The sequence below is a fragment of the Bacillus sp. FSL K6-3200 genome (genome assembly GCF_038630485.1).
GTDB lineage: Bacteria > Bacillota > Bacilli > Bacillales > Bacillaceae > Bacillus > Bacillus safensis.
Genome location: NZ_CP152032.1, coordinates 633,586 through 748,928, shown reverse-complemented (window position 1 = coordinate 748,928; position 115,343 = coordinate 633,586). Strand labels below are relative to the sequence as shown.

Here is a 115,343-nt window from a genome sequence, read left to right as displayed (position 1 = left end):
AAATCCTCGCATTCGGTGTCAGTCCTGTGCGCTGGTGCTCACGAATAACATATTCGCTCCGCAAAAGTAGCTGTACTTCCTAGACTGCAAAGGTTTTCTATCACGCTGAAAAGAAGACAAAGTGCTAAAATACACATCATTTTATCCCTTTGTCAACAATTGAAAAAACCGCTCATTCATTGAGCGGTTTTCTTTTTATGATTCATTCCATTTGGAGATGGTTTGGTCGCTAGGAAGCAAGAAGGCTAGGATGCCTAATATCGGTAAAAAGGCAACACCGATCATGGTAGGCGTTAAGCCAAAGGCATCAATGAATGAGCCGAGGGCAACCGATCCGATTGCACCCATACCAAACGCAAGCCCAACAGTTAAACCAGACATTGTGCCAATTTTCCCGGGAAATAGTTCTTGGGCATAAACCACGGTGACAGAGAAGCTGGATGTCAAAATGAGCCCAATCAGTCCGAGTAAAACATAAGCAAAAACGGGTCCGGCAAATGGCAGCAGCAGGGCAAGCGGGAAGGATGCCAATAAGGAAACTAAAATCACGTTTTTCTTGCCAAAGCGGTCTGCAAGCGGCCCGCCTAAAAATGTCCCAATTGCACCTAGAATGAGAAATAAGAAAATATAAGTCTGTGATTCTTTAATCGTCAAACCGTATTGTTCAATCGCATAAAACGCATAGAAATTCGAAATGGCATTTCCATACCAAGAGCGGGCGAAGATGAGAAAGACGATAATGCCAAGTGCAATGAGTGCTGATTTACGATGAATATCAGATCTAGCAGCTTTTGCAGGAGCTTTTTTCGCTTCGGCCCGAATGGTTTGAAGCCTTCCTGCGTACCATCTTGAAATATAAAGAAGGAAACCGACCGCCATCATTCCAACAATCGTAAACCAAGCCACGCCTGTCTGACCGAGCGGGACGAGCATTAATGCAGCGATAAGCGGAGCAAAGGCTTGACCTGTATTCCCGCCTACTTGATAGATGGACTGTGCAAGTCCTCGTCTTGGACCAGCTGCCATGTTGGCAACACGGGAGCCCTCTGGATGGAAGATCGCAGAGCCAAGTCCGATAAAGACAACGCAAAGCAGAATGGTGGCAAACGACGGAGCAAACGCGAGTCCGAATATACCGACAGCACTTGAAAATAAAGCAATCGGAAGTGCATAAGGCATCGGCCGTTTATCTGTGTACCACCCAATAGCAGGCTGCATCACGGAGGAGACCATATTTAATGTAAAGGCAATCAGCCCTAATTGTGTAAAGGTCAGCCCCATTGATCGTTCTAAAATAGGGAACATCGCAGGAATAACGGCTTGCAATGTGTCGTTCAGCATATGACAAATACCAATAATCAGTAAGATGGGATAAACCGTTGAGCCGGTAACAGAATGTTGAGGTTTATCCTTTGTACGAGCAGCAATGGCCAATGAGACTTCCTCCCTTCATTTATCTGTTTTCTGTTTTTTGCATTCTTCTCATTTTATTCATAAGGTGAACTATAAAACAATAGCAAATTGTCATGATTTAGAAAAAAAGAGACACAAGCGCTTGATGAAGCGTGTGTCTCTAAAGGGTTATTTATAAAAAGATGCGATCACAGGCTTCATTTTTTGAACGACGAGTCCACTGCCGCCTCGGTTTTTCACACCTTCGATCATGCCGACGAGGACGTAATCTTCTTTTTTAGGATTAAACGCAAGTAAAAATCCATTTTCAGTACCATCTGTTGCACCTTGTTTGCTCTTTAATTCTGCCGTTCCCGTTTTAGCGGCAATATCCGCTCCTTCGATTTGTAAGGAGTGGGCTGTTCCGTTTGGACTGGTCACGACCTTAGTCAATGCGTCTTTCACTGTGTTTGCCGAGCCTTCTTTGATGATTTGTTTTGGTGATGCTGTTTTTTCATCTTGAATCACTCGAGGGTAGACAAGCTTGCCTCCTGTAGCAAATGGAGAATAGGCATGTACTTGTTCAATCGGAGACATGAGTAATTCGCCTTGGCCATAAGCTGAGTCAGCCAGTAAGATATCCGATTGAATACCATCGTTTGATACTTGTGCAGGCTTCATTGTAAATGGCATGTGTAAGTCTTCGCCAAATCCAAATACTTTCACTTTTTTCTCGTAGGTGTCTTTGCCGATTTCGAGTGCTTCCTGTCCAAAATAAATATTGTCTGAGTACACAAGGGCATCGACCATATTTACTTTTTCTTTATCGTGAACCCGTGTGATGCGATAATTTCCCCAAGATTGATCCTTTTGCCATTTCAGTCCGTGAATGGTGCGCACTTTGTCAGGCTTTGTGACACCTGTTTCCAGCCCAATCGCTGCTGTAATGGTTTTGAATGTGGACCCTGGTGCATACCGGCTCGCATATCGAGCTTGGAATGGAAGGTCTGGGTTTTCACTGTATGCCTGATATTGCTTAGGTGTAATCCCGTTTGTCATGAGATTGACATCGTAGGAAGGGGTGCTGACAAGTGCTAATAGATCACCTGATGATGGATTCATGATCGTGACTGCCCCTTTTTCACCTTTTAGCTGATCATAGGCTTTTTTCTGTAAAGAAGCATCAATCGTCAGCTTCACTGTTTTTCCATCTTTTCGATCTGATTTTTGCAATGTTTCTTCAATGCCTGTTTCATCATGGACGATGAGAATGCTTCCGCCATCCTGACCGCGTAAGTTCTTGTCAAATGTGAATTCAAGGCCGGTTTTGCCGATGATTTGATCCGCCTTTAATGCTGGATTTCTTTTGATATCATCCGCATTTGCTTTTCCGACATATCCAGTGAGATGAGCGGCGGCTTCGTTATAAGGATAGTAGCGCATTTCCTTTGATTGATAGGTGACGCCATTTACGTCCTTTGGAATTGGCTCCTGTTTTAACATCGATTTGAGCGGGACAAACGTGTCGTCTGTGACCCATGCTTGTTTCAGCTGATTGTTGATGAGTTCTTCCTCTATATCAAAAGCTTTGCTGATTTTTTTGATATTGCGTTCTTTTTCTTCACCTGTTCCGAGCTTTCCTGGGATGACGCCAAGTGCGTTTCCACCAGTTGTTTCTGCCAGTGTACGTCCTTTTCGGTCGACAATGTTACCGCGGACAGCAGGGTCTGATTTGACCTTGATGGTATCTCCTTTCTCCATTTGCGGGAAGATGAGATTTGGTTTCCAGTCTACTTTCCACTTGTCATCTTCTTCGGAGAGAATGCCCTTGTAAGACAGCTTATGCAGCTTGCCAAGAGACGTTTTCATCGTTACATCATAGGAAAATTGATATCCATTTCCTTTGTCCTGTTTTTCAACGTTGAGCTTTGATATGTTCAGATCATAAGCACCAATGCCGTTGAAAATATTGTCGTATTTTTCGGCTAGTTGTTTTTTTGAAAAGTCATTGGCTTTCAAAGATGCACTTGTCACCTCATCTGCCAGCTTCGTAAAGTCTTTCTTCTCCATATGTTTCGTAAAGTTTTGTGCGGCTTTTAAAGCCTCTTTTTCTTTTGAGAAAAGAGTATCTTTTAAGAAAAAGAAAGCAGCAGCCACTACGATGATGCTAAGAAGAGGGATGATGACTTTTTTCTGTTTCCAAAATGATTTTTTTTGATCCGTATACAATGAAAACACCTCAATTTTTGATTAGATCCTCTATATTTTACAGTGATTGGTCATGATTTGTATAGTTTCTCCTATGAAAATAGACCAAGAGATCATGTCGTGGTTTGGGTAATGGGAGTAAAATAACAGATATTCATCATGAAAGATATCTTCATTTTTTCTTATGATTTAAAGGATTTCTAAAAAGATCATCGAATGTGGAAAATTAGAAAAAATATGACAAGCGCTTTCAATAGGGGGGAATTGTTATCGTTTATAAAAAGGTGAATTTGATTGGACTTGTTCTTGGACCGACACTCTTTTTGCTCGTTCTTTTTCTCATACCTGAAGATGAATTGACCTATGCTGCGAGGGTAGTCTTGGGCATTACAGCTTGGACGGCCACATGGTGGGTGACTGAAGCACTGCCCATTCCTGCTACATCTTTATTGCCCATCATCCTGCTCCCGACACTTGGCGGGCTTTCTATGGAACAGGCATCAAGGTCTTATGGAGATCCGATCGTCTTTATGTACATGGGAGGATTTATGATCGCAATTGCCATTGAAAAATGGAAATTACATAGAAGAATGGCCTTACACATTTTAAGGGTGATTGGCACAAGAAGTGACCGCATTGTATTAGGTGTCATGATCGCGACTGCTTTTTTATCTATGTGGATTTCGAATGCAGCGACAGCACTAATGATGCTGCCAGTGGCACTTGCAGTGATTAAAGAGGTTAAGACAAATGAAATCTTATCCGGTCCATCTCTTGATCGATTCAGTAAAAGCATCTTATTATCAGTAGCGTATTCAGCGTCAATAGGAGGTTTGGCGACACTTGTCGGTTCTGTGCCAAATGCGGTGTTTGCTGCGATGTCAAAAAAACTGCTAGATCGAGAGATTATGTTTTTCGAATGGTTTTTGTTTGGTTTTCCTGTTGCGATGATTCTGCTCGTCCTTTTATTTTTGTATTTGACAAGGGTACAGTTCAAGGTAGAACACAAAGGTGAAATGAGTGTAGCGTTCATTCAAAAAGGATTAGAGGATTTAGGAAAAATGAAAAGAGAGGAAAAATGGGTATTTGTTGTTTTTCTCATGACGGCGTTCTTATGGATTTTTAAGCTCTTTTTGTTTGGAGGGATGACCGTATCTGATACGTCTATCGCCATTTTCGGTGCCATGCTGTTATTTCTCATTCCAGCAACAAATGGAGAGAGAATATTAGAATGGCAGGATATGAAAGAACTGCCGTGGGGACTTTTGCTTTTGTTTGGAGGAGGGCTTTCGCTCGCTACGGGCTTTGCAGAAACCAATTTAACAGGATGGATCGGAGAAAATTTACAGCATTTAAACGGGCTTTCTTATATCATGCTGTTGATTATTTTAACGGGAGCGATTCTGTTTATGACTGAAATTATGTCAAATACGGCTGTTGCCAATATGATTATTCCGATAACGGTAGGGCTTGGGCTTGCGATTGGAATCGAGCCGTATGGGTTAATGGCTGCGGCTGCTTTGGCTTCCTCCTGTGCGTTTATGCTGCCGATTTCCACACCGCCAAACGCCGCTGTCTTTAGTGCGGACGTGCTGAAAATATCTGATATGGTCAGGGCGGGTTTTTGGTTAAATATCATCAGTATTGTAGTGATTGTTCTTGCGGTCTATTTCTGGTTGCCGGTAGTGCTGAAAAACTGAGCGTCTTAAGAAGAGGAAGGCTTTGACCGAATTGAGACGACTGGTGTTTTTGTTTCTTTTGGCTTCGGTGTTTGTGTGGATTTTTTGATGCATGTGTCCTTTGGTGTGTAATAGGTTGCCCCAATATTGAGCCTGCCTTGAAGCTGGTCAATAGAAAGCTCCCCAAATTCTATATGGTAATCAATCTTGTCCACGCGCAGGGATTCAATATGGATGTGTGTATCCTCTGAGACAGGAGCAGCTGGTGCAGACAATTTTTGCTCAAGAGCGGCGAGTCTTTTTTCTAGCTCAATGACAGATGGGGATGGATTGGATTCAGTTTTTTTAAAGAGTGATTGAATGAAATGTTTCAAGTAGACCACAACCTTTTCTTCCGCCTTACTCTAGTCTATGGAAAAGCTGCCCGGTATATACTTATAGAGTTGACAAGAAAGGGGAGAAGCATATGCTGCCTACTCAGATTCACATTGCCCATATGAAAACGAATTCGATTGGCACAGGATCATCTATGACGTTTGGCTCGACGTTTGTTCGCAATCATTGCAGTACGATCAAACGAAATAATGGCTTTGGGGAACAGAATGCTGATGGCGTGATCACGATCCTGCCAATTGAAACAATTGATGATCGTGATCAAATAGACGCAGTGAGTATCAATATTCGTCATCTATGATGATAGCCGTCGCTTTTCCTTCATCCTTTTGCAGGCGGATGTAAAGTACACCGTCTTTAAAGGCAGCATTCATTTGACCGAGAATCATCTCTGGAAGGCGGATTTTCTTTTCAAACGGACCATACTTCCCTTGCTTTTGGCGAAAGTCCTGCTCGTTAAAAAAGGAAAAACGCTGTCCTTTCACAACCAAATATTCACCATATGATAACACCTGAACGTCTTCCTTTCGGTAGCCAGGCAAATAAATTAAGTATTGAATTTCTGTAGGGGTTTCCACCATGTCGATTGGAGGAAACGACGCATCTGATCCCCGCTGATCCTGCTGTGTGAATGTAAATGGAGATGGACCGTTTGCCATAAAGGGGGATCTTTGCTCATCATCGAAGATCATTTTCCAAAAATCATCTCCATGCATTTGCTGGGCAATATCCATCCACTGCTTCATTTTTTCGAAGTCCATGTGAAGACCTCCCGTTAACATACTTGATGGGTGCTTGCATATACCTATAAAAAGGAGGTTTATCTGTGGTTCAACCAACTCCGTATATCAATATTAATATTTTCATGTTAAAAATTAATTCCTTTGAAAATGCGTCGGCGGTGAATGTCGGACAAAATTTGTTAGCAGAGTGGCAAAACTCAGATAAAAAAAATCAGGGTTACGGACAGAATTTTGGAGATGCCAGCGGTTTTGTCGGTACAAAAAGCCATGTAGATGATCGAGATCAAGTGGACTCACCTGCCTCTTTTTCGCCAGCAGCTAAACCCATTCAAAGGAAGTGACGTGTGATGTTATTCTCACCCTCAGTCGTCAACGTCGGTGCTTTTAAAATCAATGCAATGGATCGGGGGTCATCACTGACGCTAGGACCTTATCAGCAGATTGATTATTTTCTCTCAATGAAATTGAATCAAGGTTTTGGTGAGGACAATGGAGATTGTTCACCGCTTGTCATTCCGATTTCAAGCGTGTTAGATCCAGATATGGTGGACTCAAATTCAGCCAAAAACAGCGTGATTTAAGCAAAAAAAAAGAGACCGGGAACCCCCGAGTCTCTTTTCTAATGTGTTTCGTTGAGATGGCTTTTTCGTCTTGCATAGGTGAAATAGACAACAACACCGATGACGATCCAGATGAGGAAGGCTCTCCATGTTTCCCATTTCAGTGTGAAAGCCAAGATCATACAAATGACCGCACTAATTATAGGAAGGACAGGGACAAAGGGTACTTTAAAAGCTGTATTCATATTCGGATGTTTTTTCCGGAGTACGATCACAGCGATAGAGATCACCGTAAAGGCCGCAAGTGTACCGATGCTGACTAAATTAGCAAGTGTTGATAAGTTGACGAATCCAACGATACATGACGCAACAGCGCCTGTCAGCCAAGTGTTGGCGACCGGTGTCTTAGATTTTGGATGAACGTTTGAAAAGATTTTCGGCATGAGTCCATCTCGGCTCATGGCAAAGGTTAAACGAACCTGAGCGTAGACAAGTGCAATTAACACTGTCGTAATCCCGATAATAGCACCTGCGGATATAATACCAGCGACACTATTCAGGCCAACCACTTGAAGAGCAAAAGCGACAGGATCACTGACATTCAGCTTCGTATAGTGAACCATGCCTGTTAAGACGAATGAAACCCCGATGTATAAAATCGTACAAACACCGAGCGCACCGATGATTCCAATTGGCATCGCCTTTTGCGGGTTTTTGACTTCTTCAGAAGCATTGGCGATTGCATCAAATCCAAGGTAAGCAAAAAAGACAGTTGCCGCTCCAGCAATCACGCCATGGAAGCCCATTGGCATAAACGGTGTCCAGTTTTCAGGTTTAACGTAAGCAAAGCCTGAAATGATAAAGAGAAGGACGATGGCAATTTTGATCAGCACAATGATGTTATTCAGCTTTGTGCTTTCTTTGACGCCTCGTGAGACGATAAAGGTGATGAGCAAAATAATGAGTGCGCCTGGAAGGTTAAAGACGGAACCATCAGCGGCTCCAGGTGCAGCTGATAAAGCCTTCGGTATGTGCAGACCGAATCCGCTGAGCAGTGATTGAAAATAGGACGACCATCCACTTGCTACAGCAGAGAGCGCAATGACATATTCAAGCATGAGATCCCAGCCCATTAAAAAGGCGAGAAATTCCCCAAGTGTTGCGTAGGAATACGTATAGACGCTTCCTGACACAGGAATGGATGAGGAGAATTCAGCGTAGCAAAAAGCAGCAAGGGCGCATGCGATCGCAGCCAAAATAAAAGATATAATAATCGCAGGTCCCGCATCATTTGCCGCAGCAACCCCCGTAATGACAAAGATTCCAGTCCCGACCACACAGCCAATGCCAAGCAAGATTAAATCAAACGTATTCAACGAACGGCTGAGCCGCTTTGTTTGACTTTCAAGCATGAGCTGGTCGAGAGATTTTTTTCGAAATAAAGAACTCATGTTGACCTCCTAATGGATAAATCTTTTCGTAAGACGAATGTTAGTATATGCGCAAATGACAATTTAGTCAATTGGTTGAAAAACGCTTTAAATCACTAAAGTATTAAACGTCACAACCGAATAAGTGTATAAAAAGAGACATCCGCCGAGAGATTGAAGGCGGATGTGGTGTCAGACGATCTATGTCTGTTCAGCAAATATTTTTTCATTGTACAGCACACTTGGATGGGTCGGATAATGGGCGGAGGAGGCAAGGTGATGTGTTTTGGCTTGCTCCAGATCGCCGAGTTGATAATAACAGTAGCAAAGCTGAAGGTGAGGATACCATGTTTTATATTGTGTAATTGTGAAGGCTGTTTCGTTTTCAGGGGCCTTCAGCGCCTGCTCATACCAAAAGATGGCTGCCTGATGTTTATTTTGTATTTTTAGATGATCCCCGATCCGGCAGCAAAATTCTGGCCGGGGCTGATCATATAAAAAGGAACGTAATAATGAGGATAAGGCCGCTTCCTCAAAGCCTGCCGCATAATAGCAGTCCGCTAAATATTGGCATGTGCGAATTTCGTCCTCAATCCAGCACTGTTTTGTGTTTAAAAATTCATGATAAAAACGAATCGCCCTGACATGCTGCCCGTTGTCTCTTAGTTCATTGGCAAAGTAAAAGAGATCACGGGGCGTCATATCCTCTCCTTTTGCCAGCATGTCTTCATAAATCCGCAAGTTGCGCCCAGGCTCACCAGCAGTTGTTTTCTTGCGTTTTTGGTGTGTGACGGCGATATCTGCTGAAAGGATGTTTCCATACACTTGAAGAAACTCATGAACGGCCCCATACCACTGAAAGTTCAACGAACGCTTCACAAGGCGATTTCTTCTATATTTGAAATTTACCTGACCGTCTTCATCGAATCCCACATGATAAAACATTGAGACAGCATCCACCGAAGGATCAAGTGTTTTCTTAAGCTGAAGCAGTTTTTGGCGGTCTTCTTCAAGCAGAACATCGTCAGCATCGAGCCATAAAACATACTCTTTCGTTGCATGTGAGAAAGCAAAGTTGCGTGCTTTTGCAAAATGCTGAACCCATTCAAAATCCAGCACCTTTGCTGAAAAGGAATGAGCGATCTCCTTCGTTTGATCTGTTGATCCCGTATCAACGATGATCATTTCATCGACAATGTCTTGAACAGAAGAAAGACAGTCTGCCAGCACTTCCTCTTCATTTTTCACAATCATACATAAGCTAATGGTTATCATCTTTAGATCACCTCTTCATAGTGTATCGAGCATCAAAAGGAAACATTCTTTTCAACAGCGGGTTTTTTAAAACTAGTTTTCTGCTACTGGCTGATTTAAAATAAAGGAAGAATCTATGTAAGGGCTGATAAAATGAGTTTATTGAATGTTGAAGGATTATATAAAACCTATGGCGAGAAAACGCTGTTTGATCATATTTCTTTTCATATAGAACCGAAGGAACGCATTGGTTTGATTGGACCAAATGGTACAGGGAAGTCAACGCTTCTAAAGGTGATCGCAGGACTTGAATCGTTTGAGGAAGGTGACATCACGAAAGCAGGGACACTTGATATCGAATTTCTTGAGCAAGATCCTGAAATGACCGGAAATGAAACGATTCTTGACTACATTTTTTCTGGAACGGCACCAATGATTCAAACGATGAAGGCGTATGAACAGGCACTCGCCGATTTAGAGCATGACCCGCAAAATGAGGTAAAACAAGAGGCGCTGATGCGCATGCAAAACCGAATGGATCAGGAAGACGCTTGGGATGCGAACCTTTCAGCAAAAACGATTTTGACAAAGCTTGGCGTGAAAGATGTGAGCCGCTCTGTACATGCATTATCAGGCGGACAGAAGAAACGTGTCGCCATTGCTAAAAATTTAATTCAGCCTGCAGGTTTGCTGATTTTAGATGAGCCAACCAACCACCTTGATAATGCCACCATTGAATGGCTTGAAGGATACTTAAGCCAATATAGCGGTGCTGTCATTCTCGTGACGCACGATCGTTATTTCTTAAACAGGGTGGCCAATCGGATTTATGAGTTAAATCAAGGACAGCTTTATACGTATAAAGGAAATTATGAAGTCTTTTTAGAAAAAAGAGCGGAGCGGGAAGCAGAAGCTCAGGTGAAAGAAACGAAGCGTCAAAACTTGCTTAGACGAGAGCTTGCATGGCTGAGACGAGGGGCAAAAGCAAGAACGACAAAGCAGAAAGCACGTATCGGCAGAGTCGAAGAGCTGAAGGATCAAAAAGGGCCTGATGCGAAGGGAGAGCTTGATTTTGCCATCGGCTCGCACCGACTGGGAAAACAAGTGATAGAGGCAGAAGACTTATCGATTTCATTTGCTGGCCAGACTCTTGTGGAGAGGTTTACAGATTTGGTTGTGCCGGGCGATCGTATCGGATTTATCGGACCGAATGGAGTCGGCAAAACCACTCTGCTGAACTGTCTAGCGGGTAAAATCGAACCGACTTCAGGACATTTGACCATTGGACAAACCGTTCGTATTGGCTATTACACGCAGGATCACAAGGAAATGAATGATGAGCTGACCATCATTGAGTATATCAAGGAAACAGCTGAGATCGTCAAGACGTCTGATGGCGCCATTGTAACAGCAGAACAGATGCTGGAGCGCTTCCTTTTCCCAAGATCGATGCAGCGGACGTTTATCCGTAAGCTGTCAGGGGGAGAACGCCGCAGATTGTATTTATTGAAGGTCTTAATGGAAGAACCGAATGTTCTCTTTTTAGATGAGCCGACGAACGACCTTGATACAGAAACCCTCAGTATTTTAGAGGATTATTTAGAACAGTTCCCTGGCGTCGTCATCACCGTGTCCCACGATCGTTATTTCTTAGACCGAGTGGTTCACCGCCTGCTTGTCTTTGAAGGAAATGGTCGCATTTCACACTTCCAAGGTGCTTACAGCGATTATATGGAACAGGAAAAAGAGCAGAAGCGGACAGAGGCAAAGCCGGCTGAGAAACAAGTAGAAGCTGCGCCGAAAAAGAGAAAAAAACTTTCTTATAAAGACCAGCTTGAATGGGACGGGATTGAAGACCGGATACAAGCATTAGAAGAAAAACATCAGCAGCTCGAAGCCAGCATTGCAGAGGCAGGCAGTGATTTTGGGAAAATTCAAGAGCTGATGGACGAACAAAAAGCCGTTGCGGAAGAATTAGAACAAGCAATGGACCGCTGGACAGAACTGTCGCTCATGATTGAAGAATTAGAAGGTTAATAATAAATAAGATGAAGGAAAACCTGTAGAGCGATCTACAGGTTTTTTTGATAGGAGCATTTGGCATACGCATCATGCTGGTGGATGGATTCCTCATTACGGCACTCGATTTGAAAGTCTTTAACCCATGGCTGTTCATATAATTCAATGGCAATTAATCTTGTGATATCTTCAACAAAGCGCGGATTTTCATAAGCTTCTTCTGTCACTTTCTTTTCATCAGGTCTTTTGAGCACGGGATAAAGCGGTGCGCTTGCATTGGACTCAATGATATGTAAAAGAGCGGCCTTGATGTCGTCAAGAAGCGATGCTTGTTCAAACAACCCTACGTGAATGGAAACAGAGCCGCGCTGATTATGTGCACCATATTCACTGATTTCCTTGGAACAAGGACATAATGTCGTGACCTGTGCATCACAGCCAACTTGACAGGTCCATCCGTCCTTTTCATGATAATGGACGTCATATTTGATAGTCGCATGCATCAATCCTGACTGACCGGTGACTGGGCTCTGTTTTTCCATGTACCATGGAAAGGAAACTTGAATGGAAGCAGAGGATTGATTCATTTTCTGAGCGAGCGCTGCCGTTAATTCTTTTAGCGCATTCATATCAAGCGGCTTGCTGCTCTCATAAAACGAGTGCAGCTGTTCAGTGAGACGGCTCATATGAATGCCTTTTTGATGGGCTGGCAGGGATGTACTCAGTGTAAATTCAGCAATAGTTGTCTGGCGCTGTGGTGCCATTTTAGACACGATATGTACTGGATAGGACATGCGGCAGATCCCGACTTGTTCAAGATGAAAATAAAAGTCCTGCTCTGTTTTTTGAATGTCCGTCATGTCCTCTTTTTGCAAAGGTTTTGTGCCAAGACTTGCCGGTACAGATCCGAATAGCTGGTGCCGTTCTTCTTTAGGTGGAAATGAGCGCATATAGTACCTCCTTTAAATCGTAATTATTCCTATTTATTTTGCAATAAAACACGAAGGGAATCAAGTGTTAAAACTTTGACGTTTACGTTAAGGTTATAAAGGTGTATAATAAAACATGAATTGATGAGCAGGAGGCACTGGCGATGGAATGGATGAAAATTGATCAAGTGGCGAAAAGAAGCGGACTAACAAAACGGACGATTCGTTTCTATGAAGAGATTGGTTTATTATCAGCACCAAAGCGGACAGAGGGCGGAGTCAGACTTTACTCAGAGGACGACATGGAAGAGCTAGAGAAAGTGATGCAGGCAAAAGAGGTACTCGGCTTTTCTTTACAGGAGCTTCAATCGTTTATGGAAATCGGAAAGCAGCTAGAGCTGAATAAAGAAGGCTACTTGCTGTCGCTTGATCCAAAGGAACGATTAGAGAAGCTGTTAGATATCGATGCGCAGCTGAATGTGCAGCATCAATTGATTACAAAAAAGCTTGAAACGATTCAATCCTTTAAAAAGGATCTTGAAGCGATGAAAGAAAGAGCGGCTCATGCAATTGAGCAATTACAAAAATAAACACCTCTGCGTGTTTATTTTATTTTGTCAACATTTGAAGGAAAGGTTCTGATGGAATGAAGGAAGAAGAAGTGTTGAAACAGCGTACAAGTCTGCTTAGGCAGCCAAAAGCCGTTTGGGCTGTTGCCTTTGCGTGTGTGATTTCGTTTATGGGAATAGGACTCGTGGACCCGATCCTGCCAGCCATTGCATCGCAATTACACGCATCTCCAAGCCAGGTCTCTCTTTTATTTACAAGCTACTTACTTGTGACCGGCTTTGTGATGTTTTTTACCGGCTTTATTTCTAGCCGGATTGGTGCGAAATGGACGTTATTAGTAGGACTCATTTTTATTATTGTTTTTTCTGCTTTAGGAGGGACTTCTTCAACGATTAATGAATTAATTGGCTTTAGAGGCGGATGGGGCATTGGGAATGCTTTATTTATTTCAACTGCACTCTCTGTCATTGTCGGTGTATCTGTTGGAGGAAGTGCGAAGGCCATTATTTTATACGAGGCTGCATTAGGTCTTGGGATATCGGTTGGACCGCTGCTTGGCGGAGAGCTCGGAACAATTTCTTGGCGCGGGCCATTCTTTGGCGTTGCCGTATTAATGCTTATTGCACTTTTAGCGATTACTTTTATGCTTCCACCTATGCAAAAGCCTCAGAAAAAAGTGAAATTATTTGAGGCTGTCGGAGCATTAAAATATAAAGGACTTTTAACGATGGCATCTGCCGCTTTCTTATACAATTTTGGTTTCTTTGTGCTTTTAGCGTATTCGCCATTTGTGCTCCATCTTGATGAGCATGGACTCGGTTATGTCTTTTTTGGATGGGGGCTATTGTTGGCTGTGACCTCCGTCTTCTCCGCGCCGGTCATTCATCGCAAACTTGGGACATTGACCTCTCTTGTGGTTCTGTTTGCTTCGTTTGCTGTGATTTTATTCGGCATTGGGGTATGGACGTCTCATGTTGTGGTCGTGATCTGCGGAATTGTCATTGCTGGGGGAATTCTCGGTATGATCAATACGGTGCTCACGACAGCTGTGATGGGGTCAGCGCCGGTTGAACGTTCAATTGCTTCATCCTCTTACAGTGCTGTACGGTTTATTGGGGGCGCGATTGCTCCTTGGATTGCCGGAGTTCTCGCTGAATCCTATACAGCAAGTACACCTTATTATGTCGGGGCTGCTGTTGTTCTCTTAGGCATGATCATCCTGCTCCTTGGACGTAAGCATTTGGTGAATATCCAAGCTGGTCATTGATTAGAAAAAAGCTCAGCGTGTAGACAAACCCTCGCATTCGGTGTCAGTCCTGTGCGCCGATGCTCACGAATGTCAAATTCGCTCCGCAAAGGTAGCCGTCATTCCTAGGGCTGCAAAGGTTTTCTATCACGCTGAAAGAAGACAAAGGACTAAAATAAAGATCATTTTAGCCCTTTGTCACAATCATCTGAGCCTTATATCTTCTAAAGATATAAGGCTTTTTTGTCATTATAATACTTTTGTCGTCCAAGATTCACAATTCCAAGTTTCGGTTGCCACATCTTGATAAAATTCAGGCTCGTGAGAAATCAATAAGACGCTGCCTTTATATTCTTTTAACGCGCGTTTTAGTTCTTCTTTTGCATCGACATCTAAGTGGTTTGTCGGCTCATCGAGAACAAGTAAGTTGGTTTCTTCGTTGATCAGCTTGCAAAGACGGACCTTTGCTTTTTCTCCTCCGCTTAAAACAGACACGCGGCTTTCAATATGTTTTGTCGTTAATCCGCATTTTGCAAGAGCGGCTCTGACTTCATATTGCGTGTAAGAAGGGAAGGTGCTCCATACTTCTTCAATACAAGTATTGCTGTTTTGCTCTTTTACTTCTTGCTCAAAGTAGCCAATATGCAAGAATTCTCCACGTTCCACCTCACCAGAAATAGGTGTGATTTCCCCAAGAAGACTTCGGAGCAGCGTCGTTTTTCCGATACCGTTAGCACCGTACAACGCAATTTTTTGCCCGCGTTCCATTTTCAAATTCAATGGGCGGGAGAGCGGTTCATCATAACCGATGACCAAATCTTTCGTTTCAAAAATCAGTTTCCCAGACGTACGTGCCGGTTTAAAGTGGAATTCTGGTTTTGGCTTTTCTGCCGCCAGTTCAATCATATCCATCTTATCCAGTTTCTTTTGACGGGACATCGCCATATTTCTTGTGCTGACACGTGCTTTGTTTCTTGCAACAAAATCCTTTAGTTCAGCCACTTCCTGCTGCTGTCTTTTATAGGCCGCTTCAAGCTGCTGCTTTTTGACTTCGTACACTTGTTTAAATTGATCATAATCACCAACATAGCGCGTGAGCTCTTGATTTTCAACATGGTAAATCAAGTTAATAACACTGTTTAAAAATGGAATATCATGTGAAATGAGGATAAACGCATTTTCATATTCCTGTAAATAGCGCTTCAGCCACTCAATATGCTGCTCATCCAAATAGTTGGTCGGCTCATCGAGAAGGAGAATTTCTGGCTTCTCTAACAGCAATTTCGCTAGCAGCACCTTCGTACGCTGACCGCCGCTGAGCTCCGTCACATCACGGTCCAGCCCAAGATCCGTTAACCCAAGACCTCTTGCAATTTCCTCGACCTTAGAATCAATGATATAGAAATCATTGTTTGTCAGTGCATCCTGAATGACGCCAACTTCCTCTAACAGCTTTTCCAGCTCATCAGGATCAGCTTCACCCATTTTGCCATAAATGTCATTCATCGCGGCTTCCATTGAAAATAAATAATGGAATGCATCCTGAAGGACTTCACGGATCGTTCTTCCCTTTTCTAGCACGGTATGCTGATCAAGGTAGCCGACACGGACATTTTTCGCCCATTCGACTTTTCCTGCATCTGGCTCCAGCTTGCCAGTAATAATATTCATAAACGTTGACTTTCCTTCACCGTTGGCGCCGATTAAGCCGACATGCTCGCCTTTTAATAAACGGAAGGACACTTCGTGGAAAATGGCTCTGTCGCCAAAGCCATGACTTAAATCTTTAACAGATAATATCATTTTTTACACCTCAAATAGATTCAAAACGGCTAGTGCCTCTCATGATTATATCGAACTGTCCGGCTCGATAAAAGCATCAAAAGAAAAATTGCGTTTCAAAGCTGATTTTGAGATACTAAAGGATAGATTGAATGAGGATAAAGGAGATCGACATGACGGAAAATTGGGCATTTTTGAAAGAAGCAAAGCCATTTATTCAGGAAAACTTTCAAGCGGCTGGCTTCGAAAAACCAACAGCTATACAAGAAAAAACAGCAGAGTGGATTACGGAGAAGCGTGATGTGATCGCAGAATCGCCAACTGGGACGGGGAAGACACTTGCGTATGTACTGCCGCTTTTAAATAAAATTGATGTCAATATCAAGCATCCCCAAGTCTTAATCTTGGCACCTTCAAGAGAGCTTGTGATGCAAATCTTTGATGTCGTGCAAGAGTTCAAGCAAGGATCAGACATCAAAGCGGTCTCCTTGATTGGTGGAGCGAACATCAAGAAGCAGCAAGAAAAACTAAAGAAACACCCGAACATCGTTGTGGCGACACCGGGCCGAGTACAAGAATTAATCAAAATCAAGAAACTGAAAATGCATGAAGTCAAAACGATTGTATTAGACGAAGCAGATCAGCTTCTTGTGCCAGAGCATATGAAAACGATCCAAGGGATCATTAAGTCCACATTAAAAGAAAGACAAATCCTTTGTTTTTCTGCAACATTGAAAGAAGAAACCGTTCAGCTGATCAAAGAAATGACATCTGAACCAGAAGTATTGAAAATTTCTAGAAGCGAGGAAGAAGCGCAGAAAGTGGGTCACTATTATCTGTTATGTGATCAGCGTGACAAAGTAAAACTACTGCAAAAGCTATCACGGCTTGAGGACATGCAGGCGCTCGTTTTTGTGCGTGACATTACGAACTTAAGCATTTATGCAGAGAAATTAGCGTACCATCATGTCGACCTTGGTGTCCTTCATAGTGAAGCAAAAAAAGCTGAGCGTGCTGTGATCTTAAAATCATTTGAACAGCGTGAATTCCCGCTCCTCCTTGCAACAGATATTGCAGCAAGAGGAATCGATATTGATGATCTGCCATATGTGATTCATGCAGATATGCCAAATGAAGAGGGCTACATCCACCGTTCAGGCAGAACCGGACGCGCAGGAAAAGAAGGCGCAGTCATCAGTCTTGTCACACCTCAAGAGCAATCAATGCTGAAAAAAATGGCGAAAAAGCTGAATCTTTCGCTTGAAGAAATTGTGTATAAGCAAGGCCAGCTGCACCTTGCGCCCAAGCAGGCATAAGAAAAGGACCCTCCATTATTGGCAGGGTCCTTTTTTGTTATGAAATTTTGACAAGTTGTTTTCCGACATTTTCCCCTTTGAATAGTCCAAGGAATGCATCAGGAATGTTGTCAAAGCCTTCAATGATTGTTTCTTTATATGTGAGTTTGTCTTCTTTTACCCATTGTGCGAGATCCTTCGCTGCCTCTCCAAAACGATCTGAATAGTTGCCAACGATGAAGCCTTGCATCAATGCGCTTGTTTTGATGAGTTTTGTTTGCACACGCGGTCCGATGTCCTCGCTTGCGCTAATGTTATAAGAAGAAATTGCGCCGCATACTGGAATGCGTGCAAAACGGTTCAAATGATTCATCACCGCATCTGAAATCTCGCCGCCTACATTGTCAAAGTACACATCAACGCCGTTAGGACAGGCTTTTGCAATGGCATCATCTAAATCATTTGTTGTTTTATAATTAATCGTTTCATCAAAGCCCAATTCTTTTAAATATGCGAGTTTATCGTCAGATCCGGCAATTCCAACGACGTGTGTGCCTTTGATCTTAGCGATTTGTCCCACAACGGAACCAACTGCGCCTGCGGCTCCAGAAATGACAACCGTCTCGCCTTCTTTTGGCTGGCCAATCGTAAGCAGGCCGAAGTAAGCGGTTTGCCCTGGCATGCCCAAAATCCCTAAATAATAGGACAATGGCGCAATGGACGGATCAATTTTAGTCAGAGATTCAGCTTTGGCAGTGGAATATTCTTGCCATCCAAGGAATCCAAGGACAAAATCACCTTTTTCAAATTGAGGCGATTTCGACTCAACGACTTCTCCGACAACACCGCCCTGAATCACTTCATTTAGCTTGAACGGAGGTGTATAGGATTTTGTATCCTGCATTCGCCCTCTCATATAAGGATCTACAGAAACATATTTCGTTTGAATCAAGACCTCTCCATCTTGAGGCACAGGTATATCTACTGTTTCAAAATGAAAAACATCTTTTGTAGGTAATCCTTTTGGACGTTTGGCTAATTGAATTTGCTTTTGTTGACTCATGTCAAATCCTCCCTTTCACTTACAGCCTAGATTTACATTAACATGATGCTTCTTTTCGTTCAAAACATACAGTCTTTTCAAAACACATACAAAAAAGCAGCCGCCATCTTATCGAAGGGGACTACTTTTTCTGAAAAGATACAGAGAGGAGCGGAGGGAGACAGCCAAACAGCTGATACACATCCGCATCACGTTCTTTTAACAAATATTCGTTTGCATTTTGCATGGAGGCTTTCATCATATCGCGCGTCACAAAAGGGAAAAGGATATTCAAGTATGAGGACAACAGGTCTTGTGGATCTTGTTCAATTGACTCGATATCTCCAATGTTAATAATGATGGAAAAGAGATAATCAATGGAGATGCGAAAGTGCTGTTCGGCAAACGATGTAAGCGGCTTTGAATTTGCTTCTTCAGGATTCCACTTTTGAAAAAGCTGTTTCACCAAATCACTGACAACCCAAGCATTAAACTGCTGCTCCGCTGAAAAGTAATACATCAGCTCTCCCTCATTTCTAGCCTCCAGTATAAGAATTGTACAACAAATCCACAGGAATGAACATAATATTTCAGAAAATTTAGTCATTTTTACGGGCTTTTTGTCAAAAATAAGCCAATAGGCTCGAACAGTACATCATGTAAATTGGATGTGCTCGTAGAAGGTTTAATGGCAAAAATGCCGGGTAAAAGATTCGTAAGACGTTAAAGGAGGAATATAAAATGAAACCTGTTGTAAGAGAGTATTCAAATGATGAAACACTTCAAAGAGATGTAGAGCAATTAAAATCACTCGGTGTTGCAAGAGAGGACATTTATGTTCTGTCCCATGACGATGACCGAACAGAGCGTATTGCAAGTAATGCAGATGCCAATACGATTGGCTCAAGAGAAGTTGGACTCAAACATGCGGTTGGGAACATCTTTAGTAAAAAGGGTGATGAGCTCCGCAATAAAATTCATGAAATTGGTTTCTCAAAAGAAGAAGCTGAGACATTTGAAGAACATTTAGATGAAGGGAAAGTCCTTCTCTTTGTCACAGATCATGAAAAAGTGAAAAACTGGGCATAAACGCCAGCCGAAAAAGCCTCTTACTTTTGTAAGGGGCTTTTTTTCATGCTTCCATGTCTGAAAGAGAGACATGTATCTTTTTTACGATAATAAGTAAATACAGAAGTATGGAATAAATAGTAAACTCTCTAATTGAAAAAGCCGTTATACCAAAGAAAAACAGGATAAATCAGAAAAAAATAGTCGAAATATCACAAAAATCCATTCGGGAAATAATCATTGTATCTTTCTATTTTGATTTAAAATTAAATAAAAAACTTGTGTAATTTAGTAGATAAATTTCTTAGTTCTATTGGTTTAAATTGTATTTTTGTGTAGAAATAAGTGTTTTAAGGTCAGAAAACCACGAAAAATACCTGTATTTTCAATTAGAAAATTCATTTTAATGTTTAGGAAATAATTTGTTGACAAAATAAACTAAAAACAATATATTTGGCTTAATCCAGTCATTATGGAATTAGTTGTTAAATTTCTGACGGGTTTATTCGGAGCATAATCTAGTAAAGGGGGTGGCGGGAACCAAGGCGTAAGCGCCTCTAAAAGAAAAGCTTGTTAGAAAAATGTCTACTAAAACAGAGCAAATCGTCGTTTACTTGAAGAAAAAATGACAGCCATTTTAAACAGTAGATTGATCTTTCTACTATGAGCACTTTACAAGAGATATTCAAAAGACGTTAAGTCCTTATACAAAAGAGAAAGCGTTTTCAATGAAAATTGTGAGTTGATCGAACGGTGAAGGAGGTGAACTCATATGAAAAAAAGAGAGAACAAGCTGAGGCGATGCGGCCTTCGAACGGCTGCATATGAGGATGAATGCTGAAAAAGAAGAGTGAACATGTGGGATGCTTCTCTCCTTTTTCAGAAAAACAGATTTTCCTAAAAAATCCATCTTTCATTTTAACATAAGGTTTTTGGCTTGAAAACCACCTTTGCCCGAAAAGAAGATTGTGAATTGAAGGAGGTTTCATGATGAAAAAGGCTTTGTACCATGAAGACAGCGGACTTTATTTAGAAAAGATGCGCATGGCATTCCAAGAGCATTATGAGCAAAGAACAGATATGTGGTCCACTGATCCATCCTTAACAGACGCAGCAGTGATGTCATTAAAGGCATGGCGTTCAAGGGAAAAGAATGCACTTGCTTCTGTGCTGGATATCGGGTGCGGCAACGGCCGAGCACTTGAACATTTAAGCGGGCTTTCCGCATATGTCGGTATCGACCTGTATGAGCATGAGGAGTGGGAGGGGTTACAGAAAAGAGAAACGGTTTCTGTCCACTTTGTTCATCAAGATTTTATGTCATGGTCCATGGATCAGGGACGCGGGATGCAGTTTGATTTAATTTTAGATCATGGCTGCTTTCATCATCAACATCCTGATGATCATGAACGTTATTTAAAACAGGTCTCTTCTTTACTTCATGAAGGCGGTGTCTTTTCACTTGTTGTCTGGGGAGAACAGTGGAAAACAGGATTAATCGGAGAAGATGGCCGTTTCCATTTTTCATTTTCAGATTCTCAGCTTGGAGAAAAAATTTGTACATCAGGTCTTGAGCTTGTATCCATATCACCACTACAAGCGAAGGCCGGAATAAGCCAGCATCATGTCATTGCCGTCAAAATCTAGTACAAAGGCGAGTGATTCAAGCAGAGGTGTTCATTGTAAGAAAGAGCGGCTGCCAATCAAGGACGCTTGCTGCTCTGACAGAAAATAAAGCATATGAACCAAGATTTCTGCTCCTTTGTACTGGAAAAGGACAAGGTCTAAAGCGATGAGAGACACTGCACATCCATTTCCTTCTGCGGGAGCACACAGGCAGAGGGAGTGCGTACACATATTCATCACTCTATCACTGCGCTATGGGAGTCGATTGGGTGCAGTGATGAATAGGGGGGAGACAAATGAACAAGTTTGTAGATGAACTACAATCAATGATTCATCATTTTACCTTTCAAGAAAAACACTATTTGCTCGTGGGGCCTGTAAATTTGCCAATTTCCATTCAACATGAAGAAGTGCCATTTAAGTGGTATGCCTTCGCACCTGTTGAACGGGATACAAAACCAACGATCGAATCGATTGTCCAAATGAGTACCGCGCAGCAAACCTTTTCCTCTTGTCTCTTATTTGGCGACTTTGAAAATGAACGGCCGCCGCTTGTGCGAATCCATAGTGTCTGCCAAACAGGCGATGTGTTTGGGTCACTGAAATGTGACTGTGGTCCACAGCTTGCATTATCGCTGAAGAAAATCACCGATTACGGAAAAGGCATGCTGGTGTATATGGCCAATCAAGAAGGGCGGTCTATTGGGCTGATGGCAAAAGCATTGACGTATAAATTACAGGAAATGCAACTGGATACTTTTGAAGCCAACCGCCTGATCGGCTGCGGGGATGATGATCGGCATTATGAGGAAGCAGCAGCTGTTTTGCACTATTTAAACAAAGGGAAACCATTGCACTTACTAACGAATAATCCAGATAAAGTCGATTCTATTGCAGCTTACGGTCTTCCTGTTTTGCGGTTTGATCATACGGTCGAAGCCTCTCTCTACAATGAAGCCTATTTAAAAGCAAAAGCAGCCTCAGGGCATATGGTCGATGAGAAGAAATTAATTAATCAATAGACGAGTATATTGAAAGAAGGCGGGAGAAAAGCGTGAAACCTGATATCAATTGGATTCAAATCCCAAGCGGCTATGCAACGATTGGAAGTAATGAAGAAGATATGAAAAAGGCATCAGAATTCTGGAAGGACAAGCTGCTCAATCCAACCTACGGCCGTGAGAAAAAATTTCAAAAATGGCTGTACAAAGAATTTCCATCCTATCAGCCGTATATCAACGAATTTTTTATCTCAGATACGGTCGTCAGCAATGAATTGTATCAAAGCTATTGTGATGAAACAGGACAGACATACCCAGAGAGTTTAACGAACGAAGAGCTTGGCGGGGGAAAAGATCATCCAGCTTGGGGCATGGATATTGAGGAAGCTTTCTCGTTCTGTCAGTGGCTGAGCGGGAAACTTGGGATTGATGTTTCGATTCCTACTGAAGAAGAATGGGAGTATGCTGCCCGGGGAAACACGAGAAATCAATACCCGTGGGGAGATGAGTTTGATCCTTCTTACTGCAATACGCACGAATCAAATATTGAAAAAACGACGCCTGTCCGTCATTACGAAAAGGGCCGATCCTTATTTGGTCTTTATGATATGGGGGGCAATGTCGAGGAATGGGTCAACACCAAATATCACGTATATGAAGGCGGCATCGAGGTCGTCGATGATTTAACGGAAACACTCGGAAGTGATTACTACATTTTAAAAGGCGGCTCCTTCGCAAGAGGCGGAGATTTATGCAGAGTCGCAAGAAGACACGGGAAGCACCCAGATCCCGTTTTTCGATTTACTGGTTTTCGTTTAGTGACTCGTCAAAAACAACATATAAAGGTGGGAGTGTAAAACCATGCATAGAGGACCAATTACATCTGTTTTATCAACTCAGCACGACCAAATTGTTTACACTGGCGGCTATGACCGCTGTATTTATCAGTGGAACCGGGCGACGGGAGAAGGAACGTTTATTGGCAGTCACGAGCATATCATTAATTCTTTATCTCTTTCTGAAAACGGAAAGTATTTAGCGAGTGCATCCTCAGACTATACGATTCAATTGTATGATACAGGCACACATACCCGAATCCGCACGTTGTTTGGTCATGCAGATGATGTGGAAGCCGTTGCTTTTGCGAAGCAGGATACTTTGCTTGTATCCGTGTCCAGAGATAGAAGATGCTTAGTGTGGGATATCGAAACGGGCGCTATTTTAAGAGAATTCCATGGCCATAGCAAAGATGTATTAGCTGTATGGATACATGGTGATAAAGCTTATACAACAGGTGATGATGGATATGTCCTTGTATGGCTGTATGAGACCGGAGAAATTGTAGGGGAAATCGGCCCGTTTGATTATGAGCTGGATACGATCAGCGGCAGCAATCAAAAAGAAGTATTTGCACTTGGCAGAGATGATGGCACCGTTATTATTTACGATGCAGCTACTTTACAGGAGAAGAAAATTATCAAAGCCCATTTACAGGGCGTCAAGCGCGTGAATTTTTCTCCAAGCGGCAATTACTTGCTGACAGCAGGCTACGACCATTTAATTAAGCTGTGGAATTATGAAACAGGTGATTTAGTCGATACACTGCTGCCTCATAAATATCAGTGGGAGCGCTCGCTTGTCTGGACAGAGGATGAGAAGTCAATACTAGGAGCCAGCTTTGGAAAAACATATTGTGAATGGTCGATCGAAAAGGGCAAAGTCATATCAGATGAGATCGAAATGGCGACACCATCTATCAATGATATTGCGCTGACTGATGCGGGTGATATTATTACCGCATCTGATGATGGAAAATTCAGAAAAAATGGGATTGAAATCGCCAAATCGACGGGCGTTTTAACAAATGGAGTAGCTGTTGCACGGGATGGAAGCTATTATGCGTGGGGAGACCATGCAAGTCAGGTGCATATTGTTCATGAATCATTACAGCAAATGGTTTCGTTTGACCTCAACACAGGCCCGGTCAACAGCGTGTATTTCCATGAGGAGGATCGTCAATTTTATATTGGCACTTATGGCGGATATGTCCATGTCATTTCGACAGAACACTTAAAGGAAATCGGCCGTTCCAAAGCACACGATTGTGCGGTCAAAGCGTTAAAGGTAGAAGGAGATCATATCATCACAGCAGCAGTTGAAGGAACCATCTGTCTTTTAGATAAAAAGAGTTTGTCTTTAAAAGCGGAATACATCGGTGCGACAGAGCTGTTAAATGATGTCTTTATTGATAGTAAACGAGACCGTATCGCCATTGTCAGCCGTGACAAGAATGTGAGATTGTTTGATTTGCATACAGGAAGAATATTAGACCAGCATAACGAGCACCAGTATTCGATCAAATCGGTCACAGTCACAGACTCTGGCTATATTGTAAGCGGTGATTATTGGGGCTATATCGTTGTGTGGAATCCAGAGCTGAATGTCAACACCGGCCCAATTAGAATTGCCCAAAATGGGATTAGTGCCATTAGACAATTAGGCAATGATGTATATGCAAGCTCATATGACGGCGGGATTTATCACGTTCGAGAAGATGGGACGCATACCGAAGTACTACGCTTATTTGAACAATTTCCGAAAGAAGTAATCTCTCATTAAGAAAAAGAATGTAAGCGGGGGATTCTCATGATAAGTGTTTGCAAGGAACATATGAAAAAAGGTCTGTCTGTACTCAATTGTCCGCATGTGCTCCTCATTAATAAATATGAATGTCGCAAATGCTGTTTTTGTAAACAACGAGCATCTTATAAACTTTTTTATTCCTTGCCTTACTATGATCGATCTGAAAAGAAACGGATGGAAAAAATATAGCACATGAGAATAGAACTCCTTCATTTCCTGAAGGAGTTCTTTCCCTTGAAAGAGAGGAAAGGAGACTTACATGAAAGACGATGTTTTTTATATGAAGCTAGCGATTGCCAACGCAAAAGCGATGAAAGGGCAAACCTCGCCAAATCCGCTTGTCGGAGCAGTGATAGTCAAAAAAGGTGAGATCGTTGGAATTGGTGCTCACATGAAGGCGGGCGAACCGCATGCTGAAATTCATGCGCTGCAAATGGCAGGAGAAAAGGCGAAGGGAGCTCATCTATATGTGACGCTCGAACCTTGTTCGCATCATGGAAAAACAGGTCCTTGCTCAGAAGCCATTATAAAGAGCGGGGTGAAACGTGTGGTCATTGCCACTCATGACCCAAATCCACTTGTAGCAGGTAAAGGGGTCACGATGTTGAAACAAGCAGGGATAGAAGTAGAAGAAGGGATATGTAAGCGGGAAGCGGACAGCTTAAATCTTCCTTTTTTTCATTCCATACAATCAGACCTTCCTTATGTCATATTAAAAACAGCCATTTCATTAGACGGGAAAATTGCAACAGCTCATCAAGAAAGCAAATGGATTACAGGAACAGAAGCGAGGAATGAAGTGCAGCAATTACGTCAAGAAGCAGATGCTGTCATAACAGGCGTCGAAACCATTATTCAAGATGATGCAGGTCTTATTGTAAAAGATTCAATCGTGACACAGCCCATTCGTATCATTTTAGATTCCACCTTAAGGATTCCTCTTCATGCGAAATGTTTAAATGATCATATGGCAGAAACCATTATTTGCACCTCAAATAAGTACGATCAAAAAAAATATCAACAACTGACGCAAAAAGGACATCAAGTATTTGTCACAAGCGGAGAAAATCGGACAGATATTCAAGCGGTATTACGTATGCTGAAAAAGCGTTCTGTGATGTCGGTGCTTGTAGAGGCGGGAGGGAGTGTGAGTGCATCCTTTTTAGAAGCATCACTTGTGAACGAAGTCATTATTTATATGGCACCATTATTAATTGGAGGGAAAGATGCACCTACTTTCTTTGAAGGAGAAGGTACGAAAACATTAAAAGAAGCCATCCGGCCGGTAGATATGGATTATAGTATGGTAGGAAAAGATTTAAAAATGACGATGAGACTTTAATGAAAGAAGGACCTTGTGCATGAAGTGCAAGGTCTTTTTGATTATTTTAAAAAATAAAAGTGTACATACACCTTTCCAAGTCATGATGAATACGATGGATGGGGGTGATTCTATGAGAAGATGTAGACAATGCGGAAAAACATATCCAACTCATTCGACAGACCACTACCAAAAAGGAAGCTGGTATGATGCGTATAAGGATGATGGCTGGGAATGTGATAGTTGTAAGAAAGGGAAATCAGAAAAACCAAGGAAACCAGTGAAAAATCCTTGCTGCGGAAAAGATCCTTGTGTTTGTGTGATTCAAGGTCCGCCAGGCGGGAGAGGAAGAAGAGGCCCAGCGGGTCCGGCGGGTGCAGTGGGTCCAGCGGGTCCGGCAGGCCCAGCAGGTCCAATCGGTCCAACAGGCGTAGGTTTAACAGGCATCTTGGCATTTGATCCAGCAGTAGCTCCAACCTACCCAGTAGGGCAAGTGGTGACATACGATGGCAGTACGGATGTGGTCAATTCAGCACCGCCATTAGGTACACCGGATACGTCGGCAGATTATACATTGTTAGCAGCTGCTGGTGAAACTGGAGCCACGGGAGCAACAGGTACAGGAGCGACCGGAGCAACAGGGGATACAGGAGCCACGGGAGTTACAGGCGCCACGGGAGCAACCGGAGCCACGGGAGCAACAGGTACAGGAGCGACCGGTGCAACAGGAGATACAGGAGCAACCGGAGTTACAGGCGCCACGGGAGCAACCGGAGCCACGGGAGCAACAGGTACAGGAGCGACCGGAGCAACAGGAGATACAGGAGCAACCGGAGTTACAGGCGCCACGGGAGCAACCGGAGCAACAGGTACAGGAGCGACCGGTGCAACAGGAGATACAGGAGCCACGGGAGTCACAGGCGCCACGGGAGCAACCGGAGCCACGGGAGCAACAGGTACAGGAGCGACCGGTGCAACAGGAGATACAGGAGCCACGGGAGTCACAGGCGCCACGGGAGCAACAGGTACAGGAGCGACTGGTGCAACAGGAGATACAGGAGCCACCGGAGTTACAGGAGCAACCGGCGCCACCGGACCGACCGGTGCAATAGGAGATACGGGTGCAACTGGAACCACGGGAGCAACCGGAGTAACGGGTGTTACAGGAGCCACTGGTGCAATAGGAGATACAGGAGCGACCGGAGTCACCGGAGCCACCGGAGCAACCGGTGTAACGGGCGATACAGGAGCGACCGGAGTCACCGGAGCAACTGGTGTAACGGGCGATACAGGAGCCACGGGAGTCACCGGAGCAACTGGTGTAACGGGCGATACAGGAGCCACGGGAGTCACCGGAGCCACCGGAACAACCGGTGTAACGGGCGATACAGGAGCCACGGGAGTCACCGGAGCCACCGGAGCAACCGGTGTAACGGGCGATACAGGAGCCACGGAGTCACCGGAGCCACCGGAGCAACCGGTGTAACGGGCGATACAGGAGCCACGGGAGTCACCGGAGCAACTGGTGTAACGGGCGATACAGGAATACCGGAGCCACCGGAGCAACTGGTGTAACGGGCGATACAGGAAGCCACGGGAGTCACAGGAAGTACCGGAGCAACTGGTGTAACGGGCGATACAGGAATACGGGAGTCACCGGAGTAACCGGTGTAGGATTAACTGGCATTTTGGCGTTTGACCCAGCAACAGCTCCAACCTATCCAGTAGGTCAAGTGGTGACATTTGAAGGTGGAACCTATGTTGTGAATACAGCACCACCAACAGGTACACCAGATACGTCACCAGACTATACGTTATTGGCAGCCGCAGGTGTTACCGGAGCTACAGGAGTAACAGGTGCAACTGGTGTAACGGGTAATACAGCCACGGGAGTCACTGGAGCCACCGGAGCAACTGGTGTAACGGGTGATACAGGAATGCCACGGGAGTCACTGGAGCCACCGGAGCAACTGGTGTAACGGGTGATACAGGAACCACGGGAGTCACTGGAGCCACCGGAGCAACTGGTGTAACGGGTGATACAGGAATGCCACGGGAGTCACCGAAGCCACGGGAGCAACTGGTGTAACGGGTGATACAGGAATGCCACGGGAGTCACCGGAGCCACGGGAGCAACTGGTGTAACGGGTGATACAGGAATAGCCACGGGAGCAACCGGAGATACAGGAGCAACCGGAGCTACCGGAGCCACGGGAGTTACAGGAGCAACCGGGGTAACGGGTGATACTGGTGCGACCGGAGTAACCGGTGTAGGATTAACTGGCATTCTGGCGTTTGACCCAGCAACAGCCCCAACCTATCCAGTAGGTCAAGTGGTCACATTTGAAGGTGGAACCTATGTTGTGAATACAGCACCACCAACAGGTACACCAGATACGTCACCAGACTATACGTTATTGGCAGCCGCAGGAGTGACCGGAGCAACGGGAGTCACCGGAGCAACGGGAGTTACGGGTACCGGAGCAACCGGTGCAACAGGAGATACGGGGGCTACCGGCGTCACCGGAGCAACTGGTGCAACAGGAGTAACCGGAGCCACTGGAGCAACTGGTGTAACGGGTGATACAGGAGCTACTGGAGTCACCGGAGCTACCGGAGCAACAGGAGTAACCGGAGCCACCGGAGTCACAGGTACAGGAGCCACAGGCGCTACAGGTCCAACAGGTGTAACAGGATCGAGTGCGATCATTCCGTTTGCTTCAGGTTCACCTGCTGTCCTGACAACAATTGCAGGCGGTCTCGTTGGAACATCCAGCTTGATTGGATTTGGTAACTCAGCGACAGGTGTCAGTATTTTAGGCGGAATCATTGATTTAACAGGCGCTGCAGGCACTTTACTCAACATGGCGTTCTCAGTTCCAAGAGCTGGAACGATCACGTCATTTGCAGGTTATTTCAGCACAACAGCAGCTCTTTCTTTAGTCGGCACGAGTATTACCGTAACGGCTAGTCTATTCGCTTCACCAACACCAAATAATAGTTTCACTCAAGTAGCGAGTGTCACATTAGCCCCAGCTTTAACCGGTGTTTTAACGCTGGGTGCGATTGCAAACGGTATTGCAACTGGTCTAAATGTACCAGTTACACCGGAAACACGATTGCTTGTTGTATTCTCCGCATCAGCTACAGGTCTATCCTTAGTGAATACCGTAGCAGGCTATGCGAGTGCTGGTTTATCGATCACGTAATAGGCATACAGGGACGACTCGATTTTGAGTCGTCTTTTTTCTTTGAAAGAATTTTCTCTTAACTTAGTAAGAAAAAATGATATCATTTTCTTAGAGTCTATTCGGGTGAATCTACTGAATTAGGGGTTGTAGCGGTGAGAATGGGCAAAAGGAAAGTCACTTTACAAACGAAAATTTTGGGATTAATTATCGGGCTTTTGCTTGTTGTCATTGCATTATTAACTATTTGTTTTGGTTTTTTGCAGACATCAGAAAGGCAGGGGCAAGCTGAACAGCTGGCGGTGCAGACCGCTAGAACGATATCATATATGCCGCCCATTAAAGCATCGGTGGCTCTATCAGCGTCCCAAAATGAAGAACAGGCAGTGCTTGAGCAAATGATGGAGCAAGTAAGAGCACATGCCATCTTCATTTCCAATCGAAAAGGAAAGGTCCTTGTTCATACGAACCATGAGGACGTAGGAAAAACCATCAGTGTATCGGAAGGAAGAAGTACCCTCTTATTTGGAGGAACTTCCATATCAACTGATAATTCTAATGGTGAAACCGTTGTCAGAGGCAGTGCGCCCATTATGAAAGAAACAGAAGGGCATGAAGAAATTATCGGGACAGTCACCGTCGAATTTTTAAAAAAGGAAATTGATCAAGCGACAGCTCATCAGCTATTGAAGCTTAGCTATATTGCCCTTCTTGTGCTCTTGCCGGGCATATTCGGTGCAATTTTTTTAACGAAGAGTATTCGCAAAGATACATTAGGGCTGGAGCCGCATGAAATAGCTTCGTTGTATCGAGAAAGAGAAGCGATGCTGCTCGCTATAAAAGAAGGGATCATTGCGTTTGACCAGAAAGGCGCGATTACGATGATGAATACATCAGCTGAGCACATGCTGCGCGTCTCATCAGAGCTGCCCCTTCATATTGATCAAGTCTTGCCAAATGCCAAACTTCTTCTCTATTTAAAGTCAGAGACGATTGAACCTAACATCGAAACCGTCGTCAATGATAAAACCTATGTCTTAAATGTGAAAAAAGTAATGCAGGACAATCGAGCATTTGGAGGGATTGTGAGCTTCAGGGAGAAAACAGAGCTGACGAAGCTGCTGGATACATTAACAGAGGTCAGCCAATATTCAGAAGACCTGAGGGCACAAACACATGAATTCTCAAATAAGCTGTACGCCATCTTAGGCCTGCTTGAGCTGAAGCAAGTCGATGAAGCCATCGACTTAATTAAAGAAGAATATCACCTGCAAAACCGTCAGCACGATTTACTCATGAAGCAGATTCGGTCACCTAAAATACAAGCTATCTTACTTGGCAAGTTAGGGAAAGCATCTGAGAAGAAAGTCCAATTTCACATTGATGAAAATAGCTCACTTGAGCCGCTCCCAGCTCATTTAAGTCTATCTCACTTTATCACCATCATTGGCAATCTCGTCGATAATGCTTTTGAAGCTGTATTAAATAAGGAGAAGCGCGAGGTTGACCTGTTCATCACAGATATTGGGTTTGATATTATCATAGAAGTGTCAGATTCAGGTGATGGAGTGAATGAAGAGGAATTGTCACAGATTTTCACAAGAGGTCATTCGTCAAAGGGAGAAGGACGAGGTTATGGGCTTGCGAATGTGAAAGAAGTATTGGACGAGCTTGGGGGCTGGATTGAAGTTGCGAACCAAAAAGAAGGCGGTGCCATCTTCACTGTGTACATACCGAAAGGAACAAAGGGGGAATAGATGGTGATTAAGGTACTCATTGCGGAGGATGATTTTCGAATCGCTGCCATTCATGAATCTTATATACAAAAGATAGAAGGATTTAAGGTCGCCGGAAAGGCAAAGAGTGCAAAGGATATGTGGGAGGCGCTCCAAAGGGAACAAGTTGATCTCATTTTGCTTGATGTGTATATGCCTGATGAGCTCGGCACAAACTTGCTGCCGCTTTTAAGAGAACGCTGTCCGGAAGTAGATGTGATCATTATCACGGCTGCAACAGAAACAACGCTTTTAAGAGATGCGCTTCATTACGGAGTGGTTCATTATTTAATCAAACCGGTGACCGCACAAAAGTTTGCACAAGTCTTAACCGAATATAAAGAGAAGAAAGACATCATCAATTCAAAGGATGAAGTCAATCAAACGATGATCGATCTGTTTTTTGGACAGATGCAGGAAGAGCCTAAACAAAGGGATGACAGAGATCTTCCCACAGGCATCAATTCACTGACCTTGGATAAAGTGAAAACATTGATGGCATCAGAGAATAGCGGGATTACAGCAGAAGAACTCGGGGAAAAAATGGGGGCATCACGTACAACTGCAAGACGGTACGTAGAGTATCTCGTCACAACAGGGGAATGCCGGGCAGAGCTTGCATACGGAATCATTGGCAGACCTGAACGGAAATATTATCCTGCTAAACAAGCGGAGTCATAAAAGATGAAAAAAGGAATATTTTTTGTGATCGTGCTCTGCCTTTGTATGACGCTCACCTTTAATGAAAAAAAGGCCGGTAATTCTTTCCTGCAGCAAAGCTCCTTATATATTGTGGTGTCGGGTGTGCCAGAGGGAGGATTCGACCAAACGGCTCAGGTTATGAAATCAGTGCTTGAACAAGAGAAACTGGTGAAACGGCCTGTGAACATTCTTTATCAAAGAGGCGGAACGGTGGATAAAGGGTGGACATACATGATGGAGCGAGAAGCCAACTTTATCAGTTTAAATTCAAGCTTATTGTTAAGCCGTAATTTGCTTGGCAGCAGTAACGTGACGATGAATGATGTGACGCCGCTGGCAATCCTTGCAGAAGAGTGGCAGGTCGTCGCAGTCCCAGTGGATTCTCCTTTTTCAAATGGGAAGGAGCTGTTACACGCACTCAAGAAAAAACCAGATTCCTTAAAAATTGGGTTTGCCCCTGACTTTGGAAATGATGATCAAATCTCTTTCGCCCGGGCAGCAGAAATGGCAGGGATTGATCCATATCGCATTCAATTTCTGAAATTTGACAGTGCAGATGATTTATTTCAGGCGCTCATCGACCATGAGGTAGATGCAGCAACGACTACCATTACAGAAGTTCGTCATGATTATGAAAAAAAGAGGCTAAAGCTCGTAGCCACGACAACCAGCGAGCGCTTAGATGGATTTGAAGATGTGCCGACATGGAAAGAGCAGGGCATACCGCTCATCTTTTCCCATTGGCGCGGTGTGATGGGCCCAAAACAAATGAGTCAGCATGACATTCGTGAATGGGATCAGCTTCTTCAAAAAATGACGAAAACGAAGTCTTGGAAAAAGCGATTAAAGCAAAAGGGCTGGACAAGTCGTTATATGAACAGCAAAGAGGCAAAGATCTTTATGGAAGATCAATTAAGGCAATATGAGCAATTGATACAAGGGGAACAAGCGGTCGAGTGAGACCGCTTTTTTTCATGGAATCAAAAAGCCTAATGGTTGAACAAAATGAACAAAAAGCATTTATCGACCGAAAAAGAATTAAAATTCATAATATTTACTTCAATTCTCACCTCAGATATGATGACAAAAAGGGTTGGAAATGGGATACCAACACATTAATGAAAGCGTATACAACATAAGGGGTGAACAATATGTTAGCGATCTTAGGATTTCTTATGATGATTGTATTTATGGTTTTGATTATGACGAAACGTATGTCTGTTTTAACGGCATTGGTGTTAACACCGATTGCATTTGCTCTTATTGCAGGTTTTCATTTTACTGAAATTTCAGACATGATTGTCAAAGGCGTGCAGCAAGTCGCACCAACAGCGGTCATGATCATGTTTGCGATTTTGTACTTTGGAATTATGATTGATGCGGGTTTATTTGACCCAATGGTGGCGAAAATTTTAAAAATCGTTAAAGGCGATCCATTAAAAATCGTGGTCGGAACAGCTGTCCTGACGATGCTTGTTGCTCTTGATGGTGACGGAACAACAACATATATGATTACAACAACAGCGATGCTTCCACTATTTACGCTGCTTGGCATCCGTCCAATTATTTTAGCGGGTATTGCCGGGGTTGGCATGGGAATTATGAATACAATCCCATGGGGAGGAGCTACACCTAGAGCGGCGAGTGCACTTGGCGTCGATCCTTCACTTTTATTTGGCCCGATGATTCCGGTCATTGGTGCAGGGGTTCTCAGTATGATTATTGTCTCTTATTTTCTTGGAAAAGCCGAAAGAAAACGTCTCGGTGTCATTGAACTTGACCAGCCGATTCATGCAAATGAAATGGCAGCGGCACTGCAAGATGACATCAAACGGCCGAAGCTTTGGTGGTTTAACCTAGCGCTGACTTTGTTATTGGTGCTGCTGCTTGTATCAGGTAAAGTCAGCTTAACTGTTCTATTTGTTCTTGCTTTCTGTGTGGCGATTATCGTCAACTATCCGAACTTGGACCAGCAGCGTGAGCGAATTGCGGCTCACTCAACAAACGTTTTAGCCATTGCTTCGATGATTTTTGCGGCAGGTGTTTTTACAGGTATTCTAACTGGAACGAAAATGGTCGATGAAATGGCGATTTCCATTGTATCTGCAATTCCAGAGCAGCTTGGCGGCTTTATTCCAGTCATTGTCGCATTAACAAGCGGGATCTTTACTTTCTTTATGCCGAATGATGCATACTTTTATGGCGTACTGCCGATCCTATCAGAAACAGCGGCAGCATACGGTGTCGATAAAATTGAGATTGCCAGAGCCTCTATTATTGGACAGCCGATTCATATGTTAAGTCCACTTGTTCCATCGACTCATTTACTTGTTGGACTTGTTGGCGTATCACTGGATCAGCATCAGAAATTTGGGATGAAATGGGCTGTGCTGGCAGTCGTCGCTATGACTGTCGTGGCGGTTCTCATTGGGGCCATTTCCATCTGGTAAATAAAAAAGTGTCTGCTGTGAGCAGGCACTTTTTTTAGGTCATATTGCCGGGCAAGCTCCATTCATTTGCCCTAGACAAAGATATGCCTGTTCCTCCAAAAGATTTATTTTTGAAAAATACTGACACTTTTGCTGTTTTTTTCTTTATAATGCAAATCAACGAAGGGAGAGGATAGCATGTCCAAACGAAAAGGCACAATTCTTTTTGCTGCTGTATGTCTCATAGCAGGAATTTTGTCGATGGTGAGCCCAGCTTCAGCTCATGCAGAAACCCCTTATTATGGAAAGAGTTATGAACAGCCGGCTTCAGTGAAAAAGCTATACCCTGAGCCTGGCGAGACATTTGATACCCCTGCATTTCAGAAAAAAGGAGAAGCATTTACGACACAAGAAGAGCTTCAAGCTTTCTTAAAAGACATTGTCCGCAAAAGCCCATATGCCACGCAGAAACAGATTGGAACATCCATTGAAGGCAGGTCCATTCCGGCCCTGTACTTTACAAAGGATCGCTCTATCACTCCACTTTCAAAAAAGCCAACAATCTGGCTCCAAGCACAAATACACGGAAATGAACCAGCCTCCGGTGAATCTGCTCTCGTCATTGCAAAACGATTAGCAGGTGAAGAAGGAGAGCGTATACTCAATCATGTCAATATCATTATTGTCCCAAGAATTAATCCTGATGGTTCTTATGCGTTTGACCGCCGACTTGCAAACGGATTAGATGGAAACCGTGATCATATGACATTAGAATCTCCAGAACTGACAGCCCTGCATCAAGAATTTAATCGGTATGCGCCAGAGGTAGTTATTGATGCCCATGAATACGATGTGGGTCAAAAGCAGTTTGAAAATATCGGTTCATCAGGCGCTCTCAAATATCATGATTTGCTTATTCTTTCAGGGAAGAATTTAAACATTCCTGAAAGCATCCGGCTGACATCAAATGAGTTATACGTTAACGGAGTTCGTGAAACGCTGACGAATAAAGGGTTTTCTAACGATTTGTATTATACAAACACAAGAGGAAAGGATGGAAAGATCGACATCTATGAAGGTGGAACGGATGCGCGAATTGGCCGTAATGCCCTTGCACTTTCACCAGCCCTGTCATTTCTTGTAGAAAGCAGAGGGATTGGGATTGGAAGAGAGGATTTTGCCCACCGCGTCGCTGCACAAGTAGCCACCCATGAAAAAATCATTGAGACTACAGTAAAACATGCCAAGCAGGTGAAGCAGCAAATGGTGACGGAGCGGCTGAAGCTGGTCAAAAAAGGACTGCAGCCAAATGATGATGATCAAGTGGTCATTCAAGATGATTTCCAAGCACCTGTCAAAGACTCGCTGGAAATGGTTGATATTGAGAAAGGACAAACGACTCAAGTTCCTGTACGCTTTCACAGTGCGAGCGATGCAGTTCCTGTCTTAACAAGAGAACGGCCGACAGCTTATCTCATTCTTCCGGGGCATGAAGGAGTAGAAAAGAAACTCAGAACATTAGGATTAAAAAGTGTCACATTGCCGGCTGGCATGAAAGTGCCGGTACAAGCCTATCAGGTGACAAAGCGTGAGGAAAAGAGCAAAACAGATATTCAGCTTGAAACAAAACTCGTTGACAAGAAACGCCAGCTGCCAAAAGGAACAAAGGTATATGTCACGGCACAGCCGCAAACCAATTTGCTGTCACTTGCCCTAGAGCCAGAATCAAAGGACAGCTATATGTCATCAGGGTTTATTGCTTCAAAAGCAGGTGATGAACTGCCAGTCTATCGTTTCGTGCTTCCTCAAAAGACGCTCGGCATTCAATAAAAAAGGACTAAAATGATTTTAGTCCTTTGTCTTCTTTTCAGCGTGATAGAAAACCTTTGCAGCCCTAGGAAGGACGAGTACCTGAGCGGAGCGAATTGTACATTCGTGAGCACCGGCACGCAGACCTGACAACGAATGCGAGGGTTTGTCTACACGCTGAAAGCGGCACTTGGCGTGCCGCTTTTTTTATTTTCGTCCAGCTCTTATTTCATCTGTCATGCCTTCATATGGTGCTTCTGCGATAATGGTTTCGTCATTCACACCTGCATGATGGATATACGTAATGTCCGCAAATTCTGGGACAACATATTTCGGATAGGTTTCGTATTTTTCACGAGATTCTTTCATGAGATCGATGTAGTCATTTTGATAGCAAACGGTGATATCTGGACGTTCATGCACCCATTTCGGGAAGAAGATGACGCCATGCATGCGTTTTTCTTCAGGCATAAAGTTCAGAGAGACGTCTGTCCCAGTTGGTTCTGTCCAAGAGACTTTGTATACGCCTTTTGTCAGCTTCACAATATTTACTTCTTGATCACGGACCCATCGGCCTCCGACCATTCCGCTATGAATGCGGTAATCAATGGTGTGATCGTTTTTAATGTAAATCTCATATTCCCAGCCATTTTCATACGTATAAATCATATGAAGTCCAACGAATTGATCCATGTTTATTCCTTCTTTCATTAGAATAATGTTTTTTCAAACATGTTGTGATTTACATGTTTATTTTAAAGTCTATGGTATACTATTGTCAAAGAATAAGCGTTGGAGGCCCATCATGAGAGTACTAAAATATGCCATTCTTGGCTTGCTTGATCAGCGTGAGCTGACGGGATACGATATCACGAAACATTTTAAGGATTCCCTTGGACAGTTTTGGAGTGCGAAGCACAGTCAGATTTACCCTGAACTGAAGCGTCTTACAGAGGAAGGGTTTATTGAATTTGACATTCACATACAAGGAAAAAAGCTGGAGAAGAAGGTCTATCAAATCACAGCGGCAGGAAAAGAAGAATTGCGTCAGTGGTTAATAATAAAAGATCCGATTCCAGAAACAACAAAGGATGAATTCATGCTCAAAACCTTTTTCATCTCCTCCATGGACAAAAAAGAAGCGGCTGACCTGTTTGCATATCAACTGCTAGAGCGCACTAAGAAAGTAGACATGCTGGAACAGAAGCTGCACGCTTTGACAGAGGAAGACCCTTCTGCTGAATCACTGCATTCAGCTCAATTCGGGCATTACTTAGTGCTGACAAGAGCAATTGAAAGAGAAAAAGGCTATGTCAGCTGGCTCCAAAAGACCCTTAAACGTATTGATTCATCTATGGCCTAAGGACAATGGTCGGATGATATGATAAAAAATGGTTTGAAACGAGTGAATTTATTAATAGAAACCGCTACAATGGATATATTCGTATTAAAGTGAGGCGAGTATGTTTGAGTAATCAAGAAGCGTTGTGGAATGAAGCAGAAGCTTTTATTTCTGTATGCTATGAAGAATTAAATAAGTCAAATGAAGAGAAAGCAGCACGTCTGCATGAAATAAAAAGAGAAATTGAGTCTGAAGGTATTTATACGCATACACTAGAGGAATTAGCTCACGGGGCGAAAATGGCTTGGCGCAACAGTAACCGCTGCATTGGCCGTTTGTTTTGGTCGACCTTGCACGTGCATGACTGCCGCCATGTAAAGACAGAGGATGAGGTGAAAGAGGCGCTCTTTCATCATATTGAGTATGCGACAAATGGCGGGAAAATCAAACCGTCCATCACGATCTTTCCCCCAGAGAATAACAGGCAGAAGGAAGTCGTCATTTATAATCATCAGCTCGTTCGTTATGCAGGCTATGAGACGGAATATGGCATCATCGGCGACGAGGCATCTCTTGAATTAACAAAGTTATGTGAAGCCCATGGCTGGAAAGGGGAGGGCACACATTTTGATATTCTGCCTCTCATGTTTCAGCTAAAGGATCAGCCGCCTGTTCTGTATGAGCTTCCGAAAGAAATCGTCCAAGAGGTAGAGATCACCCATCCTGAATATGATGGATTCCGAGATTTAGGACTGAAATGGTATGCAGTTCCGATTATTGCTGATATGAAATTAGAGATTGGCGGTATTCATTACAACGCTGCACCGTTCAATGGCTGGTATATGGGCACAGAAATTGGCGCCCGTAACCTAGCGGATGAAAACCGCTACAATATGCTGAAAAAAGTCGCTTCTCTTTTAGGACTGGACACAACCAAGAATTCGTCCCTTTGGAAGGATAAAGCCATTGTAGAATTGAATGTGGCGGTTCTCCATTCTTATCGCGAAGCAGGGGTAACCATTGTCGATCACCATACAGCAGCACATCAATTCAAGCAGTTTGAAAAGCAGGAAGAAAAGGCTGACCGCAAGCTGACTGGGGACTGGACATGGCTGATTCCGCCAGTATCACCAGCTGCTACCCACATATTCCACAAGCATTACGACAATACCATTGTGAAACCAAACTATTTTTATCAGGACAAGCCCTATCATGGGAAAGGAAAAGCCTAGCGAGAGCTATATGTAATGCCATAAAAAGATGGCTTTTATCATATTACACGTGTCCTCTAATATGGTGTTGAACATTTAAATTGATTAAAACAAAAGGGATAGATATCTATCCCTTTTTATTTATGATGACCACAAAAGATCTCTTCCTTACTACAACAATGGGCGAAAGTTTGCGCTCTCGCATTCCACTTCTTGATGACTTTCTCACCCTGGGGTTGTTTATCCTTTTGCATTCCCTGCCAAGTTTGATCCCATGAGGACCATTCCTTGATATTAACAGTTGTTATAACATTCAACTCCAATTTTTATTTTTTGTTTTAATTGCTTGTACTCGGTTCATCCAATTGCTCAGAATATCTGAGTCGCAGACTTATAAATACTAAGACTAATGCAATGACCGTTAGGAAAACCCCCAGCAACCGGAATCCTGTAAAGGTGAACGCACCTCCCATAATGATACCTGTCAACAGTGAAGATAAAATTGTTCCCAAGTATCTCGATGTATTAAATAGGCCAGATGCTACACCAGCAATTTCTTTTGGAGAGCTTTTAAACAAAGCTGCCTGCATACCAACAGCATTTAGCCCGTTGCTAAAACCGAATGCGGCTAACGCCAGGCACACACTGATGACTGGTGAACTTTGCGTCCATGTCACGATCCACACTGCCCCTACTACCATCAGTAATGAGGATACAATCAATGCAGGTCTGGGTCCTGATTTACCGACCCATTTCCCTGCTATTGGCGAAGCTGCAATCGAACTCAAGCCCAAAGTTAACATAAGAATCCCTGTCTGGAATTCACTGACATGACGTACCATTTGCAGGTATGATGGAATCCCAAAAAAGAGTGAATAATAAAGTAAGTTAACTAGCAAGTATTGTATATTGACCCAAGTCATCCCTGGATATTTGGCGAAGGTGCGTAAAGGAATAAATGGCGACACTGTTTTTAGCTCATGTCGTACGAATATTCCCACCGCAACGAGCCCGATTAGCACAACAACGATATTCCACATAGAGAAATGCCCAGATGATTTCGCTGCCAGCAAGCCAACTAGAAGGGCAATAAGACCCACCGCAAAGAGCAGAATTCCTGGCACATCAATCACACCCAGTAATTTTCGAAACGACATGTCATGTGAAACCGTTGCTGCTGGTCCATCATTAGGAATCATTTTCCAAGCTAATATAAAGCTCGCCACTACAAACGGGGTATTGACGATGAAGATCGCTGGCCAGTCCCACCATTGAATAAGTACTCCTCCGGCAAAAGGTCCTATAGCTGCCGCACCGGATAGGAAAATTGATAAACCTGCTAAAGCATCTGATTGCTTTTCTGTAATATGAATGCGTACTATAGCTGTTCCAACTGCAATCAGCATACTAGTTCCGATTGATTGTACGATTCTGAACACAATAAGCCATCCGAAATTTGGAGAAAACGGAGCCAAAATAGAAGAAACTAAGGATACAACAAGACCAGCCAGAAATATCTTCCTCCGGCCGAATAAATCACTAGCCTTCCCCATGACAGGTTGGGCGATAGCACTAGCGATATAAAATGAAAACACAATCCACGAAACAGCAGTAAAATCAATGCTATACACATGTTGCAACCTAGCAATAGCAACAGAAATCATTGATGAATTTAAAGGGTTTAATAATATTCCTAGTCCAACGGATATCATTAACCATCTGCTACGAGAATTCATTTTTTCTCCCCCTTTAAATTTGTTACATTGATATCTTACTTGGAATTTTACATTCATTCCAACGCATTTAAAGTTATGATATCATTGACCAAAAGGAATGATTGGAGAGAAAATGAAATGGAACTCCTTCAACTACAATATTTTCTAGAGGTAGCTCGATTAGAGCATGTAACTGAAGCTGCACGAAGCCTCCACGTTACGCAATCGTCGCTAAGCAAAACGATTCAGCGTCTGGAAGAAGATTTAGGGGTACCTTTATTTGATCGCACAGGCAGGAAACTGCGATTAAATGAATTTGGCAACAAATTCATTCGTCGCGCGGAAAGGGCTTTGTTTGAGTTGGAACAGGGAAAACAGGAGATTAGCGATTTGTCTAGAGGAGAATCTGGCACACTAAAGCTTGCGGTAACCACAGCAAGCACTTTGCCTCAGATTATGCGAGAGTTTCGTAAAAAACGTCCTAATATACAATTTCATGTGCAAATGCTGACCACACTGGAAATGGTCACGCTTTTACATCGAGGCGAAGTCGATTTTTGCTTGTCGTCCTCTCCTTTTCAAGGTGAAGACATCGAATGTCAAGTAGTCTTTGTTGATCCCATTCTTGTAGCAGTTCCTAATGGGCATCGACTGTCAGACCGAACTAGCGTATGTTTAACAGAACTTAAGGATGAATGCTTTGTCGGTGTGAAAAGAGGATACAGCACTCGTGATTTAGTAGACTCTGTATGCAAATCGGCTGGAATTGACCTTAAATATGTGTATGAGGGCGATGAACCTACACGTTTGATCAGTCTTGTAGAAGCTGAAATTGGACTTGCCTTCATACCAAGCACAGCAAAAATATCATGGGAAAAGATTAAATATTTGCAAGTTGAGAATCATGAACTTGTACGTGATATCGCTTTATTATGGCATACAAGTCGATACATGACGCAAGCTTCATTGGAATTTCGCAAGGTAGTTCTAGACTATTTTGAGGCAATATCGAACCAGTCCAATTAATCTTATGCATGACTCGTACCGATTCGATGTTATACGAGGTCTAAGTCCTAACCAGCCTCAAACATATTTCTACAAGTAGGTGGTGAACAGTTACTTGACGGAATCAATGTCCTACGCCCCCGTACGTTCTACCCTGACTGCTGATAGATTAAATCTAAATAAAAAAGTTCAACCAGAAAGTTCTGGCTGAACTATATAATACGAACGCTCCGTTGTTGAAGAAGGATTAAGTGCAGATGAAGGTGAATATAAATAATAGTCAATATGTAGGGGATTACGTTTATGAAAAATATTTTTAATCATTTATATACAGAGGAAATTTTAAACCGTATAGACAAGTTAAATCCTAATTCACAACCACAGTGGGGAAGAATGGATGTTGCTCAAATGCTAGCTCATTGCTCTTCGTTCCAAGATATAGCAATGGGGTATTCTTCTCCCCCGAGAGGTTGGTTAGGGAGGTTAATAGGAAAATTTGTAAAACCAATTTTATACAATGACAAGCCAATACCTCACAAATATGTCCACTATTCCGACCATTTTGATAACAGATAAAAAAGAATTTGATACAGAAAGAGAAAGACTGAAACAAAAAATCATTGCATTTCAAAATAATGGACCAGAGAAATGTACAACTCAACCACATCCTTTTTTCGGGAAACTTAGCTCCGAGGAATGGGGGAAAGGAATTTATAAGCACCTTGATCATCATTTAAAACAGTTTGGGGTTTAGTCATCTAAATTCCAATTTTGTGCAACAGAATTTTATTGGTACTGCTATTACACTATCCTGCTCGGTTAGCTTAAGGTAAGCTTTTCACTATACCAATTTTCTCTAAACGTCTTATTCAACAATCTGGTCGGATTGCTGAATAAGGAAAAATCCTGCTAACTATCATGAATAGGAATAATGTTTACATATAGCTAGGTTTTTTATGATCGTATTCGAAAATCTTGATAATGAGCCAGCTCAGTGAGCGGCTCCATTTGCATGTCGGTGACTTTTGAAAAAGGACTTCCTTTACGGACAGTCTCTAAGAAATCAATCACTTTCTGCTGCTCACCCTCTACCTTTAACTCGACATGACCTTCATCTGTGTTGCGTACCCAGCCTTTCATTCCACGATTGACGGCTTCTCCCTGAACAAAATAACGAAAGCCGACTCCTTGTACACGTCCTTTTACAATGGCGTGATAATGAATCATGGTCATCACTCCTTTTTTCACATCGTACCATAGCCTGCATCTGATCTTCACGCATCGACTATGATTTGATTGTCAAACGATGTAAAATAAAAACCAGTAGACAACCAAAGGAGATGGCCATCGTGGGACAAAAGAGATACGACATAGAAGGAATCCAAGTGGGACAACCTATCATTACCTATGCGAACGGAAAAGAAATCAAAACAGCCATCAACAAAAAGCGCATTCATGAGCCTGTGTATTTAAGTCAGGTCAATTTTGAAGGAGATGGACAAGGGGATTTGGTTCATCATGGGGGCTATGATAAAGCCGTCTGCATCTTTCCGTATGATCATTATGCTCACTTTGAACAATTTTTAGGGGTTCCATTACAGGAAGCCGCCTTTGGCGAGAATGTAACAGTACGCCAGCTAGTTGAGACGAATGTGCGTATTGGCGATGTGTTTCAACTTGGAGAAGCACTTGTTGAGGTGAGCCAGCCAAGACAGCCTTGTGTGAAATTATCTCTTAAGCATGGCAACATGAAGCTTGTAAAGGAAGTACAGAAAACAGGATATACAGGCTTTTATTTACGTGTACTGAAAGAAGGTATGGTGCCGCCTGATGCAGCGCTTGTATTAGTAGAAAAAGCATCCCATCAGATTACGGTCCATGAGGTCAATGAAGTCAAATATCGTCAAACAAGTCCAGAGAGACTAAAAGCTGTTCTTGAAGTAGATGCTTTAGCAGATGTGGTGAGGAAGTCTTTAGAAAAACGAATTCAGCACATTTAAAAAAAGCCGTACATCATCTTAAGATGTACGGCTTTTCAGCGCTTATGAGCTGCGTTTCTTTTGCTCAAGAAGATTTGCAAGGAAATATGTTTTTAAGCTTTGAAGCTTTCTTCCTTCATGCTTGGTCACACCAAGCTTCTTTAATTCTTCGACATACCAGCCTTTGCTACCATAATGCATGATAGAAAACTCCTTTCAATTGAAGCTGCCTGCATTGTAACATCTCAAAAAAGGACGTGAAAAGTGTGCAGGTATCAAGAAATGAAAACTGATTCTATCTGCCTATGATCCATGTATATGCTGGAAATATTGATTTATGAATTTGGCGGGTTGAGGGTAACGAGGATCATGCCGACCGTCATAATCATGATGATAACACCAAGATAGGTCATCATGGATTGTTTTTTCTTAATCCCTACAACCGTTAAGATAATACTTTCGATGAAAAAGATAACACCTATGATGATGAACCACATATCAAATAAGACCCCTTTCGCATATCTTTGCCTATTTTACCACAGGCATTTTTGTTTAGTCGTGACAGATTCGTGAAACGGGCATGAAAAAATCCCCTCCAGTGAAGAAGGGGACACGCTTGCTTACAGCTTTGTTAAAATAATCGGTTCGTCTTTTGTGATCACAATCGTATGTTCAATCTGTGCGACTAGACTTTTATCTGGTGTTTTAAATGTCCAGCCATCATCAGCTTGATAAATTGATTCAGCATTTGTTGAAATGAAAGGTTCAAAGGCAATGACTGTGCCATTTTTAAACAAAGCATTATCGAATGGATCATAGTAGTTCAAAATATGGTTAGGTGCTTCATGCAGATTTTTCCCAATGCCGTGTCCTGTTAGGTTTTTAATAACGGTAAATCCTTGTTCTTTCGCCGTATTGTACACCGCACGGCCAATTTGGTTTTGTCTTTTACCGGCTTTTGCATGCTTTAATCCTTCAAGGAACGCATCTTCTGCACACTTACATAATGCTTCAAGACGAGCATCACCTGTTCCTAAAACAAAAGAAATGCCTGTATCGGAATAATATCCGTCAAGCTCTGCTGAGATATCAATGTTCACGAGGTCGCCCTCTTGTAAAATGGTTTTTTCACTAGGGATACCGTGTGCAACTTCATCGTTTACACTGATACAAGTGGTACCAGGGAAGTCATATTCCTTTTCAGGTGCTGAATTGGCACCGTGCTCTTCTAATATTTTTTTCCCAATCAAATCTAATTCTTTTGTAGACATGCCTGGTTTCGCTTGGCTTTTCATTTCTTCTCTTGCCAAAGCGACAATTCGGCCGACTTTTTTTAAGGCTTCTAACTCATGATCATGTTTGACAATCACTGTTCATTCCCGCTTTCTATATCTTCATTCTATTCAATAGCTTACCACATTTTACGCAAAAAGAGTAAAGAGCGGAATTCAAATGGATGTGGACAAATTGGTATAGATAACTAGACGTGCATATGATATATTTTTTATGAACATCATGAACGATTTAGTCATGATGATGACAAAGGGGGAGAAGTCAGATGGTGTTTCAGTTTTTTCAAAAGCTAGGAAAATCATTTATGCTTCCAATCGCTGTACTTCCAGCAGCAGGGATTATTTTGGCCATTGGGCGTGAGGATGTATTCAATATCCCGTTTATTTATGAGGCAGGGAATGCAATCTTTGCGAACTTGGCTTTAATTTTTGCAATGGGTGTAGCGATTGGTATTTCAAAGGATGGGAACGGGGCAGCGGCATTATCAGGTGCGATTTCTTATTTTATTTTGTCAGCCGGTACAACGTCGATCAACTCAACTAACAATATGGGGGTATTGGGCGGTATTTTATGCGGGCTTTTGGCAGGTTATGTTTACAATAAATTTAAGGATACGAAACTGCCGGAATACTTAGGTTTCTTTAGCGGAAGGCGGCTTGTGCCTATTATGACGGCACTTTTCACCATTCTATTAGCAGCCGTTTTCGGATATGTATGGCCGCCGATTCAAAGTGTAATCAATGATTTAGGAGAATGGATTTTAAGCCTTGGTGCAACAGGTGCAGGGCTGTTTGGTTTCTTTAACCGATTGCTTATTCCATTGGGACTTCATCATGTATTAAATAATTTATTTTGGTTTCAATTTGGTGAATTCAACGGGGTAACAGGGGATTTAGCGCGATTCTTTAAAGGAGATCCAAGCGCGGGTGTCTTTATGACCGGATTCTTCCCAGTGATGATGTTTGGTCTGCCAGCGGCATGTCTAGCCATGGTGGTAACTGCAAAACCTGAGAAACGAAAAGCAACAGCTGGTCTGATGATTGGGATGGCACTTACATCATTTATAACAGGGATCACTGAACCAATTGAATTTTCTTTTATGTTTTTATCACCACTTTTATATGGTGTCCATGCTATTTTGACGGGACTTTCGCTTTTTATTGTGAATACCCTTGGGATTCATAGCGGTTTTGCCTTTTCAGCAGGTGCGATTGATTACGTCTTAAGCTTCGGCATTGCGCAAAAGCCGATCTTGCTTCTTGTAGTAGGAATCATTTATGGCGTCGTGTACTTTGTCGTTTTCTATTTCCTCATTAAACTATTAAAGCTGAAAACACCAGGCAGGGAAGATGATGACATGGAAGATATCGCAGCAGATGATGTGGTGACGGCAGGAGGAGCGAGTATGCTCGTAGAGGGACTTGGCGGCAAAGGCAACATCACCACGATTGATCATTGTGCCACACGTCTTCGCTTAACAGTAGAGGATACAAATTTATTAAATGAAGGTACATTGAAAAAAGCAGGTGCCAAAGGGGTGCTGACTTCTGGAAAAACATCCGTACAAATTATTATTGGAACAAATGTAGAATTTGTCGCAGATGATCTCCGTAAGGAAGTCGATCGAGATTAAAAAAAACGTTCAGCCAGGTCAAATGGGCTGAACGTTTTTTTGTTTTCGCTGTTCGATCACTAGCACAATACTGATCACAACGAGTAAGAACCATGAGCTAATTTTCCCTAGATGAACAATGGACCAAGCATGCTGCTGATTTGGATATTGCCAGGCGCCTAAAAAGGTGGTGACATTTTCGGCAATCCAAATAAAAAAGCCAATCAGGAGAAATGAAACAACAAGCGGCATTCGAAAGGAAGATGGACCAACCCGAAACGAAACCGATGTTTTCCGAAACACAACAACAAGCAGACATGTCAGCCACCATCTGACATCATAGAGCCAGTGATGCGTAAAGAAATTGAGATAAATGCACAAACTGATGCCAATTGAAAGAAATGGATGAGGCCAGTCGGCCACTTTTACATGAAGTCGTGAAAATGCCTGATAAATATAACTAGCCACACTTGCATACATAAAGCCGCTATAAAGTGGAACCCCAAATATTTTTGTATAAGCTTCTTCTGGATAGGACCAAGAGCCCATATGTACTTTATACACTTCTAAACAGATTCCTATGAGATGAAATAGACAAATGACCTTTAGCTCCGCCCAAGTCTCCAGCCGCAGCGTCAGCATCAGGATCTGAGCCACAAGACAAAGCAGTAAAATGAAATCATACCGGTGAAGAAAAGGAATAGACACCGTCTTTGATAGGGCAAGCGCCGCAAAGATCATGACGGGGAATAGACATGAGATGGCCTGTAAATAAGCAAAATGAAATAGTGTTTTCATACAAAATTAAACCCCTTTTCACTGTCTGAAATGACTTAGACGGTTTCAGCAAGGGAAAAGTTTACCTCTATGAAGCAGAAAGAACAAGATAAGATGAATTCTGGTGGTGACCTGTTCAGTTTTGACTCAGCTCAAAGAACACCCTCTTAATAGAGGGCGTTTTTATAAAGTTTAATCAAAAATACCTCATAAACCCTTATTTTACGATAAATTAGAAGAATCCATTTTGAAAAAAGTTTGATCAAAATGGATTCTTCTCGAGCATATTTAAGTTTTGGTTTTATAAAAAAGTTTGATCATTTTCTACCTTTGATCTTAAATAATAGCGCCCTTTAATGGAATAACTGGAATATGGGCTTAGTCCTAAAATTACTCATAGCTTGTTGAACTATCGGTACTCGTTTGTTTAATAATGAATTTAATTAATTTATAGTAATCAACCATGACGACTTTAAAAGCATTATCAATCTCATTTTTCCTTAAAAAATCCTAAATAGATTGTGCTTCTTCTTCCTAATCTGGTCCAAACATGTATAAATCATTCCAAACTGTGATGCTTTTGCTTTCTGTTTTATTCGCGAACAGTCTTTCTTCTTACGAAACGTCTTTCTACCAAATATACGACGAACATAGACAACAAGCCGACAGCGATCGGTATGCCGAACGCTTCGTACGAAAATGGTGCTCCTTTAAGCTTAAGCTGGCTTGTGGCGCGGTACTCGAGCCGCTTGGCGGCGAATTTCGCCGTCAAGATATCTTCTTGCTTCGCCAAATCTTCAAACGCAGGTTCCATCGCGAACCGCTCTGGCGAATCACTGTGCAGGAAAAGCTGCTCAGCCTTTCCTCCGTTCACATTCCAGCTTCGGATATCATCTGCAGCGCGCGTCTTAACGTCCGGCCCCACAAAAATCATTTTGTCGAGTTTTGGAGCATCCTCTATTTGATATCGGGCGATCAGTTTCAGACCGTGTCGAGTAACAACCGGCTCGCGTTTGTTGGATATCGTCAATGTTGTTGTCGTTCCGGAAGCCCCGTACGTGTCAAAAGCCGAGGATAACATCAGCTCGTCGGCACCGTCATACAGCAGGACCCCGTTCTTTTTCTTGCTCCATTGAAATGCATTGTTCAAAATATAGACGATATCGCTCAATCCGGCCGTGAAAGGCTCCATTTGCGGATGCTGAACAAAATCGTAGGAAGGGTAATTCATTTCCTTCGCCACTTTCTCCGCTACAGGATCTCCCATTTGCTGGGATATAACATACAGCGTGGCATCAATCCCCGAAGTCAGGCCGGCCGAGGAGACTATGTTACCGTCATGCACGTAACGCTGATCCCTTTTCCAAGTAATCTCGGTATATTTCTTTTCCAATCTGCCGATATCTCCCCAATGTGTTGCTGCAGATTTTCTGTTCAGCAGGCCGGTATCCGCCAAATTTTCCGCCCCATTGCAGATGGACAACAATGTCGTTTCCTTGCCGGAGTGCTTCTTTATCCAATCGCGGACGGGCTTGTATTTCGCTTCATCCAAAATCGGCATGAAAGGGATCACGATTATATCCGGACTTTTGCCTGTCAATTTGTCCAACTCGTCGAAAGAGTAATGCGGTACGACATCAAGCCCGCCCGTCAACGATTTTATGTTTTTGTTGGGAGCTGCCGCAAACACATTATACGAACCTGTCATGGAGAACATTTCGTATGGTACGAGAAAATCAAACACCTCGGTTACTTCATTCGCCAAAATAACGACCACTGTTGGCTTTTTCGAATCATAGTCAGGAGTTTGGATGCTTTGTAGAGAAGCAGGAACTGGCTTATCATAAACCGACATAGCCTCCTGCATCGTGCTCATGAAACCGATCGCTCCGGTTCCTCCAACAACCAGAACGAAAACGCATACATACACGATGAAACGCCATACTTTATTCAATCATCTTCTCTCCCTTAATTTTCTCTAGTTAATTTTGAAGTGTTACTTACTTCGATAATAAAGAAAGAAGGAAATTGAATAAACCCGCCCGAGGCTTATATTTTCTCTGACTAAGGTCTTAGTAAAGGACCTTTTTCTCGAACAGCAGACGAAAGCTTCTTTTAAAATATTAACTGACCGCACTTTTCTGAATATGACTCGACCGTTCTATTCCCACAGCGCCGAAGAAGCATGGTCTGTACATGGTAGAACGCTTTTGCCGCTGAATTTCCTCCATAATAAGAAAGTTGTTTCTTTTGAGATTAGGAAAAATTAGATATTCATGAACAATTTGTGAATATGTATGTGAAAAAGATCACAAATTAGATATAACATAGTATAATAAGATCATAAAGAAAATGTGAAATATTTCACATATATTAAAAGGAGGCAACATCATGTTTACAAAATTCTTACAAACGAATGTATGGGCAGCCGTTATCCTTTTGGCAGCAAGACTTTATATCGGATGGACTTGGCTGACATCTGGTATTGGAAAACTAACAGGTGGATTTGATGCATCAGGCTATTTGCAATTTGCGATATCTGAACCTGTCGTCAAAGATGGTCATCTTGTGTATCCGTTCTATGTATGGTTTTTAGAAAATGTCGCTTTGCCGAATGCCGGACTATTCAGTGCCATGGTCATGTGGGGAGAAATCTTAGTAGGCCTAGGATTAATTGTTGGATTGTTTACAACAACGGCAGCCTTTTTTGGAAGCGTGATGAATGTCTCTTTCTTACTAGCTGGAACTGTCTCTGTGAACCCGCTGCTTCTGCTCATAGCCATCGTTATCATGGCAGCGAAAGGGAATGCAGGCAAATTTGGACTTGATTATGTCGCAGGTCCAGTCCTCAAAAGAACTATGAAAAGAAAGCCGCAGTTAGAAGTGGCATCATAATAAAGAAAAGCATCCTGAGCACAAGCTCAGGATGCTTTCAGCGTGTAGGCAAACCCTCGCATTCGGTGTCAGGTCTGCGCTTCGGTGCTCACGAATGTCAAATTCGCTCCGCTCCGGTGCTCGTCCTTCCTAGACTGCAAAGGTTTTCTATCACGCTGAAAGGAAGACAAAGGGCTAAAATAAAGATCATTTTAGCCCTTTGTCAACAATCTAAAAGCATCCTGAGCACAAACTCAGGATGCTTTTTTATTTAAGAATCGGCTTTAATGAGATTGATATGCAGGACGGTGAGCTCATGCTGACTCATTTCTGGATCATGGCCCACGATAAATTCGAGTTCATAATCACCGGTTCGATACACATATTTTTTTTCTTTTGTCTGCGGAATGGTGCTCACTGAATCCGCTGGTCCAAGCTGTTTCTTTAGTAACGAAGGGGTCATACCGCCGATATTCGTTTCTTTTTCTACATTTGTACCGAAATAACGGATTTCATCAATTTTGCCTTTTGCATCATAGTGAAAAGCAAATCCGGGATTCCCCATTTCAGCATGATACAAATCAAAGCTGCTTTGACCTGTTTCTGGATATGGATTTCCGAGCTGATGATGAACGTCTTTTTTTGTTTGAACGCCTATTTTCAGCCCCTGAGCATAGTAGGGCATTTGTCCTTTATGTGCCAGCTTATAAATGCTGTTAAGCGCGGCTTTTGGACCTTGAGGAACGGATTGTTCTGCTGCTGGTTTGGCCATGGCGTGTGCTGAGACCGCAGGGCTGAAACCGAATAGGGCAGACGAAGCAAGTGAGGCAGTCACGACAAAAGCTGATGTTTTCTTCATGATAAATCCCTCCTTCTTCTCCTATACCCGGAGTAATCATGATCAAACGTAAAAAGAACCAGCTGATCAAGGATCGGCTGGTTCATAGCATGAGAAAGTTATTTTGAAGAAGAGCCGGATTCATCTTTGGCGGAAGAGGAATCCTTTTCATCCTGTACTTTCTTTGTATAGTCATAGTCGTTGCGTTCAATTGGTGTAAAGCCTTTAGGCTTGTAGAAACGGAGTAAATCTTCGGTGACAATCTTATCAGATGTCTCCAGCATCTTTTTCACCGTTTCATTTTCTTGTGATGCCTTGTCAGTTGGCTCGATTTTCTCGCCTGTTTTGTTGCTGTAATAGTTATTGCCTACTTTTGTGTAGTCTTTAGACACGAAGTCACCGTTTCTAAATGGCACAAGCTCTTTAAAGTTCTTCGATAAGATATCAGAACCAGACATTAAATAGTTCTTCGTATCATCGCCAAGCAGGTGCAGAAGGGTTGGTGCGACATCGACTTCACCAGAGTATTTATGAATCTGTCCGCCTTTTACGCCAGGAACATGGATAAAGAGCGGCACACGCATGAGCTGCGCATTTTCATAATCTCCAATTTTTTGTCCTGTCACTTTTTCCATCGCTTCATTATGGTTTTCAGAAATGCCGTAATGATCTCCGTACATAATGACGACTGTATTGTCATAGAGACCTGACTTTTTCAAATCGTTGAAGAACTGTTCAATCGCTTCATCTAAATAATGAGCCGATTGGAAATAGTTATCGACGACAGAATCTCCGAAGTCGCCAGGTTCGAAATCAGTATCACCTTCATCCATTCCAAATGGGAAATGGTTCGATAATGTAATGAATTTCGAATAAAACGGCTGCTTCATGTTTTTAAGGATTGGCATGGATTCTTTGAAGAACGGTTTGTCTTTCAGTCCATAGTTCTTCGTATCCTGCTCGTTCATATCGTAGTACTCAGAATCGTAAAATCTGTCATATCCAAAGGACTTAAACATTTCATTCCGGTTCCAGAAGGTTTTCGTATTGCCATGGAATTCTGCTGACGTATATTGATCCTTCTTCAAAATACCAGGCAGTGCTTGATATGTGTTTTGCGCTTTGTTAATAAAAACAGAGCCCTGTGATAATGGGAATAATCCAGTATCCATCATAAATTCAGCATCAGACGTTTTTCCCTGACCTGTTTGATGGAAGAAGTTATCAAAGTAAAACGTTTTGTTGTCGTGTGCCAATGAATTGAGGAATGGCGTTACTTCTTTTCCATTCACCTTATAATCAATGACAAAGTTTTGCAGTGATTCAAGAGAAATGGTAATGACGTTCATGCCTTTCGCTTTCCCGTAATAAGCCGGGTTAGGATCAGCACTGTTCGCTTTTAAATAGTTCTCTACATCTGTCACGTCATTTGAATTTGCAAGAGCACGCTGGCTGTTTGATTTCACATTTTGAATGGCATCAAACACAGTAAAGTTATAAGCACCTAAATATTTAACTAAATAATTACGGTCGAACGATCTTGATAAAAGCTCTGGTCGATCGATTTCTGCAGCAACTAAGTTTAAAACAAAGATCACAACAGAGGACACAAGGACGAGTCTAAACGATTTTGACTTTTGAACAGGTACAGTGGCTGTACTTGTTTGCTGCTGCCTTTTCATGCGGACTGCAAGTACGATCAAAATGATTGTATCAATAAAGTAAAACACATCAGTCCAACGCATGAGTGAAAATGCACTATCACCTAATTGTCCGCCATTCGTTCCTGCCTGCATCACTGTGGGCAGCGTGATAAAGTCATTGAAGAATCGATAGTACACGATGTTTGCGTATAGTAAAAAAGACATGAAAAAGTGAATCACAATGATAGCGGCAGGCTGCCATTTTTTCTTGAACAATAAAGCAAAGCCAAGAAAGAACAAGCTGGAGCTAATAGGATTCACGAAAAGCAAAATATGCTGAAGCACATTTGATATACCAAGTTTAAATTCGATTAAATACGCTGAATACGTTTTGAGCCATAGTAAGATGGCTGCAACCAGAAAGAAGCCGAGACCTCTTTTTTGAATAAATGTTTTCATATAAACACTCCTTTTCTCCGTTAAACGGAAGAGGCGGAACGAAAGAAAACGAACCATTAGAATATACCACGAAATGCACAAATAGAAAAGTCATAACCGGTGAAGAGCCTTTGCAAGCCTGTCCGAGCAATAAAAGGAGAGAAAATGAAAATATTCGCCCATCGAAAAACTTTTTATGAAAATCGACCTATTATTGACAGAAAATTCAGTAATTTTCCAGTTGCTATATCAATAAAACAGGTAAAAAGACACAAGTCTAAAGAATTAATTTGATTTCTACAATGGTCATTTAGAGAGTATTTCCATTGTTTATTAATGTTTATGCAGGTTAAGCAAAAAAAATGATCCTTGGAATGGATCAAAACCATGGATAAAAATTCCTCTTGTATGATATATCAATATATTTTTGTGTTTCATGAACATAATGGTTTTGATGTGTTTTTTAAGGGTTTCATTTATTTTAATAAGTGAACAAATTATCTAAATATACTTAAGTGAACATATCGAGACTATAAACTTCTGAATTGGGGTCGATATAGACAATGACAGGAAATCTTCCATTGAAAGGATTGATAGTATATGACTGTACGAGCAGAGAACCTCGTTCAGAACTGGTTTCCGAGTGAGGACGGAAATGCAGGAGAGCGTAAAGAACTCATCAAATTGATGGAGCAGATCATTTCAGGGGTCGATGACCTGAAGGATCCCAACCGTGCACACCTTAAAGGTGAAAAGAATCGTGGGGAGGACTTTTACAAAAAGCTCACTGAAACAAGTCAAATTCCGATGAACGGCAAGCAAGCGGAACTTGTGAATGAAGAATTACTGAAGCTTTTACATAACCATCCATACCACACCAAGTATTTCTTCACGAACATTTTGCCAATGGCAAGTACACCAGGAATTTTAGGCATGCTGACGGCTATGCTGGTAAATGGAAACAACCTATGGGATGTTTATGGACCAGCAGGTGCGGAAGCTGAGGTCAGAGTGGTCTCAATGATGTCTAAGCTCATCGGATATGATCCAAATGTGAGCGGGGGATACACAACATGGGGAGGTCAAGGAGCGATTTTTTCAGGACTTCGTTTAGCGATTGCAAAAGCTGCGCCGGAGTCACTGCGAAAAGGAGTTCCGCAAAATCTTTATGCGTTTTGTTCTGATGCCGCACATTACAGCTTATTTAAGTCAATGGAAGCAACAGGACTTGGCACAGACAACTTGATCAGAATTAAGACGAATAAAGATCATTCAATGGATATGGAAGATTTGCGTTGTCAAATGGAACGTGTTGCACAGGGTGGCGGGATTCCCGTTTATATTGTGGCAACAACCGGAACAACAGATGCCATTGCAATTGATGATGTAAAAGGGGTACGTGAAACAGCAGAAGCGATTGCTGAAAAGTATGATCTGAAGGTGCCGCATATTCATGCAGATTCGGCGCTGGGTGGGTTCTTTGCTTTCTTTAATGAGTATGATGTATCGGAAAACCCGCTGCAATTCTCAGACGGTGTTCTTCGTATGCTAAAAGAAATCAAAGCGAAATTCCAGCATCTTTCTCTTGCAGACTCAATGTGCTTTGATTTTCAAAAGCTCGGCCAAACACCTTACACATCCAGTTTATTCTTAGTGAAAAACGCTGCTGACTTAAAGCGTTTGGACCTGGAAGAACAAGAGACACCATATGTTGGCCATAGAGGCTACGGTGAATACCATACGGGTTATACGCTTGAGTGCTCAAGAATGGGAAGCTCAATCAGTATGCTGAGTGTGCTCTTAACGTTTGGCATTGAAGGCTATCAGCGTTTGCTCGGTCAATTCTTAGAAGTGAACCTTGCCTTCAGAGAAGCACTTAGTAGGGAAATTCCGCAAGCAGAAGTCGTGAATGATGACAACGTTGGAATGGCTACATTATTTAGAATTTACCTAGACGGCTCACCGCGTTTTCAAGAAGAGATTTCTGGCGAAGCGACTTCAATGGAAATTGAGCGGAACAATGAATTGAACAAAATGCTGTTTGAAAAGCTTGGAGAAAAAAGAGACGAAATGTTCTTTGGTGATACAACGAAGTTTTTACTTGTAAATGCTAAAGAAGGTCAAGAATTCTATCTAAGTGTTAGTAAGTTTTTTGTCATCTCACCTTATACGTTACCAGAGCATATCCCTCATATCGTATCTTATTTAAAAGATGTGATTGCATCTGTTTGTGGACAATTTGAAAATGTACATGCTTAAATCAAATCTGAGAGTGGAGATGTAGGAAAAAATGGCGAAACAAAGGAAATTTGGAGGATACACGATATCCTCTAAAATCATGTCAGTCGTTACCGTAACATTACTCGCAACCGTTGCATTATTCGTTTTAACTTTTTATCTAGTGAGCCAGGATTTATCATCCCAGTTATTAAAGCAATTTGATTATCGATTAACAACAGATATTGATACAGCGAAGAAAGAGATCGATAATATGGATGGAAACGTCCTTGGTATTAGCGGGAAAGATGATCCCCTTTATGTGGAGGTCAAAAAGAAATTCACAGAGCTTCAAGAAGATCATACGCTTGAGAACTTATACGTGCTATCTAATAAAGGCGGAAAAGAAAGAATTATTATACTAACCGGTGAAGAAAATGACTTTGATCAAGATTATGTTTTTTCAGAAGAGATGAAACAAGCGCTCTCTGAAGATAAAATGGTCAAAAGTGATATTTACAAAGATTCATTTGGTACACATAAATCAGTCTTTTTGCCAATCAAGGATTCAGGCGGTGAGCTGACAGGGATTCTAGGAATTGATTTAGATGCATCAATTGTTCCAGCTACAACGAAGAAGCTGACAATCTACATTACGGTTGCATCTGCTATTGTGCTCATCGGTGGATTGCTCTTCTCCTTTATCATGGGAAGAAGGATTGCAAAACCAGCACGTTCCTTAATGGAATCAGCGAACCGAATTGCTGACGGTGATTTAACTGGAATGGTAGAGGTTCAAAGTAAAGACGAGATCGGCCAGCTTGCCGCATCCTTCCAAAAGATGCAGGGACGGATTAAAGAGCTCATTTCGAAAATCTCAAACTCATCTAGTGAAGTGTCGAAAATGTCTTCACAGCTTCGTACGGTGACGACCGAATCAAGTCAAAGTGCGCAGCAAGTGTCAGAAGCCATGACGAATATGAGTGAAGGAATCAATGATTCTGTCGCAAATATTACGGATTGTACGACATCCGTTGCAGAGATCGATACTCAAATCGAAGGCGTCACAAAAGAAGTCGACGAAATGAAATCTGTTTCCTCTGACGTACAAGAGCAATCAGAATCTGGTCAAAAATTAGTGAACCATGTGCTTGATCATCTGAATATGCTACATGACAAGATGACCAACTCAAAGCAGGCAGCAGAAGAATTACAATCTCATTCAACGGAGATTGAAAGTGTCATCTCAATTATTACGGACATTTCAGCCCAAACGAATCTGCTTGCACTGAATGCTTCAATTGAAGCGGCACGTGTTGGAGAAGAAGGAAAAGGGTTTGCTGTTGTGGCAGATGAGGTGCGCAAGTTAGCTGAGCAATCAGCGGATGCGGCTAAAACCGTTTCAGACCTTGTCATCGGCACACAGGAAAACAGTCAGCGCGTTCTTGAAAGTGTAGAGGAAAGTAGTAAAGCAGTGGAAGAAGGACGTGAGCAAATGGAAGGCACGTCACAAAATTTCGCTTTGATTTACGACGGTGTATCTCAGTTTTCAAGAAGAACGAACAATTTGCTTGCTTCTATTAAGCAAGTTGAGCAAGCATATCAAACGATTTCTACATCGATTGAGCAAATTTCTGTTGTATCGGAAGAACATGCAGCCAGCTCTCAAGAAGTAGCGGCAGCAACAGAACAGCAAAGTGCTGGCATGCAGCAAATTTCAAGTGCGATTGAACAGCTCTCTGACATGTCAGAGGACTTAGCACAAATGGTCTCAACCTTCAAAGTCGACGACAATAAATAACGAAAAAGGGCTAAAATATTTTAGCCCTTTTTCTCTTTTCAGAGAAGGAGGGACGAGTACCGAAGCGCAGGACTGATACCGAATGCGAAGGCTTGTCTAGACGCTGAAGCTGGCTCTTGTGAGAGAGCCAGCCTTTTTGCTATGCTTAATCAAATACTTGCTGCGAAAGGAGAAACGCTATGGATTTTGCGCAGAGATTATCAGAAGAACGGATCAAAAAAGCGATGGATAACGGGGCTTTTGAAGGATTATCTGGCTTTGGGAAGCCTCTGCCAAAAGATGACGCTGCTCATGTACCAGAAGAACTTAGAATGGGCTACCGCATCATGAAAAATGCCGGATTTGCTGGGGAAGAAACAGCGCTGAAAAAAGAACTCATGACTGTCAAAGAATTACTTCAATCAAGCATAGATGGAGAGGAAAGAAAGAAACTGTCTCTCATCTGTGAAGAAAAACAAAAACGTTTGGATGAACTTACATCTAAGCGCCAAACTTTTGCCCGCCCAGCCTCCTCCTTTTACAAAAACAAGGTATACGAGAAATTAACAGAGCATAAAAAAAGATGATGACACACTGACTCTCCCTGAGCACATTGAGGGAGCTTTTTTTATGTAAGCGCTGCAATTTGTTGTTGACTACATGTATATACAAATATAAAATATGAAGTAACATGTATATACAAGTTTTTTGGTTCTTTTTTCTTATATAAAAAAACGATCTCGGAGGGGATAGTATGGCTGATTATCAGGCAGCAGCAGATCAGATTGTGAAAGCCATCGGCGGCATAGAAAATATTGATCAAGCGACACATTGTGTAACAAGGTTGCGCTTTGTGCTGAAAGATGAAGACAAGGTTGATGAGAAAGCACTTGAACAAATTGAAGAAGTGAAGGGATCTTTCTCAGCGAACGGTCAATACCAAGTTGTCATCGGTCAAGGGGTCGTCAATCGAGTATATGCCGAAATGGTCAAAAGGACAGGAATTGGGGAAGCCACAAAAGAGGATGTCAAGCGTGCCTCTGATCAGAAATTGAATCCATTGCAGCGTGCTGTGAAAACGCTTGCGGACATCTTTATACCGATTCTTCCTGCCATCGTCACAGCCGGTTTATTAATGGGCATTAATAATATTTTAACAGCTCCTGATATTTTCTTCGATCAAAAGTCGATTGTGGATGTGTATCCGGCATGGGCTGACTTAGCGAATATGATCAACTTAATTGCAGGGACTGCCTTCACGTTCCTGCCAGCATTAATTGGCTGGTCAGCTGTGAAGCGGTTTGGGGGAAATCCGCTTTTAGGGATGGTCCTTGGTCTAATGCTCGTACACCCGGACTTGTTAAACGCATGGGGTTATGGAGCGGCTGAGAAGACCGGTGACATTCCTGTTTGGAATTTGTTTGGACTTGAAGTGCAGAAGGTAGGCTATCAAGGACAGGTTCTTCCGATACTCGTTGCTTCCTATTTACTTGCAAAACTCGAATTATTTATCACAAAACGGACACCTGAAAGTATTCAGCTGTTAGTTGTAGCACCGATTACGTTATTAGTCATTGGATTTTTATCATTTATCGTCATTGGACCTGTTACATTTGCAATCGGTAACGTTCTAACATCTGGACTTGTAGCTGTATTCCAGCAATTCGCAGCACTTGGCGGTCTATTATACGGCGGTCTGTATGCAGCATTAGTCATTACAGGAATGCACCATACGTTCCTCGCTGTGGATATTCAATTGATTAACTCAAAGCTGCACGGCACGTTCCTATGGCCAATGCTTGCACTGTCTAATATCGCTCAAGGATCAGCTGCACTGGCAATGATGTTTGTCTTAAAAGATGAAAAGCAAAAAGGACTTTCACTGACATCAAGCATTTCTGCTTATTTAGGAATTACCGAACCGGCCATGTTTGGGGTCAACCTGCGTTATCGATTCCCATTTATTTTTGCACTGATCAGCTCAGGATTAGCCGGTATGTTTATTGCCTCTCAAGGGGTGCTGGCAAGTTCAGTTGGTGTTGGAGGCATTCCAGGAATCTTCTCCATTATCCCGAAATATTGGGGTGCATTTGCAATTGGAATGGTGATTGTCCTCATCCTCCCATTCATCGGTACTCTTTTATATGCAAAATTAAAAAAGAAGAAGGATTTTTCAGAAGAACTTAACTAGTGGTGGTGAAGGAAATTGAATCAGCAGACAAATGAACCATGGTGGAAAAAAGCGGTGGTCTATCAAATTTATCCGAAGAGCTTTTTAGATACAACGGGCTCTGGTACAGGTGATATCAATGGCGTGACGAAAAAGCTTGATTACATTAAAGAGCTTGGGGCGGATTGTATTTGGCTCACGCCAATGTATGATTCCCCGCAGCATGACAACGGCTATGATATTAGTGATTATACAAAAATCCATGACATGTACGGCACAATGACAGATTTTGAACGCATGCTGAAAGAAGCGCATGAGAGAGGAATAAGGGTCATTATGGATCTAGCCGTTAACCATACATCCATTTTCCATGAGTGGTTTCAAGCCTCGCGTGAGTCAAAGGATAACCCTTACCGAGATTATTATATTTGGAAGGAGCCAAAAGCGGACGGATCTCCTCCGAATGATTGGCAGTCGAAATTTGGCGGTCCAGCCTGGGAGCTAGACGAAGTAACAGGAGATTATTATCTTCATTTATATGATGTCACTCAGGCAGATCTCAATTGGGAGAAGGAAGAGGTGCGCGGGCAAGTATATGACATCATGCACTTTTGGTTTGAAAAAGGAATTGATGGGTTCAGGCTGGATGTCATCAACAACATCTCAAAGGATCAGCGTTTCTTAGATGACGCCGGACAATCTGTGCAAGGCGACGGCCGCATGTACTATACGGACGGGCCGAGAATTCATGAATTTCTGCATGAAATGAACCAGGAGGTTTTTTCGAAATACGATAGCATGACAGTTGGAGAAATGTCTTCAACGAATATTGCAGACTGCATTCGGTATACAAGACCTGATCGGCAGGAGCTGGATATGACGTTCAATTTCCATCATTTAAAGGTGGATTATCCAAACGGCGAAAAGTGGGCGATCGCACCATTTGATTTTCAAGAATTGAAGTCGATTCTGTCTGAATGGCAGACGAAAATGCATGAAGGCGGCGGCTGGAATGCGCTGTTCTGGTGCAATCATGATCAGCCGCGTATCGTCTCAAGGTATGGTGATGATGACACGTATCATCAGCAGTCAGCGAAGATGCTGGCGACCACGATTCATCTGATGCAGGGAACTCCGTATATTTATCAAGGTGAGGAAATTGGCATGAAGAATCCTCGCTTTGAGGACATTTCGTCTTACCGTGATATCGAATCACTCAATATGTACGAAGTGATGCTAGAAAAGGGAAAATCAAAGGAAGAAGCACTTGCCATTTTACAGGTCAAGTCAAGAGATAATGCGAGAACACCAATGCAGTGGACCTCAGAGAAGAATGCAGGTTTCTCAACAGGAACGCCTTGGATTGAACCAGCCCATAACGACATTTCGGTCGAAGCTTCATTAAAGGACCGGACGTCTATTTTCTATCATTACCAAGCCCTTTGCAGACTGCGTAAAGAACTTGACGTGATCACATATGGCAGCTTCTCCTTACTCTTAGCAGAAGATCCAAAGATTTTTGCTTATGTTAGAGAAAGCAAGGATGAGAAGCTCCTCGTGATTAATCACTTTTATCCAGGGGAGGCGGACTTTACGCTTCCTGATGAGCTTGTGCAGGCTGTAGATGACATGGAGGTGCAAGTCCTGTTATCCAATTATGAGGATGTGCCGGCACACATCAAGGGATTTACGTTGCGCCCATATGAGTCAATCGTTTATCATTTAACCAAACGCTAGAAAATGGGGCGGAGGGAAAATGAAAGAGAATAAGTTTCGAGTGATTTATGATCAGCTCGCAAGACGAATTGAGCAAGGTGAATGGCAGGATAAAGGCACCCTTCCATCAGAGCATGAGCTTTCTATTATGTACGACACGTCCCGGGAGACGGTGAGAAAGGCATTAAATATTCTTGTGCAAAATGGCTATATCCAAAAAATCCGCGGGAAAGGCTCTGTATTGCTGAATCGGGAGAAAATGCAGTTTCCTGTATCAGGTCTTGTCAGCTTTAAAGAGCTTTCCCAAACGCTTGGCCGAAAGACGGTCACAACGGTTCATGAATTTGGTTTAATCAAACCGGATCAGTATATTCAGTCTCAGCTGAAAATTGATGAACAGACAGACGTCTGGAAAGTCATTCGATCTCGCAATATTAGCGGGGAAGAAGTGATTTTAGACAAGGACTACTTTTTGCAAAAGCATGTCGAAGTATTGTCTAAAGACATATGCGAAGGATCAATCTACGAGTATATTGAAGGAGAACTCGGTGTATCGATCAGCTATGCTCAAAAGGAATTTGTAGTAGAGCCATGTACAGAAGAGGACGCCAAGTACCTTGATTTGAAGGGATTTGACCATGTCGTTGTGGTAAAGAATTATGTGTTCTTAGAGGATACGAGTCTATTTCAATACACAGAAAGCCGTCACCGATTAGACCGCTTCAGATTCGTCGATTTTGCTAGAAGAGAAAAAATGGACAGAGCATAGGCTCTGTCCATTTCAGGTTTTGGAGAAGCGGGGATATACAACGACAAGATCATGATTTATAGGAGGAAAAATGATTAGACTGAATCGACCACTAAAATTAAGGGATTTAGAAATTTTTAGCGTGATGAAAGATCACCGAATATTATGTTACGTCATCATTGAAGATACTCGAAAACCGTTTACAGAAGAAGATCGAAAACTAGATCCATTATGTTATATGGATGAAGAAGATATACAATCGATTTTGAATGTGTTTCATATTTCAATTATTAATGATGAAAAGTTAAGTGAAGAGGATATAATTCTTGTAGAGGATTATTTTGCTGATTTTGTGAATAATACGAACTTAACGAATTTTATTATAAGAGATTATGTTCAAGAGGATTTATATGCCATCGATGATGAAGATGACATCACGTTCTTCAATAGAATGCTGCGTCATATAGGATCAGATGATGTGAAAGAATTTGATAAGCGCAATTGGATTTATTTATCCCAAGATTGAGATGAAAAAAGGACAGAGCATAGGCTCTGTCCTTTTCTTTTAGGATGAAACATTTTTTCTTGTACGCTTGCGCTGGTAGTAATATAGGATAGCTCCTGAGGTAAGCATGAGTACGCCAATCAATACAGCTGTATACATCATCGTTGCTGTATTCGGCAGTGTGCCGCCTGGGAGTCCGGTTCCATCTTGGTTTGGATCTGTACCTGTACCTCCGCCTGGCGCTGAAGTTCCGCCGTTTCCGCCAGTTTGATCTGGCGTTGTTCCAGCTGCCCCGCTTTGGTTGAGCACAGTATATTCGCTGAAGTGTTCAGTTTGACCTGATACGACCCCATTTTCGAACGATCCGTTACTTGTTTTATCATAACGGTTTTTCTTGCGGTCTACATAATATACACTAGGTTTCTTTGCCTTTTGAGGCTCATCTAATGTAAAGGATAGTGTGACAGGATCTTTAAAGGTAGAAACCTTTTTCTGATCTTGTTTGATTTGGAAATCATACGTATTCGTTAATGCATTTTTCACCTTATCCGTCTTTGTCATCCATATATCTGCGCTTTTCTCGGACAAGTTGGAGAGCGGTAATGCGAGTCCCACTTTGTCATGATAGATGGTGACGTTTGGATCTTGCTCTCTTTTCTTCAGCTCGGCTACCTGCGCTTTTGATAGAGACAATTGAACGTTTTTCGCTTCGCTCGCTTTGTCTAAATAGAGCAATGCTTTGTTTGTATGCTGCACATACGTTTGGAATTTCTCATCATCTTGAATGTCATAGGCGCCTTTTCCTTTCGAACGCGGAAGGAACACTTCTTTCACTCGATGATCGATGACAGGAGAAATATGTCCGCCGTCTGCCTGTTCAATTTGCTCTTTGAAGATTTCATAATCAACATACCCTAAGTCTTCGCCGTGAGAGGCTTCTGTAAAGACGCTGTAGCCATCTCCGCCTGTGCCGACAAATGCGTTTGTCGCCACGCGGTACGTTTTCTTATCATCAATGTCTGTTAATTTGCCGTTTTGGTCTTTCAGTTTGACATCAATGAGTCTGCTGCCAGCTGGTTTACTCAGTGTAAACGTATATTCAATGCCGGCTACATGAGGGAACGCGCCGCCGCCTTCCTCAATGCCTGAAAGCCCTTGTTCGAGTGCTTTTTTAATTTGGCTGCCTTTTAGATCTGCGACATATAGTGTGTTTCCGAATGGCATGACCGTTAAAATGTCACCTAAAGTGATATCTCCTTTTTCAATGCTGCCTCGAATACCGCCGCCGTTTGTGATGGCAAGATCAGCACCGGCAGATTCTTGTGCTTTTTTCAGCATGCCGTCAGCAATAAAGTTCCCAAGGTTCGTTTCCTTCGCACGGACATGCTCGCGTTGTCCATCTAAGAGGACATCGGTAGACCCGACTTTTTCCGTTTTTAAATCTTGAATATCTGCCTTGTACTGATCGAGGATCGCTTTTGCATCGGCATCTTCTTTGACAGAGTCATCGATGGTGATGAGGTCAAAAGAAGATTCCTTTGGCTGTACGACTCCCTTTTGATTAAAGGCCACGTCTACTTTTCCTAAGAATTGTCCGTAGTCTTTCACCTGTGCGACAATCGTTGGTTCTTTCTTATTGACGACCTTTAATTTTTCAACAAGGGTGTGCGTGTGACCGCCAATGATTAAATCAATCCCGTCTACTTTTTGAGCAAGCTCAAGATCACGGTTATAGCCAATGTGTGTTAAAGCAATGATTTTGTTGATTTTTTCTTTTGTTTGAATGGTGTTGACTGTTTCTTTTGCTTTCTTGTATGCATCCTTGAATTGAATGTTAGGACCGCTGCTGGACGTAATGGCCGTGTCTTCAGTAGTTAAGCCGAATACAGCCACTTTCTCACCGTTTACATCAAGCAGGATGTATGGGTAAATCCCAGCTTCTTTTTTCTCACCAGCTTTAAATGTGGCTGGCTTTTTCACTAAGCCGCTCAATTGTTTTTCCTTAGAGACATCAACGTTTGATGACACAATCGGGAATGCAGGCTTTTCAAATTGGTGACGATTTTTCGCATCTACATCTGAAGCATCACCTGTCAGGAATTGACGAAGAACAGAAGGTCCTTTGTCAAATTCATGATTACCAAACGTCATGGCATCATATTTCATTAAGTTCATCAGTTTTAGGTCGGCAAGTCCTTGCCATTTTGTAAAATATAGGTCACCAGAGAAGACATCTCCAGCATCTAATAAAATGTTGTTCTTGCTTTCGGCTCGAACTTCTTTAATCTTTGTTGCACGTCTTGCCGCATCATCAAGGTGTGCGTGTGTATCGTTTGTATGCATCACCGTTAAGTTCCAGTTGTCTGATGCAGGCGGTTCTGTTGTGCCATCCTCTTTAAAGGCTAGCTTGTACACGCCAAGACCATCTGTGCTGGCGTTACGAACAAAGTCTACGCTGCTTGATTTTTCAGCAAACGGCTTAGCCAAAAGAGAAGATTCGAATGTGACGGTTGCGCCCTTGACTGGTGCAATGGACCAGTTTTGATCCGCACTTGGGTTGATGGTTTTTTGTTCAATAATATAATCCATCAGCACTTGGCGGTTCTCATCAGCTGAGGCAAGCACCACTTTATCTTGCGTCAGATGCGGGAAGCCACCACCGCCAGAAGCTCGATAGTTGTTCGTTACGACTAAAAATTCTTGATTGTCAGAGACTGGTTTCCCGTTGTAGGACAGATTTTTGATGCGGTTTGCATTCGCATTAACAAGAGTGCCTGTTGTGCTGTACTTAGCAGGCTGCGTCACATCGACTTGATAGGTGACACCATCGATCACATCAAAGTTATACGAGCGGTATTCTTCGTTTAAAATAGGCTGTTCATTTGAATCGTTTGGTTTGATTTGATTAAACTGTCCGGCAGACATCTCGAGCCAGTCTTTTACTTCACTGCCTTTCAGTTTGACAATCTGCACGGTGTTGTCGTAAAGGTAGAGATCGCCGATATTTTTAATCGCTAAATCTCCTTTTGCGATATTCGTATAATAATTCACACCGTTTCGGCCGCCGGCTTTAAACGGAGCGCCTGCAGATAAAATCGGTAAGTTTTTGTATGACGTATCCTTCATTTTTTCTTGTGCATACCATTTTTGTGCATCTGTCACAATTTGAATAGAAGGGTCATCCATCACTTGAGCAAAAAAGCTGTTAATGTCTGCTTCTGTTTTACCGACAGGTTTTCTCACATAATCAAGTGTGTTTTGATGCGTCGTTTGAATGGCATCTTTCACAGTGCTGTTTTGAGAGGTTACTCCTGCAACAGATTCAATCTTTCCTGTTCCGTCTGTGACCTTCCATTTGCTGCCGTCAGGCTCTAATGTTAAATCAATGACTCCGAGGTAGCTTCCCCAGTTTTTTGACATGACGACTGGAATGCCGTTGATCGTTCCTTTTGAGACATCGAATTTGTCGATGCCGCTATATTCAGCGCTTGGGAATGTGCCGTGCTGGTGGCCGGACACGATCGCATCGATGCCTTTCGTTTTTGTGGCAAGGTCAAAGATCATATTTTCTGATCCTTTAGGCGAAGCGGTTTTTTCAATTCCTGTATGGGCAAGAGCGACGATGATATCTGCGCCTTTTTCCTTCATTTCAGGAATGGTTTCATTGGCAGATTCGACGATATCCTGCACTTGAACTTGTCCATCTAAATTCTTCTTATCCCACGTCATAATTTGTGGTGGAACGAATCCTATGTAACCGACTTTCACAGTTTGAGAAGCTCCGTTTGCATCTTTAAAGGTCTTATCTTGAATCACATAAGGCGTAAAACGGTGTTCTCCATTTAACTTTTTGACGTTCGCATTGACAATCGGGAAGTTAGCCCCGGCAATAGTACCGTCAAGAAATGATAATCCGTAGTTAAATTCATGATTGCCAAGTGTTCCTGCATCGTACTTTAGTTTGTTGAGTGTATGAATAATGGGGTGAACCTTTGTTTGATTGATGATACTGTCTTTTTCATTTTTGTAAACGTATTCTCCAAGAGGGGTTCCTTGAATCAGGTCTCCGTTATCAACAAGGAGTGTATTTGGATTTTGTGAACGGTGCTTTTCAATCAACTCGGCTGTTTTTGCCAAACCAAATTCATTTGTTTCTTTGTCGCTGTAATAATCGTAATTCATCATGTTCGCATGAACATCCGTTGTGGCTAAGATGCTTACTTTTACGGCATCGCCGTTTTCTATTGCTGCATGAGTAGGTACTGCTGGGAGAATGAGACTAATCATCATAATGGAAGTGAGCAGAATAGACAGGTTTTTCCTTCGTTTAGACCTATGTGCTTGCTTCTTCACCTGATCTCCGCCTTTCTAATTTTTTTGACCACAATACCTATTGTAGAAATGTTTCGTTAACTTTTGTAGTTATTTTTTGCAGATTATTGTAAAGATAACATAAATCATACGAATTACCTTGTTGAGGGAATATAAATAAGTCTAAATGCTTATTTTCATCATAAGGGGTTTTCTGATCGGGATAGGATGTTTGATTTCAATGTACCCGGGTATAGTGTGTAGTGTAAACGATAATCAAGCAGGAGGGTTTCTACATGGGTAAGAAAATTGCAGTTGTATTAACAGATTACTTTGAGGATGTTGAATTCACCGAGCCTGCAAAAGCCTTTAAAGATGCAGGCCATGAGATCACAGTAATTGAAAACGAAAAAGGAAAAACAGTGAAAGGGAAGCAAGGAGAAGCAGAAGTGAGAGTGGATGCGTCCATTGATAACGTGAAGCCTGAAGACTTCGATGCACTGCTGATTCCTGGCGGGTTCTCACCAGACATTCTGCGTGCAGATGATCGCTATGTAAAGTTCACAAGAGCATTTATGGACGAGAAAAAACCAGTATTTGCGATCTGTCATGGACCGCAATTGCTTATTACAGCGAAGACGCTGGAAGGCAGAGGCGCGACTGGCTATACATCCATTCAAGTAGATATGGAAAACGCAGGCGCAGAATTCAAAGATGAAGAAGTTGTCGTTTGTCAGGATCAGCTTGTGACAAGCCGTACACCTGATGACATTCCAGCATTTAACCGTGAATCATTAAAACTGCTCGCAAAATAAGCAGTTTTGACAGGATAAACAAAGCCAGCACCTTGCGGGGTGCTGGCTTTTTCTGTGCATGGATGTAAGAAAGCGGTGAAAACCGCAATCTTAGTTTCCTTTGCACGATTATTTTCTTAAGTTTTTTAGCTCGCTTGCGATGGCTTGCATTTCACTTGGGCTGAATGAAGATTTTTTCATCACCATTTGGTGAAGAAATTCAATATCTTCGTACTTGTCTGGACTGAAGTCCTCGGCTTTGATGACTCCAATGTTCAGCATATTTAACTTTTGCGAAATGTCTTCAATCAGCTGATTGACTTCAGCCGCTTTTTGCTCTGACAAGGGCGGCACGTCCTTTCCTGCATATGTGTTGAATAATATGTCTATTTTAACAGAAAAGCAAAAGAATAAAAGGGCTATTAAGACGACACCGAGATGTTTTTCTCTTTTTTCTCCTGTTTAATTTTTTCAATGATTCGTTTTGATTCAAATACGACAACGCCCGATAAACCAATAAGGCCAATTAAGTTTGGAATGGCCATCAGACCATTCAACATATCTGCTACGCCCCATACGAAGTCATTCTTAAACACGGCACCAAAAAAGACAGCCATCACAAAGACGATGCGATAATACATGACGTACGAATCCTTCGCCAAATATGTAAAGCATTTCTCTCCATAATAGGACCAGCCAATGATGGTTGAATAGGCAAACAAGAGCAGTCCGATTGCCACAATGATTGAGCCAGCTGGACCGAGGAAGTGAGCAAAGGATAACGAAGTCAGCGCATCGCTTTTCACTGTTAAATACATATCTGCCATGACAATGGTAATGCCAGTGATAGAACAAACAATGATGGTATCAATAAACACTTGCGTCATAGAGACGAGAGCCTGGCGTGCAGGCATATCCGTTTTCGCAGCTGCAGCAGCAATTGGTGCTGACCCAAGACCTGCTTCATTGGAAAAAACTCCTCGTGCGACACCCCAGCGAATGACAGTCCCAATTGCACCCCCTGCTACGGCTTGACCAGTAAAGGCATCTGAGAAAATAAGACTGACTGCGCCTGGAACAAGATCAGCATTCATAACAAGAATGATTAGACCGCAAATGACGTAAAATAAAGCCATGACGGGTACAAAGATAGATGTGACCCGGCCAATGCTTTTGATTCCGCCTAAAATCACAAGTGCTGTAAAAGCCGTAATGATGATACCTGTTACCCATGTTGGAATTTGAAAAGTAGAATTCATGACGCCTGAGATGGAATTAGACTGGACCAGGTTGCCGATCCCAAAGGCAGCACTGGCGCCGAAAACAGCAAATAGCACCCCTAGCCATTTCTGTTTTAATCCATGCTCTAAATAATACATAGGTCCGCCAGACATTTCGCCTTTTTCATTTTTGACCCTGTATTTTACAGCTAGAACAGCTTCTGCAAACTTGGTTGCCATCCCGAAAAATGCAGCAAACCACATCCAGAAAACTGCACCAGGACCACCGGCTATAACAGCGGAGGCCACACCGACGATATTCCCTGTACCGACAGTTGCAGCAAGAGCCGTCATTAACGCTTGGAAATGTGAAATATCTCCTTCTGACATTTTGTCTTGTTTTGAAAAAGCGAGCTTTAAAGAATAAGGAAGTAATCTAATTTGAATGAAGAGAATGCGAAAGGTGAGGTATATTCCGGTACCAACAATTAAAATCAACAGGGGAGGCCCCCACAAAAAATTGTTCATCGTCGTGACAAACTGCTCAATTATTCCCATCTAATATCCCCCTTTGTTTGTGTAATTCTCCTAAAGTTTCTCCTGTTTTTGTGTATTTTGTCAATGGCGATGAGAGCTTTTCTTGCAAAGTTTCCAAAAGAAAAAGGACTTGATATGATAAAGTCAAGGTTTTCAAAAGGGAGTCTTAGGGAAAAGATAGGGGGAGAATGAAGGATGATTCATGTATTATTCGTATGTCTTGGCAATATTTGCAGATCACCGATGGCAGAGGCCATGTTTAGAAAACGAGTAGAAGATGAGGGACTAAGCGAGCACTTTGTCATTGATTCAGCAGGCATTGGCGGCTGGCATCAAGGCAGTCCTCCGCATGAAGGAACACGAAAGCTGCTTGATGAAAAAGGGATCAGCTATGAAGGGATGTCCGCAAGACAAATCATAGATGAGGACATCACAGCATACGACTATATCATTGCGATGGATGCTGAAAATGTAGGGGCACTTCGCAGTATAGCCGGCTATGGGAAACATCACTTTATTGGCCGTCTTCTTGACTTTGTTGAAGACGATGATCGAGATGATGTGCCAGACCCTTATTACACTGGAAACTTCGAGGAAGTACATGATTTAATTGAAACAGGAATTGATCGTTTTTTGACGTATGTAAAGAAAGAGAAACACCTTTAACTGAAAGGAGATCAGACGAGATGGAAGAAAAAAATCAAATCATGCTTCGAGGAGCTGTGATAGGAGCAGCTTGCGGCGCACTGCTGACATTATTTCATCGGCCAACGAGAATCGCGCTCAAAGACAAATGGGATGACTGTCAGGAAAAGCTGGCGGAATACCGTCAGGAGCCAGCCAGAATTTCTGCTTGCGTGAAAGAAAAAATGGAAGAAACGAAGCAGCTGATGCGAACAGTCTCAGATGATTTGTCATTTTTAAATGAACAAGTCAATCAGTTAAAGGAAACTACCCCAAAAGTATTAGAGATTATTGAAGAAACAAAAGATCACTTTCGATCGAAATAGAAAGATTGATCATTGGAGATGAGGCGTATGGGTTTTGTTAAAGCGTTAATTGGACGCTTTTTGCTGCATGAAGGACCGGCAAAATCTGCTGAGCTTGCTTACTTCTTTTTGCTTTCATTATTTCCGTTTCTCATCTTCGTGCTGACGCTCGTTGGATATTTGCCGCTGACGTCGAAGGATGTCCTGAGCGTCATCTCTGGTTATGCGCCAGATGGAGCGCTTTCCATGATTGAATCTATTGCTGAAGAGACACTGAACAGCCGTAACGGCGGATTGCTGTCATTCGGGATTATTGCCGCCCTTTGGTCTGCATCTAACGGCATTAATGCCGTCGTCAGAGCATTTAACCATGCTTACGAAGTTGAGGAAAATCGTTCCTTCGTTCTCGTACGTTTAACATCAATCATCTTAACCATCGCAATGGTTCTTACCATTATTTTTGCCTTAATGCTGCCTGTCTTTGGAAAAGAACTTGGCTTATTTCTCGCTAAATTAGTCGGGCAGTCAGATGCCTTTCTCACCATTTGGACGGCCATGAGGTGGATCATTAGCCCGTTGATTTTATTGATTGTGTTTACATCCTTATACTATTTCGCCCCAAACATCAGGCTGAAATTGAAATTTGTTCTCCCAGGCGCCATTTTTGCATCGATTGGATGGATCTTGGTAAGCATGCTGTTCTCATTTTACGTAGGCGAGTTTGCTAATTACAGCGCGATGTACGGAAGTATTGGGGGAATCATCATTTTAATGATCTGGTTTTATTTAACCGGGATCATGATTATTCTTGGCGGCGAGCTCAATGCGCTTTTACATAAGCGTAAAATCGTACCAGGCAAGGTGTGAAGAAATTCGGGCATCCTAAAGAAGAACGAACATGTTCAATCTTGATGGATGGGGGAATCACATATGTCCAAACAATCGAAAAAAGGCGGAAGCAATACGAAACAAAACAAAGGCCATCAGCCAAAGCACAAAACAAGCGGAAGTGCGAACGGGCAAAATGGTTATCATTAAATGAAAAAACTCCTCTGCATAGGTGCAGGGGAGTTTTTTATTTCGACATTCGTATATATCGCTTAAGGATAAAAGCTGTATCAGGTTTTGGCTGGTAGTGAGGATCGAGATGAAACCCTGCGTTTATTGCTACACGTTCACTTCTGACATGGTCAATAGGGCAAAAAATTTCAAATCCATCGACTTTAGGAGCAAAGGTATCTGTCATATATTTCACGATTGTTGTCACAATGCCTTGTCCTTGCGCATCTTCATCAATCCAATAACCGATATTGCCTAATTGTTGATCAAATGTCAGACGGAACACACCAATTAATTGCTCGTTCAGCTGAATGCCAGCTTCCAATCCTTTTTGCTCATTGTAGGTGGTTTGAGTCGATTGAATAAACGTTTTGACCGTTTCTATGCTTTTGCAGTGATGAACCCAAGGGAGCCATTCTCCTAAATGGGTCTTATTTTTTGAATAAGGCTAAATAGTGTGTCCGCATCATCTAATTGTAGAGATGCCAAAGTCACCTCATTTGTGATGTGATATGTAAACAACGATTGACCCTCCATTTTAGTGACTTTCCACCAATGCCGTCGTTCTCCCAAATCGAACGCAGCAAAACACAAATAATATCACGATGCTGACAAGGTAAAGTAAATTCATTCCTTCAAACGTTTGCACAAAGAATCCTCCGAGTACCGGCCCGAGAATACTGCCTGCACTAAACGCCATCCCGCACATCAAATTCCCGGCGGGAAGCAGATGCTTTGGCAATAAGTCGGTCATATAACTGATGCCAAGAGAGAAGGTAGAGCCTACTGCCATTCCGGCAATAAAGAAACAGATGGCAACAGCCAAAACGGATTGAATGAAAATCCCTGCCAAAAGGAAAAAGAATGATCCAGCGAGTGTCACACATAAAATGATGCGGCGCCTGCCAAACCGGTCACTGAGCATCCCAAGAGGAAGCTGAAAGACAATGCTCCCTATGGCAAACGCAGGTAAAATAAATGCAACCGCATCTACTGTCACACCGCTTCTTAGTGCATATACAGGGAAGTTACTATTAAGCGTCGTTTCTAAAAAGCCATAGCAAAATGGCATCATAAAGGCGACCCAGCCAAATTGAAAGGCCTTTTTAAAGCGCTTTAAACTGTTTGTCTGCTCTGACGTTTGCACTTCGCCTGTATCTGGATATGTATTCTTTAAAACAAACACAAGCAGCCAAATACATAAACTAACGGCTCCAGAAACAATAAAAGGCAAAGCTGGATTGATCTCAATGAGCGGTGTTAAAAAAGGGCCGGCGGCAAATCCGAGTCCAAACGATAATCCATACAGTGAAATATTTCGTCCGCGATTTCTCGAGGATGAAGCATAGGTCACCCACGTCTGTGTAGAGAAATGCAGCATATGGTCACCAATCCCGATCATGAGCCGGAGGAAGAACCAGACGACATAAGATTCAAAAAACACAAAGCTAAACAAGCTTAAAAAAACAGCAGCGCCTCCAATGACGATTAACGGCTTAAATCCAAACCGGCGAAGCGGTGCTTCCATAAAAGGAGACGCAAGCAGCACACCGAGATATAAGCCTGTAGCATGCAGGCCGTTTAATGTAGGAGAAGTACCGGCATGTTCAAAAATAATGGAAATGACAGGAAGTAATGCACCCTGTGAAAAACCAGATACAGATACAAGTAAAATTAAAATCATAAAGTGAATTCTCGACATAAGATGCTCCTTACAAGTTCATGCTTTCATCGTACAATGTAACCATAGGGGTTTCAATAGAAAGGTGGAAAAGGAATGACGCTGACATACAAAAAGGATCATTGGATCGCACATATTGAGGACAGGCAGCTGCCTATTTCAGGAACAGAAGAACTGGGGTTCCGCCCATCTCAATTGTTCACCTCAGCCATTGCAGGCTGCTTTGGAGAAATGCTTATTCATGTATGCCGTAAAAAGCGAATATCCTATGAAGGGCTGACGATCACACCTGAAACGACAAGGGCAGGAGCTGTAAACAAAATTTCCTGCATTCATTTACATATCTTATTTGAAGACATCAAGACATCTGATGAACAAATCGATAAAGTGATCACCCTTGCATTGAAGCATTGCTCTATGGTGCAGTCCGTGAAAGGGAGTATTGATATCACCTTCTCACACGCGCGAATCTAAAATGTATATGATGCCGGCACTCACGAAAGAATAACAGTCAGACATATGTAAAGGAGAATGGCTGTATGAATCGTTTGTTTCTTGTAATTGTCGCAATCGGTGTTCCGCTATCGGTGATTGGCAGTTTTCTTCATTTCCCGCAGGTCATCATGTTTGCCGTTTATTGTATCGCCATTATTGGTCTTGCTAGTTTTATGGGAAGAGCCACAGAAAGTCTTGCCATCATTGCGGGACCTAGAATTGGCGGACTTTTAAACGCCACATTCGGAAATGCAGTGGAATTAATCATATCGTTTTTTGCCTTAAAGCAAGGACTGACGGCCATCGTACTTGCTTCATTAACAGGATCGGTCATCGGAAATTTACTGCTTGTGGCGGGGCTGTCTTTTTTCGTTGGTGGATTAAAATATAAGCGCCAAGTGTTCAATGTCCATGATGCAAGGCACAACTCCGGATTGCTCATGTTTGCCATCATTGTAGCGTTTGTCGTTCCAGAAGTGTTTTCGGTGGAGATGGCAGAGAATAAACAGTTTGTTTTAAGCATTGGGATCAGCATTGTGATGATTTTGCTTTATGTCGCGGCGCTCTATTTCAAACTGGTCAGCCACCGCGGTGTCTATGTTGCCAAGCAGGAGAGCATGGAAGGTGAAGCAGAGACGGAAGAAGAAACACCTGAATGGTCTGGGAAGTTTGCCACCGTGATTTTGCTGCTTTCGACGATTGCAGTTGCGTACATTTCAGAGCGCCTTGTTCATACATTTGATACGGTAGGAGAACAGTTTGGCTGGAGTGAGCTGTTTATCGGTGTCATTATTGTGGCCATTGTCGGTAACGCAGCAGAACATGCCTCGGCTGTCATCATGGCGTATAAAAACAAAATGGATGTAGCAGTGGAAATTGCCTTTGGCTCCACACTTCAGGTTGCCATGATGGTCGCGCCAATCCTTGTCATCAGCTCGTTATTTTTCGACAAGCAGATGCCGCTCATTTTCTCTTTGCCAGAACTCATTGCGATGGCATCCTCTGTGCTGCTCACGGTCATTTTATCAAATGATGGTGATACAAACTGGTTTGAAGGCGCTACATTACTCGCTGCCTATTTTATTATGGCGATTGGATTTTTCCTTTTATAATCTTTTGTGGATAAGGGACGTCTTTGCGGAAAATACTATGGAAAAATGAATGAGAAAGAGTGATGATATGAAAAAGATGCCCCGCATCATGTTTGTTGTTCTCTTATCCTTAAGTTTTCTATACAGCTTTCCAGCGGAGGCGGCAAAGCCATTTAAAGTGCCATCCTCTGTCGCTAGTATCTCGAAGGAGAATACGTATCCGAACGCGTCACAGGATCAGCCGCTGCTTCAGCCGAGCGAGCTGACTGCTGAATTGTTCAAGACAACAAGTGTACCGATTGAGAATACGCATTTGATTAAAATGCTGAATGAATCCAGCATTTCAGGGACGCCATTAGCTGTTGGGTACCGTGCGACCATTTTCCTTGGGAGATGGGCGCTGAGCTACGATTCAAATGAAACGGTCGCCAACTGGGAATACAAAAAAGTGAATACAAACCATATTGATAACAGAGGCGGCAACAAAACAGCCATTGGAAAATACGTTCAAAAGCAGCAAGTAAAAGTAAGCGGCGGGCTCACAGCAAAAGTGCCGAACCCAGAAGATGTGAAAACATTGATGATGCAAAAAGCGATTCAAAAAACAAAGCTGCCCCTCGCTTTTGATACCGTGATTGGTGCAGGAACAAAACGAGATCAGTCATACCACGTCTCACCGAAAAAAGCAGCAGCGCTACATGCCTATGCACCAGCGATTAACGAAAAAGGAAAGGTCACATACGGAGAAGTGTACCTTGTGCTAAAAGGAAATAAACGAAAACTCGTCGTGAAAAACGTAACTTCGCAAGGAATCGGCGCTTGGATTCCTGTTCAGGATCACCTGACGTTTGGGTTTCAAGGGATGAATTAAAACAGTCATCTCCTCTTATCAATAGAGGAGATGACTGTTTTTTTCTAAGAGGTTTTCTCTTTTTTTCTTTTTAGTTCATTTTTGTAAAAGTCAAAGGCGTTATATAAATACCATATGATAAAAAGAAAGAAGATAACTTTAGTCAATATCGGTAAGTTGTTGAAAATAAGACATAGGCCAAGATAAGGGATGATCATAAATCCATAATAAGAAAACCACCATGTTTTAAAAATGAAACTCATCTCCTTGGAAATTGTAGATATTAACACCTTATACATATATTACATTTTTTAAGGAAAATAAAAAAGCCTTAGTAGAAGTTGAAAGAACTAACGACTACTTTGGCTTAAGTTTTTTATTCCCCTAAATCCACATTATGATAAACCTGCTGCACGTCTTCAAGCTCTTCTAAAACATCGATCAGCTTTTCAAATTGTGCTTTTGATTCATCATCTAATGTCACTTCGTTTTGCGGAAGCATTGTGATTTCAGCGACAGTGAATTCTTCTACGCCGGCTTGTTTGAATGCTTCTTGTACTTGATGGAATTGATCTGGTTCAGCGTACACAATCACCGTTTCATCTTCTTCCATGATGTCACGTACATCAACGTCTGCTTCCATTAAAAGCTCAAGCGTTTCTTCTTCACTTTTTCCTTCGACACCGATGACAGCTGTTTCGTCAAACATGTAGGCAACAGAGCCGCTTACGCCCATGTTCCCGCCGTTTTTCCCAAATGCTGCTCGAACATCTGAAGCTGTACGGTTCACGTTATTGGTGAGGGCATCAACGATCACCATTGAACCGTTTGGACCAAATCCTTCGTAGCGCAGCTCATCGAAGTTCTCTTCCGCACCGCCTTTGGCTTTTTCAATGGCACGGTCCACAATGTGTTTTGGGACACTATATGTTTTTGCACGTTCTAGGACAAAACGAAGTGCTTGGTTTGATTCTGGGTTTGGCTCACCTTGTTTGGCAGCCACATAGATTTCACGCCCGAATTTTGCGTAAATACGACTTGTACTGGCATCCTTTGATGCTTTCTTTTCTTTAATGTTGTTCCACTTACGACCCATCTTATTCACTCTCTTTCACTTAGAAAATACACAGTATGAGGGTCCCCATGCTGCATGAAATCATTCTGCTATCTATTATACATGAATCAGTCAAGAGGATAGAAGTAAGAGGGCTGGAATGAAGAGAATTGTTAGCGAATGTTCAAGTGTTCCATGTTTCTCGCAAGCCCGAGTCAGCCCGGCAACATGTATATAAAAAAATAACCCCATCATAAATGAGGTTATTTTGCAGGCTGGGGATAAGCAAGATCCTCAAGCAATTTGACATCATGCTGATGAAGTTGTTTGATCATTTCTTTTCGCACAGCGAGTGCGGCTTCGAAGTATTTTTCGTCTTCGACCATTCCCTTTACTGTGATTTCAATCCCGCGATTCAGCTTATTCAAGCCCATAATTCCATGAACCTGAAAGGGTTCAATGGCGTTTTGGAATTCATCTTTTTTAAGAAAATCATGATGCATTTGATTTAAATTGTCACATGCTGATTCAAGTGCTTGGAAGGCGATATCTGGGTTTTGATTCGCGCTAATTAACACAGATTCCGTAATCCGCATGTAGTGCATGTTATAGTTTTGGATTTGCCGGATATCTCCGTTAGAAATGGTTAACAGCTTGCCGCTCCATTCTCTAATTTGCAGAGAGCGGAGACCAATCTCTTCAATGGTTCCATTAAAGAGGTTATTCACCGTCACATAATCCCCTTTATGAATCTGACGTTCATAGATGAGAAAAACGCCTGCTAAAATATCACGAATCAGCGTCTGTGCGCCAAAACCGATGACGATCCCAGCGACACCAGCACCCGCAAGAATTTTCCCAAAGTCATGAAAGAAAAGAGAAATGACATAGAGCACAAAGCAAATCGAAGCGGTGTACTGCGTGACCGATTTGACCAAGCTCTCGATCGTTTTCTTCTTTTTGTCCTCTATAAACTCAGTTCGTTTAAAGAAAATTTGAAGGGCTTTGTTAATCATAAAGACGGCAAGCCAAAGAACGAGTCCAACAAGGAGAATTTCAATATATTTATTTTTGACCACTGTCAGAAATGTATCATCCATCTATCGGTTACCCCCTGGCTGTTCGAGAAGTAAAATCAACATCTTGATAATAGCTGTTTTTCACTAGAACATTCGGACCGAGACATTGCACGCTTGGGCAATGGCAATTCAGTTCTTTTGCTAATTTCGTGTCCATCCAGCGTGTATAGGCTGATTGCAATGTATCAGTTGCAATATTTCCCAGCGGCGGTGTATCGCCAAAGTCTGTCACAATAATATTCCCATCAAAAATATTCACATTCAACCGTGAGCGTCCATCAGGGTCATTTCGTACTGTGACATTTTTCTCCTGGCGCAATCGGTTGAGGAGACGCTGGTCTTCTTTATCTGTACTGCATGAATAAAATGGCAGGGTGCCAAACAGCATCCATGTGTTTTGATCACGAATATCAAGCAGCTGATGAATCGCATCCCGCATTTGCGGAAGCGTCAAAGATTCAAGGGCGCTGGCGAAATCACTTGGATACATCGGGTGAACTTCGTGGCGCTGGCATTTCATTTCCTCGACGATTTGCCGGTGGATGTGTTCGATATATGGAAGCGTGCGCTTATTCAGCATGGTTTCAGCGGATACGGTTACGCCCGCTTTGACAAGTGCCTGACTATTTTCAATCATGCGGTTAAATAATTTCTCGCGCTGCTCAAAGGTTGGTTTTCGATCCATCATGGCAAAACCGACTGTTGCAAACTCTTCGACAGTGCCCCAGTTATGTGAAATGTGAAGGACATCTAAGTATGGAATAATTTCTTCATACCGCGCCAAATTAAGGGTTAAATTTGAATTGATTTGTGTACGGACGCCGCGTTCATGGGCATACTTTAATAAAGGGACGACATATTCCCGTACAGACTTAAGAGAAAGCATGGGCTCTCCGCCTGTAATACTAAGTGAGCGCAGGAGCGGAACTTCATCTAAACGGCGAAGTAACAAATCAATCGGCAGTGCATTCGGATCTTTAGGCTGTAAGGTATAGCCGACCGCACAATGCTCGCATCTCATGTTACACAATGTTGTTGTCGTAAATTCAATATTTGTCAGCTTCATTTCTCCGTAATCCTGCATATCGAGATAGGCTTCCCAAGGGTCGTATGCAGGTGTAATCGGACGAAGTGCTGTTTTTTGGTTCATGGTATCTATCTCCTTTTCATTCGGGCAAACGTAGACCCGCCAACAGTTAATTTTAAGCCTCATCACGGTTATACGCAAGGGGGACACAATTGATTTGCAAGGGAAAAAAAGATAAGCTATAAACAAATGCTAAAGGGAGTGTATCGATGGGTAAGGCAGCAGACAGCAAAGAGCAGCAGGTTGATTATTTAAAGAACCGATTAGATATGTTTATGAATGTGATTGATTCATTAGATCCCGAATCAACAGACGTTGAGGATATAGACAGACTGATCCAGATGATTGATGACCTGGAAGCGAAATATGAACGGTTTAAAACCGATTGGAAGGAAGAATAGCTCGCGCGATGCGGGCTTTTTTCTTTAAATTGGCAGGTGAATCGGTGTATGAGTCTCGGTCTTATTCTGCACAATAGAAGAAAAACCGGGAAGTGACGTAAATGAAAAAATACATGCTGATCTGTTTATGTGCGCTTTTTGTTTCCATGCCTCTCTCAGAAGCAGGAGCCGTGTCCAATAAGCCTATCAACTGGGGATTTGCGAAAAGTAAAGAGCACAGGCCGCCGGATGCGGGCAAAGAATTAACGGCACTCTTAAAAAAGTATGATGCGTTCTATTTAGGCAACACGAAAAAGAAAGAGATTTATTTTACATTCGACAATGGCTATGAAAATGGGTACACGCCCAAGATATTAGACGTGCTGAAAAAACATCAAGTACCAGGCACCTTTTTTGTGACAGGTCACTTTGTAAAGGATCAGCCCGGGCTTGTCAAACGTATGGCACAGGAAGGTCATATCATTGGCAACCATTCCTATCACCATCCTGATTTAACAACAAAAAGTACGAAAGAAATCAAAGAAGAATTGGACCGTGTCAATGAAGCTGTGTACAAAATCACAGGAAAACAAGATAACCTCTATCTTCGTCCGCCGCGCGGTGTGTTCAGTGAACGGGTATTAAAAGAAACAAAACAGCTCGGCTACCAAACCGTTTTCTGGTCAGTGGCGTTTGTGGACTGGCATATCCATCATCAAAAAGGAAAACAGTATGCATACGATCAAATGATGAAACAGGCGCACCCAGGCGCCATTTACTTACTTCATACCGTCTCAAGAGACAATGCCGAAGCGCTGGATGATGCCATCACCGCTCTGAAAAAACAAGGATATTCCTTTAAAAGTCTAGACGATCTCATGCTTGAAAAAGTATGGCATTTGCCTCAGCTATAGTAATAAGCCTGCAGAAAACCTGCAGGCTTTTTGATTATCCCTCTCTGATTTTACGCTGAAACAAAAGAGGATGATGTCGTGAAAAAGAGTCAATCATGCCCTCACCGAAAATGGTGATGCTTTGCTCCCAAGGATGTCCTAGCAGGCCCCAATCCATTTCTTTTGATAAAAAGAAATAGTAATCCCCATTAGGGAGAACAGGAACTTTCCATTCTCCAAATTCATCTTTTTCAAACAAGCCATATGGTGTGATCCAGTAGCATTCGTGCTGCCAATCAAGTGCCAGCATATATTCGTCCGTGCCGGTGATATTCTCCTGAAAAGAGAGCAGTGCCTTTTTTTCAAGATCTTCATCTGCATGAAGAAGAGAAGAGTCCTCAAAATAAGCAGAGATATCATATGTGATGTAAGGAGAAGGTGCTTGAAAAGCGGGAAAGCGAGAGATGCTTGGTTTAAATTTGAACTCTCGATCAAATGTCTTCCAGGCGAATTTTAATTCTTTGTCTTTCAGTGGAATCCAGTTTTCCATATGATCTTCCTCCCAAGCACTTCTCTCAAAACATTATTTAAAAATCCTAAACCACCCTTTATGTTTAAACCACAAAAGCATACCCGAGACGAGGAGACCCATGAAAATCAACACGCCAAAATAGCCGTACTTCCAGTGTAATTCAGGCATGTTGTCAAAGTTCATTCCGTACACCCCAACAATAAAGGTCAGTGGAATAAAAATGGTCGACACAATGGTCAATGTCATCATGATCGCATTCATCCGGTTGGAATTCAGCGTCTGATAGCTGTCTCGTAAATCGGCTGTCATATCACGGTTTGACTCAACGATCTCTGTGAGCTTCAAAAGATGATCATAAATATCATTAAAATACGCTTGACGGTTTGTATCGCTTTTCATCATATTTGTGTTCACAATACGATATAAAAGGTCCCTCATCGGGATAATCGTTCTTCGCAGTTTGAGTAAATCTGAGCGAATACCAAATACTTCGTTCATCAGCGTGCCATACGTTTTATGCCCTTCTTCATCCTCAATTTCATTCAGCCTGTCTTCAATCTGATAAATAATAGGGAAATAATCATCAACGAGCTGATCAATCAGCATGTAGGCGATATGCTCAGGTCCGCTGTTTTTCGCTTTATCAGATCCTTTGAGCTTTCGAATCACACGTTCAACGTACGGTGCTTCCTTCAAATGAAAGGTCACGATATAGTTTTCACCAACAAACAGATCGACTTCTTCAGAACGAAGCGTTTTTTGATTAAGGGCATGCAGCACGAAAAACAAATACCCTTCATAAAAATCAAGCTTGGGACGCTGTAAATAATGAAAACAATCTTCAATTGCCAGCGGATGGAAATGAAAATATTCCTTCAAAAGTGCCGCTTCCTTCTCCGTTGGCGCATAAAAATCAATCCAATACCAGGCGATATCGGGGCTTGAAAGCTGCTGCAATGTTGCATGTTCAATCAAGTCGCCGTTTTTTGTCACTGCAAGTTTTCTCAGCATGTGCACCCCTCCAGACTTGCATTATATCATGAAGCAGCGCCGGTGAACTTATACGTTTTCTTCATAAAAAAAGCCGATCTCATTTTTGAGATCGGTTCAATGTGCGTGTATGATTGATGGATAAAACCGAGAATTAAGGACGATGGAACGTAACGAATTTATCTTGACGGTCAAACCAGCCTCTAAACGCCCAGTTATCCCAGCCGCCATCGCCGTTGTTTTTAAATGTACCGCTTTCGAATACCCAAATACCGTAAACAACATTACCAAGATTAGCAGTAGCGAAAGTTTTTACGCCGTTAAAACGATCTTCGTAGTTCTGGCTTAGGTTAAAGACCATGACGTTATATCTGCCGCCAGCAGCGTAGAATGTGCTTTCCATGACGCTTTTAACGAATCCAGAGCGGTTCGCATTTGCGTTTACTGCGTTTACAATCGCATTGGCAATCCCAAGAACATCAAAGTTTACGTTAACATTAGGGCTAGCCGTAGTGCCAGCTTTACCTTCAGCAGCTTTGTTTAAGACAGTTTGCTGAAGTGTAGTAGAAACAGGTGCTGAAGTTTTTGGCTCAGCAGCGTCAGCGAATACTGGTAGTGTCGAAGAAACAGCAGTGGCAAGGGCAACAGAAAGAATTGTTTTTTTCATTGGTCGGATCTCCTTTGTTTTTAAATTTTGGGTCTTCTTTTTCGTAAAATGTGAAACTAAGTGAAGCCGGTCATCAATGAGGTAAAAATGTTCCTGCAAGATAAAACAAATGATTGCCTAATCCGCTAATTTCTTTGTTCACCTCCTTGATATGTCATAATTATACAAATATTTTCGGAATGGAAGATATCACCCAGAGGTTCTATTTCTAATTTAAGGAAAATGAGCCTAGAATGTTGAAGGATGCTGTCGAATTTTAGCTGAATTCGACTAAAATCTTTCGTCTATCCAAAAGGAGAATGACCACAAATAAGGAAGATATAACTGATAAATTCTTGTACTCTTTATGTTTAAAAGTATTCAATCTAGAGAATCATTCATGCAAAATGAAACAATCACATCTGCGTATGTTTGCAGAAAGGAAGATGACATGTATGTGGGAAAAACAGCTGGTGGTAGAGCCGCCGTATCATTTCGATCAAGTGCTTAGACGCTTATCAAGTGATCCATTAAAAGCAGTCGATTTAAGTCAAAGAGAAATCAAAGTGCCGATCAGATTAGAGCAAAAACCGTACGTGGTCATCGTTCAAGCTACTGGAACAAAAGATGCGCCTATGTTCCGGGTGCGAGCAAACGGTCCCGAGGAACCCCTTCTTTCTGAGGTGAAACGGATATTTGGCATGGAGCATCAATTACACATGATTCAAGACCATTTTTCTCAAACCAATCTAGCGCCCATTTTTGAGCAGCATATCGGAACGCCGCTCATGCTGGATTTTCATTTATATCATTGTTTAATGAAATGTATCATTCATCAGCAGCTTAATCTTTCGTTTGCTTACGAGCTCACGAAACGATTTGTCCATACGTACGGCGAGCAAATAGAAGGTGTATGGTTTGATCCTTTACCAGAAACCATTGCCTCTCTTGAAACAGATGATTTGAGAAAGCTTCAATTTAGTCAGCGAAAAGCAGAATATGTCATCGATGTATCGAAACGAATTGTGAGCGGCTCTCTTTGTTTAGAGGAATTACACGATTTATCCGATCTAGAGGTAGAAGAGCGTTTGCTTCCGATTAGAGGGATTGGACCTTGGACGGTTCAAAATGTGCTCATGAATGGGCTTGGAAGACCAAATCTTTTTCCAATGGCAGATATCGGTATTCAAAACGCAATCAAACGGCACTTCGACCTGCCTGAAAAACCGACAAAAGAAGAGATGGCAGCGCTAAGCAAGGAATGGACCCCATATTTAAGCTACGCTTCTTTATATTTATGGAGAAGCATTGAGACAGATAAATAACGGAAAGGAATTTTCTCTCTTTGTCTAATACGTGATATACTAATGAGATGGAATAAAATGAAGACAACCTATCAAGGGTTCAAATAGAACGGAGAGAATAAAGTGAAAGAAAAACAGCAAGGTGCCCTTTTGCAAAAGGGACAGCAGTTCCCGCTTACCATTAAACGCCTTGGCATTAATGGTGAAGGGGTCGGTTATTTTAAAAAGCAAGTGGTCTTTGTCCCAGGCGCGCTTCCAGGTGAGGAAGTGGTGGTTGAAGCAACGAATGTCCAAGCAAAATATGCAGAAGGTACAGTGAGGAAAGTGCGAAAGCGCTCCGAGCATCGAGTCAAACCGCCATGCCCAGTATACGAAGAGTGCGGCGGCTGTCAGCTTCAGCATTTGGCATATGAGCAGCAGCTAAATGAAAAGCGTGATATTGTCATTCAATCAATGGAGCGTCATACAAAGCTATTGGTTGAAAAACTTGATATTCGGCCAACGATCGGCATGGAAGATCCGTGGCATTACCGAAATAAAAGTCAGTTCCAAGTGGGTCGTTCTCATAGCGGAGACATCATTGCAGGACTTTACGGACTGAATTCTCATAAGCTTGTACCGATCAAGGAATGTATCGTGCAGCATCCAAAAACGAACAAAACAACGGGCGTTGTCCGCAAAATTTTAGAGAAATTCGGCGTATCTGTCTACAATGAACGGACAAGAAAAGGCGACGTACGCTCGATTGTCGTGCGTGTCGGCTTTGAAACAGGGGAAGTACAAGTCGTTCTTGTCACATCAAAACCTGAATTTCCAAAGAAAAAAGAAATCGCCGAAGCCATTCAAAAACGTCTGCCTGAAGTGACGTCCATTATGCACAATATTAATGGTGAAAAAACGTCGGTCATCTTCGGCCATAAAACATCTCACCTAGCTGGCAATATGGTCATTCAAGAATTTTTAGGAGACGTCTCCTTTGAATTGAGTGCACGTGCTTTCTTCCAATTGAATCCGAAGCAGACGCTAAAGCTTTACGATGAAGCGAAAAAAGCGGCCAAATTGACTGGCAAAGAAAAGGTTGTCGATGCGTATTGCGGTGTTGGAACCATTGGGATGTGGCTTTCAGAAGGCGCCAAAGAAGTACGAGGAATGGATGTCATCAAAGAATCAATTGATGATGCCAAGAAAAATGCCAAAAAACACGGCATGAAAAACGCGACCTATGTGACAGGAACAGCTGAACATTGGCTGCCAAAATGGGTCAAAGAAGGCTTCCGTCCTGACGTCATCGTCGTCGACCCGCCAAGAACAGGCTGCGAGCGCACCTTCTTAGACACCGTCAAACAAGTCAAACCAAAACGCTTTGTCTACGTCTCTTGCAACCCATCCACACTAGCAAAAGACCTTGAATACATGTCAAAAGACTACAAGATCGAATACATGCAGCCAGTCGATATGTTTCCGCATACGGCGCATGTGGAGTGTGTAGTGTCTTTATCTCTTAAGTAAAAAGGATATGACAGCTATGATGGACCGAAACCAGCAATAGAAAAGGCAGTATCTAAATGATAAAAACCCTTCCAACAGGAGGGGTTTTACTTTAACTAACAATCTATTTTTCCTATTCGGATTCTTATTGTACTTAGTCCTCTATAATGAGACACCCATCATGTACTCTCGATTCTCAAAACAACTCATGTCTCACTCAATTATCAGCTGGATGAATATAAAATCAAGGTCTTCGGCAAGGTGCTCTTTAAATATAATTTTAAGTATTTTTAATGGGAGTGATTCAATATGAGACTGAAAGAACATGAAATATAACAACTTTATACATTCGTAAGAGGCCCGCCAAATATTTAATCATTAAACTCAAAATGATAATTGGAGGGATTATGATGAATGACAAACAGTTTTCTTCATTTATAAAACAAGCAGATGAACCTTTTGTTGGGTGGGATTTCTCATTCATATCTGAAACTGGAAGAATGAAAAGTGAGCTGCTTTCATGGTCATATGGTAGTATAGCTACTTCTCTTGTTCAAAATGCAAAATCAATGCTGGACATGGGAACAGGTGGTGGAGAGTTTTTATCAAAATTAAGACCTTTTCCAACGTCAGTTTATGCTACAGAAGGTTACTTGCCTAATGTACCTATCGCAAAAGAACGATTAACACCCTTAGGAGTGAAGGTAGTTCAAATTTCTAATGATGGAAATCTTCCGTTTGAGACTGGAAAATTTGATCTTATCATCAATCAACATGAGTCATTTTCATCTAAAGAAGTGAGAAGAATTATCTCTAAAGAAGGTATTTTTCTAACTCAACAAGTCGGTGGACTCGATTGCATAGAGATTAATGAGAATCTAAGGGTACCAATAAATAAAGAATTTATTGATTGGAACTTAGAGAAAGCTTTAAACGAAATACAGGAGAATCATTTTGAGGTGTTGAAAAGTGCAGAAGAGTTCCCTATTCAAAGATTTTATGATATCGGAGCATTGGTGTATTATCTGAAAGCAATTTCTTGGCAAGTGCCAGGTTTTGAAATAAGTAATTTCAAGGATGAATTATACACCATTCATAAAATCATTGAACAAAAGGGTTATTTTGACGCAAAACAACACCGGTTTATTATTTTAGCTAAAGCAGTTTAGTTGGAAATGGAGTCTTCGATATATATGGAGGCTCCAGCTTAATTCTGAACTAATGCCACTTCTGTATGCACGATCAAATCATAAGGCTTTTACTGGTTAAAATGATGGATTGACCATATTCGGGGGAAATCAGTGATTTTTTGAGTTTTTTAACTGTTGCCTTCAAGCTAATCAATTAATTGCTAGGCTGCTTTTTCCTCCATAACCTTTTTATCTACACTTTGATCAGTTCTTCGACATAGTGTTATTCTTTCTATCAAGAAGAACATCAATTTCATACAGGATGTAGCAAGAGCAAAACGTACGATTCAGTTGATTATCAGTTGATCATATGTTTCATTTTATTATTGCTGATATATAACTAATTGTTGGGCTTGAAAGCATTCTAAAAAATGGAGGAGATTAGATGAATACTATAATTCGTCAAGCGAATCAAAAAGATATTAAAAGAATAAGGGAAGTTGCTGAAATAACTTGGAACTATACATATAAGGAGCTAATACCAGAGGAAATTCAAGATAGCTTCCTAAAAAAAGCTTATTCTGATGAAGCTTTGGAAAAAAGAGTAGAGGGGTCGCTTTTCCTTGTTGCTCAGAAAGGAGAGGAAATTGTTTCCTTTGCGAATTTTTTTTACAAGGATGAAAATGCTGAGTTGGCTGCGATTTATGTACTTCCAGAATTACAAGGCTTGGGTATTGGAACTCAGCTTTTAAATGAAGGAGTTTTTAAGCTCGAAAAAAAGACTAAAAGATTATATGTAGATGTTGAAAAAGGAAACAAATCTGGAGAAAACTTTTATAAATCTAAAGGGTTTAGGGTTGTAAAAGAGTTTGAGGATAATTTTTTGGGTCATAACTTAAAAACTGTTCAAATGGTTCTGGAATTTAAAAATGAAATGAAATTTAATCTATGAGAACAAGCGTTACATTCTAAAATAGCTAAAGTGATATGATATCCACTTACTTTTCAATAGGATATATCAGTTCAAATTTATTATTTAAGGAATAAAAACTGTCCGTGATTTGAATACTGGTGTCTAGCTGGTAGGATGATCACGGATTTTTTTATATACTGATCCATAGATATCGAACAGAGTAAACCATACGAATGAAATAGAGGAGGATAACAATGAGCCAATTTGAGATTCTAACAAAATACATACCGCTGCTTCAGGAGGATCGTATAGGAGAATGGGTGATCGACCAAGAAAATGATGGAACAGCTGAACGCCCAATCCAGATGCCTTTTGTGCATTATTCCGAAACAGTCCGTCACTTTATCGAAGATGTCTATACCTTTGCAGAACAACATCAAGAAATGGAGCTTACCCGCTACAGAGAAATCCTTAAAGAAAATGGTATTGAAGGTGGATTGAACGATATCGAGAATGTGGAGCTCTCAAATTTAAATGAGCAGTGTGTACTTGCTCTCATCATGGGAGTGGTGAGGACTGAGCGGTTTTGCGATGGTGCCATATTGAGTTCTTTTAAAAGTGGAGCCATGTTAAAGTATCTTGAAAGATTGGATTGTTTGGAGTAGGAGCGGCGAGCGGTTTATTTCAATTATTGGAGTGATCATATGAAAAATAAAACAAATGTAGCCGATACTTTTCCTCCTATGAAAATAGAAGAAATTGATCAAATATTATTATATGATCTTGATGCAATAAAAATTGAAAAAGAAGATGAACGTATAAAATTCTTTTTACAAGATCACTATTGTCCTCATAAAAGTCATATTCACAGTGTGTATGTCATTTATAAGAAGTCTATACTCAATTTACTTGAAGGTAGGATTCATTCTATTCATAGTCATGAATTCATGAGTGCTAAGAAAAAAGATCGAACGATTTCTAAAGAAGTTATAGAAGATGTATTAGAGATGGCTACAGTTGTGGTTCTTGCAAGTGAAAATAATGGAGTATTGACGAATTATTTTTATAGTGGAGATGGAGAAAGGTTAGATAGTATTTTTAATATATGCTTAGGTTATTCAACAGATTTACAAAAAAAAGAGCATAAAGTAAGTTTACAACGATTTATGAATGATATAAAGATTGTTGAACAGATGGGATTGTTAGAAAAACTTTAATCGATAATAGATGTAAATTTACAAAGTAACTCAATGTAATCAGAATCAAAAAATTAGCTAATCCTAGATTTTAAGTAATCTAGGTTTTTTTGCGTAACAGCAGGTATTTCATGGTGACTGAATGTTTGATAGATGATGGATGCGAAGTTGGAGTCTGCATTCTTCAACTTAATCTAATGATAATACGAATGAATATTAAAATCTTCTGTTGACTTTCCCCTTTACTGAAAGGTTTATACTTTGATCAGATCAACAAAACGGAGGAGATGCAGAATGTTCAAGATTGGCGATTTTTCTATGTTAAGTAAAGTCCCTGTCAAAACCTTAAGGTATTATGACCAGATTGATTTATTAAAGCCTAAGCAAATCGATCAAGATTCCGGATACCGGTATTATTCAGCTGAGCAGCTGCTTGAGGTCAATCGGATTTTTCTGTACAAGGAATTAGGTTTTACGTTAAAGCAAATGGGTCAGCTTCTTCGTGAAGATATTTCTGTCGAGCAGATTCAGGGCATGTTTCTCTTGAAAGAGAGTGAGATTCAGCAATTGATCGAGAGAGAACAACAGAAATTAGCGCGTATTAAGGAGCGGATGCATCTCATCAAACGAGAGGGGGGTGTTGAAAAAGAACAGGAGGTCATCATCAAATCGGTTGAAAGCAAACACATCATGTCTTTTCAATCCCATGGAACTGTTGACGAAATCCCAACATTCTTTCAAACGTTTCATCAGTTGTTACATAAACATCCGCAAGAATTGAACTCTGAGCCACAAATCGTGCTGTGGAGGGAATCACTTGCTAAAGAAAGTGAGTTCGAATTTGAGGTTGGGTATTCCGCGAAAGCGTTAAGGGGCTCTCTGCCTAAGGGTATCACGATGCGTACGTTACCAGCTGAAGAAACTATGGCGTCGCTCTTATTTCATTCAGATTCTCCATTTGCACAATCTGCTTGTGTTGACCTGGCGACATGGATCGAAAATAACGGATACCACGTAAAAGAAGATCAGCCGGGCCGAGAGATTTATTACCCGTTGGCTGAAAATGAAGATGGCAGACTCATTGAAATTCAAATTCCCATTCAAGAATAATTTTTCAAAGTCTAAAACGTACACATTGTCCAAAGGAGAAAAGCCACGATGAAAAATAAAGCCGTTGTCTATTTACTTGCTTTAGCAGCCTTTTTAATTGGAACGATCGAATATATCATTACAGGAATTATTCAAATGGTCGCAGATGATTTACAGGTCACGACGTCAGCTGCTGGTTTATTGGTCACGTCATTAGCGCTCTCAGCAGCAATCGGCGCGCCGATTGTCATTGCACTGACCATTAATATCGACCGCAGAAAAATATTATCATGGATGCTGATCATTTTTACTTTAAGTAATATCATCACAAGTATCAGCCATTCGTTTGAAATGGTGCTGATGACTAGGGTTTTACAAGGAATTAGTGGGGGAACGGCTATTGTGGTGGCAATGGCTGTGGCCACTCGTCTTGTCGAACGAGAAAAAAGAGGAACAGCGATTGGCATCATTTTAATGGGATTAAGCAGTTCCTTAGTTTTAGGTGTGCCAATCGGTACATTTCTAAGCAGCATGATTGGATGGAAAGCATTATTTGCAGCCATTGGATTGATCACGCTCATTCCGCTGATTGTTGTGTATAGGCGCATCCCTTCTATGAAAGAACAAGAACCGGTGACGCTAGGTATGCAATTATCGATATTAAAAGATAAGAGAATTTTGCTTGCAGTGGCAGTTACACTCTTTTATGTAGGCGGATATTCCACTTTATTTACCTATTTAACGCCCTTCCTGCAAGAATCAGCAAACCTTAGCATCACAGAAATCAGTGGCATTTTATTACTAGCGGGAATATGCAGCTTTTTGGGCTCCAGTCTTGGAGGGGTTGCAGCAGATAAAAAAGGCCCAACATTCACGATTTTCTCCGGAATTATCCTACAAATCATCATGCTGATGCTGCTAGCATTTGTGACAGGGAATCTCGTGGTCATGGTGGCGGTTATCATGATATGGATGATTGCTACATGGAGCACATCGCCAGCTCAGCAGCTGTATCTCGTCACACTTGTACCCAAATCTCCTGATATCGCATTAAGTGTCAATACATCATTTATTCAATTCGGATTTGCTTTAGGATCGGGTTTAGGAGGACTTGTATTGAGCAGGACATCTATATTACACCTGAGCTGGATCAGTGCTGGAACGGTTCTTCTTGCTTTACTCATGACTATCTTGATGGTGGCGTTTGACCGAATCTCTCAGCAGAAGAGTTTGAAGGTGATGGAGCAAGGAAGGTAACATATTCGATTAACTAGTAATCACACAGATTCAGTTTTGTATTATGGGAACTACTTATTTCGGGTAGTTCCTTGGCCTAGTTTCGTAGGGTTTTTTTATAAAAATTCTTATCTCTTCAGTTCTGCTTTATTACTTCTGTAAATACCTGATCATCTTATTGTCATACTTTTGAATGAAATTGACTCAATAGAATTGACACAAGAACCATGAATAGGTGAAGATGAAATAAACTGTAAGATAAAGGGAGACGGATGATGATACATATCATATTTGGGGCGGCAGCTGCCGGTAGTTTAAAACAAGCAATACGTGAAATGAAGCAAAATCAAATAGATGATATCATCGCTTTTAATGATATTTATTCAATTGGGCCACTTCTACAATTACACGAACATAAAGGACAAGCGAACCGTATAGAGTGGCTGCGTAACGTGATGTCAAACGAATTTGGCCATTTTGATGACATGGTCAACGATCAGCACAAAATGCTTCAACAAATAAAAGAGATAAAAGCAGGCAGTCGTATTCTCATCTGGGCAGGCAGTAATGCACATGAGCAAATTGGCTTACGATATGCCGTCTATTTATTAAAAGAGAAAAGCATAGAATTGTCTGTAATCAATACAACGACAGCATTTGACCAGCTGTTCAATACAAATACAAGACGAATGGATATTCGACATTCCGGGGAAATCACATCAGAAAAATTGAAGGTTTTGTACAGAAGTAAACAGCACATTCACACAGTGTCAACAGAAGAAAGAGAAAGATTACAAAACGAATGGCTTTCATTTGCTAAAAAAAATCATACGCTGCGGATATGGAAAAAAGGACAAGCGATCAGCGTACCAGAAGATGAATTTGATGCTTATTTAGTGAAAATGGCTAAGCGGCTTCATCAGTCCGCGCCAGAAGACGAGTACATTGTAACTCCACGTTTAATAGGAGAAGTCATTGGTCATTTAGATCAGTATATCGGCGATGATTTTATTGAATATCGAATCAAGAAATTAATTGATCAAGAGATTTTTAATATGAAAGGTAAACTAACTTCCATGCGTTATTACTCAATTAAATTGACAGAGTTTGGTCAGCACTTAAAAAAATGGGTGTGCTGTCGAGAGTATAAGGATCATCCCTTTGTGAAAATTGAAGGAGATTACGGTGAACCTTTTCAGTGTGGGTATTGCGAATGTCATTTAGAAAGAGATGATGTACCAATGAGTAATACCCTTTTCTCAAAGTTATGGAATTGGAATATACAGTATGGCCGCTGGTTTGACGAAGAAACCGATGATTTGCTGCCAAATGGTGTAGACATGGAAAGAAAGTTCAATCAAGAAGGAGAGCGAATCACTGAAGAAGTGAAACGAGCCTTATCTCCTGCGTTTCAAATTGAATACAGCCCAAGTGAATACGCGCAATATTACATTTAAAGAATGAATTTTGTTATCACTGCACAAAATAATCCTTTACACAATCCATCATCATCATGTAAGATATGGAGAAATTAAAAGCGAAGAAAAGGACATGAGCCATTTTTACTGGTTACCAGAGAGGGAAGTCACGCTGAAATCTTCCTAACACAGAAAAGTTGTCTTACCACCTTTGAGCTGTATTGGGGAAATCACAGTATCCAATATCGTCTACGCCACGTTACGGCACCAGAGCCATAAAGCGAATACGCGTTATGGGAATTTGGGTGGAACCACGGATATCACATTCGTCCCTTTATGAGGGATGGGTGTGTTTTTTTGTACACTCATATAGGATTATTGCTTTGAAAAGGACATGAGCAGCTTTTATCGGTTACCAGAGAGGGAAGTCACGCTGAAATCTTCCTAACGCAGAAATGCTGTCTTACCACCTTTGAGCTGTATTGGGGAAATCACAGTATCCAATACCGTCAATGCCACGTTACGGCACCAGAGCCATAAAGCGAATACGCGTTATGGGAATTTGGGTGGAACCACGGATTACACATTCGTCCCTTTACGCGGGATGGGTGTGTTTTTTTATTTCAAAAAATAGGAAAGGTGTGTCGGTTATGAGAGAAAATATGGTGAAGATTCAATTTCCCGATGGAAAGATAAAGGAGTTTCCCGCATGTACGACTGTCGCAGATGTTGCCTCCCATATTAGTCCGAGCTTAAGAAAAAAAGCAGTGGCGGGTAAGATCAATGATCAAATGGTTGATTTAAGTGAAAAGCTAAACAGCGATGCTCGGCTGTCTATTGTCACACTAGATTCAAAAGAAGGGCTTGAAGTGATGCGCCATACAGCTGCCCACGTATTAGCCCAGGCTGTGAAAAGGTTATATGACAATGTCACACTGGGGATCGGACCGGTCATTGAAAACGGATTTTACTATGATATGAAGCTCAATCAATCATTACGCGTTGATGATTTAGCCGAAATTGAAAAAGAGATGAAAAACATCATAAATGAGAATCATCCTATCCAAAGAAAAGAGGTCTCATACAAAGAAGCTGAAGCGCTGTTTGCACATGATCCTTATAAGCTGGATATTTTAAAAGATTTACCCTCTCAAGAAGCCATCACGGTTTATCAGCAAGGAGAATTTGTAGATTTATGCCGCGGGCCGCATGTACCTTCTACAGGGTACGTAAAGTCATTTAAACTAACACGTGTTGCAGGGGCTTATTGGCGGGGAGACAGCAATCAGGATGTCTTGCAGCGAGTGTATGGTGTGGCGTTTCAACATCCAAATCATCTCGCTAAGTATCTTCATTTCATGGAAGAAGCGAATAAACGTGATCACCGGAAATTAGGGAAACAGTTATCCCTCTTTATGTTTTCAGAAGAAGCGCCAGGTATGCCGTTTTATTTACCAAAAGGTCAGATTGTCAGAAATGAATTAATGGCCTTTTCAAGAGAAGTGCGAGGCAAAGCGCAATACGAAGAAGTGAGTACACCGTTTATGATGAACCAAGAGCTTTGGGAAAAGTCAGGGCACTGGGATCATTATCATGAAAATATGTATTTCTCAGAAGTAGACCATACAAGCTTTGCTTTAAAACCGATGAACTGTCCAGGGCATATGCTCATGTTCAAAAACAGCTTATACTCATACAGAGACCTTCCGATTAGAATGGCTGAGTTTGGTCAGGTGCATCGTCATGAATTTAGCGGAGCGTTAAACGGATTGTTCAGGGTCAGAACATTTTGCCAAGATGATGCCCATATTTTTTTAAGAGAAGATCAAATCGAAGCTGAAATCAAACGGATTTTTCAATTAGTTGATCATGTGTATCGGACATTTGGATTTGAGTATTCAGTCGAGCTATCCACTCGTCCAGAAAAAGCCTTAGGGGATGACGCTATTTGGGATATATCCGAAGCAGCGCTAAAAAATGTGCTTGATCGTCTAAAGGTCGACTACCAGCTAAATGAAGGAGATGGCGCATTTTATGGTCCAAAGATCGATTTTCATATTAAAGATGCCTTGCAGCGGAGCCATCAGTGCGCCACAATTCAGCTGGATTTCCAAATGCCAGAGAAATTTGATTTAACATATATCAACGAAAAAAATGAAAAGATACGGCCAGTTGTGATTCACAGTGCCATTTTTGGTTCTCTAGATCGTTTCCTAGGTATTCTCATCGAGCATTTTGCGGGCGCTTTCCCATTATGGCTAGCACCAGTACAAGTACAAATCATCCCTGTCTCAACTGTTCACCTTGATTACTGCTTAGAGGTGCAGCAGCAATTAAGAAAGATCGGCATCAGAGTCACAATCGATGAACGGGATGAAAAGCTCGGCTATAAAATGAGAGAAGCACAAATGCAAAAAATCCCTTATATCGCTGTCATTGGCGATACAGAAATGCAAGAAAAAACACTGAATATTAGACAGCACGGAGAAAAGACGTCAAAGGAGGTGTCTATTGAGAACTTTAAACACATGGCAGCTCAGCAAATAAAAGACAGATCGGCAGCTCAGATATGATGTGATCATTTTATAAAGAAGGAAAAGACGTTCATTGAATGATGGGCGTCTTTTCATTTGCGAAAAAACAGAATTGACAGCAGAAAGGGAAAATATTGAAACATTTTTTCGGTGAAATCGTAATAAAGATAGAGCGTTCAACAGGAACCTTTAAAACGGAGAGGAGTATTACATGGAACAAGCTGCACTGAAAAAGATGAGGACAACACAAATAGCTGTCTCTAATTTAATAGCCGTTATCTTAATCATTGCTTTTTATATGATGATTCAAATTGTTGAAATTCGATTTACACATTTCTTTCTTTGTTTAGGAATTTTAATGCTCCTTCAAAGCATTTATGGTTTTATGAAAAAAGGATCAACAAAGTCCTTCATTCCAATTTACGAGCAGATAGCTATTTATGAAAGTGAAAAATTAGGGGAAGAGTGGGAGAAGGAACAGAGGATGGATAATGTTTGGAAACTGATAATGAGCGGGCTTATGTTTTTTCAGTCATTTAGTTTCCAAAATGTATCGAACCCATTCTTTGATATCCAACCAATGTTTCTACTTTTCTTATTGATTATGGCTCTAGCTCTTATTAATATAAGCATGCTTTTTCGCTTTAGAAAAATTGACCGATCGACCGAAGGCGAATTAATAGGCTATACAAAAGAGTCAAATATAATGGCAATAGCATTAGGGTTCTTAACTGTAATCATCATCTTCATCTTTATCGTCATCTTTTTTCTTCCATAAAACTGAATGTTGAGGTGAAACAATTGAATGCAAACATTCAACAACTGATCGATCAGACAAAGGCGAAATTTGGTTTAGATCTTTACTATTTAAAAAGACACAGTTTTCATCGCTACGTCAATATGTTCAATGAAACGGTTTATACATTGAATATGGAATGGTTTCCCTCTCATGAAGCTGAACCCGAGGACGATGATCTAAACCCGGACGGCACAGCTGTGATTGACGTGAATTTGAATACAGGACAGGTTGAAACGGTCATTTTTGTCATGGACAAAACCTTCGCGAAGAATGGTGTCACATTTAAGAGGCCTTATCCAGCTCATGTCATTCAATGGATCGAACAAGAAACAGGGTTGGTCTATGGCGAGCATTTTCACATGCAACAAAAGGAGAAAGGGGAACTTTTTTTCGAAGAAGCAATAGATGGTATGAAGGTGACGCCTTCAGGCAGAATCGAGGTGAAATGGGATGAACATGGGCAGCTCATTCACTATATACATCGAGGGCCATTTATGGCAAAAAAACGACTAAAAACTGAAGAATATGTGCTTTCCATTGATAGGATCGAGGATTTAGCCCAGCAGCAAGTGCAGCGGTTTGATTGGCCATTCTTCGAGCAGAATCGAATCCGCCCTATATATGCGTTAGAAGAAATTTATGTAAAGAACGATGGAACAGGAACGATACCATTTGAAATTGGGCGTGAAGAAACGAATAGTATACATATGCATCAGGTCATGAAGTGGAATGAACCGTTAAACAAAGCCTTTGAAAAAAAGGAAATCGATATAAACGAGGACATTACTGCTGAACAAGCCTTCTCACTGGAGCCTTCGCCAGATACATTCCCGATCTCAAAAGAAGAGCAAGCTGCGTGTATCAAAGCGGTTCGAACCTTTTTGGCGCAAAAATATTCAAAGGATACAGGGAAGTGGGTGCTAAAAACACTCCACCGCGACCATGGCTACATCGAAGCGATATTAAAAACGAATGAGCAAGAAGGCTGTGATTTTATGGATAAGATCAAAGTCTTCATTGATGCCAGCACTTTTGAAGCCGTTAATTACATAGATAAAAAAGAGATGTTTCAAGTATGCGGGATACTCAATCCATCTCAAACAACTAGTAAAATCACCATATCTCAGAAAGAAGCCTATGAAACATTGAGAGAACGCCTCGAACTTACACCCATCTACGTCTATGACGATGTGCAAAAACAATATGTTTTATGCGGCAAGCTCGATTGTCATGATGGCGTTGATGCAGTAAGCGGCGAAGTTTTCTCTTTGAAAGACCTTTCATAACTTCTAAAAGAACAGTGAGCAGCTGTTCTTTTTTATCCCATTTTCCTCTTTTTTGAATAAAAATGGAATTTTGTAGAAGGAAGTTGTCGTTTCATCACGAAAGAAACAGATAAGAATATGATCATAGGTCCATCGGTTGGAATTCGTATTTCATATAGTAAACGTCATACATATTGAAAACCCATTGCAGTAAAGTTGATCTACAATCCTTTTAGAATAAAAATGACATTGTGTCTCTAGTAGTATGCGAAAATAGGCGGACTGAGATCATAGGATGAGTTGAACATGTTTGTTTTTAGGTAAGCTTAAAGCCATAAATAGAAGAAAGTGAGGATATCTACCTTGAGTACATTGGAAGTGTTTCGTCAGTTTTTGGTTGACCATTATCCTGCGTTACAAGATGAGCTTTGGCTAAAAGATGTTGATACCCTTCGAATCTCTCCTATTCTTCATCCTTTTCTGAAAAGCAAGCTGCCAGAAGGAATCGAAAAATTCACTTGTGTCCTATTCACGCAGCAGACAGATCAAACCGCTGCACCGCTCAAAGTCTACCTTCTATTAGATGAATATGAGCAATCGCTTTACGCCATTGATTTGATGAATGAACAAATAGCACTTCATTAATACAGAAGCAAAAAAGCTGCTTGAGAGCTCCTCAGCAGCTTTTCTTGTGAATATTAGTTTGTCATATCAACCAATCTTGAGTGCAAGTTGTCCACTTCTTTCTTTGTTGGAAAAGAGCTAATCAGCAGCGTAGACCGTCCTAATTGATTAGGAAGTTCAGTATCGGTCACAATCATATCAATCCCAAGTCGATCCATTGTCAGTTCATTTAATGTATTTTCTGGACTTGTGAAAATATGAATGAGAGGAGGCAATCTTAATTTAATTAAATCCGCAATAAACAAACTATGATTATAACCTAATGTTGAAATGACAAAAATGTTCAACACGTTTCTCCGGTCCATTTCCAAATGAACAAGCCCCCTCCAGTTAGAAGTAATGATACGAATCAATTCTCGTTCATTTTTCACAAAAGAAGCAAGTATATCGTCTGTTTTTAACTCTTGGATGATATGAGTAATCCTCGAATAGAAGTAAGGAAGCTGTTTTTTTACCTCTGATAAATACCTCGATTTCTTTTTGAAAAGGAATCCATCTCTTACGGTAATTTCCCTAGAATACACATAATATTGGAGAAGAATCAGTGTCATCACCTTGCGATTAGCCACCTCTTGATGAAAAATCAACTCCAATTGATTGATAAAGGAATGAATGGCTTCGAAGAGGTGTGGTGTATGCGATTGAAAGAACGTCAATTTTTCTTCGACAGTTTCAATTGATTTATAATGGCCAATAGCTGGTTCAATCAATAGTAAAAAGACAAATTCGTGACGATCCAACGTAACACCAAAAGTGTCCTTTGTCATTTGGCAAACGTGTTCTTCCAAGTTTTTGATTTGTTTATAGATACCTTTAGCAGTAGCTGTTTGTTTTTCCTTATCCATTGAGTACCTATAATTGCGTCGTATTGTAAAATTTTTCCTCACTCGATGTATGGAAACGCCGAGCCATAGGCAAAATTTATCTATAGCCACATCAGGTAGATTGACTTCGAGCACCTGAAATAGCTTTTGTAAAAAATCAACTGCATCTTGCTTTTGAATATCATCGAATGGCCAAAGCCTGCTTCCATACACTTCAAACAAAAATTCCACAAGAAATTGACGAATCTCCTTCTCATTTCCATGGAACTGCATACTATCTGGTCGTAACTCAATGTCATACGAGATAAGAAGCGAATTGATTTTATGAATGGTGTTATACAATGTGGATCTACTGATATTAAGCGTTTCCATCCATTCATAGAAAGACCTGTTTTCTTCAAGAAAAATGCCATCAATCAATCGAATTTCAATCGTATTTTTTAGAATTTCCTTGATATAGTAGTCCACTCGAATCGTCTCCGTATAACAAATGGATATGCCTTGTCTTGGCTTTATGTGGATTAACGGCTCTCCATTCTCTGTTTGGAACGATTTCATTTGTTCTAAATCGCTTTGAATCGCACGAACCGAGCCGATATTTTCATTCGATATCTCTTGAAGGCTCCACCACTTATTTTTTGATACAAGCAGTTTTAAAATTTTTATCCATCTCTTTGATTTATTATCAATGAGCTCCATTAAACAACTAACTCCTTCCCTTGGCTTGCCTCTATATTATGAAGTTCACTTAAAGAACATTTGATTTTCTAAATAGGCATAAAATGATTTTAATGTTTAGGCTAAATCGTTTTGTCTTCACTTTTCATAATAAAAGAGAAAAAAATTAGACGAAAACAAATGTTATTCCCTGATTCTCCATATATTTCTTTTAAAAGGTGATAAGTAAGCCATGAATCCTATAAAAATGGATCATTTTAGATATTTAAGTTTATTTTTTTGCTGTTGAAACGGTAAATGTAAGAATAAAACGCAGCAGCTTTTTGATTACCATATGAAAGGGAGTAGAAAGGAATGCGATTTATATAATGCTGAACTGACTCACCTTACATACGATATGATACATGCTTGTTTCATATGAACGAACCATATGTGAATACATGCTTATATATGCATGTACACATCGTTTATTAATCATTCCAGTATAAATATAAAAATTCACATTTAATCTTTTCACGATCCTCTCACTATTCCCCATTTCTATAGACCCCAATCCAGTTACTCAATCCACTACTCATGAAGACCTTTCAAGCTCATGATTGATCAACTCATTTTATTCATAGGGTCTTAAGGTGCAATTTTTTAAAAAAATATTTGATCAGAAGCGGAGTGATTGATCGGACAGTAAATAAATGATTTTTTTATCGTGTTGAAAATTAATTAAGAAAAGGGTGGATGTATTGAAAAGAATATTGTCGCTGGCACTCATCACCGTGCTAGTCATACAGTCTAGTATATTAGGAGTCTTGCCTTTAGCAGGGGCACAAGCAAAAGAAATTCAAGAAAACATTTATGGGGATATTGAGTTCGCTGATAGCGAAGGCAATAAGTTATCAAGCATGGAAGATCAGCAAGTAAGAAAGGCCACTGTGCATTGGTCTATAAAAGGAATTGATCTAAAAAAGCAATACCCGTATGTACTTTCTCTTCCTTCAGCCATCCAGGTAGAGAAGGAGCAGAAGGAACTCATTACTGTGGGTGACATACCTGTTGGCGAGTATACTGTTTCAAAACAAAATGAAGTGACGGTGAAATTTAAAGAAGATGTTGAGATCGATCCAAATTTAGAAGGATCAATTGACATCGATGTCACCAGTATAGCTGAGCAAGAAGAGAAAACAAAGCAAAATGAGGGTGAAGAAAGTCTCCCAAAAGATGACTCAACCTCATCTGAGAAAGATAAAGCTTCTAACAATCAAGAAGCCGCTCAAACGAAACAAAATGATGAAGAAGAATTACTAAAGAACAAAGTGAGCGTGTCTAAGCGTGCAGGCCTGCAAAGTGTTTCAAAACAAATGCAGATACAAGAAAATCTCCTCACTGATGCGAAATTAATATTTGAAGATCAGGAAGGAAATTCAGTTGAGAAACCTGATATCAACTCGCTTATTTCCATTAACTATGAGTGGGCGATTCCAAATGGTCATAGCTATAATGGCGGGGATGAATTCCATTTCAAGGTTCCAGAGGAATTAGTGATTTACGAAAAAATCGATCGTCTCGAGATGAAGTTTAATCAGGCAACCATTGGTTATTTTTCTGTAGATGAGAGCGGAAATGCCTCCATCGAATTCACTGATTTTATTAAACAATATTCAAATATTCATGGAACACTTCAAGTGTGGACGCAATTAGATAAAAAAACTGTCATTACTGAAGAAAAAGAAGTGGTCATTACCCCGATTGAAGGCAAGGATACGGTATCAATTCCGATTCAATACATTCCAAATGGTCCAAATGTCTCTAAAAAGGGAGAACCAAATCGATCTTACAATGCTGAAACCATTCAATGGACAGTAGATTTTAATATGGACTTAGAAGATATCAAACAAGCGAAGCTATTAGATCCGATTCAAGAAGGTCAAGCGTTGAAAAAAGATTCAATTAAGCTTTATCGTATTGATACAAAGCTAAATGGTGAAACATCGATTGGTCAGCAGCTTGACGAAAACCACTACACAATTGGCCAAACAGCAGATGGTCAAGATTTCACGATTGAATTTAAAGATGATGTGCATCTAGCTTACCGTTTAATGTATGAAACGGACATTACGAATCAAGATCAGTCTGCGTTTCGTAATAAAGCGTCCCTTGTCTCTGCTGATAAAGTGATTAGTTCAGCAGAAGGAACAGTGAATGTGACAAGAGGCAGTCCATTAAATAAAAAAGCCGCCCACTACGATCCAGTCACACAAACGATCACTTGGGAAATTCGTTATAACTATAACGAAAAAAAGATTGCCGAAAAGGATGCTTTATTAGAAGACTTCTTTAATGGCACACAGGCGCTGATATCTGATTCCATTCAAGTCAAAGAAGTCACAATTGATCAAAATGGCAAAGAATCAGGAACAAAAGCGTTTGAAAATTACGTGGTTCAACCTCAAAAAAAGGATGAACAAAACGGGTTTACCTTGCAATTCAATCAAGATGTTCAATCGGCTTATCTCATCACCTATCAAACAAAAGCAACCGAGCGGATTTTTGAAGCTGAAGAGATTATCAATACGGTAACAGCTGGCAAAGAGAGTAAACAAGGGAAGCAAAGAATTGACCAGCAAATCCTAACGAAAAATCATGGAACACCGAATTACAAGAACAAGACCATTCCATGGCGTATCATCTTCAACAAAGATCAACAAACGATGAACAATGTGATATTAAAAGATACGTTTACAAACGAAGGATTGACGCTGCAAAAAGATAGTTTAAAAGTGACGACAGGTAATACAGTGCTTGAAGAAGGCACAGATTATCAAATCGTTGAACATGCAAATGGATTTGATATTCAATTTACGAAAGAAATAAAGACAGAACATACTGTCACATATACAACGTCTTTTGACTATGAAAAAAGAGCAGATAAAGATCAAAAAAATCTGCGTAATCATGTAAAGCTTGAATGGGTAAATGAAGATGGCAAGGATTTGACGAAGGAAAATCAATCTGTCTTCACGCCTGACACATATACGCAGTCAAATGGTTTTAAGAACGGAACTTATGATGCAAAGAAAAAAGAGATCACATGGAATATCGGTGTGAACTATAATTTGAAACATTTAGAAGAGGCGAAAATCGAGGATTTCATTCAAGGAAATCAGCGTTTGCTTAAAGATTCAATCACCGTCTATTCGCTTGATTTACAAGGCGGGGAAAATGGTGCGGAAGAAAAAGAGGTATTAGCGAAAGAACATTATGACATCAAATTCCTTGAAAATGAAAAGGGAGAAACAGGCTTCGAAGTGACTTTCAAAAAAGCCATTGATTCCCCATACAAAATCACGTATCAAACAAGTGTTGAAGGAATGGATTTAGTACAGAAAACCTACGAAAATAAAGCGACCCTTTATGATGGACAGACAAAAGAATCTGATGTGAATGCAGTGGTGTCCATTCCAAATGGGGGAAAATACACGAGTAAATCAGGAAATCAGCAAGGAAAAGTCATTGATTGGAAACTGAATATCAATTTTGGTCAATCAACAGTCCAAGATGCGACGATTATAGACCATCCGAGCAGTAACCAAGCCATAATAGAAAACTCATTTCATCTCTATTCGACGACAATAGATGAAAAGGGGCAAGTGACCAAAAAGGATGAGCTTGAAAAAGGGAAAGATTATGAGCTAGACCTTGAATTCGATCCAGATTCTTTTCAAATCAAATTTAAAGAAGAAATCACAAGACCATATATTTTAGAATACCAATCTCTCATTTTAGATAAGGTGGGAAGTACACTTCAAAACGAAGTAACGTTTAGAGGTGAAAATGTAAAAGAAATCAAAAAGGAATCTGAAGCCTCCGTTATTGTAAAACGCACCGCTGGTATGGGAGATGGCACGGGATCGATTGGTGCTTTAACCGTCAAAAAGGTAGATGCGAGTACTGGAAAAGCGCTAAAAGGAGCAAGCTTTTCTCTGACAGATGCTGCGAGCGGGATCGTCATTGGAACAAAGGCAACAGATGAAGCAGGAGTTCTTCGATTTGATCGTCTTCTGTATGGTGACTATATCGTGACAGAAGAGAAAGCACCTGATGGTTATATTAAAACGAAGGATCCGATCCATGTCACGATTGATCAGCCTTACGAATCTGGAGATCAAGCGAAAACAGGAAATAGCATGACGGTGCAGAACCAAGAAATCCGCCAGCATGTCAAGTTAACGAAAAAAGACAAAGAGACAGGTGCGGCATTAGAGAATGCAGAATTTGAACTGAAAAATGAATCTGGAGAGACCGTTCAAACTCACTTGAAAACGGACGAAAAAGGAGAAATTCTTTTCAAACATCTTGAGCCAGGTTCCTATTATTTTGTGGAGACAAACGCACCGAAAGGCTATCAATTAAATCAGCAAAAATGGCCGTTCACCATTAAAGAGAATCAAACAGAAACAACGACTGTCACTGCAGTAAATGACATCATCAAAGGCTCTGCTGAATTGAGCAAAATAGGTGAAGGCGGAGAGAGACTAGAAGGTGCACAATTCAAACTTTTAGATAAAGAGGGGCAAGAGCTGCAAAACTCGCTTGTCACAGGAGAAAATGGCAAGATCACGATAAATGAACTAAGACCGGGTACGTATCAGCTCGTTGAAACAAAAGCACCAGATGGTTATGTGTTAGATGAAACGCCAATCCAATTTGAAGTACCACTTGATCCAAAGGAACCGGTCATCATTTCGAAAAAGAATCTATATGAAAAAAGTGCATTAGAAGTGATGAAAGAAGGGGAAGATGGCAAGAAACTTCAAGGGGTTCGATTTGAAATCTTGAATCAAAATGACGAAGTTGTGCGTAAAGATTTGACAACAGATGAAGATGGGAAGATTTTGGTCGATAACCTCAAACCGGGCAAATATCAGCTCGTGGAGACAGAGAGTATTGATGGTTACCAAAAGAATAATAAACCTTATCCTTTTACCATCGAAATCGCACAAAAAACATCGGCAGAGATCAAAGTGATCAATGATCTCAAAACAGGAGATGTCCAACTCACGAAGCTCGGTGAAAAGGATGATGTGCTTGAAGGAGCAGAATTCAAGCTTGTAGATGCAAATGGAAAAGAGATAAAAACAGGTCTCGTCACAGATGAGAACGGGAAGATCATCGTCAACGATCTGAAACCTGGAACGTATCAGTTTGTTGAAACGAAGGCTCCATTCGGTCATGAGCTCGACGAAACACCTGTCACTTTTGCTATTCCATTTAACCCTGAGAAGCTGGTCAGTGTGACAAAAGAAAACAGCCGCACTACAGGCGGAGTACTGTTACACAAAAAAGGCGAAGATGGGAAATCATTAGAAGGGGTTGTCTTTGATCTATCTGATGCCAAAGGAAAGATAGTGGCAGGAGGAGAAGGGATTACAACCAATCAGGATGGAGAGATCACCTTCACAGGTTTAAAACCTGGAACCTATCAATTTGTTGAAAGAAAGAGTCTTGAAGGCTATGAATTGAGTACGAAACCACTTGTCTTTGAAGTTGAATTAGGTCAAAAAGAGTTGATTCAAGTGGAGGTAATCAATCAGCTCAAGAAAGGTTCTGTAGAACTCACAAAAATAGGGGAAGAAAAGGAAAGATTGAAAGGCGCAGAATTTACCCTTTTCAATGAAGATGGAAAAGAATTGATGTCAGGTTTAACAACCAACGAGAAAGGCATTATCACTGTCAACGATTTGAAACCAGGCGCTTACCAATTGGTTGAAACGAAGGCTCCTTTTGGACATAAACTTGATGCAGAACCAGTAGACTTTAAGATTGATTTCAATCCAAAACAACTGGTGAAAGTGACAAAAGAAAATATTCGGACGACAAGTGCTGTACAGCTTCAGAAAAAAGGCGAAGATGGTCAGTTGCTCAAAGGAGTGACCTTCGATCTGCTTGATGAGCACGATCAACGTATAAAGAAAGACTTAAAGACAGACAAAAACGGTCAACTAACAGTCAATCAGCTGAAGCCAGGCACCTATCGATTTGTTGAAACAGCAAGCATTACTGGCTATGAATTGGATCAGACACCTGTCTCATTTAAGATTCGTTTAGGTCAAGACAAACCAGCCAAAGTAGAAATGATTAACAAGCTGACGCCGGGTGCAGTGGAACTGACCAAAGTGGATGATGAAGGACATACGCTGGAAAATGCAGAGTTTTCTCTTCTAAGTAAAGAAGGGAAAACGTTGAAGAAATCACTTGTAACGAATCAAAAAGGAAAGCTTCTCATCAACGATCTAAAACCGGGAGAATATCAATTCGTTGAAACGAAAGCACCTCATGGCTATCAATTGGATAATCAACCGATCCTGTTTACGATTGAGAAAAATCAGCAGAAGCCGCTTCAATTAACAGCGAAGAATCATTTGATCTTAGGAAGTCTGCGTATCATAAAGGTAGACCAGCAGACAGATAGAACCTTAAAAGGGGCAGCCTTTGACATTCGTACAAAAGCCGGGAAAACCATAAAATCTGTGACAACAGGAAAAGACGGAGAAGCCATTGTCAAAGGGCTTAAACCTGGAGAGTATCTACTCACAGAGACGAAAGCTCCAGATGGTTATGTAGCGTTAAAGAAACCGCTCGCTTTTTCAATTCAAATGGGCGAAGAGGACATCAAGACAATGATTGTGAAAAATGCACCAGTGAAGAATGAAGAGGATCACACGAATCCTCCAGCTTCAGATAAAGGGGATCAACATCCGCCTCATGACTCAAACGGTGAGCTGCCAAAAACTGGAGAAGAATGGCTGCGTTACTTGATGTATGCAGGGATGTTACTAGCAGCTTCTGGAACTGTTCTTCTTGTTGTCAGAAGAAGAACCATTCAGTAAAAGGAAGGAACGAGTGTATAGATGAAAAAAAGAACCTTATTAGGCAGCTTTTTGGTGGTCGCAGGACTAATGCTCATCTCTGTTCCTTTTATATATGAGTGGCGAACGTCTCAAGAGACAGCAGCAATGGAACAGGCATTAAAGATGATTGAAGAAAATGACAGTGATGCCCTTTCTTCTATTCCACATTTAACTGTGTCAGAAGAAGACCTGCGAGATGTGATGGAGCTAGAGATCCCGTCAATTGATTTAAATGAAAAAGTACTTCCTGTTACATCAAAAGAAAATTTAGGTATAGCACTGACTCAAATTAAATCTCATCAAATGCCAGGTGAAGGGAATTTCACGATTGCAGGGCATAGAGGGTATAGAGGCGACCGGCTTTTCCGGCAGCTGCCAGAGGTGCCTAAAGGAGAAAAAGTTGTCTTACATCATCAAGCGGAAACATACGAATATAAAATTGTCAGCTCAGCTACGATCGAACCAACGGATGTTGAGGTATTAAAGGATCGCGGGGAAAATGAACTGACATTGATCACTTGTACACTTGATGGTCAGAAACGCTTTGTCTTAAAAGGAATACGAATCAATGCTTCAAAGGGTAAGCAACCGTCGGATGTATAACACCAACATAATAGATGATGGAGCCGATGGAAAAGCAGCGCTCACGACCGACATGTTGCATCAATTGTTATCAGAGCATTATCCAACTTTAAAAAACGAACGTTGGGATGTTGAGGTAGATACAATTCGGACTTCGCCTATTCTTCATCCTATATTAAAAAGAAAGCTACCAATTGGTATCGAAAAATTCACCTGTGTCTTGTTCACGCAGCAAACAGCATCTTTTGGAGAGCCTTTGATTGTGTACTTTTTATTAGATGAAAAAGGCGAATCGATTTACGCAATGGATCTCTTGCTTGAGCAGCAAGATACCCATTGAATGAGAAACAAAAAAGGAAGGGCTTTAACTCCCTTCCTTTTTTGTTATTTAATTATGCAAACAACTTCAGCCCAACCACACCAATCACAATCAGCAGCAAGCTGAGAATACGAATCATGTTTTTCGGCTCTTTAAATAGAATCATATTAAACAAGACAGAGCCCGCCGTTCCAAGTCCAATCCAGACCGTATAGGCGACGGATACTTGAACGGACGAGAACGAGGCGTATAAAAACAAAAAGGATAACGCAAACCCGCCGACAAATAAAATGCCTGTCGTGATTTGCTTTTTCTTACTAAACATATTGAGGCCAATGGTTCCGCCGATTTCGCAGGCAGAGGCCAACAGTACAAAAAACCAGCCCATTTATACCGCTTCTCCTTTCTGCTCATGTGCATCTCCATCAGACACTTTCAGTCCAATAATCCCGAGAATTAAAATTCCCATAAATAAGAGCTTTTCTAATGAAAACGAACCGCCGAACAGCGCATAATCCATCAAAGATGTACCTATCGTTCCAACTCCGGCAAACACGGCATACACGGTCCCTGTCGGCAGTTTCTCGCAGGCCTTCATTAAAAAATAAAAATCAACTGGGATCAGACAGATAATGATCGCCCATTCCCACACAGCATCAGCTCTATTTAAACCAAACACCCAAAGTAATTCGAATAAACAAGTGAGTGCAACATACATCCAGCTTTTTTTCATTGTATTTCCTCCTAAAACTCAAAACTGACGATTCGTCATTTTAAAGCCAAAAAAGAGCGTACAGCAAGTGCTGTACTAAGATTGTCGACAAAGGGCTAAAATGAACTTTATTTTAGCCCTTTGTCTTCTTTTCAGCGTGATAGAAAACCTTTGAAGTCTAGAAAGGACGGCTACTTTTGCGGAGCGAATTTGACATTCGTGAGCACCAGCGCGCAGGACTGACAAAGAATGCGAGGGTTTGTCTACACGCTGTGTACAGCAAGTGCTGTTAAGTTAAGGTGTCTCTATGCCAAGTGCGTAAAGAAGAAATTGCTTCACCTCTCGCTTTTGAATCAGAACCTCTTCTGTATCTGTTTCGGTAAACAAGTACATTTGCTCAGCAGACGATTCGAGTAAACCGATAATGAATTTGGCTGCATATTGACAGTTCAAATTCGCACGGACCCTTTTGTCCTGCTTTGCTTTTTCTAGAAAAGCAGCGACCCATTTGTAGATCGGCTCATAAATATCTTCCCATTCCTTTAAATGCTCGGTGGCGGCTAAGCCTGAGTAGGTCAGGGCAAGGACATCACGGTATTGTCTAGTAAAAGCAAAAATGAATTCAACAAGCGCATCTGCTTGATCGAGGACATCTGCATGCTGAGTTAATTCCTTTTCAATTGCAGGCACCATCTGTGCGATAAGATGTTCTGCGATAGCAGGCATGACGGAAAGCTTTGAAGGAAAATATAAATAAAATGTTCCTTGCGCTACTCCTGCTGCTTTCACAATATCCGAAATGGTCGTCTTTTCGATTCCTTTTTCTTTAAACGCATCAATCGCAGCAAGCATAATCTTTTCTCGTTTCGACATATCATCACCGACCTTAAATGACTGAATGTCATTCATTTTAGCGAGAAAATGACGATTTGTCAATATGGTTTTCTCTTCATTGAATGTGAGAATAAGTGATGAATAGATGCGGGCAAGCCTGAATAAGCTGTAAATATGGTCAAGCATCATCATGTGAGAAAGGGGCAGCTCTCTGTATGACATCCAGTGCTATGTTTTCCATTGCTTATTTTCTCCTGCTCGTCCCGCTCTATTTACATATGAGATACAAACAGGCAAAAAAGCACAATCGTTTTATTTATTTGCGGACAGAATTGGTCCTTGCCTGTCTGTTTATTTATACGAATGTTTTATTATATTTGACAGTCTTTCCAAATCGTTTTTCTGCCCCAAGAGATCAGGTGAGTGTCAACCTCATGCCTTTGCAGTCCATTTATCAAAATCTTCACGCCTACCATCATGGCTATCCAAATCTTGTCTTTTTAAATTTAGCAGGAAACATATTGTTATTTGTACCACTCGGTTTTTTTCTATATCAAGCCTTTAGAGCTATGCGCTGGCAAAAGGCGGTTCTTGGGGGCTTTCTCTTGTCAACCATGATCGAATTGCTCCAATGGATGTTCTCGCAATCTGGTATCATTACAAGAAGCAGCGATATTGATGATATTCTCTTAAATACACTTGGCACAGCGCTAGGCTGTATTGTGTATCAGATCTATCGAAAAAGGAAGGAGAAAATCTGAGTGAAGCGAGTTTGTATCATTCCATGTGGCGCGAAGAAAATTTGGGATGTCGATCCAGAAGCAGGGAGCCAGCCAGCGAACCATGTATATTTAAGTCCTCTGCATCAGCGTACGAAAAGCTATGCTCAAACGTTTTTTTCAGACTGGATGATCTTATCAGCGAAACATGGGTTCTTAAAGGCACAGGATATCATTCACGAAAATTATGATGTGGCTTTTGGTACACCGCATGCTGAACAGATCACACGAGAAGAACTGAGCCGGCAATTTCATCAAAAAAATCTTTTCGCATATGATGAACTGGTGGTACTAGGTGGAAAGAAATATCGAAAAGTGATCGATCCTTTATTACAGCCTCATCAAAAAGCAAATTATCCGCTGGCTCCATATAAAGGAATTGGCTACATGCTTCAGGCGTTACATCAAGCAGTGGAATCAAAAATAGAACTTCCGCCGCATATTTAACATATTCACATCTACGGTAAGCAGGGTTTTGATCATTAAAAAGAGAATAATTGAAATAGCGATGCTGATTGTTTCATATCTTTTCAGCAGCCACTAGCATGTCCGTATCGCTCGGATGAAGTGGCTCAATGAAAAAGGGAGGCGTATGAACATGACAACCATCTATTTAGCTGGTGATTCGACCGTTTCATCTTATCCAGATCGTCCTGTTCAAGGAGGATGGGGAGAGTTTTTACACCGCTATACAGCACACGGGGTTAACGTCGAGAACCGTGCCATTGGTGGAAGAAGCTCAAAAACATTCATTGAAGAAGGACGCCTTGATGACATATTGGCTGACATTCAGCCAGGAGACTGGCTTTTCATACAAATGGGGCACAATGATGCTTCCAAGGAAAAGCCTGAGCGGCATACTGATCCTTTCACGACATATAAAAGCTACCTGTCTCAATATATTCATGGAGCAAGAGCAAAAGGGGCAACACCACTTTTATTAACGCCAGTCGGCCGTTTTCATGAAAAAGACGGAGAATTTATCAATGATTTTCCTGATTACTGTGCCGCTATGAAAGAATTAGCCGATGAAGAAGAAGTTCTTCTCGTCGATTTAAATACCGCAAGTCTTCAGTTTTATCAAATTTCCGGTATAGAGAAAACGACCTCTTACTTTATGCTGTCAACAGGAATTGAGGATCGCACGCACTTTACAAAAGAAGGCGCAGATGCGATTGCAAGACTTGTTTCTCTTGAATTAAAAGACCTTGGTTTAACCATTGTGTGATGGATGACAGGACGAGTGAGCGCTCGTCCTGTTCTTTTTTTGCAGAAAGCTATTGATTCCCTTCACTAGAGTAGACTACAATAGGTACATATGATAATGAGAATCAATATCACTGAAAAATAGATCATTCGATGGAAAACTGGAGGGACTCAAATGACAGATCAGCTTGAATTGTTTGACGTCACCATTATTGGCGGCGGTCCAGCAGGCATGTATACCGCCTTTTATAGTGGGATGCGGGACTTAAAGACGAAGGTACTTGAGTACAACGAAAGCCTTGGCGGAAAAATCCTTCTGTATCCTGAAAAGGTCATTTGGGATGTCGGCGGTTTGCCGCCAACAAGAGGAGAACAGCTGATACAGCAGCTGGAAACACAGGCGAAAACATTTGAACCAGAGATTGCACTGAATCAAAAAATCACGTCATTCGAGCGAGATGAACATAATCACATTATACTGACGGCTGAAAATGGTGATCGTCATTTAACAAAGACCCTCATATTAGCGATGGGTCACGGCATTCCAGTTCAGCGGAAACTTGAAATCGAGCATGCAGACCGCTATGAAGTGACAAACCTTTATTACACTGTCCAGGAGCTTAAGACATTTGCAGGGAAGCGGGTTGTTATTTCAGGAGGCGGCGACTCAGCGGTTGACTGGGCCAATGCCCTTGCACCGATTGCTGAAAGTGTCACCGTCGTGCATCGCCGTGACATGTTTGGCGGACATGAGAAAAACGTCGCCAACATGAAGGCAACTTGCAAACGAATTTTAACCCCGCATGAACTAACAGAGCTGCATGGTCAAGGTGACAAAATTGATGCCGTCACCATTCAAAACATAGAGACAGGTGAAAAAGAACGAATTGAAACAGATGCTGTGATCGTTAATCATGGGATGAAAGGCGATTTAAGCGTGCTATCAGAATGGGGCCTCAAGCAAGGTGAATGGGGACTGATCGAGGTCAATGAAAAAATGGAAACCAATTTACCGGGCGTCTATGCGGTAGGCGACTTGTGTACACATAAAAGCAAGGTCCGCTTAATTGCTGGCACGTTTGTTGATGGAGTCAATGCACTGAATAGCGCAAAACTTTACATCGAACCAGAAGCCGAAAAAGTGGCATACGTTTCCTCTCATAACGAACGCTTTAAAGAGAAAAACAAAGAATTACAAACAGCTGGAGCTCGTTAATGAATATCCAGTCAACCATTGAAGTGCTAAAATTTTAGCACTTTTTTTATATGGAAGGAGAAAGAGAAAATGACAACCCGTACTCATACCATTCTGCGCATGAAAGAAAGTAGAGAGCGTTCTCTTTCTGTCAAACAAGCAGTCTCCTGGCAGACATCTTTCCCTATGTTCTTGACATGCGATGGATCTGTGAGAATTGAAATGGAAGGATTGCAATATCAGCTAAACGCAAAAGACAGTATGTTGATCCGCTCAGGTATAAACGTAATGCTCCAATCTTTATCCAACGAACAGATGGCGATTTATACGATCACATTTGATCAGTTTACCCTGGCAAATGATGCGCAAAATGAATTGGTTTTTAAGATGAGTTATGATGATCTGCCGGATAATGGAGCAATGGTCAAAGGCTCTGCCATGCTTTTTTCCTACATCAAACAAATGGAGATGAGTCAGTGCATCCAAGAACAGGAGAAAAGGCTGGAGGACATCATGCACATTTTTCACCGTCAATCCAAGCCATACACTGAGAAAGTGCATTATTCTATTGAAATGATTTTGCAGTATATGGCGCAGCATTATGAAAAAAAACTAACGAGAAAAGACTTAGCCCATAAGATGGGTTTTCATGAGAGTTATTTTTCGACCTTTTTTAAACAAAGTATGGGACTGAGTGTGACTGACTATCTTGCACAAATTCGAATAGATGAAGCAAAAAAACGTCTTCTGCAAACAGATGATCAAATTCAAATGATTGCGCGGCAAGTGGGCTATACAGACAGTTTATATTTCAGCAGGATATTCAGGCAGAAGACAGGAAGGTCCCCTAGTCAGTTCAGAAACAATCGAAGACCAGAGCGAATTGCTGCTTTTCAATTCGTCGGGTCATTGGCCGCGCTAGGCATTCGGCCTGTCTGCATTGACAAAGAAACCTTTCTCCATTCAGATATACTCAAAGATCAGCTGGCCGGTGCGCTGGTCATAGATGAACACACACCTGATGACGTATTCAAATCACTTCAATTAGATATAATCATTATTCCTAACTATTTTTATTCGAAGCCTGCGTTGATCAAACGGTTGGAGCGGATTGCCCCTGTCCTTGTTCTGCCATATACCGGTGGTCATGTTGTACAAGAGGTCTTATCTACAGGTCGTCTGTTAGGAAGAGAGAAAGAGGCAGATGATTGGGTGAAACGCTTCGAACATCTGAGTCAAAAGGCAAGAAATGATCTATCTTCCTTTAGGGAAAAAGGAGAGACAGTGGCGATTTATGAAATGAGAGGACACGACAAAGTGTATATGTGGTCCTATAATGCTAGAGGCGCCTTCTACCTTTACGAAACGCTTGATTTAAAGCCTCCGAAGACGATTCTAGAAGAAGTTCTTCTCCCCAATCAACATACAGTCATTCCTTTAGAAAGGTTAAGAGAATACGAGGCGGATCACATGTTTTTTATTGTAGGTGTTGAACATGGGTGGTATGACCAAATGGAACAACGGATGGAGGAAAGCGATGTTCTCCGTCAATTGTCCGCTGTGAAAAACGGAACCTTCTATCCACTAAAGCTAGAGGAGTTTCGATTTGATGAGGGGGAGCGGGTGCTTCATTTAATGAACCGATTTGTCTCCCGATTGACTCAGGAACCCAATCCAACAATTGTCCATATGTAAGTTGCGAGAATCCTCCATAGACCACTTCGTATGAGGTTGATAGAATACATGAGACTAGTAATTGATAACTATTCTCATTTGTATCAGGAAAATGAAGGAGGAATACTCATATGAAAAAAACATATTGGATATGTGCTGTCATCTTCATGCTGGTATTGTCAGCCTGTGGCAATAAAGAACAAGCCAAAACGGCAGAAACAAAGCAGCAAACGAAAACTATTGAGACTGTAAAAGGAAAAATCGACATTCCAGCAAACCCAAAACGCATTCTCATAGATGGATATTTAGGCAGTGCAATTGCATTGGATGTTCACCCTGTAGGTGCAACAACACAAGATTTAAAGAATGTACACCTGAAGGACAAGATCAAAGGGATAGAGGACATTAGTGACGAGCGTTCAGCTGAAAAAGCACTTAGCTTAAAGCCTGATCTAATTATCACCGCAGTACAGGATGAAAAAATCTATGATGTGTATAAAAAAATAGCGCCAACACTCGTATATCCTTACAATTCATTCAAAGACGCACATGAGGAAATCACAACTTTGGCTAAGGTGCTAAACAAAGAAGAGGAAGGAAAAACGTTTCTCGCCTCTTTTGATCAACGTATTGAAGCAGCTCGAAAAAAAGTAAAGTCTGCATTAAAAGAGAATGAAACAGTTTCCATCATGGGCGCATTTAAAAACGATGTGTATGTGTATGGGAACGGAATTTACCGAGGCGGACAGGCGCTATATCAACAATTGAAAGTGAATCCGCCAAAAGAGGTTGAAGATACAATTTTAAACAGTAAAACAGGCTATGAGGTACTCTCCTATGAAACCCTTCCGAAATATGCAGGGGATTATATCTTCATTGATGAATCCAATGGCGGGACATTTGATGAAAATAATTCCATCTGGAAGAGTTTAAAAGCTGTTAAAAAAGAGCAAACCTATCAACTGGATGCAGAATTCTTTTGGCCTTATGATCCCATTGCAGTCATGAATCAAGCTGAAAAGTTTGCTGATTTATTGACAGATTTATCTCATCATTAGGAGGTCTGTCAATTGTTTAAACGTTTTTTTTCATACTACAAACCTTATATGGGACTGTTTATATTAGATTTTTCCTGTGCGGTACTGGCTGCCTTACTCGAACTATCCTTTCCGCTAGCCATCAGTAAAGTGATGGACGATTTACTGCCCAATGGTAATTGGGAAGCCATTTGGTTCTGGGGCAGTTTGCTGCTCATTTTATATGTCATCAGTTCCACCATGCATTACGTTGTGACTTATTTTGGCCATAAGTTGGGGATCAATATTGAGACCGATATGAGGAATCAACTATTCTCTCATGTACAAAGAATGTCATTCCGTTTCTTTGACCAAAAGAAAACAGGCAAGCTCGTATCACGCATGACCAATGATTTAATGGATATTGGAGAGATGGCACATCACGGCCCAGAGGATTTATTTATCGCCATCATGACATTAACGGGCGCATTTGGTTTGATGCTATCGATTAACTGGCAGCTTGCGGTTCTCACATTTATTGTCGTTCCATTCCTGATCGGATTATCAGTCTACTTTACGAAAAAAATGTCTGCTGCTTTTGATAAAATGTTTTCAAGCATTGGACAATTCCATTCACGAGTGGAAAACAATATTAGCGGCATTCGTGTGGTGAAAGCCTTCGGGAATGAGTCACATGAAATGGATCGTTTTATCGAGCATAACGAGCAGTTTAGAAAAACAAAACTGACAACATATCAAATGATGGCACTGCATACAGCAGTGAGTCATTTACTCATTAAAAGTGTCACCGTATTTGGACTGGTGTGCGGTGCATGGTTTGTACTGCAAAAAAATATGACATATGGGGAATTTGTTTCATTCGTGCTATTAACAGGTATTTTCTTAGGACCCATTCAACAAATCAATGCAGTCATTGAAATGTATCCAAAAGGTGCAGCAGGCTTTAAACGATTCGCATCACTGATCGACCAAACACCAGATGAAAAGGATGATGAGGATGCAATCGAAGTCCATCAGTTAAATGGGAATATCATTTTTGAGCATGTATCTTTTCAATATGAATCAAACAAACCTGTTCTGCATGACATCAATCTTGAGGTCAAACAAGGAGAGAAAATTGCCATTGTCGGTCCATCTGGTGCTGGAAAATCGACGCTTTGTAATCTGCTTCCCCGGTTTTATGAATGGCAGGAGGGGAGTATTACAATTGATGGCATAGACACGCGAAAGATGACACTTGCATCGCTGCGCGCACAAATTGGTGTCGTGCAGCAGGAGATTTATTTATTTCATGGAACAATACGTGAAAACATCCAATACGGAAAACTGAATGCATCTGAAGAAGAGATTTGGCAAGCAGTAGAGAAAGCTCAGCTAATGGACTTAGTCAATAGTTTGCCAAAAGGACTTGATACGGTCATTGGTGAGCGCGGGATGATGTTATCTGGAGGACAAAAACAGCGTATCTCCATAGCACGTATTTTCTTGAAAAATCCGCCCATTTTCATTTTAGATGAGGCGACCTCTTCGCTTGATACCGAGACAGAGTCTTTTATTCAAGCATCACTAGAAGAGCTGGCTGAAGGACGAACGACTTTTATCATTGCGCATCGTTTAGCGACAATTCAGCATGCCGATCGCATTATCGTACTCACAAAAGAAGGCGTAAAAGAGCAGGGAAAACATGAAGAATTACTCAAAATGGATGGACTTTACCGTCGTTTATACGAAACACAATTTAGAATGTAACATTTCAAAAAGGGCTAAAAATCATTTTAGCCCTTTTTGATGTATAGAAAATGAGAAATTAACTGCGAGGCGCAAATAACATCACACTGACTCCAGCCAAACAGATCAAAGCACCCATCCAGTCATATAGATCAGGTG

General features: G+C 41.6%; 100 protein-coding genes and 2 pseudogenes (1 of these 102 running past the window's edge). 66 read left to right on the top strand and 36 right to left on the bottom strand.

The window, feature by feature from the left end; all coding sequences use genetic code 11:
• Positions 1-195 precede the first annotated feature (195 nt).
• Together MHI60_RS03880 and MHI60_RS03875 are read right to left on the bottom strand one after the other, a co-directional pair.
• Complete coding sequence (locus MHI60_RS03880; protein WP_111291767.1) at positions 196-1,434, bottom strand: MFS transporter; 1,239 nt, start codon at positions 1,432-1,434, stop codon at positions 196-198.
• A 147-nt stretch (positions 1,435-1,581) separates the two neighbouring features.
• Positions 1,582-3,621, bottom strand: coding sequence for a penicillin-binding transpeptidase domain-containing protein (locus MHI60_RS03875; protein WP_095407928.1), 2,040 nt, complete (start codon positions 3,619-3,621; stop codon positions 1,582-1,584).
• A gap of 263 nt (positions 3,622-3,884) precedes the next feature.
• Between MHI60_RS03875 and MHI60_RS03870 the strand changes: the two genes are divergently transcribed.
• A complete protein-coding gene (locus tag MHI60_RS03870) occupies positions 3,885-5,300 on the top strand; it encodes a DASS family sodium-coupled anion symporter (protein ID WP_144485774.1) in 1,416 nt (471 codons plus the stop codon).
• A 5-nt stretch (positions 5,301-5,305) separates the two neighbouring features.
• Here MHI60_RS03870 and MHI60_RS03865 read toward each other — a convergent pair whose 3' ends face one another.
• Complete coding sequence (locus MHI60_RS03865) at positions 5,306-5,653, bottom strand: hypothetical protein (protein WP_335361446.1); 348 nt, start codon at positions 5,651-5,653, stop codon at positions 5,306-5,308.
• Positions 5,654-5,745: 92 nt separating this feature from the next.
• Between MHI60_RS03865 and MHI60_RS03860 the strand changes: the two genes are divergently transcribed.
• A complete protein-coding gene (locus tag MHI60_RS03860) occupies positions 5,746-5,973 on the top strand; it encodes a hypothetical protein (RefSeq protein ID WP_039177063.1) in 228 nt (75 codons plus the stop codon).
• Here MHI60_RS03860 and MHI60_RS03855 read toward each other — a convergent pair.
• On the bottom strand, positions 5,954-6,433 hold the full coding sequence (locus MHI60_RS03855; RefSeq protein ID WP_039177065.1) for an Hsp20/alpha crystallin family protein: 480 nt from the start codon (positions 6,431-6,433) through the stop codon (positions 5,954-5,956). The two genes, MHI60_RS03860 and MHI60_RS03855, sit on opposite strands and share 20 nt — an antisense overlap.
• 65 nt (positions 6,434-6,498) lie before the next feature.
• Between MHI60_RS03855 and MHI60_RS03850 the strand changes: the two genes are divergently transcribed.
• Entirely contained in the window at positions 6,499-6,756 is a 258-nt protein-coding gene (locus MHI60_RS03850; RefSeq protein WP_003213975.1) for a hypothetical protein, read from the top strand.
• A gap of 6 nt (positions 6,757-6,762) precedes the next feature.
• Positions 6,763-6,996, top strand: coding sequence for a hypothetical protein (locus tag MHI60_RS03845; protein ID WP_111291772.1), 234 nt, complete (start codon positions 6,763-6,765; stop codon positions 6,994-6,996).
• A gap of 38 nt (positions 6,997-7,034) precedes the next feature.
• On the opposite strand, the gene MHI60_RS03840 is transcribed toward MHI60_RS03845, so the two are convergent.
• A complete protein-coding gene (locus MHI60_RS03840) occupies positions 7,035-8,426 on the bottom strand; it encodes an amino acid permease (protein ID WP_095407932.1) in 1,392 nt (463 codons plus the stop codon).
• A gap of 180 nt (positions 8,427-8,606) precedes the next feature.
• Positions 8,607-9,680, bottom strand: coding sequence for a glycosyltransferase family 2 protein (locus MHI60_RS03835; RefSeq protein ID WP_144485772.1), 1,074 nt, complete (start codon positions 9,678-9,680; stop codon positions 8,607-8,609).
• A gap of 132 nt (positions 9,681-9,812) precedes the next feature.
• Between MHI60_RS03835 and MHI60_RS03830 the strand changes: the two genes are divergently transcribed.
• Positions 9,813-11,696, top strand: coding sequence for an ABC-F family ATP-binding cassette domain-containing protein (locus tag MHI60_RS03830; protein ID WP_144485770.1), 1,884 nt, complete (start codon positions 9,813-9,815; stop codon positions 11,694-11,696).
• Between the two features lie 35 nt (positions 11,697-11,731).
• Here the strand turns inward: MHI60_RS03830 and folE2 are convergent, their stop codons facing one another.
• The gene (folE2, locus tag MHI60_RS03825) at positions 11,732-12,628 is read right to left on the bottom strand and encodes a GTP cyclohydrolase FolE2 (RefSeq protein ID WP_144485768.1); all 897 of its coding nucleotides are present in this window, start codon (positions 12,626-12,628) and stop codon (positions 11,732-11,734) included.
• A 143-nt stretch (positions 12,629-12,771) separates the two neighbouring features.
• On the opposite strand from folE2, the gene MHI60_RS03820 reads away from it, so the two are divergent.
• Complete coding sequence (locus tag MHI60_RS03820) at positions 12,772-13,197, top strand: MerR family transcriptional regulator (RefSeq protein ID WP_095407936.1); 426 nt, start codon at positions 12,772-12,774, stop codon at positions 13,195-13,197.
• Positions 13,198-13,253: 56 nt separating this feature from the next.
• Positions 13,254-14,444 carry an MFS transporter gene (locus MHI60_RS03815; protein ID WP_111291777.1) on the top strand — a complete coding sequence of 397 codons (1,191 nt, stop codon included), beginning with the start codon at positions 13,254-13,256 and terminating at the stop codon, positions 14,442-14,444.
• A 228-nt stretch (positions 14,445-14,672) separates the two neighbouring features.
• On the opposite strand, the gene MHI60_RS03810 is transcribed toward MHI60_RS03815, so the two are convergent.
• Positions 14,673-16,226: an ABC-F family ATP-binding cassette domain-containing protein gene (locus MHI60_RS03810; protein ID WP_024426645.1), complete on the bottom strand. Its 1,554-nt coding sequence runs from the start codon at positions 16,224-16,226 to the stop codon at positions 14,673-14,675.
• A gap of 152 nt (positions 16,227-16,378) precedes the next feature.
• Between MHI60_RS03810 and MHI60_RS03805 the strand changes: the two genes are divergently transcribed.
• Positions 16,379-17,521, top strand: a complete 1,143-nt coding sequence (locus MHI60_RS03805; protein ID WP_144485766.1) for a DEAD/DEAH box helicase — start codon at positions 16,379-16,381, stop codon at positions 17,519-17,521.
• Between the two features lie 37 nt (positions 17,522-17,558).
• Here the strand turns inward: MHI60_RS03805 and MHI60_RS03800 are convergent, their stop codons facing one another.
• Positions 17,559-18,563 (bottom strand): NADP-dependent oxidoreductase, encoded by a 1,005-nt coding sequence (locus tag MHI60_RS03800; protein WP_095407940.1) that lies wholly within the window; start codon positions 18,561-18,563, stop codon positions 17,559-17,561.
• Positions 18,564-18,684: 121 nt separating this feature from the next.
• The gene (locus MHI60_RS03795) at positions 18,685-19,062 is read right to left on the bottom strand and encodes a YfmB family protein (RefSeq protein ID WP_095407941.1); all 378 of its coding nucleotides are present in this window, start codon (positions 19,060-19,062) and stop codon (positions 18,685-18,687) included.
• Between the two features lie 221 nt (positions 19,063-19,283).
• Here MHI60_RS03795 and MHI60_RS03790 point away from each other — a divergent pair, with 221 nt between their 5' ends.
• From MHI60_RS03790 to MHI60_RS03735, 12 genes and pseudogenes are all read left to right on the top strand, one after another.
• Positions 19,284-19,631, top strand: coding sequence for a general stress protein (locus MHI60_RS03790; protein ID WP_095407942.1), 348 nt, complete (start codon positions 19,284-19,286; stop codon positions 19,629-19,631).
• 969 nt (positions 19,632-20,600) lie between these two features.
• On the top strand, positions 20,601-21,257 hold the full coding sequence (locus MHI60_RS03785; RefSeq protein WP_095407943.1) for a methyltransferase domain-containing protein: 657 nt from the start codon (positions 20,601-20,603) through the stop codon (positions 21,255-21,257).
• Positions 21,258-21,532: 275 nt separating this feature from the next.
• A complete protein-coding gene (locus tag MHI60_RS03780; RefSeq protein WP_034282729.1) occupies positions 21,533-22,258 on the top strand; it encodes a GTP cyclohydrolase II in 726 nt (241 codons plus the stop codon).
• A 32-nt stretch (positions 22,259-22,290) separates the two neighbouring features.
• On the top strand, positions 22,291-23,094 hold the full coding sequence (locus MHI60_RS03775) for an SUMF1/EgtB/PvdO family nonheme iron enzyme (protein WP_095407944.1): 804 nt from the start codon (positions 22,291-22,293) through the stop codon (positions 23,092-23,094).
• A 4-nt stretch (positions 23,095-23,098) separates the two neighbouring features.
• A complete protein-coding gene (locus tag MHI60_RS03770) occupies positions 23,099-24,856 on the top strand; it encodes a WD40 repeat domain-containing protein (protein WP_144472493.1) in 1,758 nt (585 codons plus the stop codon).
• A 283-nt stretch (positions 24,857-25,139) separates the two neighbouring features.
• Positions 25,140-26,222: a bifunctional diaminohydroxyphosphoribosylaminopyrimidine deaminase/5-amino-6-(5-phosphoribosylamino)uracil reductase RibD gene (gene ribD, locus MHI60_RS03765; protein WP_144485764.1), complete on the top strand. Its 1,083-nt coding sequence runs from the start codon at positions 25,140-25,142 to the stop codon at positions 26,220-26,222.
• Between the two features lie 427 nt (positions 26,223-26,649).
• Positions 26,650-29,410, top strand: a pseudogene (locus tag MHI60_RS03760) (exosporium glycoprotein BclB-related protein).
• Between the two features lie 140 nt (positions 29,411-29,550).
• Positions 29,551-31,146: a sensor histidine kinase gene (locus tag MHI60_RS03755; protein ID WP_144485894.1), complete on the top strand. Its 1,596-nt coding sequence runs from the start codon at positions 29,551-29,553 to the stop codon at positions 31,144-31,146.
• Positions 31,147-31,149: 3 nt separating this feature from the next.
• Positions 31,150-31,845 carry a response regulator gene (locus MHI60_RS03750; RefSeq protein WP_025092679.1) on the top strand — a complete coding sequence of 232 codons (696 nt, stop codon included), beginning with the start codon at positions 31,150-31,152 and terminating at the stop codon, positions 31,843-31,845.
• A 3-nt stretch (positions 31,846-31,848) separates the two neighbouring features.
• Entirely contained in the window at positions 31,849-32,826 is a 978-nt protein-coding gene (locus tag MHI60_RS03745; RefSeq protein ID WP_144485761.1) for a tripartite tricarboxylate transporter substrate-binding protein, read from the top strand.
• A 191-nt stretch (positions 32,827-33,017) separates the two neighbouring features.
• Positions 33,018-34,316 carry a citrate:proton symporter gene (locus MHI60_RS03740; protein WP_048240142.1) on the top strand — a complete coding sequence of 433 codons (1,299 nt, stop codon included), beginning with the start codon at positions 33,018-33,020 and terminating at the stop codon, positions 34,314-34,316.
• Between the two features lie 177 nt (positions 34,317-34,493).
• Positions 34,494-36,125, top strand: a complete 1,632-nt coding sequence (locus MHI60_RS03735) for a M14 family metallocarboxypeptidase (RefSeq protein WP_144485759.1) — start codon at positions 34,494-34,496, stop codon at positions 36,123-36,125.
• A 186-nt stretch (positions 36,126-36,311) separates the two neighbouring features.
• Here the strand turns inward: MHI60_RS03735 and MHI60_RS03730 are convergent, their stop codons facing one another.
• Entirely contained in the window at positions 36,312-36,797 is a 486-nt protein-coding gene (locus MHI60_RS03730) for a phenolic acid decarboxylase (protein WP_008341777.1), read from the bottom strand.
• Between the two features lie 112 nt (positions 36,798-36,909).
• On the opposite strand from MHI60_RS03730, the gene MHI60_RS03725 reads away from it, so the two are divergent.
• Positions 36,910-37,467 (top strand): PadR family transcriptional regulator, encoded by a 558-nt coding sequence (locus MHI60_RS03725; RefSeq protein WP_144485757.1) that lies wholly within the window; start codon positions 36,910-36,912, stop codon positions 37,465-37,467.
• A 104-nt stretch (positions 37,468-37,571) separates the two neighbouring features.
• Positions 37,572-38,678 (top strand): nitric oxide synthase oxygenase, encoded by a 1,107-nt coding sequence (locus tag MHI60_RS03720; protein WP_095407953.1) that lies wholly within the window; start codon positions 37,572-37,574, stop codon positions 38,676-38,678.
• Positions 38,679-38,995: 317 nt separating this feature from the next.
• Here the strand turns inward: MHI60_RS03720 and MHI60_RS03715 are convergent, their stop codons facing one another.
• Complete coding sequence (locus MHI60_RS03715) at positions 38,996-40,393, bottom strand: MFS transporter (RefSeq protein ID WP_095407954.1); 1,398 nt, start codon at positions 40,391-40,393, stop codon at positions 38,996-38,998.
• 117 nt (positions 40,394-40,510) lie between these two features.
• Here MHI60_RS03715 and MHI60_RS03710 point away from each other — a divergent pair, with 117 nt between their 5' ends.
• A complete protein-coding gene (locus MHI60_RS03710; RefSeq protein WP_144472484.1) occupies positions 40,511-41,398 on the top strand; it encodes a LysR family transcriptional regulator in 888 nt (295 codons plus the stop codon).
• Between the two features lie 282 nt (positions 41,399-41,680).
• Positions 41,681-42,131 (top strand): annotated as a pseudogene (locus MHI60_RS03705) (DUF1569 domain-containing protein).
• Between the two features lie 200 nt (positions 42,132-42,331).
• On the opposite strand, the gene MHI60_RS03700 reads toward MHI60_RS03705, so the two are convergent.
• On the bottom strand, positions 42,332-42,604 hold the full coding sequence (locus MHI60_RS03700; RefSeq protein WP_024426625.1) for an acylphosphatase: 273 nt from the start codon (positions 42,602-42,604) through the stop codon (positions 42,332-42,334).
• A 122-nt stretch (positions 42,605-42,726) separates the two neighbouring features.
• Here MHI60_RS03700 and MHI60_RS03695 point away from each other — a divergent pair, with 122 nt between their 5' ends.
• Complete coding sequence (locus tag MHI60_RS03695) at positions 42,727-43,377, top strand: MOSC domain-containing protein (protein WP_144485755.1); 651 nt, start codon at positions 42,727-42,729, stop codon at positions 43,375-43,377.
• Positions 43,378-43,419: 42 nt separating this feature from the next.
• Here the strand turns inward: MHI60_RS03695 and MHI60_RS03690 are convergent, their stop codons facing one another.
• The 3 genes from MHI60_RS03690 to map form a co-directional block, all read right to left on the bottom strand.
• Complete coding sequence (locus MHI60_RS03690) at positions 43,420-43,557, bottom strand: YflJ family protein (protein ID WP_064497716.1); 138 nt, start codon at positions 43,555-43,557, stop codon at positions 43,420-43,422.
• 134 nt (positions 43,558-43,691) lie between these two features.
• Complete coding sequence (locus MHI60_RS03685; RefSeq protein ID WP_087976421.1) at positions 43,692-43,853, bottom strand: hypothetical protein; 162 nt, start codon at positions 43,851-43,853, stop codon at positions 43,692-43,694.
• Between the two features lie 123 nt (positions 43,854-43,976).
• Entirely contained in the window at positions 43,977-44,726 is a 750-nt protein-coding gene (map, locus tag MHI60_RS03680) for a type I methionyl aminopeptidase (RefSeq protein ID WP_024424611.1), read from the bottom strand.
• Positions 44,727-44,914: 188 nt separating this feature from the next.
• On the opposite strand from map, the gene nagE reads away from it, so the two are divergent.
• Complete coding sequence (nagE, locus tag MHI60_RS03675) at positions 44,915-46,282, top strand: N-acetylglucosamine-specific PTS transporter subunit IIBC (protein ID WP_144472480.1); 1,368 nt, start codon at positions 44,915-44,917, stop codon at positions 46,280-46,282.
• Positions 46,283-46,300: 18 nt separating this feature from the next.
• Here nagE and MHI60_RS03670 read toward each other — a convergent pair whose 3' ends face one another.
• Together MHI60_RS03670 and MHI60_RS03665 are read right to left on the bottom strand one after the other, a co-directional pair.
• Complete coding sequence (locus MHI60_RS03670) at positions 46,301-47,059, bottom strand: DUF817 domain-containing protein (RefSeq protein ID WP_144472478.1); 759 nt, start codon at positions 47,057-47,059, stop codon at positions 46,301-46,303.
• Positions 47,060-47,630: 571 nt separating this feature from the next.
• Positions 47,631-48,992 (bottom strand): DJ-1/PfpI family protein, encoded by a 1,362-nt coding sequence (locus MHI60_RS03665; protein ID WP_144485753.1) that lies wholly within the window; start codon positions 48,990-48,992, stop codon positions 47,631-47,633.
• A 437-nt stretch (positions 48,993-49,429) separates the two neighbouring features.
• Between MHI60_RS03665 and MHI60_RS03660 the strand changes: the two genes are divergently transcribed.
• Positions 49,430-49,933 (top strand): DoxX family protein, encoded by a 504-nt coding sequence (locus tag MHI60_RS03660; protein ID WP_095407961.1) that lies wholly within the window; start codon positions 49,430-49,432, stop codon positions 49,931-49,933.
• A 250-nt stretch (positions 49,934-50,183) separates the two neighbouring features.
• On the opposite strand, the gene MHI60_RS03655 is transcribed toward MHI60_RS03660, so the two are convergent.
• Together MHI60_RS03655 and MHI60_RS03650 are read right to left on the bottom strand one after the other, a co-directional pair.
• Positions 50,184-50,771: a YjgB family protein gene (locus MHI60_RS03655; protein WP_144485751.1), complete on the bottom strand. Its 588-nt coding sequence runs from the start codon at positions 50,769-50,771 to the stop codon at positions 50,184-50,186.
• 98 nt (positions 50,772-50,869) lie between these two features.
• The gene (locus tag MHI60_RS03650) at positions 50,870-52,852 is read right to left on the bottom strand and encodes an LTA synthase family protein (protein ID WP_144485749.1); all 1,983 of its coding nucleotides are present in this window, start codon (positions 52,850-52,852) and stop codon (positions 50,870-50,872) included.
• 579 nt (positions 52,853-53,431) lie between these two features.
• Between MHI60_RS03650 and MHI60_RS03645 the strand changes: the two genes are divergently transcribed.
• From MHI60_RS03645 to MHI60_RS03615, 7 genes are all read left to right on the top strand, one after another.
• Entirely contained in the window at positions 53,432-55,090 is a 1,659-nt protein-coding gene (locus tag MHI60_RS03645; RefSeq protein WP_144485748.1) for a pyridoxal-dependent decarboxylase, read from the top strand.
• A 31-nt stretch (positions 55,091-55,121) separates the two neighbouring features.
• Positions 55,122-56,849, top strand: coding sequence for a methyl-accepting chemotaxis protein (locus tag MHI60_RS03640; RefSeq protein ID WP_095407967.1), 1,728 nt, complete (start codon positions 55,122-55,124; stop codon positions 56,847-56,849).
• Positions 56,850-57,028: 179 nt separating this feature from the next.
• Positions 57,029-57,415 carry a DUF1992 domain-containing protein gene (locus tag MHI60_RS03635; RefSeq protein WP_024425857.1) on the top strand — a complete coding sequence of 129 codons (387 nt, stop codon included), beginning with the start codon at positions 57,029-57,031 and terminating at the stop codon, positions 57,413-57,415.
• Positions 57,416-57,582: 167 nt separating this feature from the next.
• Positions 57,583-59,019 (top strand): PTS system trehalose-specific EIIBC component, encoded by a 1,437-nt coding sequence (treP, locus tag MHI60_RS03630; protein WP_144485747.1) that lies wholly within the window; start codon positions 57,583-57,585, stop codon positions 59,017-59,019.
• A 15-nt stretch (positions 59,020-59,034) separates the two neighbouring features.
• Positions 59,035-60,735 carry an alpha,alpha-phosphotrehalase gene (gene treC / locus MHI60_RS03625; protein WP_144485746.1) on the top strand — a complete coding sequence of 567 codons (1,701 nt, stop codon included), beginning with the start codon at positions 59,035-59,037 and terminating at the stop codon, positions 60,733-60,735.
• A 19-nt stretch (positions 60,736-60,754) separates the two neighbouring features.
• Positions 60,755-61,483, top strand: coding sequence for a trehalose operon repressor (treR, locus tag MHI60_RS03620; RefSeq protein WP_095407970.1), 729 nt, complete (start codon positions 60,755-60,757; stop codon positions 61,481-61,483).
• Between the two features lie 70 nt (positions 61,484-61,553).
• Positions 61,554-61,988 (top strand): terpene synthase, encoded by a 435-nt coding sequence (locus MHI60_RS03615; protein ID WP_144485745.1) that lies wholly within the window; start codon positions 61,554-61,556, stop codon positions 61,986-61,988.
• A 39-nt stretch (positions 61,989-62,027) separates the two neighbouring features.
• Here MHI60_RS03615 and MHI60_RS03610 read toward each other — a convergent pair whose 3' ends face one another.
• On the bottom strand, positions 62,028-66,320 hold the full coding sequence (locus tag MHI60_RS03610; protein WP_342502670.1) for a multifunctional 2',3'-cyclic-nucleotide 2'-phosphodiesterase/3'-nucleotidase/5'-nucleotidase: 4,293 nt from the start codon (positions 66,318-66,320) through the stop codon (positions 62,028-62,030).
• A 254-nt stretch (positions 66,321-66,574) separates the two neighbouring features.
• Between MHI60_RS03610 and MHI60_RS03605 the strand changes: the two genes are divergently transcribed.
• Positions 66,575-67,093: a type 1 glutamine amidotransferase domain-containing protein gene (locus tag MHI60_RS03605; RefSeq protein WP_144485741.1), complete on the top strand. Its 519-nt coding sequence runs from the start codon at positions 66,575-66,577 to the stop codon at positions 67,091-67,093.
• A 108-nt stretch (positions 67,094-67,201) separates the two neighbouring features.
• Here MHI60_RS03605 and MHI60_RS03600 read toward each other — a convergent pair whose 3' ends face one another.
• Entirely contained in the window at positions 67,202-67,417 is a 216-nt protein-coding gene (locus MHI60_RS03600; RefSeq protein ID WP_003214000.1) for a DUF1128 domain-containing protein, read from the bottom strand.
• Between the two features lie 77 nt (positions 67,418-67,494).
• Positions 67,495-68,850 (bottom strand): sodium:alanine symporter family protein, encoded by a 1,356-nt coding sequence (locus MHI60_RS03595; protein WP_144485739.1) that lies wholly within the window; start codon positions 68,848-68,850, stop codon positions 67,495-67,497.
• 174 nt (positions 68,851-69,024) lie between these two features.
• On the opposite strand from MHI60_RS03595, the gene MHI60_RS03590 reads away from it, so the two are divergent.
• Genes MHI60_RS03590 through MHI60_RS03580 form a run of 3 tightly spaced genes read left to right on the top strand, consistent with a single transcriptional unit; the run spans position 69,025 to position 70,685 of the window.
• Positions 69,025-69,495: a low molecular weight protein-tyrosine-phosphatase gene (locus MHI60_RS03590; RefSeq protein ID WP_024425850.1), complete on the top strand. Its 471-nt coding sequence runs from the start codon at positions 69,025-69,027 to the stop codon at positions 69,493-69,495.
• Between the two features lie 20 nt (positions 69,496-69,515).
• Positions 69,516-69,839 (top strand): YtxH domain-containing protein, encoded by a 324-nt coding sequence (locus MHI60_RS03585; protein WP_039177147.1) that lies wholly within the window; start codon positions 69,516-69,518, stop codon positions 69,837-69,839.
• A 27-nt stretch (positions 69,840-69,866) separates the two neighbouring features.
• The gene (locus MHI60_RS03580) at positions 69,867-70,685 is read left to right on the top strand and encodes a YhjD/YihY/BrkB family envelope integrity protein (RefSeq protein WP_095407974.1); all 819 of its coding nucleotides are present in this window, start codon (positions 69,867-69,869) and stop codon (positions 70,683-70,685) included.
• 208 nt (positions 70,686-70,893) lie between these two features.
• On the opposite strand, the gene MHI60_RS03575 is transcribed toward MHI60_RS03580, so the two are convergent.
• Together MHI60_RS03575 and MHI60_RS03570 are read right to left on the bottom strand one after the other, a co-directional pair.
• On the bottom strand, positions 70,894-71,241 hold the full coding sequence (locus tag MHI60_RS03575; RefSeq protein ID WP_342502684.1) for a GNAT family N-acetyltransferase: 348 nt from the start codon (positions 71,239-71,241) through the stop codon (positions 70,894-70,896).
• Positions 71,242-71,415: 174 nt separating this feature from the next.
• Positions 71,416-72,579 (bottom strand): MFS transporter, encoded by a 1,164-nt coding sequence (locus MHI60_RS03570; protein ID WP_144485737.1) that lies wholly within the window; start codon positions 72,577-72,579, stop codon positions 71,416-71,418.
• A gap of 75 nt (positions 72,580-72,654) precedes the next feature.
• Between MHI60_RS03570 and MHI60_RS03565 the strand changes: the two genes are divergently transcribed.
• The 3 genes from MHI60_RS03565 (at position 72,655) to MHI60_RS03555 (ending at position 75,015) form a co-directional block, all read left to right on the top strand.
• Positions 72,655-73,032: an OsmC family protein gene (locus tag MHI60_RS03565; protein ID WP_056767703.1), complete on the top strand. Its 378-nt coding sequence runs from the start codon at positions 72,655-72,657 to the stop codon at positions 73,030-73,032.
• Positions 73,033-73,097: 65 nt separating this feature from the next.
• Positions 73,098-74,165: a calcium/proton exchanger gene (gene cax / locus MHI60_RS03560; RefSeq protein WP_144485735.1), complete on the top strand. Its 1,068-nt coding sequence runs from the start codon at positions 73,098-73,100 to the stop codon at positions 74,163-74,165.
• Between the two features lie 88 nt (positions 74,166-74,253).
• Positions 74,254-75,015, top strand: a complete 762-nt coding sequence (locus MHI60_RS03555; protein ID WP_223250946.1) for a YfkD famly protein — start codon at positions 74,254-74,256, stop codon at positions 75,013-75,015.
• 355 nt (positions 75,016-75,370) lie between these two features.
• Here the strand turns inward: MHI60_RS03555 and MHI60_RS03550 are convergent, their stop codons facing one another.
• From MHI60_RS03550 to yfkAB, 3 genes are all read right to left on the bottom strand, one after another.
• The gene (locus MHI60_RS03550; RefSeq protein WP_024425262.1) at positions 75,371-76,090 is read right to left on the bottom strand and encodes a YebC/PmpR family DNA-binding transcriptional regulator; all 720 of its coding nucleotides are present in this window, start codon (positions 76,088-76,090) and stop codon (positions 75,371-75,373) included.
• 221 nt (positions 76,091-76,311) lie between these two features.
• Positions 76,312-77,148: a mechanosensitive ion channel domain-containing protein gene (locus tag MHI60_RS03545; protein ID WP_025093505.1), complete on the bottom strand. Its 837-nt coding sequence runs from the start codon at positions 77,146-77,148 to the stop codon at positions 76,312-76,314.
• Between the two features lie 7 nt (positions 77,149-77,155).
• Positions 77,156-78,277, bottom strand: a complete 1,122-nt coding sequence (gene yfkAB / locus MHI60_RS03540; protein WP_144485731.1) for a radical SAM/CxCxxxxC motif protein YfkAB — start codon at positions 78,275-78,277, stop codon at positions 77,156-77,158.
• A gap of 146 nt (positions 78,278-78,423) precedes the next feature.
• Between yfkAB and MHI60_RS03535 the strand changes: the two genes are divergently transcribed.
• Together MHI60_RS03535 and pdaA are read left to right on the top strand one after the other, a co-directional pair.
• Positions 78,424-78,615, top strand: a complete 192-nt coding sequence (locus MHI60_RS03535) for an SE1561 family protein (protein WP_003218031.1) — start codon at positions 78,424-78,426, stop codon at positions 78,613-78,615.
• 101 nt (positions 78,616-78,716) lie between these two features.
• Complete coding sequence (gene pdaA / locus MHI60_RS03530; protein ID WP_095407981.1) at positions 78,717-79,508, top strand: delta-lactam-biosynthetic de-N-acetylase; 792 nt, start codon at positions 78,717-78,719, stop codon at positions 79,506-79,508.
• A gap of 34 nt (positions 79,509-79,542) precedes the next feature.
• On the opposite strand, the gene MHI60_RS03525 is transcribed toward pdaA, so the two are convergent.
• The 3 genes from MHI60_RS03525 to MHI60_RS03515 all read right to left on the bottom strand — a co-directional run bounded on the left by MHI60_RS03525 (position 79,543) and on the right by MHI60_RS03515 (position 81,676).
• Positions 79,543-80,037 (bottom strand): DUF2716 domain-containing protein, encoded by a 495-nt coding sequence (locus MHI60_RS03525; RefSeq protein WP_144472458.1) that lies wholly within the window; start codon positions 80,035-80,037, stop codon positions 79,543-79,545.
• 33 nt (positions 80,038-80,070) lie between these two features.
• Positions 80,071-81,030 (bottom strand): magnesium/cobalt transporter CorA, encoded by a 960-nt coding sequence (corA, locus tag MHI60_RS03520; protein WP_144472456.1) that lies wholly within the window; start codon positions 81,028-81,030, stop codon positions 80,071-80,073.
• A 133-nt stretch (positions 81,031-81,163) separates the two neighbouring features.
• Entirely contained in the window at positions 81,164-81,676 is a 513-nt protein-coding gene (locus MHI60_RS03515) for a stress protein (RefSeq protein WP_111291933.1), read from the bottom strand.
• 434 nt (positions 81,677-82,110) lie between these two features.
• Here MHI60_RS03515 and MHI60_RS03510 point away from each other — a divergent pair, with 434 nt between their 5' ends.
• From MHI60_RS03510 to MHI60_RS03450, 13 genes are all read left to right on the top strand, one after another.
• Positions 82,111-82,980, top strand: coding sequence for a DNA-3-methyladenine glycosylase (locus tag MHI60_RS03510; protein ID WP_144472454.1), 870 nt, complete (start codon positions 82,111-82,113; stop codon positions 82,978-82,980).
• 102 nt (positions 82,981-83,082) lie between these two features.
• Positions 83,083-84,468 carry a 23S rRNA (uracil(1939)-C(5))-methyltransferase RlmD gene (gene rlmD / locus MHI60_RS03505; protein WP_144485729.1) on the top strand — a complete coding sequence of 462 codons (1,386 nt, stop codon included), beginning with the start codon at positions 83,083-83,085 and terminating at the stop codon, positions 84,466-84,468.
• Between the two features lie 389 nt (positions 84,469-84,857).
• Positions 84,858-85,616 (top strand): methyltransferase domain-containing protein, encoded by a 759-nt coding sequence (locus tag MHI60_RS03500; RefSeq protein ID WP_144485727.1) that lies wholly within the window; start codon positions 84,858-84,860, stop codon positions 85,614-85,616.
• Positions 85,617-86,022: 406 nt separating this feature from the next.
• Positions 86,023-86,529, top strand: a complete 507-nt coding sequence (locus MHI60_RS03495) for a GNAT family N-acetyltransferase (RefSeq protein WP_144485725.1) — start codon at positions 86,023-86,025, stop codon at positions 86,527-86,529.
• A gap of 215 nt (positions 86,530-86,744) precedes the next feature.
• Entirely contained in the window at positions 86,745-87,155 is a 411-nt protein-coding gene (locus tag MHI60_RS03490; RefSeq protein WP_144485723.1) for a DUF6508 domain-containing protein, read from the top strand.
• 39 nt (positions 87,156-87,194) lie between these two features.
• Positions 87,195-87,707, top strand: coding sequence for a hypothetical protein (locus tag MHI60_RS03485; RefSeq protein ID WP_144485721.1), 513 nt, complete (start codon positions 87,195-87,197; stop codon positions 87,705-87,707).
• Positions 87,708-87,980: 273 nt separating this feature from the next.
• Complete coding sequence (locus MHI60_RS03480; protein ID WP_144485719.1) at positions 87,981-88,796, top strand: MerR family transcriptional regulator; 816 nt, start codon at positions 87,981-87,983, stop codon at positions 88,794-88,796.
• A 48-nt stretch (positions 88,797-88,844) separates the two neighbouring features.
• Positions 88,845-90,032, top strand: coding sequence for an MFS transporter (locus MHI60_RS03475; protein ID WP_144485717.1), 1,188 nt, complete (start codon positions 88,845-88,847; stop codon positions 90,030-90,032).
• A 254-nt stretch (positions 90,033-90,286) separates the two neighbouring features.
• On the top strand, positions 90,287-91,468 hold the full coding sequence (locus tag MHI60_RS03470; protein WP_144485715.1) for a DUF1835 domain-containing protein: 1,182 nt from the start codon (positions 90,287-90,289) through the stop codon (positions 91,466-91,468).
• A gap of 611 nt (positions 91,469-92,079) precedes the next feature.
• Complete coding sequence (gene thrS / locus MHI60_RS03465; protein WP_144485713.1) at positions 92,080-94,002, top strand: threonine--tRNA ligase; 1,923 nt, start codon at positions 92,080-92,082, stop codon at positions 94,000-94,002.
• A gap of 172 nt (positions 94,003-94,174) precedes the next feature.
• Positions 94,175-94,741 carry a hypothetical protein gene (locus MHI60_RS03460; protein ID WP_144485711.1) on the top strand — a complete coding sequence of 189 codons (567 nt, stop codon included), beginning with the start codon at positions 94,175-94,177 and terminating at the stop codon, positions 94,739-94,741.
• A 23-nt stretch (positions 94,742-94,764) separates the two neighbouring features.
• On the top strand, positions 94,765-96,048 hold the full coding sequence (locus MHI60_RS03455; protein ID WP_144485709.1) for a hypothetical protein: 1,284 nt from the start codon (positions 94,765-94,767) through the stop codon (positions 96,046-96,048).
• Between the two features lie 342 nt (positions 96,049-96,390).
• Positions 96,391-96,672, top strand: a complete 282-nt coding sequence (locus MHI60_RS03450; RefSeq protein ID WP_024425245.1) for a hypothetical protein — start codon at positions 96,391-96,393, stop codon at positions 96,670-96,672.
• Between the two features lie 53 nt (positions 96,673-96,725).
• Here the strand turns inward: MHI60_RS03450 and MHI60_RS03445 are convergent, their stop codons facing one another.
• Positions 96,726-98,234 (bottom strand): helix-turn-helix domain-containing protein, encoded by a 1,509-nt coding sequence (locus tag MHI60_RS03445; protein ID WP_095407998.1) that lies wholly within the window; start codon positions 98,232-98,234, stop codon positions 96,726-96,728.
• 719 nt (positions 98,235-98,953) lie between these two features.
• Between MHI60_RS03445 and MHI60_RS03440 the strand changes: the two genes are divergently transcribed.
• The 3 genes from MHI60_RS03440 to MHI60_RS03430 are packed head-to-tail and all read left to right on the top strand — an operon-like array spanning position 98,954 to position 106,040.
• On the top strand, positions 98,954-105,097 hold the full coding sequence (locus tag MHI60_RS03440) for a SpaA isopeptide-forming pilin-related protein (protein WP_144485707.1): 6,144 nt from the start codon (positions 98,954-98,956) through the stop codon (positions 105,095-105,097).
• 21 nt (positions 105,098-105,118) lie between these two features.
• On the top strand, positions 105,119-105,721 hold the full coding sequence (locus MHI60_RS03435) for a class D sortase (protein ID WP_144485705.1): 603 nt from the start codon (positions 105,119-105,121) through the stop codon (positions 105,719-105,721).
• Complete coding sequence (locus MHI60_RS03430; protein ID WP_144485892.1) at positions 105,714-106,040, top strand: hypothetical protein; 327 nt, start codon at positions 105,714-105,716, stop codon at positions 106,038-106,040. The genes MHI60_RS03435 and MHI60_RS03430 overlap by 8 nt, the downstream gene beginning before the upstream one ends.
• Before the next feature lie 52 nt (positions 106,041-106,092).
• On the opposite strand, the gene MHI60_RS03425 is transcribed toward MHI60_RS03430, so the two are convergent.
• From MHI60_RS03425 to MHI60_RS03415, 3 genes are all read right to left on the bottom strand, one after another.
• Positions 106,093-106,407 (bottom strand): multidrug efflux SMR transporter, encoded by a 315-nt coding sequence (locus MHI60_RS03425; protein WP_003217878.1) that lies wholly within the window; start codon positions 106,405-106,407, stop codon positions 106,093-106,095.
• Positions 106,408-106,752, bottom strand: a complete 345-nt coding sequence (locus MHI60_RS03420; protein ID WP_003217798.1) for an SMR family transporter — start codon at positions 106,750-106,752, stop codon at positions 106,408-106,410.
• Between the two features lie 273 nt (positions 106,753-107,025).
• On the bottom strand, positions 107,026-107,604 hold the full coding sequence (locus MHI60_RS03415) for a TetR family transcriptional regulator (RefSeq protein ID WP_024425822.1): 579 nt from the start codon (positions 107,602-107,604) through the stop codon (positions 107,026-107,028).
• A gap of 176 nt (positions 107,605-107,780) precedes the next feature.
• Here MHI60_RS03415 and MHI60_RS03410 point away from each other — a divergent pair, with 176 nt between their 5' ends.
• The 7 genes from MHI60_RS03410 to MHI60_RS03380 all read left to right on the top strand — a co-directional run bounded on the left by MHI60_RS03410 (position 107,781) and on the right by MHI60_RS03380 (position 115,205).
• Positions 107,781-108,326, top strand: coding sequence for a VanZ family protein (locus MHI60_RS03410; protein ID WP_144485702.1), 546 nt, complete (start codon positions 107,781-107,783; stop codon positions 108,324-108,326).
• Positions 108,327-108,791, top strand: coding sequence for a DUF6884 domain-containing protein (locus tag MHI60_RS03405; RefSeq protein WP_144472419.1), 465 nt, complete (start codon positions 108,327-108,329; stop codon positions 108,789-108,791).
• A 151-nt stretch (positions 108,792-108,942) separates the two neighbouring features.
• Positions 108,943-109,572: a rhamnogalacturonan acetylesterase gene (locus MHI60_RS03400; RefSeq protein WP_144472417.1), complete on the top strand. Its 630-nt coding sequence runs from the start codon at positions 108,943-108,945 to the stop codon at positions 109,570-109,572.
• Positions 109,573-109,725: 153 nt separating this feature from the next.
• The gene (locus MHI60_RS03395; RefSeq protein ID WP_111291953.1) at positions 109,726-110,766 is read left to right on the top strand and encodes an NAD(P)/FAD-dependent oxidoreductase; all 1,041 of its coding nucleotides are present in this window, start codon (positions 109,726-109,728) and stop codon (positions 110,764-110,766) included.
• Between the two features lie 69 nt (positions 110,767-110,835).
• A complete protein-coding gene (locus MHI60_RS03390; RefSeq protein WP_144485700.1) occupies positions 110,836-112,440 on the top strand; it encodes an AraC family transcriptional regulator in 1,605 nt (534 codons plus the stop codon).
• A gap of 110 nt (positions 112,441-112,550) precedes the next feature.
• Positions 112,551-113,477 (top strand): ABC transporter substrate-binding protein, encoded by a 927-nt coding sequence (locus MHI60_RS03385; protein ID WP_144485698.1) that lies wholly within the window; start codon positions 112,551-112,553, stop codon positions 113,475-113,477.
• Positions 113,478-113,489: 12 nt separating this feature from the next.
• A complete protein-coding gene (locus MHI60_RS03380) occupies positions 113,490-115,205 on the top strand; it encodes an ABC transporter ATP-binding protein (RefSeq protein ID WP_144472413.1) in 1,716 nt (571 codons plus the stop codon).
• Positions 115,206-115,263: 58 nt separating this feature from the next.
• Here the strand turns inward: MHI60_RS03380 and MHI60_RS03375 are convergent, their stop codons facing one another.
• Positions 115,264-115,343, bottom strand: partial view of a YnfA family protein gene (locus tag MHI60_RS03375; RefSeq protein WP_024425817.1) — the end only. 247 nt of this gene lie beyond the right edge of the window; 80 of the gene's 327 nt are visible here — the last part of the coding sequence; its start codon lies beyond the right edge, outside the window; the stop codon is at positions 115,264-115,266.

Bases quoted from the DNA above. Each gene is read 5' to 3' on its own strand.
- MHI60_RS03790 (WP_095407942.1), top strand. From the start codon at position 19,284: ATGAAACCTGTTGTAAGAGAGTATTCAAATGATGAAACACTTCAAAGA.
- MHI60_RS03605 (WP_144485741.1), top strand. From the start codon at position 66,575: ATGGGTAAGAAAATTGCAGTTGTATTAACAGATTACTTTGAGGATGTT.
- MHI60_RS03590 (WP_024425850.1), top strand. From the start codon at position 69,025: ATGATTCATGTATTATTCGTATGTCTTGGCAATATTTGCAGATCACCG.
- MHI60_RS03670 (WP_144472478.1), bottom strand. From the start codon at position 47,059: ATGAAAACACTATTTCATTTTGCTTATTTACAGGCCATCTCATGTCTA.
- MHI60_RS03470 (WP_144485715.1), top strand. From the start codon at position 90,287: ATGATACATATCATATTTGGGGCGGCAGCTGCCGGTAGTTTAAAACAA.
- MHI60_RS03690 (WP_064497716.1), bottom strand. From the start codon at position 43,557: ATGCATTATGGTAGCAAAGGCTGGTATGTCGAAGAATTAAAGAAGCTT.
- MHI60_RS03755 (WP_144485894.1), top strand. From the start codon at position 29,551: ATGGGCAAAAGGAAAGTCACTTTACAAACGAAAATTTTGGGATTAATT.
- MHI60_RS03730 (WP_008341777.1), bottom strand. From the start codon at position 36,797: ATGGATCAATTCGTTGGACTTCATATGATTTATACGTATGAAAATGGC.
- MHI60_RS03535 (WP_003218031.1), top strand. From the start codon at position 78,424: ATGGGTAAGGCAGCAGACAGCAAAGAGCAGCAGGTTGATTATTTAAAG.
- MHI60_RS03445 (WP_095407998.1), bottom strand. From the start codon at position 98,234: ATGGAGCTCATTGATAATAAATCAAAGAGATGGATAAAAATTTTAAAA.
- MHI60_RS03515 (WP_111291933.1), bottom strand. From the start codon at position 81,676: ATGAAAAAAACAATTCTTTCTGTTGCCCTTGCCACTGCTGTTTCTTCG.
- MHI60_RS03840 (WP_095407932.1), bottom strand. From the start codon at position 8,426: ATGAGTTCTTTATTTCGAAAAAAATCTCTCGACCAGCTCATGCTTGAA.
- MHI60_RS03770 (WP_144472493.1), top strand. From the start codon at position 23,099: ATGCATAGAGGACCAATTACATCTGTTTTATCAACTCAGCACGACCAA.
- MHI60_RS03420 (WP_003217798.1), bottom strand. From the start codon at position 106,752: ATGAAAAAAAGCTGGATGTATGTTGCACTCACTTGTTTATTCGAATTA.
- MHI60_RS03780 (WP_034282729.1), top strand. From the start codon at position 21,533: ATGAACAAGTTTGTAGATGAACTACAATCAATGATTCATCATTTTACC.
- MHI60_RS03510 (WP_144472454.1), top strand. From the start codon at position 82,111: ATGTGGGAAAAACAGCTGGTGGTAGAGCCGCCGTATCATTTCGATCAA.
- MHI60_RS03430 (WP_144485892.1), top strand. From the start codon at position 105,714: ATGTATAACACCAACATAATAGATGATGGAGCCGATGGAAAAGCAGCG.
- MHI60_RS03820 (WP_095407936.1), top strand. From the start codon at position 12,772: ATGGAATGGATGAAAATTGATCAAGTGGCGAAAAGAAGCGGACTAACA.
- pdaA (WP_095407981.1), top strand. From the start codon at position 78,717: ATGAAAAAATACATGCTGATCTGTTTATGTGCGCTTTTTGTTTCCATG.
- MHI60_RS03490 (WP_144485723.1), top strand. From the start codon at position 86,745: ATGAGCCAATTTGAGATTCTAACAAAATACATACCGCTGCTTCAGGAG.
- MHI60_RS03725 (WP_144485757.1), top strand. From the start codon at position 36,910: ATGAGAGTACTAAAATATGCCATTCTTGGCTTGCTTGATCAGCGTGAG.
- MHI60_RS03385 (WP_144485698.1), top strand. From the start codon at position 112,551: ATGAAAAAAACATATTGGATATGTGCTGTCATCTTCATGCTGGTATTG.
- MHI60_RS03700 (WP_024426625.1), bottom strand. From the start codon at position 42,604: ATGATTCATTATCACGCCATTGTAAAAGGACGTGTACAAGGAGTCGGC.
- treR (WP_095407970.1), top strand. From the start codon at position 60,755: ATGAAAGAGAATAAGTTTCGAGTGATTTATGATCAGCTCGCAAGACGA.
- MHI60_RS03500 (WP_144485727.1), top strand. From the start codon at position 84,858: ATGAATGACAAACAGTTTTCTTCATTTATAAAACAAGCAGATGAACCT.
- MHI60_RS03555 (WP_223250946.1), top strand. From the start codon at position 74,254: ATGTTTGTTGTTCTCTTATCCTTAAGTTTTCTATACAGCTTTCCAGCG.
- MHI60_RS03390 (WP_144485700.1), top strand. From the start codon at position 110,836: ATGACAACCCGTACTCATACCATTCTGCGCATGAAAGAAAGTAGAGAG.
- MHI60_RS03525 (WP_144472458.1), bottom strand. From the start codon at position 80,037: ATGGAAAACTGGATTCCACTGAAAGACAAAGAATTAAAATTCGCCTGG.
- MHI60_RS03615 (WP_144485745.1), top strand. From the start codon at position 61,554: ATGATTAGACTGAATCGACCACTAAAATTAAGGGATTTAGAAATTTTT.
- MHI60_RS03415 (WP_024425822.1), bottom strand. From the start codon at position 107,604: ATGTCGAAACGAGAAAAGATTATGCTTGCTGCGATTGATGCGTTTAAA.
- MHI60_RS03835 (WP_144485772.1), bottom strand. From the start codon at position 9,680: ATGATAACCATTAGCTTATGTATGATTGTGAAAAATGAAGAGGAAGTG.
- MHI60_RS03740 (WP_048240142.1), top strand. From the start codon at position 33,018: ATGTTAGCGATCTTAGGATTTCTTATGATGATTGTATTTATGGTTTTG.
- folE2 (WP_144485768.1), bottom strand. From the start codon at position 12,628: ATGCGCTCATTTCCACCTAAAGAAGAACGGCACCAGCTATTCGGATCT.
- yfkAB (WP_144485731.1), bottom strand. From the start codon at position 78,277: ATGAACCAAAAAACAGCACTTCGTCCGATTACACCTGCATACGACCCT.
- MHI60_RS03810 (WP_024426645.1), bottom strand. From the start codon at position 16,226: ATGATATTATCTGTTAAAGATTTAAGTCATGGCTTTGGCGACAGAGCC.
- MHI60_RS03550 (WP_024425262.1), bottom strand. From the start codon at position 76,090: ATGGGTCGTAAGTGGAACAACATTAAAGAAAAGAAAGCATCAAAGGAT.
- MHI60_RS03475 (WP_144485717.1), top strand. From the start codon at position 88,845: ATGAAAAATAAAGCCGTTGTCTATTTACTTGCTTTAGCAGCCTTTTTA.
- cax (WP_144485735.1), top strand. From the start codon at position 73,098: ATGAATCGTTTGTTTCTTGTAATTGTCGCAATCGGTGTTCCGCTATCG.
- MHI60_RS03805 (WP_144485766.1), top strand. From the start codon at position 16,379: ATGACGGAAAATTGGGCATTTTTGAAAGAAGCAAAGCCATTTATTCAG.
- MHI60_RS03855 (WP_039177065.1), bottom strand. From the start codon at position 6,433: ATGGACTTCGAAAAAATGAAGCAGTGGATGGATATTGCCCAGCAAATG.
- MHI60_RS03650 (WP_144485749.1), bottom strand. From the start codon at position 52,852: ATGAAAACATTTATTCAAAAAAGAGGTCTCGGCTTCTTTCTGGTTGCA.
- MHI60_RS03800 (WP_095407940.1), bottom strand. From the start codon at position 18,563: ATGAGTCAACAAAAGCAAATTCAATTAGCCAAACGTCCAAAAGGATTA.
- corA (WP_144472456.1), bottom strand. From the start codon at position 81,030: ATGCTGAGAAAACTTGCAGTGACAAAAAACGGCGACTTGATTGAACAT.
- MHI60_RS03480 (WP_144485719.1), top strand. From the start codon at position 87,981: ATGTTCAAGATTGGCGATTTTTCTATGTTAAGTAAAGTCCCTGTCAAA.
- MHI60_RS03435 (WP_144485705.1), top strand. From the start codon at position 105,119: ATGAAAAAAAGAACCTTATTAGGCAGCTTTTTGGTGGTCGCAGGACTA.
- MHI60_RS03585 (WP_039177147.1), top strand. From the start codon at position 69,516: ATGGAAGAAAAAAATCAAATCATGCTTCGAGGAGCTGTGATAGGAGCA.
- MHI60_RS03785 (WP_095407943.1), top strand. From the start codon at position 20,601: ATGAAAAAGGCTTTGTACCATGAAGACAGCGGACTTTATTTAGAAAAG.
- MHI60_RS03655 (WP_144485751.1), bottom strand. From the start codon at position 50,771: ATGAAGAAAACATCAGCTTTTGTCGTGACTGCCTCACTTGCTTCGTCT.
- MHI60_RS03460 (WP_144485711.1), top strand. From the start codon at position 94,175: ATGGAACAAGCTGCACTGAAAAAGATGAGGACAACACAAATAGCTGTC.
- nagE (WP_144472480.1), top strand. From the start codon at position 44,915: ATGGTGTTTCAGTTTTTTCAAAAGCTAGGAAAATCATTTATGCTTCCA.
- MHI60_RS03795 (WP_095407941.1), bottom strand. From the start codon at position 19,062: ATGTATTACTTTTCAGCGGAGCAGCAGTTTAATGCTTGGGTTGTCAGT.
- MHI60_RS03735 (WP_144485759.1), top strand. From the start codon at position 34,494: ATGTCCAAACGAAAAGGCACAATTCTTTTTGCTGCTGTATGTCTCATA.
- MHI60_RS03635 (WP_024425857.1), top strand. From the start codon at position 57,029: ATGGATTTTGCGCAGAGATTATCAGAAGAACGGATCAAAAAAGCGATG.
- MHI60_RS03830 (WP_144485770.1), top strand. From the start codon at position 9,813: ATGAGTTTATTGAATGTTGAAGGATTATATAAAACCTATGGCGAGAAA.
- MHI60_RS03860 (WP_039177063.1), top strand. From the start codon at position 5,746: ATGCTGCCTACTCAGATTCACATTGCCCATATGAAAACGAATTCGATT.
- thrS (WP_144485713.1), top strand. From the start codon at position 92,080: ATGAGAGAAAATATGGTGAAGATTCAATTTCCCGATGGAAAGATAAAG.
- ribD (WP_144485764.1), top strand. From the start codon at position 25,140: ATGAAAGACGATGTTTTTTATATGAAGCTAGCGATTGCCAACGCAAAA.
- MHI60_RS03545 (WP_025093505.1), bottom strand. From the start codon at position 77,148: ATGGATGATACATTTCTGACAGTGGTCAAAAATAAATATATTGAAATT.
- MHI60_RS03410 (WP_144485702.1), top strand. From the start codon at position 107,781: ATGACATCCAGTGCTATGTTTTCCATTGCTTATTTTCTCCTGCTCGTC.
- MHI60_RS03400 (WP_144472417.1), top strand. From the start codon at position 108,943: ATGACAACCATCTATTTAGCTGGTGATTCGACCGTTTCATCTTATCCA.
- MHI60_RS03645 (WP_144485748.1), top strand. From the start codon at position 53,432: ATGACTGTACGAGCAGAGAACCTCGTTCAGAACTGGTTTCCGAGTGAG.
- MHI60_RS03395 (WP_111291953.1), top strand. From the start codon at position 109,726: ATGACAGATCAGCTTGAATTGTTTGACGTCACCATTATTGGCGGCGGT.
- MHI60_RS03570 (WP_144485737.1), bottom strand. From the start codon at position 72,579: ATGTCGAGAATTCACTTTATGATTTTAATTTTACTTGTATCTGTATCT.
- MHI60_RS03580 (WP_095407974.1), top strand. From the start codon at position 69,867: ATGGGTTTTGTTAAAGCGTTAATTGGACGCTTTTTGCTGCATGAAGGA.
- MHI60_RS03685 (WP_087976421.1), bottom strand. From the start codon at position 43,853: ATGTGGTTCATCATCATAGGTGTTATCTTTTTCATCGAAAGTATTATC.
- MHI60_RS03745 (WP_144485761.1), top strand. From the start codon at position 31,849: ATGAAAAAAGGAATATTTTTTGTGATCGTGCTCTGCCTTTGTATGACG.
- treP (WP_144485747.1), top strand. From the start codon at position 57,583: ATGGCTGATTATCAGGCAGCAGCAGATCAGATTGTGAAAGCCATCGGC.
- MHI60_RS03640 (WP_095407967.1), top strand. From the start codon at position 55,122: ATGGCGAAACAAAGGAAATTTGGAGGATACACGATATCCTCTAAAATC.
- MHI60_RS03485 (WP_144485721.1), top strand. From the start codon at position 87,195: ATGAAAAATAAAACAAATGTAGCCGATACTTTTCCTCCTATGAAAATA.
- MHI60_RS03710 (WP_144472484.1), top strand. From the start codon at position 40,511: ATGGAACTCCTTCAACTACAATATTTTCTAGAGGTAGCTCGATTAGAG.
- MHI60_RS03845 (WP_111291772.1), top strand. From the start codon at position 6,763: ATGTTATTCTCACCCTCAGTCGTCAACGTCGGTGCTTTTAAAATCAAT.
- MHI60_RS03425 (WP_003217878.1), bottom strand. From the start codon at position 106,407: ATGGGCTGGTTTTTTGTACTGTTGGCCTCTGCCTGCGAAATCGGCGGA.
- MHI60_RS03595 (WP_144485739.1), bottom strand. From the start codon at position 68,850: ATGGGAATAATTGAGCAGTTTGTCACGACGATGAACAATTTTTTGTGG.
- MHI60_RS03495 (WP_144485725.1), top strand. From the start codon at position 86,023: ATGAATACTATAATTCGTCAAGCGAATCAAAAAGATATTAAAAGAATA.
- MHI60_RS03660 (WP_095407961.1), top strand. From the start codon at position 49,430: ATGTTTACAAAATTCTTACAAACGAATGTATGGGCAGCCGTTATCCTT.
- MHI60_RS03815 (WP_111291777.1), top strand. From the start codon at position 13,254: ATGAAGGAAGAAGAAGTGTTGAAACAGCGTACAAGTCTGCTTAGGCAG.
- MHI60_RS03565 (WP_056767703.1), top strand. From the start codon at position 72,655: ATGACGCTGACATACAAAAAGGATCATTGGATCGCACATATTGAGGAC.
- MHI60_RS03715 (WP_095407954.1), bottom strand. From the start codon at position 40,393: ATGAATTCTCGTAGCAGATGGTTAATGATATCCGTTGGACTAGGAATA.